We start from the raw sequence: 115,343 nt of genomic DNA, 5'->3' as shown, positions 1-115,343 counted from the left end.
GGGAATGTCGCCCGCATACGATTACCCGCAGGCTGTATACACCGCCCAACCCCGCCTGACGGAAGCCGACTTCAAGCTCCCGTCCACCGGCGCCTGGTGGTACGACGGTTCCGACCCGGCCGTCGACCGGATGCTGACCCTCGGCCGTCTCGTCACCAACGCGGGCTCCTCGGTGAAGGCGCTGATGGCGGAGACCGCTCAGGTCAACGGGAAGTTCCCGGCCAACCAGGCCGCCTTCAACACCTTCGCGAACTCCTACCTCGACCCCATCTGGGAATCCCTGCACGGCACCGAGGGCGGCGGCTACATGTACGGCGGCCTCAAACCCGGCTTCTGGAACGACGGCGCCCACGGCGTCACCACCATCAACCGTACGAACCCCGACCTCCAGTACATCCACGTCCTGACCCCGCCCACCACCAGCACCCTGCGCGTCCGCGACAACGGGTACCGCATCGCCTCCGTCACCAACCTCCGTACCGGGGCGCCGATTTCGTGGTCCCAGTCCGGCGGAGTGCTCACGCTCGGCGGGCTCGGCGGCTGGGACCCGTACGACACCGTCTTCAGGGTCACCACCGCCGGCCGCCAGGGCATCCTGTCCGGTGTCACCGTGAGCGCGAGCGCCTCGGCGAGCGGCCACGCGGGATCGGCCGCGGGGGACGGGAGTTACCTCACCTACTGGGACAACGGCAAGACGCTGCCCGTCAACCTCACCTTCGACCTGGGCAGTTCGAAGAAGGCGCAGTACATCGGGCTCAACCAGCGCGAGGACTCCGTGGCCTACGCCCGCTCCGACACCGAGCAGTCGGCGCGGATCAAGGCGTACAAGGTGTTCCTCAGCAACGACGGCACCACCTGGGGGAGCGCGGTCAAGACCGGCGAGCTGCCAAGTCGCCGCGGAATACAGGGCATTGACCTCACCGCGGCCAACGCCCGCTACGTCCGCCTCGAAGTCGACTCCACCTGGGCCGCGTCCACCGACACCACCCGCTACAAGCGGCTGCGGATCGACGAGGCGTGGATCGGCACGTCCTACGCGACCCCCGCGACCCTCACCCCCATGTCGGACAACGGCCAGTCCCTGCGCCCCGCCATGGGCTGGAGCAGCTGGAGCTACGTCCGCCGCACGCCCACCGAGGCGAAGATCAAGGCCCAGGCCGACGCCCTGGTGGCGAGCGGCCTCAACAACCACGGCTTCGTGTACGTCAACCTCGACGACTTCTGGCAGAAGTGCGACGCCAACGGCTTCACCGTCGACTCCTACGGCCGTTGGGCCGTCGACCCGGCCAAGTTCCCTTCCGGGATCAAGGCGTTGGCCGACTACATCCACTCCAAGGGACTCAAGTTCGGCTTCTACGTCACCCCGGGCATCGCCAAGAACGCGGTCACCGCGAACACCCCGATCGAGGGCACCTCGTACCACGCGAAGGACATCGCGGACACGACCAGGACCGAGAAGAACTACAACTGCAAGAACATGTACTACATCGACTACGGGAAGCCGGGCGCGCAGGAGTTCGTCAACTCGTGGGCCAAGCAGTTCGCTTCCTGGGGTGTCGACTACCTGAAGATCGACGGTGTGGGCAGCGCCGACATCCCGGACGTCCAGGCGTGGGACAAGGCGCTGCGGGCGAGCGGACGGCCCGTCAACTTCGCGCTCTCCAACAACCTTCCGATCGCGGACGCCGCCACCTGGCGCCAGTACGCGAACAGTTGGCGCACCCAGGGCGACGTCGAGTGCTACTGCGGACCGGGCGCCAACGGCAGCGGCTATCCGCTCACCGACTGGTCGCACGTCTCCGCCCGCTTCAACACGGCCGCGTCCTGGCAGCCGTACGCCGGGCCGGGCGGCTGGAACGACCTGGACTCCCTGGAGGTCGGCAACGGCGACCAGGTGGGACTGACGGCCGACCAGCGGCGCTCGCACTTCACCTTGTGGGCGATGGCCGGCTCGCCCCTGCTGCTCGGCACCGACCTCACCCACCTCGACACCGTCGACAAGGCAATGCTCACCAACGACCGTCTCATCGGCGTCGATCAGGACGGCGTCGCCGCGAAACGGGTGGTGAACAGCGGTGTGAAGCAGGTCTGGAGCAAACGCGAGAGCGACGGCGCCTACGTGGTCGCGCTGTTCAACACCGGTACGTCCGGCAGCGCGACGGTCTCCGTGAACTGGTCGCAGGTCGGCTTCACCGGCTCCGGTGACGTCACCGACCTCTGGTCCGGCTCCCACAAGGGCACGATCGCGGACTCGTACAGCGCGACGCTGCGGCCGGGCGAGACCCGCCTGATCCGGGTGAACCCGGTCGACGACGGACTGAGGGGACAGTCATGAAACGCGACAGAATCCTGGCGTGGGGCCTCTCCCTGGCCCTCGCCGTGCCGCTCGCCGGACTCACCGGCCCCACCGCGCAAGCCGCGAGCACCGACTACCAGGCCGAGGACGCCACCGTCGTCCAGGGCACCGTGGCCACCAACCACACCGGCTACACGGGCACCGGCTTCGTCGACTACACCAACGTCACCGGTTCCTATGTGGAGTTCACGGTGAGCGCCGCCGCCACCGGTACCGCCTCGGTCGCCCTGCGCTACGCCAACGGCACCGCCGTCGACCGCCCGTTGGACATCTCCGTCAACGGTACGGTCGTCGCGCCCGCCGTCTCCTTCCCGGCCACCGCCGACTGGAACACCTGGGCCACGAAGACCGCGAACGTCCCGCTGACGGCCGGTACCGACAAGATCAGGGCGACCGCGACCACCGCGAACGGCGGCCCCAACCTCGACCGCATCGGCGTCGGCACCGCGGCCGACGCACAGGCCCCGACCCGCCCCGGGCAGCCGAGTTGCTCGGACATCGGCGAGGACGGCCTCACGCTGAGCTGGGGCGCCTCGACCGACAACGTGGGCGTCACGACGTACGACCTCTACGAGCACGGCAACAAGATCGGTGAGGCGCCCGGGAGTTCGACGAGCAAGACCCTCACCGGGCTCGCCCCGAACACCACCTACGACCTCACCGTCATCGCCCGGGACGCGGCCGGGAACACCTCGCCCGCCAGCCCGGTCGTCGACTGCACGACGAAACCCAGCTCCGACACCACTCCACCCACCCGGCCCGGTACTTTGTCGACCGCCGACATCACATCGAATACCGTCGACCTCGCCTGGGGCGCCTCCACCGACGACCGTGCGGTCATCGCATACGACATACGCAGCGGGGACACCGTCTACAAGACGGTCACCGCCGGCACCTCGACCACCCTCACCGGCCTCGCCTGCGACAGCCCGTACACGCTGAACGTCGTAGCCCGGGACGCGGCCGGCAACCTCTCCGAACCGAGCAACACCGTCACCTTCACGACCAAGGCCTGCGCGGGCGACGGCGGTGTTCCCTCGTCCATCGCGACGCTCTCCACCGGCTGGACCATCCCGTGGGGCACGTACTGGATGCCCGACGGCCAGAGCGCCCTCGTCACCGAGCGGGACGACTTCCGGGTCTGGAAGACGACCAAGGACGGCACCCGGACCCAGGTCGGCACGGTGCCCAACGCGGTCACCACCAACGGCGAGGGCGGCCTCCTCGGCGTCGCCGTAGACCCGAAGTGGGCCACCAACCACTACGTGTACTTCATGCACACCGCCTCCGAGGGCAACCGCGTCGTCCGCATGACGTACGACGGCACCACCCTCACCGGCTACACCGTCCTCCTCCAGGGCATCAAGAAGAACCGCTACCACAACGGCGGCCGCCTCGCCTTCGGCCCCGACGGCTACCTCTACGTCTCCACCGGCGAGGCCCAGACCCCCGACCTCGCCCAGGACAAGACCTCCCTCAACGGCAAGATCCTGCGCATGACGACGGACGGGAAACCGGCGCCCGGCAACCCGTTCGGCAACTACGTCTACTCGTACGGCCATCGCAACCCGCAGGGCCTCGCCTTCGACCGCAACGGCCGCCTGTGGGAGGCGGAGTTCGGCAACAGCTCCAAGGACGAACTCAACCTCATCAAGCCGGGCGCGAACTACGGCTGGCCCACCTGCGAAGGGACGTGCAGCGTCGCCGGCATGACCAACCCGAAGGCCACCTGGAACGTCAACGAGGCCTCGCCCAGCGGCATCGCGATCGTCCGCAACGTCGTCTACATGGCGTCCCTGCGCGGCGAACGCCTGTGGCGCATCCCGATCAACGGCGACACCGAGAACGTCGGCACCCCGACCGCGTACTACGTCGGAACGTACGGACGTCTGCGCACCGTCACCAAGGTCCCCGGCGCCGACCAGCTGTGGCTGTCCACCACCAACTGCGACAACAACGGCAACCAGCCCGACGGCTCCGACAAGCTCTTCCGCGTCAATATCGGTTAGGACGGGGGGAGTTCAGGCCCGGTACAGCGCCTCGACCTCGTTGGCGTAGGCGTTCTCGATGGCCTTGCGCTTCAGCTTCAGGGACGGGGTCAGCAGGCCGTGTTCCTCGGTGAAGGGCTGGGCCAGGATACGGAAGGTGCGGATCGATTCGGCCTGCGAGACCAGGGTGTTGGCGGCGACCACCGCGCGCCGCACCTCGGTCTCCAGGTCGGCGTCCCGCACCAGTTCGGCCGGTGTCATCCGGGGTTTGCCGCGCATGGTGAGCCAGTGCTCGACGGCCTCGTGGTCGAGGGTGACGAGGGCGGCGATGTAGGGGCGGTCGTTGCCGACGACGATGCACTGCGAGACCAGCGGATGGTCCCGCACCCGCTCCTCCAGGAGACCGGGCGCGACACTCTTGCCGCCGGAGGTCACCAGGATCTCCTTCTTGCGCCCGGTGATGGTGAGATAGCCGTCCTCGTCGAGGGAACCGAGGTCGCCTGTGGCGAGCCAGCCGTCGTGCAGGGTCTCGTCGGTGGCCTTCTGGTTGTTGAGGTAGCCCTGGAAGACGTTGGGGCCGTTGAGCCAGATCTCGCCGTCGTCCGCGATGTGCACGGTCACACCCGGGACCGCCTGGCCGACGGTGCCGTAGCGGGTGCGTTCGGGCGGGTTGGCGGTCGCGGCGGCCGTCGACTCGGTGAGGCCGTAGCCCTCGTAGATCTGCACGCCCGCCCCGGCGAAGAACAGTCCGAGCCGCCGGTCCATGGCCGACCCGCCGGACATGGCGTTGCGGATCCGGCCGCCCATGGCGGCCCGCACCTTGGAGTAGACGAGTTTGTCGAAGAGCTGGTGCTGCATCCGCAGCCCGGCGGACGGGCCGGGGCCGATGCCCCAGGCCTTCTCCTCGACCGCGTCCGCGTACTTCACCGCGATCTCCACGGCCTTCTCGAACGGCCCCGACTTGCCGTCCTTCTCCGCCTTGCGGCGGGCCGCGTTGAAGACCTTCTCGAAGATGTACGGCACGGCCAGGATGAACGTCGGCCTGAACGCGACCAGGTCGGGCAGCAGGGCGGCGGCGTTGAGCTGCGGCTGGTGGCCGAAACGCACCCCGCCGCGGATCGCCGCGACCTGCACCATCCGCCCGAAGACGTGCGCCAGCGGCAGGAACAGCAAAGTCGCCGCCTCGTCGCCCTTCTTCGAGTGGAAGACGGACTCCCACCGGTCGATGACCGTGTCCGCCTCGTACATGAAGTTGCCGTGCGAGATGACACAGCCCTTGGGTCTGCCCGTGGTGCCCGAGGTGTAGATGATCGTCGCGGTCGAGTCCGGGGTGACGGCCTGGCGGTGCCGGTGCACCACCTCGTCCTCGATGTGCGCGCCGGCGTCGTACAGCTCCTGCACGGCGCCCGTGTCCAGCTGCCACAGCTGGTGCAGTGCGGGGAGGCGGTCGATGACGGTGGCGATGGTCATCGCGTGGTCCTCGTGCTCGACCATGGCCGCCGAGACCTGCGCGTCGTGCAGCATCCAGAAGCACTGCTCGGCCGACGACGTGGGGTAGACCGGCACGACCTGGGCACCGATCGTCCACAGCGCGAAGTCGAACAGCGTCCACTCGTAGCGGGTGCGGGACATGATCGCGACCCGGTCGCCGAAGCGGACGCCCCGGGCCAGCAGCCCCTTGGCGAGGGCGAGGACCTCGTCGCGGAACTCGGCGGCGGTCACGTCCCGCCACCGGTCCTGCTCGTCCTTGCGGCCGAGGGACACGTGGAGGGGGTCTTCCTGGGCACGCTCGAACACGACGTCGGCCAGACCGCCCACCGGCGGCGCCAACGCCAACGGAGGGTTGGTGAACTCGCGCAAACCCCGCTCCCCGCTCTCGTCGACGCTCCCCACAGCGCGGTGAAAGCTACCCCACCGGGCGGAAGGGCGGGAGGGGGGCGGAACCAGAGCAGTCCTCACGTCCGCACAGGTCAGCGCCGGAAAATGCCCTCACAAGGGGAAGGGTCGGACAGAAATCCTTACGGTTCCGTAGGTTTCGGCCCCGTAATCTCCACTGAATCTGTACGACCCGGTCACCCCCGCCGTCCCGCCCGCGCGACGTCACCCGGACGACGCCGTCTCCTCCTCGCTCAGCGCCCGCGGGCCCGATTCCGTCACTCCGCCCCGCTCCGCGCGACCGGCCCCGACCAGTACGAGGACCAGCGCGCCCGCCGCCGTACCGACGAACCCGGCCGTCACGAACGCCGAGTCGAGCCCCGACGCGAACGCGGCCCGCAGCGCGTGCTCGGAGAACGCCCCGCGCAGTGCGCCGGCCCCGCCGCCCGCGAGTGTGTGCGCCGCGTCGTGCGGGAGGGTGTCCCGCATCCGAGAGGTGAGGACGGTCCCGGACACGGCGACACCGAGCGCGTACCCCAGCTGCCGTACGGTGTTCATCGCGCCGCCCGCCATGCCCGCCCGCTCCGCCGGCACCGCGGCGAGCGCCGCCCCCGCGATCCCCGGCGCCACCAGCCCCGTACCGACACCCACCAGCACGAGCCCCGGCACCAGCGCCGTCCAGTCCGAACCGGCGCCCAGCACGGCCTGGCAGAAGCAGCCCGTGCCGATCAGCAGCAGCCCGCCGCCGACCGTCAGCCGGGACGGCACCCCGTGCAGCAGCTTCCCGGCGAGCACCGACACCACGACCGCCGCCCCCGTCAGCGGCAGCAGCGTCAGCCCGCCGCGCACCGGGCTCATCCCCAGCACCGTCTGCAGCCAGATCGACAGATACGGCATCCCGCCGAACGCCACCCCGTTGAAGGCCAGACCGCCCGCCATCACCCCCACGAACGCAGGCTTCCGCAGCAGCGCCAGATCCAGCAGCGGATGCGCCACCCGCCGCTCCACCAGCACGAAACAGACCAGCGCGAGCGCCGCCAGCGCGAAGGACGCCAGCGTCGGCGTCGCACCCCAGCCGTCCTCCCCGGCCCGCACCACCGCGTACGTCACCCCGCCCGCGAAGGCGGCGAACGCCACCGTTCCCGCCCAGTCGATGCGCATCCCGCGCGGCCCCCTCGACTCCGGCACCACCCGCAGCGTCAGCCACACCGCGGCCACGCTCACCGGCAGGTTCACGAAGAAGATCCACCGCCAGCCCGGCCCCTCCGTGAGCACCCCGCCCAGCACCGGCCCGACCGCCGCGGCCCCGCCGCTGACCGCGCCCCACACCCCGAGCGCCACCGACCGCCGCCGCCCCTGATACACCGAGCCCAGCAGCGGCAGCGTGGTCGCGAGCATCGCCGCCGCCCCCACCCCCTGCACGGCCCGGGCCGCCACCAGCGCGCCCGGCCCGCCCGCGAGCCCGCACAGCAGGGAGGCCACCGCGAACAGCACCAGACCCGCCACATGCACCCGCCGCCGCCCCAGAATGTCGGCGGCGGCCCCGAACCCCAGCAGCAGCGCGGCGAGCGCCAGCGCGTACCCGTCGACCACCCACTGCAGATCACTCAACGACGCGTGCAGCGACCGCGCCATGTCCGGCAGCGCCACCACCACGATCGTCACATCCAGCAACAACATGAACGTGCCCAGGCACACCGCCGTCAGCGGCCCCCATGTACGCATTCCCTCAACTCCCCTGTTCCGGATACGCAGTTCTCCGTACGATGAGCTCCTCCCGGACGATCACCGCCGAACCAGGCACATCATCGCCGGAATCCGACAGGAGCAGCCGTGCTGGAGATGGAATCCGACATCCTCGACTGGCTCGACATGCAGCTGCTCACCGCGCTGGAGATCAACGGCCGCGCCTCCTTCAGCCGCCTCGGCGCGGTCCTCGGCGTCTCCGACCAGACGATCGCCCGCCGCTACCGCCGACTCACCGCCGAGGCCGGCCTCCGCGTCGTCGCCATCCGCGACGCCGAACGCCTCGGCCAGGACCAGTGGATGCTGCGCCTGCGCTGCGCCCCCGACAACGCCCTCAACATCGCCGACGCCCTCGCAAAACGCCCCGACACCGCCTGGATCGGCCTCGCCTCCGGCGGCACCGAGATCGTCTGCCTCACCCGCCCGCGCACCCCCGGCGACTACGACGACCTCCTGCTCGGCAAACTCCCGCGCACCCCCAGCGTCCTGGACATCCGCGCCCACCAGATGCTGCACCGCTTCTACGGCGGCCCCACGGGCTGGCTCCGCCGCTTCAAAGTGCTGGCGGACGACCAGATCGCCGCCCTGCTCCCCGAACCGGCGCCGACACCGGGCCCCGCCCGCATCGAACCGGACGACGAGGCCCTGATCGCCGTACTCGAACGCGACGGACGCGCCACCTACCCCGAACTCCAGCGCGCCACCGGCCGCTCCGAGTCCGCCGTCAAACGCCGCCTCGCCGCACTGATCGGCTCCGGAGCGGTGTACATCGACATCGAGTACGACTCCGAGGTCTTCGGATACGAGCGTGCCGCCGTGCTGTGGATCACGGCGACCCCCGCGGCACTCCACTCGGTCGGCGAGGCACTGGCCACGCACGACCAGATCGCCTACGCGTCCGCCACGGCCGGCACGTCCAACATCGTCGTGACGGCCGTCGTGAAGGACACGGCCGGGCTCTACGACTACCTCAGCGGACCCCTCGGACAGCTCGACGGAGTGCGGCACGTGGAGGCGAGCCCGTTCCTGCGCCGGGTCAAACAACTGACGTACCGGACGCTTCCGCTCAACTCGCCCGCAACGCGCGCACCCTCAAAGTAAGTTCAAGATAAATCATGCTCAACACCAAGCACTCGGAGGCGTGAATCACAGTGTCCGGCGATCGAATGTGGCTCGTCCAAAGCGATGCCGCAGGGATTTCCGCAAAGATCTTTTCCGGTGCCGGAAAAAATCATCGGAAGTCCTCAGGGCGAGACCCCTGAAGGGAATATCGAATTGAAGACCAAAAACGCTCACCGCAGGTCCCTGGGACGCCACAGGAAGGTGGTGGGCGCCTTAGCGGCAGCGACGGCGCTCCTCGGCGGCGGGCTCTACGCCAACGCGAACGCCGCCTCCGTCCAGTCCGACCCGTCCAGCAGCGCCTCCGCCTCGGACCCCGGATCCCGGTCCCCGTCCCAGTCCACCCCCGGATCCGCCTCCCCGTCGACTCCCGGATCCGCCCGCCCGTCCTCGATCGTGCCCTCGAACTCCGCCGGGACCGGGACGTCCGTCTCCGACGTGGTCGACGCCGCCAACGCCTTCCTCGACACCCTCGACGACGACCAACAGGCCGCCGTACTCCTCGACTTCACCCAGGCCAACGCCGTCGCCTGGTCGAACCTCTCCTGCGGCGCGACCTGCCGGGTCGGCATCGAACTCAGCTCGCTCAGCGACACCCAACTCGCCGCGGCCAAGGCCGTGGTCGAGGCCGCCACGGGCACCGGCAGCGACACCGGCTACGACCAGATCTCCCAGATCCTCGCGGCCGACGACGTCCTCGGCGAGACCGACAGCAGCTACGGCAGCGGCAACTACTACCTCGCCTTCCTCGGCACCCCGAGCACCACCGGCACCTGGCAACTGCACTTCGGCGGCGACCAGTTGGCCGTCAACCTGACCTACAAGGACGGGGAAGTCGTCGGCACCACCCCGTACTTCGCCGGCGTCGAACCCGTCAGCTGGACCGACGACGACACCACCTACGCACCCCTGTCCGGGATGCACGACGGCCTGGTCTCGATGCTCGAAGGCCTGACCGACGACGAGCTGACCGAGGCGAAGCTCTCCGACACCACCACCGACGTCGTCCTCGGCCCGGACGACGACGGCGACTTCCCCACCACCAAGGAAGGCGTCGCGGGCAGCGAACTCACCGACGACCAGCAGCAGTTGATCCTCGACGCCATCACCCCATGGGTGGAGGCCGCCGACGACACGACCGCCGCGGCCACCCTGAGCACCTACAAGTCGGAGCTCGACGACACCTACATCTCCTACTCCGGCACCACCGACCTGGACACCGCCGGCGACTACGTACGCATCGACGGACCCGGCGTCTGGATCGAGTTCTCGGTCGAGGACGGCGTCGTCGACACCAGCCAACTCGGCTACAGCAGCGTCTACCGCGACCACGACACCGACTACGGAGGAGAGTTCTCGTTCTCCTGAACCGTATGACGGGCGGCGCTGCTCCTGACCGACAGCGCCGCCCGCCGTCGGTATTTCTTGTACGGCTTTCATTGCACGCCCTCGCGGAATTCAGCATCTGAATCGCCCGCAATGGAACGCTGATGCCGCCGGTATTACGGACCGCGTCGATGCAGCCGATCCCCACCCGCAAGAATCGCCGCCGCCAGCGCATCGGCCGCACCTTGTGCGGAAACTCTGCGCCGCCCGTGCACCAGCACGAAATCGACCTCGCCCAATTCCGGCAGCCCCACCCGCTCCGGCACCCGTACGAGTCCCGGCGGCACCAGCCCCTTCGAGTGCGCCATCACCCCGAGTCCCGCCCGGGCGGCGGCGATCAGCCCGTTCAGACTCCCGCTCGTACAGGCGATGCGCCAGGCCCGCCCCTGCCGCTCCAGCGCCTCCATGGCGAGCGCCCGGGTGATCCCCGGCGGCGGATAGACGATCAGCGGCACCGGACGGTCCGCGTCCAGGCGCAGCCGCTCCGCACCGATCCACACCAGCTTGTCGTGCCAGACCAGTTCAGCCCGGGGATCCTCGGCCCGCCGCTTCGCCAGCACCAGGTCCAGCTTCCCGGCCGCCAGTTGCTCGTGCAGCGTCCCGGACAGCTCCACCGTCAGCTCCAGGTCGACCTCGGGATGGTCGTACCGGAAGCCCTCCAGGATCTCCGGCAGCCGGGTGAGGACGAAGTCCTCGGACGCCCCGAAGCGCAGCCGGCCGCGCAGCCGGGTGCCGGTGAAGAACGCCGACGCCTGCTCCTGCACCTCCAGGATCCGGCGCGCGAAGCCGAGCATCGCCTCGCCGTCCTCCGTCAGCTCCACGGAGTGCGTGTCCCGGGTGAACAGCTGCCGTCCCGTCGCGTCCTCCAGCCGCCGCACATGCTGGCTCACCGTCGACTGGCGCAGCCCGAGCCGCCGCGCGGCCTGCGTGAAACTCAGCGTCTGGGACACCGCGAGGAAAGTCCGCAGGTGAGAGAGGTCGTACATGGCATACACCATGGCATACACGGTATCCGGTCATCGCGAAACGTGATGGCAGTCAGAGCGGTATGACGGATTCCCGATCAAGAGGCGGAGGAGGACGATGGGGAGGGCACCGGTCCGCGCCGGACGGGCGGACGTACAGCGAGACAGTGGAGCACAGTGAAACGCCTGCGACGGCCCAGTCGGATGCCGATCGACCCCTACATCCTGCTGCTCCTCGGGACGGTCGGCGTCGCCGCACTCCTCCCCGCCCGGGGCACCGGCGCCGATGTCGCCTCGGGCGCGTCTACGGCCGCCATCGCCTTCCTCTTCTTCCTCTACGGCGCCCGCCTCTCCACCCGCGAGGCACTGGACGGCCTCAAGCACTGGCGACTGCACACCACCGTCCTGGCCTGCACCTTCGTCGTCTTCCCGCTGCTCGGCCTGGCCGCCCGCGGCCTCGTCCCGGTGCTCCTGACCCACCCCCTCTACCAGGGGCTGCTCTTCCTCACCCTCGTCCCGTCGACCGTGCAGTCCTCGATCGCGTTCACGTCGATCGCGCGCGGCAACGTGCCCGCCGCGATCTGCGCCGGCTCCTTCTCCTCACTCGCCGGCATCGTCATCACCCCGCTGCTGGCCGCCGCCCTGCTCGGCGGCAACGCGGGTGGCTTCTCCGCCGACTCCGTCGTCAAGATCGTGCTGCAGCTCCTCGTGCCGTTCCTCGCCGGGCAGCTGCTGCGACGCTGGGTCGGCGGCTTCATCACCCGGCACAAGAAGGTCCTCGGCTACGTCGACCGCGCCTCGATCCTCCTCGTCGTCTACACCGCGTTCAGCGAGGGCATGGTCCAGGGCATCTGGCACCAGGTCAGCGCCCTGCGCCTCGCCGGACTGCTCGCCGTCGAGGCCGTCATCCTCGCCGTGATGCTGACCCTGACCTGGTACGGCGGCAGGGCGCTGCGCTTCGACCGGGAGGACCGGATCGCCATCCAGTTCGCCGGCTCGAAGAAGTCCCTCGCCTCCGGACTCCCCATGGCCAGCGTCCTGTTCGGCGCCCACGCCTCCCTCGCCGTACTGCCGCTGATGCTCTTCCACCAGATGCAGCTGATGGTGTGCGCGGTCATCGCCAAGCGCCGCGCCCGCGATCCGCAGCCCGAAGTCACCGGGGCGGCGGCCCCAACCGCAGGGTCACGAACCGCGGTCGGTACAGCGACACGTTCCGGCTGAGGTTCCAGGCCGCCGAAGTGGCCGTCGCGTCCAGCCAGTTGACGTCGTAACTGAGCACGATCCGCCCGTCGCCGCCGAGCGCCGGATGCGTCTGCGGGTTGTACGCGGCGACCTGCCCGGCCGGCAGCGGCGGACTGAATCCCCGGGCCGGTCCGTGCCACGGCCCGACGGGCGAACAGGCCCAGTACGAGGTGACGGTGGTCAGTCCCCGGCTGCCCGCCGCCATCGTGAACAGGACGTACGTCCCCCCGTCCCGCACCACCGAGAACGCGCTCCCCACCCCGGTGTGCCGGCCGTCCCCGAGCACCGGCCGCGGCCCGGCCCGGGCCGTCCACGCCGAACCGTCCCAGTACTCCCAGGCCCCCGGCTCCCCGAGCCGCCCCTCCGGCACCCGCGCCACATACGCCGAGGACGTCGGCCGGGCCGCCGCCTGCGCGTCGTTCCCGCCGAAGACATACGTCCACCCGCCCACCGCGACCAGCGTCGTCCCGAACTGCACCCGCCGGGACGGGTCTTGGACCAGCCGCTGGTCGAAGACCTTCACGATCGACTCCACCCGCAGGTCCGGCAGCGACAGCGTGGCCACCTCGGTCGCGGTCGGCACCCCGTAGATCCACGGGTACTGCCCGGCCGTCCGCGTCCACAGCAGCACCCGTACGACGGACTCGGCCGAGCCGGGGGAGCGGGGCTCGAGACGGGCCGCGACCGGCCAACGCCACTCGTTCGGGCCCGGATCGGGGAACAGCGGTGCGGGGAGCGTGAGTTGGGGGTGGCCGTCGCGCATCACGACCGCCGAGTTGCGCACCAGCGGCGCGGTGGTGTCCCGCCAGGCGTACGACTCGCCGACCGGATTGGGCGGGCCGTGCACCTGGCCGAGGTAGGTGTCGGAGAACAGCCACAGCACCCGCCCGTCCGGCAGCCGCACCGAGTGGGTGCCGTCGCCGCCGGTCCAGTCGTCGGTGCGGGTCGCGTCGTCGCCGTACGCGACAAAGGAGTTGGTGAGTTTTGTGTCGGCCGACCAGGAGCGCACCGTACGGGCCGGGCAGGCGCCGCCGCCCTCCCGGTCGTGGTCCTTCGGGAGGGCGGTGAGCAGCACGGCCGCGAGAGCCAGGGTCAGCAGCAGGCCGACCCCGGCTCCCCTCCGCTGTCGTGCTCGTCGGTCCTCGGGCACGCCCGGGACGTTAGTGGCTGCCGCTCACCTGGTCCATGGGCAGCCACAGCACGGTCCCGGCGGTCGGCGGCTTCTCCGCAGTCAGTTCGTCGTCCGTCAACAGCCGGTCCCAGACGTGGACTTCGTCGAGCGACCCGGTGAAGTACACCAGGCTGTCCACCCGTTGGCCGAGGTGCACGCCGAAGGGCGAGTTGCGGCTCACGGACCCCACGACGTCCGTCGTGCTCACCGTCGTTCCGTCCACGGAGAGCGTCAACTGACCGCCGCCGCGCCGTACCACGGCGTGATGCCACTGCCCGTCGTTGTAGGCGCCGGCGGTCACCACGGAGGTGGTGTGGACGGCCGTCGCACCGTCCCGGGTGGTGATCAGCGCCCGCACATGGTTGCCGGCGGGCTCACCGCGCAGCCACACCTGCGGCTGACTGGTACCGACCCCGCCCATCCACAGGAACGGCTGATCACCGGTCGTAGCGGTGTAGCGGAACCAGAGGGAGACCGTGAAGTCCTTTGTCCCCAGCGGCAGTCGGTCGCTGTAGGGCAGTCGTACGGCGTCGTCGACACCGTCGAAGGACAACGCGCCGCCCGAGACGCCGTCCGTCTCCTGGGCGCCGCCGAGCACCGCCGCGCGCTTCGCGTGCGGGGCGAGGTCGGCGGTCGTCGGGTCCGGGCCCCGACGCGGTTGCAGCCAGGCCTCGTTGAAGCGGGCGAAACGGATCTCGTCGGTCGCCGACACGGCGCCGCCCTCGTAGAGCAGGCCCACCGTGTCCCCGTCGATGCGCGCCATGTCGGAGTAGCCGGACCAGTCCTTCGTCACCACCGTGCCGCGGTCCACGCTGTCCCAGGTGCGCCCGCCGTCGTAGGAGGACCGGATCATCATCGTCCGGCGGCGGTCGGGGTCCGCGTCGCAGGACAGCAGGATGCGGGAGCCGAGACCGAGGGTGGCGCACTGGACCTGCGGGGCGTACAGGCCGGGCAGGTCGCGGAAGGGCGCGGTGAAGCTGTCGCCGCCGTCGCGGCTGACCGCCTGGGTGCGGTGGCCGAGGTCGGTGCCGTCCTGCTCACGGCCGCTCACCAGGATCGAACCGTCGGTGCGCTCGGTCATCGTCAGCTCGGACGGTTTCTGCCGCCAGGTCCCGTCGGCGGCGATCGGGTACGAGTCGGTGGCACCGATCCTCCAGTGGTCGCCGCCGTCGTCGCTCACGATCAGCGCCGCGTTGTTCGCGGTGACCCGAGTCCCGTCCCAGGTCTCGGTGTTGACGCCGAACACGAGCCGGCCCTTGTGCTTGCCGCGGGTGAGCTGGATGCCGTGCACGGGGCCGGTGGCGTACCAGGAGTTCCACTTCGGGGGCAGGATCTCGTCGCTCAGGTCACGCGGCTGCGACCAGGTGAGGCCGTCGTCGTCGCTGTACTGCAGATGCGGGGTGCGGTCGCAGGGGACCGAGCAACTGGCGCTGTCCGTACGGCCCGTGTTGTACGTCTCGGCGAGCAGGATCCGGCCCGTCCTCCGGTCCACGACGGGCGCCGGGTTGCCGTGCGTGTCGCCGCCGCCGCGGTTGACGACCTGGAGCGGGCTCCAGGTGGCGCCGTCGTCGGTGGAGCGCTTGACGACGATGTCTATGTCCGCGGCGTCACCGCAGTTGAGGACCCGGCCCTCGGCGAACGCGAGCAGCGTCCCGTCGTTCGTCTTCACGACGGCCGGGATCCGGAAGCAGGCGTAGCCCGGATCCTGGGACGCCTTGAAGAGGACCTGCTGGTCGAACTCGGGTGTGGGGGAGGTGGTTTGAGCGGCGGCGTGCGCGGGGCTGGGCAGCATGAGCAGCGCGGCCAGGGTGAGTGCGGCGGTGAGGGTGGATCTCAGACGTGCGCGAAGACTTGACGGCATGGTGGTGCGACCTGCCCTTCATTCGTCTTGACATCCGGACATCCCACGTCCAACGGGCGCGTCACAGACGTTAGTTGGGGCATCCGGAGCCTCACAAGAAGCGTGCAGCGGTCGGTGTCCAGGAAGTTGACGGGGTGACAGGGGCGGGCCGGGCGCCTCAGGGCCGCAGCACGACCTTGCCCAGGTTGCCCCGCGACTCGATCACCTCGTGCGCCTCAGCCGCCTCCGCCAGCCCGAACTCTCCGTGCACGCAAGGCCTCAGGGCACCCTCGGCGAACAACCGCCACAGCTCCCGCCGCCACCGCTCGTACCACTCCGGCCTCCCGCGCGCTATTCGCGCCATCTGGAACCCGATCACGGACTTCGCGCCCACGAGAAGGTCGTACGCCTGGATCGTCCCGCCGCCCGAGCTGTACGCCACGAGCCGCCCGCCCGGGACGAGCGCGGCGACCGCCGGGGTGAGCAACTCGCCGCCCACCGCGTCGAGTACGCAGTCGACGGGCTCGACCGAGTCCAACGCGTCGTAGCCGATCACCTCGTCGGCACCCAGGGCGCGCACGAAGCCGCCCTTCGCCGGATCGGAGACCGCGCCCACCACCCGCCCCGCACCCCGCGCCCTCGCCAACTGCACGGCGAGATGGCCGACTCCGCTCGCCGCGGCCGTGATCAGCACGGCCTCGCCGGGCTCGGGCCGGGCCGCGTCCAGCACGCCGAGGGCCACCAGGCCGCTGCGGACGAGCGCGACCGCGTCGACCGCGGAGGCGGTGCCGGGCACGGGGGAGGCCATGGCCTCACGGAGGACGGCGAAGTCGGCGTAACCGTGCCCGAAGCACAGTCCCGTCACCCGCTCGCCCACCTCGAAACGGGTCACGCCCTGTCCCACGGCGACCACCTCGCCCGCGATCTCACCGCCCAGCGGGATCGGCTCGGCCGCCTCGGAGACCTTGCGGACGACGGGCAGGGTGACCCCGACCGCCTCGGTACGCACGAGGAGCTCACCCGGGCCCGGCTCGGGGACGGGGGCCTCCTCCAGGAACAGCGGGCCGCCGGAGGACTCGTACCGGACGCGACGCATCGCACCTCCAGAAATCGTTGGGAGTCCCCATGGTATTCACGATTTCATTGGGAAGTCCAACGACTTTTCGCTAGGCTGCGCACATGGCCGAAGCACCCCTCCCCGCGATCCGCTCCCTCCCCAGCTGGCTCCTCGGCCGGGCCGCCGCCCGCGGCCGGGCCCTGGTCGCCGAGGCCCTGGCCGCCGAAGGCCTCAAGATGTGGCACCACGTGGTCCTCTCCGCCGTCCGCGATCTCGCCCCCGTCGCCCAGGCCGACCTCGGCCGCGGTGTCGGGCTCGACCCCAAGGACCTCGTCGGCGTCCTCAACGACCTCCAGGCCGCACACCTGGTCGTCCGCGAGCCGGACCCGAAGGACCGCCGCAAGAACGCGGTGTCGCTCACGGCGGAGGGCGCACGGCTGCTGAAGCGGTGCGAGAAGGCGGCCCGCGAGGCCAACGACCGGCTCCTCGCTCCACTGACGGTGGCCGAACGCGACCGGTTCATGGACCTGTTGATCCGGATCTCCGGTACGGAGGGCTGACGGGAGCTAACGTTCCGTCATGACCCCACCGCAGACTCCCGAACCCCGGCTCGCCCTCGACCCCGCGCGCACCGCCCTGGTCCTCGTCGACCTGATGGACCGCATCGTCGCGCTGCCGCTCGAACCGTACAAGGGCACCGAAGTCCTCTCCGTGGCCGAGGAGTTGGCCGCCGCCTTCCGCTCCGCCGGAGCGCTCGTCGTACTGATCCGGGTCGAACGCCCCGGCATCACCGAACAGCCCTCCGGCAGCGGACTCGCCGCCGGGCTGGCCGAGGACGGCGACCTGGAGATCGTGAAGCGGACCATCGGCGGCTTCCAGGGCACGGGACTTGACGAACGCCTGCGCCAACGGGGCGTCGACACCCTGGTGTTCGGCGGGATCGCCACCAACCTCGGCGTGGAATCCACCGCCCGCGCCGCCGGCGACCTCGGCTACGACCTCGTCTTCGTCGAGGACGCGATGAGCGCGTTCACCGCGGCCGAGCACCAGGCGTCGGTCAAGCTCGACTTCCCACGGCTGGGGTCGGTCGTGACGGCGGCGGAGATGCGGTTCACAGAGGGGAGTTGAGCGGGCGGGGCATCACACGAGGACCGTGCCACCGTCCACGACCACCGTCGACCCCGTGCTGTAGCCGCCACGCATCAGATACAGATACGCCTCGGCGACATCGGCCGGCTCGCCGATCCGGCCGACCGGGAGCGACCCGGCGACGGACTCGAACAGTCCGTCCCGGTCCTCCTCGCCCAACTCCCGCCACAACTCGGTACGGACCACACCCGGCGCCACCACATTGACCCGCACCGGCGCCAGCTCCAGGGCCAGCGCCCGGGTCAGCGACTCCATCGCCCCGCACAACGCGGCGGCGACGGACGTACCGGACATCGGCCTGCGCCCGGCGGTACCCGTGGTCAGCACCACCGAACCGCCCTCCCGGATCGACCCGGCACCGTACTTCACCGCCGTGTACGCACCCCACAACCGGGTGTCCAGGAACGCCCGGGACCGCCCGAGGTCGGACTCCGCCACGCTCTCCATCAGCAGCGCCTCACCCGCCGTGTACACCAGGTGGTCGTAGCCGCCGAGCTCCGCGAAGAAGCCCCGCACCGCGTTCTCGTCGCTCGCGTCGAGCACCCGGCCCTCCGCGTCCTCGGGGAGCCGCTTCAGCGCCGCGTCCACGCTCTCCTGCCGGCGCGAGGCGACCACCACTTGGGCGCCCTCCCGCCCGGCCGCCTCCGCGACCGCGAGCCCGATGCCCGCCGTACCGCCGATGACGACGATCCGCTGTCCTCGCACTCCCATGACCTGCCCCTTTCGTATTGCTGTGACGCCGTCCAGCCTGCGGTCGCCACCACCCCGCCGTCCAAGACCTCTTTCGGCGACGGCGATACCCTGAAGGCATCGCCGACGGCGACAGCAACGACAACGGCAGCGGCAGGGAGGCGGTGGGACCCATGGACCTCGACCTGCGGAAGGTCCGCTACTTCGTGGCGGTGGCCGAACTGCTCCACTTCGGACGCGCGGCCGAACAGCTGCACATCGCGCAGCCGGTGTTGAGCCGTCAGATCCGGGCCCTGGAAAAGGACTTGGACGCCACCCTCTTCGAACGCGACAGCCACGGCGTGACCTTGACCGCCGCCGGACGCCAACTCCTCGACGACGGACGGACCTTGCTCGCCTCCGCGAACGCCACCCGCCGCAGGGTGCAGCGCGCCGCACACGGGCCGCACCGCCTCGTCGTCGGCTTCCGCGCCGGTGTCGTGATCACCCCCACGCTGCGCGCCTTCGCCGCCGCCCACCCCGACGCCGAGGTCAAGGCCCGCCGCGTCGAATGGGACGACCAGGAACAACTCGTCCTCGACGGCACCGTCGACCTCGCCTATCTGCGCCGCCCCATCCGCGAACAGGGCCTCACCCTGCTCCCGCTGTTCACCGAGCCCCGGGTGGCCATGCTCCCCGCCGACCACCGGCTCGCCGGCAAACCGGACCTCGTCCTGGCCGACCTCGACGGCGAGACCTGGCTGCGCTACCTCAACCCGAACCCCGACCCCGACGACGTACCGATCCGCAGCATCGAGGAGAAGTTCGAGAACGTCGCCTCCGGAGCGGGCATCACCCTCGTCCCCGTCTCCGTCGCCGAGCAGTACTCCCGCCCCGACATCACCTACGTCCCCGTCACCGACGCCGCACCCGACGAGGTGATCCTCGTCTGGGAGACGACCCGCCGCTCACCCCTCGTCACGGCGTTCGTACGGGTCGCGCAGGGCATGGAGGGGCCGGGCTGAGGCGGGGCCCCTGCGGCGCAGGGGGCGCTCCCCGCCGGCCGGGGCCCCGCCGCCGTGCCGCGGGGCGAGGGCGTCAGCCCTGGGTGGCCGCGGCCGTCAGGGCGATGCGGTCCTCGCCCGCGTACACGTTCATGTTGCTGCCCCGCAGGAAGCCCACCAGGGTCAGGCCCGTCTCCGCCGCCAGGTCCACGGCCAGCGACGAGGGCGCCGACACCGCCGCCAGTACCGGGATCCCGGCCATCACGGCCTTCTGCGCCAGCTCGAACGAGGCCCGGCCGGAGACCAGCAGGATGACCCGGGACAGCGGCAGGTCGCCGTTCTGCAGGGCACGGCCGACCAGCTTGTCGACCGCGTTGTGCCGGCCCACGTCCTCCCGTACGTCCAGCAGCTCGCCCTCCTCGCTGAACAGGGCCGCCGCGTGCAGACCCCCGGTCCGGTCGAAGACCCGCTGGGCCGCGCGCAGCCGGTCGGGGAGGCTCGCGAGCAGCGCGGGTTCGACACGGACCGGGGGAGTGTCGGCGATCGGCCAGCGGGTCGTCGTCCGGACCGCGTCCAGGCTCGCCTTGCCGCACAGACCGCACGAGGACGTCGTATACACGTTCCGCTCGAGCGTGATGTCCGGGATCACCACGTCCGGGGCGGTGCGTACGTCGACGACGTTGTACGTGTTCGTGCCGTCGACCGTCGCCCCCGCGCAGTAGACGATGTTCCGCAGATCGTATGCATTCGCCAGTACGCCTTCGCTGACCAGGAACCCGGCCGCGAGCGCGAAGTCGTCGCCCGGTGTCCGCATGGTGATCGCGAGGGGTTTGCCGTTGAGCCGGATCTCCAGGGGTTCCTCGGCGACGAGCGTGTCCGGACGGCTGGAGACCGCGCCGTCGCGGATCCGGATCACCTTGCGTCGTTCCGTGACTCGTCCCATGTCCTGATCAGCCCCGGTTCTGTACGTGCTGGTGGCCGAAGCGGCCCTTGCTGCGAAAGTCGCCGTAGGTCACCCGGCTGTTGTGCGGTGGGTGACCCTCACGCTCTCATTGTCCTGCACGTGCCGGGTGGGCCGGCGGCCCACCCGCTCCTCCTCATGCGGCGCTCCTCAGCGCCAGCAGGTCCGAGATGGCGTGCACGGTGCGCAGGGTGGGCACCTCCACGCCGGTGATCTCCGCCAACTCGACGACGGCCGCGAGCAGTACGTCGAGTTCGAGCGGCTTGCCGCGCTCCAGGTCCTGGAGCGTCGAGGTGCGGTGGTCGCCGACGCGCTCCGCGCCCGCGAGCCGCCGCTCGATGGAGACGCCGACCTCGCAGCCCAGCGCCTCGGCGACGGACAGCGTCTCGGTCATCATGATCTCGATGACCCTGCGGGTGCCGCCGTGCAGACACATCTGCCGCATGGTGGCGCGGGCCAGCGCGCTGATCGGGTTGAAGGAGATGTTGCCGAGCAGCTTGAGCCAGATGTCGTTGCGCAGCTCCGGCTCGACCGGGCACTTCAACCCGCCCGCCTGCATGGCCTCGCTCAGCGCGAGACAGCGCCCCGAGACGCTCCGGTCGGGCTCCCCGATCGAGAACCGGGTGCCCTCGAGATGGCGCACAACTCCCGGTCCCGCGAGCTCCGTCGCCGCGTAGACGACACAGCCGACGGCCCGCTCGGGTGCGAGCACCGCGCTGACGGCGCCGCCCGGGTCCACACTCTCGACGCGCTGCCCGTCGTAGGGGCCGCCGTGCGCGTGGAAGTACCACCACGGGATGCCGTTCTGGGCCGCCACCACCGCCGTGGTGTCGTGCAGCAGGGGCTCGATGAGCGGCCCGCACGCCGCGTACGAGTTGGCCTTCAGACCGAGGAGGACGAAGTCGACCGGGCCGATCTCCGCCGGGTCGTCGGTGGCATGGGTGCGGACGGTGAAGTCGCCGCGGGGACTCAGGACTTGGACGCCGTGCTGCCTCATGGCCGCGAGATGCGGTCCACGGGCGACGAGATGCACATCGGCGCCCGCACGGTGGAGCGAGGCGCCGACATAGGCGCCGATCGCACCGGCGCCGAGGACTGCGACTTTCACTGGGACTCTCCGTTCGGTCGAGGGAGTACCGCGGAGGTGGCTGCCGTGCTGCCGTGGCTGCCGTCCGGTCGGTGCGGAAGGCAGCCGAACAGTGTCGACGAAATATTGTCTACAGTATGGAGTCGAGGGTCGGCAAGGGTTCGGACAGCGACCGTTGCGTCAACTACCGTTCCGGCGGCGACCGTTCGGCGCATTCTGCATACCGCTCATCGCACACGGTCGACGCGCCGCCTTCTCAACTCCCCTGTCACTCCCTACCGTCCGGGATCATGAGTCCCCCAGTAGCACCCCCGGCGTGGAGCCGCTGGCTGGTTCCCCCCGCCGCCCTCTCGGTGCACCTCTCCATCGGCCAGGCCTACGCCTGGAGCGTCTTCAAGCCGCCGCTCGAATCCTCACTGAACCTCAGCGGCACGCAGAGCGCGCTGCCCTTCCAGCTCGCCATCGTCATGCTCGGCCTCTCGGCCGCGTTCGGCGGCACCCTCGTCGAACGCAACGGACCGCGCTGGGCGATGACCGTCGCCCTGATCTGCTTCTCCTCCGGCTTCCTGATCTCCGCACTGGGCGCGGAGACCAAGCAGTTCTGGCTGATCGTCCTCGGCTACGGCTTCGTCGGCGGCATCGGCCTCGGCATCGGCTACATCTCACCGGTCTCGACCCTGATCAAGTGGTTCCCGGACCGGCCCGGCATGGCCACCGGCATCGCCATCATGGGCTTCGGCGGCGGCGCGCTCATCGCCTCCCCGTGGTCCGCTCAGATGCTGAAGTCGTTCGGCTCCGACAACACCGGCATCGCGCAGACCTTCCTCGTACTCGGTCTTTCGTATGCGGTCTTCATGACACTCGGCGTGCTGCTCGTACGGGTGCCGCGCGTCGAAGGCTCCCAGGACCCGGCGAACACGGCCGGCGCCCCCGCCCTCACCGGCGTACAGGTCTCCGCCAACAGCGCCGTGCGCACCCCGCAGTTCTGGTGCCTGTGGGTCGTCCTGTGCATGAACGTGACCGCGGGCATCGGCATCCTGGAGAAGGCCGCCCCGATGATCACGGACTTCTTCGCGGACACCTCCACACCGGTCTCGGTGTCGGCCGCCGCCGGCTTTGTCGCACTGCTCTCCGCCGCCAACATGGCGGGCCGCATCGGCTGGTCGTCGACCTCCGACCTGATCGGCCGCAAGAACATCTACCGCGTCTACCTGGGCGTCGGCGCCGTCATGTACGCGCTCATCGCCCTGTTCGGCGACTCCTCGAAGCCGCTGTTCATCCTGTGCGCGCTGGTGATCCTCTCCTTCTACGGCGGCGGCTTCGCGACCGTACCCGCGTACCTGAAGGACCTCTTCGGGACCTACCAGGTCGGCGCGATCCACGGCCGGCTGCTCACCGCCTGGTCCCTCGCCGGTGTCCTCGGACCGCTGATCGTGAACTGGATCGCCGACCACCAGAAGGACGCCGGCAAACACGGTGCCTCCCTCTACGACACCTCCTTCATCATCATGATCGGGCTGCTCGTCATCGGGTTCGTCGCCAACGAACTCGTCCGCCCCGTCGACGCCCGCCACCACATCCCCGCCCAGAGGGAGGCCGCCGATGTCGAACGACAGCAGTCAGAGCCCGCCTGACCGACGACCGCTGATCGCCTTCGCCTGGCTCTGGGTCGGCGCACCCCTCGTCTACGGCCTCTACGAACTGATCCTCAAGGCGAAGCAGCTGTTCACCGGCTGAATGTTCGGTGCATACCGTCGACCACAGGACGGATGACAGAAGCCGACAACCCGGACGGCAGTTTCCTGTGGCATCACCTGCCGTCGTACCCGCGAGTCACTGGCAAGACTGGTGGATCCCGCTACCCAAGGCAACGAGGGGGACCACCCAATGAACGGCACGCGGATCGCCGCCGTCGGCCACTACCAGCCCGCCAAGGTACTCACCAACGAGGACCTGGCGGGCATGGTCGACACCAGTGACGAGTGGATCACCTCCCGGGTCGGCATCAAGACCCGGCACATCGCCGGACCGGACGAGCCCGTCGACGAGCTGGCCGCGCACGCCGCCGCCAAGGCGCTGGCCGCCGCCGGTCTGACGCCCGGGGACATCGACCTCGTCCTGGTCGCCACCTCCACGGCCATCGACCGCTCCCCGAACATGGCCGCCCGCGTCGCCGCCCGCCTCGGCATCCCCTCGCCGGCCGCCATGGACGTCAACGTCGTGTGCGCCGGCTTCACCCACGCCCTCGCCACCGCCGACCACGCCGTCCGCGCGGGAGCGGCCGTACGGGCCCTGGTCATCGGCGCCGACAAGATGTCCGAGGTCACCGACTGGAGCGACCGTACGACCTGTGTCCTCGTCGGTGACGGAGCGGGCGCGGCCGTCGTGGAGGCCGCCGACGAACCAGGCATTGGACCGGTCCTGTGGGGATCCGTGCCCGAGATGGGCCACGCGGTACGGATCGAGGGCACGCCCCCGCGGTTCGCGCAGGAGGGCCAGAGCGTCTACCGCTGGGCCACCACCCAGCTCCCGTCCATCGCCCGCAAGGCCTGCGAGAAGGCCGGCCTCACCCCCGCCGACCTCGCCGGTGTGGTCCTCCACCAGGCGAACCTGCGTATCATCGAGCCCCTCGCCGAGAAGATCGGCGCCGTCAACGCGGTCGTCGCCCGCGATGTCATCCAATCGGGCAACACCTCCGCCGCCAGCATCCCCCTCGCGTTCTCGAAGCTCGTCGAACAAGGAGCCGTCCGCACCGGCGACCCCGTCCTGCTGTTCGGCTTCGGCGGGAATCTGTCGTACGCCGGTCAGGTCGTGCGGTGTCCGTGACCTGCGCGGACGCTCAGGTGTGACCCTGGATGTGACGAGGTCGACTCCCGCACCCTCTGGCTACTGTGCGCCGTAGACTGTAGACGATAGACAATCGATACTTGGTCGTACGGCCGTGTACGGCCATTGTCTGCTGGCTACTGTCTGCAAAATGCCGATGTTGCCCAGGAGGGGGACCGCGATGTTGTCGCAAGGACTGCCGCAGGGGGCGGTGCCCAAGCTGGAACGCCCGGGCCCGCTGCGCGACCGTGTCTACGAGGCGCTGCTCGAACTCATCACCACGCGCGCCCTGCAGCCCGGCCAGCACCTCGTCGAGAGCGAACTCGCCGGGCACCTCGGAGTGTCCCGGCAGCCCGTGCGGGAGGCGCTCCAGCGGCTCAACACCGAGGGCTGGGTCGATCTGCGGCCCGCCCAGGGCGCGTTCGTGCACGAGCCGACGGAGGAGGAGGCCGACCAACTCCTCACCGTACGCACCCTGTTGGAGGCCGAGGCCGCCCGCCTGGCCGCCGCCGACGCGGGCAGCGCCGGCATCGCCGTCCTCCGGGAACTCTGCGCGGAGGGTGAGCGGGCCGTCGACGCGGACGACGTGGACGCCGCCGTCGCCATGAACGCCCGCTTCCACGCCAAGGTCATGGAACTGGCCGGCAACGCGGTTCTCGCCGAACTCGCCGCACAGGTCGACCGCCGCGTCCGCTGGTACTACACGCCGGTGGCCCGGCAGCGCGGCCTGACGTCCTGGATCGAGCACCGTCACCTGATCGACGCGATCGAGGCCCGCGACGAACTGCGCGCGAGCCTCCTGATGCGCGAACACACCGAGCACACCCGGCGGTCGTACCACGAGCGCGAGAAGTCCTGAGCCCCACAAGGCTTCTGACGCACCGACAGGTTCCGAAGGCGGCGATGGCCCTCCCGTATTGAGGAGGGCCATCGGGTAGGACCGGACAGGTCTTTGGCCGTGCCGTGGGACGAACTGTCAGGTCGCGGGCTGCGGTTGGGGAACGGGCGCCGACTCCCGGTCCCCGCGCCCCGGTTGGCGCAGCAGCAGCGCGATCGCCGCCGCCACCATCGAGACGCCGCCGGCCAGTGCGTAGGCGCCGTTGTAGCCCCAGGCGGCCACCACCATCGAGCCGAGGCCGCCGCCGAACAGGCCGCTGATGAGCTTTCCGCTGTACACCAGGCCGTAGTTGGTGGCGTTGAAGTTCTCGCCGAAGTAGTCCGGGGTCAGTGCGGCGAACATCGGGTAGAAGGCGCCGCCGCCGAAACCGGAGAGGAACGCGAAGAACAGGAACAGCCACTCGCTGCGCAGATGGCCGGCCCAGATCACGCCGAACTGGGCGAGGCCCAGGACGACGATGACGAAGACCAGGGTGAGTTTGCGGCCCCACAGGTCGGACAGCCAGCCGACCACCGCGCGGCCGATGCCGTTGATGACGGCCATGACGCCCATCGACGAGGCCGCCACCAGCGGGCCGAAGCCCACGTCCTTCGCGAAGTCGACCTGGAAGGAGATCCCGAAGATCGACACCCCGGCGGTCAGCACGATCGACAGCCACATGAGCGGCAGCATGCCGGTGCGGATGGCCTCCTTGGGGGTGAACTGCCGTACCGCAGGGGGGTTCTTGGCGAGGCTCGTCGCGCTCTTGTCGTTGCCGCCGTAGGTCAGCGGATCGATGTCGGCGGGCCACCAGTTCTTCGGCGGGTCCTTGAAGAAGAACGCGCACCCGAACACCACGATCAGGATGTAACAGCCGATCAGATCCAGGACCCGGTGGTAATTCCCGGTGTCGAAGGCGTAGTTGAAGATGAAGATGAACGGCAGCGAGCCGTACGCGAAGCCGCCGTTGACGAACCCGGTGCGGGCGCCCCGCCGTTCGGGGAACCACTTGCCGACCATGTTGATGCACGTCGCGTAGACCAGTCCGGCGCCGATGCCGCCGATCACGCCGAAGCCGATGATCGCCAGCCACACGTTGTCCAGGTGGGACAGCGCGAGGAAACCGATCACGCACAGCACCGAGCCGGTGTACATCGCCTTGCGGGCCGTCAGGATGCCCTTCTCCCGCAGCCAGCCCGCCGGGAAGGCGATGCCGGCCTGGAAGAAGACCCACACACTCAGGATCCAGAAGGTGTTGCTCTGCGTCCAGCCGTGCGCGCTGGACAGGGTGTCCTCCGCCGAGCCGTACGCGTACTCGAAGACACTGATCGCCATCATGGCGATCCATGGCAGATAGATCATGATCTTGCGTGAGTGGCCGAGGATGTCGCGGTCGGTCTCGCCGACGCGGTATATGCGGCCGTTGGCGTCGGTCACTTCACGGTAGGGACGGTTCGCGGCGCCGGATTCGTTCGTGGTGATGGGATCTGCGGTCATGTCACGCCATCTCCTCGCCGAGCGGTTGCGGGTTGGGGGCGATACGCCGGGCGCTGGGCCTGCCCGGAGCCTTGAGGAAGAGCGCCAGCACCGCGGAGGCCAGACCCACGGAACCGGCCAGCACGAACGCGCCGTGGTAGTCCCACTCACCGACGACGACCGCGCCCAGACCGGAGCCGACGAGCCCCGAGATCAGCTTCGAGCTGTAGACCATCCCGTAGTTGCTGGCGTTGTTGTTCTCACCGAAGTAGTCCGCCGTCATGGCCGCGAACAGCGGGAAGATCGCCCCGCCGCCGAAACCCGAGACCATGGAGCAGAACAGGAAGAACGGCATGCTGCCCATCTGGCCCGAGACCAGCACACCGAACTGGGCGGTACCCAGCACAATGCATACGATGATCAGCGTGTGACGGCGGCCGAAACGGTCCGAGATCCAGCCGATGACTCCGCGCCCGGTGCCGTTCACGATCGCCTTCAGGGACATCGCCGTGGCCACGATCCCGCCCGCGAAGCCCATGTCCTTGCCGAACGGCACCTGGAAGGCGATGCCGAAGATGTTGATGCCGGCCGTGCACAGCAGACAGAACCACATCATCCAGAGCACGGGCGTACGGGCGGCCTCCCTCGGGGTGTACTGCTTGACCGCCGGCGGGTTCTTCTCCAACGCCCGCCGGATCCTGGGGTCCTGGGCCGCCTTCAGCGGATCGACGTGCGCGGGCCACCAGTTCTTCGGCGGATCACGGAAGAACCAGCCGGCCGACGCCACCACCAGACACAGCCCGACACCGACCAGGCTGAGCAGCACTTTGTAGTTGCCGAGATCCAGCACCGAGGTGAACAGGAACACGAACGGCACGGACCCGTAGGCGAATCCGCCGTTCACGAAGCCGGTCTTGCCGCCCTTGCGCTCCGGATACCACTTGCCGACCATGTTCACGCAGGTCGCATACACAAGACCGGCGCCGATGCCGCTGCACATACCGAATCCCAGGTACGCGACGAGCACGTTCGGCGCGAACGCCAGTGCCAGATAGCCCAGCAGCGTGCCGAGCGCGCCGATCAACATGGCCGTACGGGCCGGAAGCCGGCCGCTCTCCCGCAACTGCCCGGCGGGGAAGGCCATGGCCGCCTGGAAGAACACCCAGACGCCCATCAGCCAGAAGATGTGCCCACTGCTCCACAGATGCGCGTCGTGGAGCGTGTCCTCCGCCGACGTGAACGCGTACTCGGCGGAACTGATGCCCATCATCCCCACCCAGGGCAGGACGACCATCCACTTGCGGGTACGGCCCATGATGTCGACATCGGATTCGCCGATGCGGTACACGCGGCCGTGACGGTCCGTCACCTCCCTGAAAGGGACGGACGTCGAGTAGTCCGTTGTTGCCATCGCTCAGTGCCCCTTGCGTCGAAAGTTCTGGCCAGCGCCCCCTGTCCATCGCCTTTCGTGTGCGCACGGGTCCCCGGGGCCGGCCGACCGCACTGTCGACCGGCCCCGTGTCGGCTCACGTCATGAACCACCGCCCAACAGCCCCGCCGCACGCGCCCATTGGTACTTCGCGCCGAGCACGGCCACCGGCTTCTCCGTCGTGTACGGGTACGCCACCACCCCGCGCTCGTACAGGTACTGGCACGCCTCCTCGACCTCCACGTCACCCGCGAGCGACGCCACCACCGGCTTCTCGATGCCGCGTTCCCTGAACTCGGCGACCACGCGCGCGGTGAGCTCCGCGAAGACCATCGGGGGAGTGACGATGGTGTGCCAGTAGCCGAGAACCAGCGCGTGGATGCGCGGATCTTCCAGTCCCAGCCGGATCGTCGCCTCGTACGTCGACGGCGGCTCGCCCCCGGTGATGTCGACCGGGTTGCCCGCGGCCCCGAAGGGCGGGATGAACTCCCGGAAGGACGCGTCCAGATCGGGCGGAATCTCCATCAGGGAGAGGCCGTTGTCGGTCACCGCGTCGGAGAGCAGAACGCCACTGCCGCCGGCGCCCGTGATGATAACTACGTTGTCACCCTTGGGAGTTGGCAGCACCGGCAGTCCACGCGCGTACTCCAGCATGTCGTTGAGCCCGGGGGCACGGATGACCCCGGCCTGCTTGAGAATGTCCGTGTACACGGCGTCGTCGCCGGCCAGCGCGCCCGTGTGCGACCCGGCGGCCTTCGCACCCGCCGCCGTACGACCGGCCTTCAGGACCACAACAGGCTTACGGGGTACGGTTTTTCGGGCCGCCTCGACGAACGCGCGCCCGTCCTTGAGATCCTCCAGGTGCATCGCGATGCACTCCGTGTGCGGGTCCTCGCCGAACCAGGTCAGCAGGTCGTCCTCGTCCAGGTCCGACTTGTTGCCGAGCCCGACGATCGCCGACACACCCGTCTTCGTGGTCCGCGCGAACCCCAGGATGGCCATGCCGATGCCACCGGACTGCGAGGTCAGCGCCACCCCGCCCTTCACGTCGTACGGCGTGCAGAACGTGGCGCACAGGTCCTGCCAGGTCGAGTAGTAGCCGTAGATGTTCGGCCCGAGCAGCCGCACCCCGTATCGCTCGGCGATCTCGACGATCTCTTCCTGGAGTTGGACCTCACCGGTCTCGGCGAACCCGGAGGGGATGAGGACGGCGTTGGGGATGTTCTTGCGACCCACCTCCTCCAGCGCCGCTGCCACGAACTTGGCGGGAATGGCGAAGACGGCCACATCCACCTCACCGGGAACGTCCGTGACACTCTTGTACGCCTTGCGGCCGAGGATGTCATCGGCCCGGGGGTTCACCGGGTGGATCTCGCCGGCGAAACCACCGTCGACGAGATTGCGCATCACCGAATTGCCGATCTTGCCCTGCTCGTTGGAGGCACCGATCACGGCGACCGAGTTCGGCTCCATGAGGCGGCGCATGGTCGTCAGGATCTCGTCGCGTGTATACCGTCGACGGGCTACCGGCTGCGACTCGGCGAGGATCACCCGGATGTCCGCCGCGACCGCGCCCTCCGGAGTCGCGATCACCGGGTTGAGGTCCACCTCGGCGATCTCCGGGAAGTCCGCGACCAGTTGGGACACCCGGCGGATCTGCTCCGCGATCGCCCACCGGTCGACGGCCGGGGCGCCACGCACCCCGCGCAGGATCTCCGCCGCCCGGATCGAGTCCAGCATCGACAACGCCTCGTCCGCGCTCACGGGCGCGAGCCGGAACGTCACGTCCTTGAGCACCTCGACCAGTACCCCGCCGAGCCCGAACGCGACCACCTTCCCGAACGTCGGGTCGGTCACCGCGCCGACGATGATCTCCTGTCCCTGGGGCAGCAACTCCTGCACCTGCACGCCCTCGATGCGGGCCTGCGCGTCGTACGCCCGCGCGTTGTCGACGATCCTGTGGAACGCGGCCCGTACATCCGCCGCGCCCTCCACCCCGACGATCACGCCGCCGGCGTCGGTCTTGTGCAGGATGTCGGGCGAGACGATCTTCATCACGACGGGCCCGCCGAACCGCGCCGCGTACGCCACCGCCTCGTCGACGTCCGTCGCCAACTCCTCGCCCGGTACGGCGATCCCGTACGCATCGGCGATCACCTTGCCCTCCGGCGCGGTCAGCGCGAACCGCCCTTCGGCCCGCACGGAGTCGAGCAGGGCGCGCACCTTCAGCACCCGGTCCTCTGCCATCACGTCAGATCACCCCGTTCGACTTGAGGAGGCGCAACTCTTCGTCGCCGAGACCGAGTTCGCCGATGTAGACCTCTTCGTTGTGCTCGCCGAGCAGCGGTGAACTGGTCACGTCCACGGGGGAGTCGGAGAGTTTCAGCGGACTGCCGACGGTGACGAACTCGCCGCGCTCGGGGTGCGGCACCGTCACGACCATCTCGTTGGCGACCAGCGAGGCGTCCTCGATGATCTCCCTGGTCGACAGGATCGGCCCGCACGGGATGTTGTGGGCGTTGAGCTTCTCCAGCACCTCCCACTTGGGCAGGGTGGACGACCACTCCTCGATCAGCTGGAACATCTTGGCCAGCTGCGGCAACCGGGCCTCCGGCGTCGCCCACTCGGGATCCTCGGCCAGTTCGGGCCGGCCGATCAGCTCGGTGAGCGGCTTCCAGCCGACGGGCTGCACGATGACGTACACGTAGTCATTCGGGCCGCCCGGCGCGCACTTGACGGCCCAGCCGGGCTGGCCGCCGCCGGACGCGTTGCCGGAGCGGGGCACCTCGTCGCCGAAGTCCTCGTTCGGGTACTCGGCGAGCGGGCCGTGGGCGAGACGCTGCTGGTCGCGGAGCTTCACCCGGCACAGGTTCAGCACGGCGTGCTGCATGGCCACGTTGACGCGCTGACCCCGGCCGGTGCTCTCCCGCTGGAAGAGTGCCGCCAGTATCCCGGCTACTGTATGCACTCCTGTGCCGGAGTCACCGATCTGAGCGCCCGTGGCCAGGGGTGGCCCGTCCTCGAAGCCGGTGGTCGACATCGATCCGCCCATGGCCTGCGCGACGACCTCGTACGCCTTGAAGTTGGTGTACGGGCCGTCCCCGAAGCCCTTGATGGACGCATACACAATGCGGGGATTGATCTCCTGTATGCGGTCCCAGGTGAACCCCATACGGTCGACCGCGCCCGGCCCGAAGTTCTCGACCATCACGTCGGAGCGCCGGATCAGTTCGGTGAGGATCTCCTTGCCGCGCTCGGTCTTGGTGTTGAGGGTGATGCTCCGCTTGTTGCAGTTGAGCATCGTGAAGTAGAGGGAGTCGACGTCCGGGAGGTCGCGCAGCTGCTTGCGTGTGATGTCGCCGGTCGGTGCCTCCAGCTTGACGACGTCGGCGCCGAGCCAGGCGAGCAGCTGGGTGGCGGAGGGGCCGGACTGGACGTGCGTCATGTCGAGGACGCGGATGCCCTCAAGTGCCCTGGCGGTCATGGCCGTTCACCTCACTTGTACATCGTCTGGTTCATGGTTCCGGGGGCGTACGCGTCCGGGTCGACCCAGACATTGATCAGCGACGGCTTGCCCGACTCGCGGGCGCGCCGCAGCGCGGGTGCGATGTCGGCCGGGTCGCGGACCTCCTCGCCGTAACCGCCCAGCATCTGGGCGAACTTGTCGTAGTGGACGTCGCCGAGGGTGTTGCCGACCCGCTCGCGCTCCAGGCCGTACTTGGCGGCCTGGCCGTAACGGATCTGGTTCATCGAGGAGTTGTTGCCGACGATGCCGACGAACGGGAGGTCGTAGCGGACGAGGGTCTCGAAGTCCCAGCCGGTGAGGGAGAACGCGCCGTCGCCGAACAGCGCGACGACCTCCTTGTCCGGCCGTGCCTGCTTCGCCGCGAGGACGAAGGGGATGCCGACGCCGAGGGTGCCCAGCGGGCCCGGATCCATCCAGTGGCCGGGGGACTTGGGCTGGACGACCTGCCCGGAGAAGGTGACGATGTCGCCGCCGTCGCCGATGTAGATGGAGTCCTCGGTGAGGAAGTCGTTGATCTCGCTGACCAGACGGTACGGGTGGATCGGTGAGGCGTCCGACTTGAGGCTCGGCAACCGCTTCTCGATCGCGGCCTGTTCGACGGCGCGCAGTTCGTCGAGCCACTCCTTGCGCCTGGACGCACCGCCGTTGAGCCGTCCCGATGCGGCGTCCGTGACCGACTTCAGGACGAGCCCCGCGTCGCCGACGATCCCGAGGTCGATGTCGCGGTTCTTGCCGACGGTGCGGTAGTCGAGGTCGATCTGCACGACGGTCGCGTCGGGGGAGAGGCGCTTGCCGTAGCCCATGCGGAAGTCGAAGGGCGTGCCGACGATGACGATGACGTCGGCGTGGGAGAAGGCGTACCGGCGCGAGAGCTGGAAGTGGTGCGGGTCGCCGGGCGGGAGGGTGCCGCGGCCGGCGCCGTTCATGTAGGCGGGGATGTTGAGGGTGCGGACGAGGTCGATGGCCGCCTCGGTGCCGCGAGTCGTCCACACCTGGCTGCCCAACAGGATCGCCGGCTTCTCGGCGTGGACCAGCAGGTCGGCGAGTTTCTCGATCGACTCGGGGTCGCCGGCCGAGCGGGTCGAGGCGCGATAGGCACCGGGCTTCGGCACCCGCGCCCTGCTCAGCGGCACCTTGGCGTCGAGGACGTCGCGCGGGATCTCCAGGAAGGAGGGCCCGGGCGCGCCGTGGTAGCACTCGCGGAACGCCATCGACACCATGTCGGCGGCGCGTGCGGTGTCCGGCACGGTCGCCGCGAACTTGGTGATCGGCGTCATCATGTCGACGTGCGGCAGGTCCTGCAGAGACCCCATCTTGTGCTGGGTGAGGGCCCCTTGACCGCCGATCAGCAGCATCGGGGACTCCGCGCGGAACGCGTTGGCGACACCGGTCACGGCGTCGGTGGTACCGGGACCCGCGGTGACGACCGCGCACCCGGGCCTGCCGGTGATGCGTGCGTAGCCGTCCGCCGCGTGGGCTGCCACCTGCTCGTGGCGTACGTCGACGACTTCTATGCCCTCGTCGACACAGCCGTCGTAGATGTCGATGATGTGGCCGCCGCACAGGGTGTAGATGCGGTCGACCCCCTCGGCCTTCAGGGCTTTGGCGACGAGATGACCACCGGAAATCACGTCCTGGGTGTCGTCGGGCATGGCGAAGTCCTGTCCCTTCGTAGGGGGTTGGAAGGCTCTCGCGGTACATTGCATACAGTCGACGAATACTGTATGAAGCTTGTTATCCCGCATCCGGTGGGTGGTGTCCAGGGGGCGTGCGGCACTTTTAAGTGGGAGCCGAGAGGGAGCCGAGATGGACCTGTACGAGCACCAGGCAAGGGAACTCTTCGAGGAACACGGCATCTTGGTGCCCCGGGCCGAGGTCACCTCCTCGTCCAAGGAGGCATGCGGGATCGCCCGCCGACTGGGCGGCCGGGTGGTGGTGAAAGCCCAGGTGAAGACCGGTGGGAGAGGAAAGGCGGGCGGGGTGAAGTTCGCCGCCGACCCGGCTGCCGCAGAGCTGACCGCACGGCAGATCCTCGGCATGGACATCAAGGGGCACACGGTCGGCACGGTGATGCTGGCCCAACCCGTCGACATCGAGAGCGAGTTCTACGTCTCCTACGTCCTCGACCGCGCGGCCGGCCGTTTCCTCGCGATCGCGTCCGCGGAGGGCGGTATGGAGATCGAGGAGGTCGCCGCCCGTCGACCGGATGCGGTCGCCCGTATGCACATCGACCCGGTCGAGGGCGTCACCTCGGCGAAGGCGGCCGAGATCGCCGAGGCGGCCGGGCTGCCGCCGCAGACCGTCGACGTCCTCGTCCGGCTGTGGGAGGTGCTGGTCCGCGAGGACGCCGTCCTCGTCGAGGTGAACCCGCTCGTGCGCACCCGGCAGGGGCAGATCCTCGCCCTCGACGGCAAGGTCACCCTCGACGACAACGCCCGCTTCCGGCAGGCGCGTTGGGGTGCCGAGGGCGCGGTGCACGACGATCCGTTGGAAGCTGCGGCAGCCGCGAAGGGACTCAACTACGTCAAGCTCGACGGCGAGGTCGGCGTCATCGGCAACGGCGCGGGCCTGGTCATGTCGACGCTCGACGTGGTCGCCGGGTGTGGTGCCCGTCCAGCCAACTTCCTCGACATCGGGGGCGGGGCCTCGGCCCGGATCATGGCCGACGGGCTCTCCGTCATCCTCTCCGACCCGGCCGTGAAGTCGGTCTTCGTCAACGTCTTCGGAGGGATCACCGCATGCGACGCGGTGGCCGACGGGATCGTGCGGGCGCTGGACAGCATCCGGTTGACCAAGCCGCTGGTGGTCCGGCTCGACGGCAACAACGCGGCCCGCGGCCGGGCGATCCTCGACGGTCACGCCCATCCCCTCGTCCAGCAGGCCACCACCATGGACGGCGCCGCCCGCCGCGCCGCCGACCTCGCCAACGCGCGTTAAGGAGCCGGGACATGGCGATCTACCTCACCAAGGAGAGCAAGGTCCTCGTCCAGGGCATGACCGGCGGCGAGGGCATGAAGCACACCCGCCGGATGCTCGCCGCCGGCACGGACGTCGTCGGCGGCGTCAACCCGCGCAAGGCGGGCCGCACCGTCGACTTCGACGACCGGGCCGTCCCCGTCTTCGGATCGGTCGCCGACGGTATGCGGTCGACGGGAGCCGATGTCACCGTCGTGTTCGTACCGCCCGCCTTCGCCAAGGCAGCCGTGACCGAGGCCGCCGACGCGGGCATCGGCCTCGCCGTCGTCATCACCGAGGGCATCCCCGTCCACGACTCGGTCGCCTTCACGGCCCACGCCAGGTCCAAGGGCACCCGGATCATCGGCCCCAACTGCCCCGGCCTGATCACCCCCGGCCAGGCCAACGCCGGCATCATCCCCGCCGACATCACCAAGCCGGGCCGCATCGGCCTGGTCTCCAAGTCCGGCACGCTCACCTACCAACTCATGTACGAGCTCCGGGACATCGGCTTCTCGACCTGCGTCGGCATCGGCGGCGACCCCGTCGTCGGCACGAGCCACATCGACTGCCTCGCCGCGTTCCAGGACGACCCCGACACCGAACTCGTCGTGCTCATCGGGGAGATCGGCGGCGACGCGGAGGAGCGGGCGGCCGCCTACATCCGCGACCACGTCACCAAACCGGTCGTCGGCTACATCGCCGGCTTCACCGCGCCCGAGGGCAGGACGATGGGGCACGCCGGTGCCATCGTGTCCGGCTCCTCCGGTACGGCGGCGGCGAAGCAGGAGGCCCTGGAAGCCGCAGGAGTCGGGGTCGGGCGTACGCCGACGGAGACCGCCCGGCTGGTGCTGGACCGGCTGGAGCGCAACTAGCCCCATCTGTACGACCGTTCCTGCCTCACCCCGCCCCGACTGTGCACCGAGAGCGGAGCAGAAGCATGGCATCAACCCTCAAAACCGGTACGTCCTGGAATGACGCCTGGCGGCGTTGTCTCGCCGTCGCGCCCGAGGCGTTCCAGGACGACCGTGTCCTCAACCTCTGGAACGCGGCCTGGCAGCGGGACGGCCGGGTCCTGCCCGCCACCACCCCCGTCGACGGCAGCCCCATCGCCGGACCGCCCCGGCTGGACCGGTCCACCGCCCACCAGGCCGTTCGCGCCTCCCTCGACCAGCACCGGGCCTGGCGGCACGTCCCGCTCGACGAACGGCGGGCCCGCGTCGCCGCCACGCTCGACGCCCTCACCGAGCACCGAGAACTCCTCGCGCTGCTGCTGGTCTGGGAGATCGGCAAACCCTGGCGGCTCGCGCAGGCCGACGTGGACCGTTCCATCGACGGGGTGCGCTGGTACGTCGACGGCATCGAACCGATGCTCGCCGGCCGCACCCCGCTCGACGGACCGGTGTCGAACATCGCGAGCTGGAACTACCCGATGAGCGTGCTGGTCCACGCCATGCTGGTCCAGGCGCTGGCGGGCAACGCGGTCATCGCCAAGACCCCGACCGACGGCGGCGTCGCCTGCCTCACCCTGGCCTGCGCGCTCGCCGCACGCGAGGGCATCCCCGTCACCCTCGTCAGCGGCAGCGGCGGCGAACTGTCCGAGGCGCTGGTCCGGGCGCCCGAGATCGGCTGCGTCTCCTTCGTCGGCGGCCGCGACACCGGAGCCGCGGTCGCCACGGCCGTCGCGGACCTCGGCAAACGGCACGTACTGGAGCAGGAAGGACTCAACACCTGGGGCATCTGGAACCACACGGACTGGGACACCCTCACCGCCGTCGTCCCCAAGCTCTTCGACTACGGCAAGCAGCGCTGCACCGCGTATCCGCGCTTCGTCGTCCAGCGCGAGCTGTTCGACGAGTTCCTCGCCGCCTACCTCCCCGCGGTCCGGACTCTGCGCGTCGGCCACCCCCTTGCCGTCCGGCACGCCGAAGACCCCTGCCCCGAGCTGGACTTCGGCCCGGTGATCAACGCGGCCAAGGCCAAGGAACTCCACGACCAGGTGGCCGAGGCGATCGACCGCGGCGCCGTACCGCTGCACCGCGGCACGCTGTCCGAGGCGAACTTCCTTCCCGGGCAGGACACTTCGGCGTACGTCCGCCCCGTCACGCTCCTCAACCCGCCACCGTCGTCCCCGCTGCACCACGCGGAGCCGTTCGGACCGGTCGACACCATCGTCCTGGTCGACACGGAGGCGGAGCTGCTCGCCGCGATGAACGCGTCCAACGGCGCGCTGGTCGCCACCCTGTCCACCGACGACCGGGCGACCTACGACCGACTGGCCCCGCAGATAAGGGCGTTCAAGGTCGGGCACGGCACACCGCGTTCCCGTGGCGACCGCGACGAGTTGTTCGGCGGGTTCGGCGCCTCCTGGCGCGGCGCCTTCGTCGGCGGCGAACTCCTCGTCCGCGCGGTGACGCACGGGCCGGTGGGGGAGCGGCTGCCGGGCAACTTCCCTGAGTACCAGCTCATGCCGTGACCGGCCTCCGTCGGCTCACGCGGTGATCCCCGGCCGGGCGGCACTCGCGTCCGTCGAGTGCCGCCCGGCGATGATCTCGTCGGCCAGCCAGCGGGCCACGCCGCGCGGATACGGGCGCGGCAGGTTCAGCACGATGTGGTTCATCCCGGCGTCGACGAGCCGGGCGACCGTCTCGCGGGTCGTGGCCGGCTCGTCGTACGACACCAGGACCTGCACCGAACGCGTGATGCCGGCCGGGTCGCGGCCCAGCTCGGCGCAGTGCGCGTCGAGGACGCGGGCACGCTCGGCGATGTACTCGACCGTGTTGTGCGGCGGCCCTGGAACGTTCCACATGTCCGCGTGCTCGGCGACCAGCCGCAGCAGCCGCGTGCCCCAGCCGCCGATCAGCAGCGGGGGACCGGGCCGCTGCACGGGCTTGGGCTCGCAGCGCGTACCCCGGAGGCGGTAGTGGCGGCCCTCGAAGTCGAAGACGTCCCGGGTCCACATCCCCTTCAGGATCGCGACGGTCTCCGCGAGCCGCTCGATGCCCTCACCCGGCGGGACGAGCGAGAGGCCGTAGGCCGCGTACTCCGCGATCGCCGGATTGGCGCCCGGGATCCCCCCGGCGCCGGGCGGCTGAAGCGTTCCGCCGACGCCCAGCCCGAGCACGAGGCGCCCGCCCGAGATCACGTCCACGGTGGACGCCATCTTGCCGAGCAGGGCCGGTGGCCGGAGGCGGTTGCTGGTGACGAGGAGGCCGAGCCGCAGCCGCCGAGTCCGGGCGGCGAGCGCGCTGAGCAGCGTCCACCCTTCGTGTAGCTGTCCGTCCTGGGGCCCCGCGACCGGCAGCAGGTGGTCCCACAGCCAGGCGTCCGCGATCTCCGGAACGGCGTCAGCCTCCAGCCACACCCGCCGGATGTCCTCGTACGACACATGCATGGGAGTGGTCTTGATCCCGAAGCGCACAGTGGTCTCGTCCGTCATGGCCGTCAGCCTACTCAATCATCAGTAGTGCTGACGATCAGATGAGGGATTCATGTCGGGATACAGTCGCGGAATGTCCAACGATCAGTCGCCCAGCCCCCTGGAGTCCCGGCTCGGCTACCTCCTCAAGCACGCCCAGGCGAAGCTGGCCAGGGCGTCGGCCGAGGCGCTCGCCCCGCACGGCGTCGACGGTCACGAGCTGGCCGTACTGGTGGTGCTCGCCGCGGGGGAGCCGTTGTCGCAGGTCGAGGCCGCCGGGCGGCTCGGTGTCGACCGCACCACGATGGTGTCGCTGATCGACGGCCTGGAGGACCACGGCCTGGTCGCGCGGCGGCGCAGCCCGCAGGACCGCCGCAAGAACATCGTCGAACTGACGCCCGAGGGGCAGGACTGCCTGCGCCGGGCGGAGACGGCACGCCGAGCGGCGGAACGGCGATTTCTGGCACCGCTGGACGAGGCGGGGGCCGCCTCGCTCGTGCGTGCGCTGCAGACCCTGGTGCTCGACGGGCGGGAGCCGGAATCCGGCGCGCGTCCGTAGCGGTCCGTTCACCCGTGGTGGTGGAGTACCCGCAGGTGGCAGGCCTGGCACGGCTGGTTGCGCGGGGGCGGATATGCAGGTGAAAGGCACTCCGAAAGCTTGGTATTGTTGTCCATGTCGCCGCGGGGAACACCTTCGGCCAGGCGGCAGACACCTCGTCCGGGTGGCGGAATGGCAGACGCGCTAGCTTGAGGTGCTAGTGCCCTTTATCGGGCGTGGGGGTTCAAGTCCCCCCTCGGACACCAGCTGAGACCCCACTTCACGTGGGGTTTTCTGCTTGCCAGGGCCGTCGTGCGGTTGGCCCGCAGACGACATCTCACCTACCGGGCAGGCCCGGCGAGGTTTGCAGCGATGTCGACGTATCCTTCTTGAGGTCTACGGCGTCAAATAGTGGGCGCCGAAAATGGAGGCAACACCCCGTGCTCATTGCTCAGCGTCCGTCCCTGACCGAAGAGGTCGTCGACGAGTTCCGTTCCCGGTTCGTGATCGAGCCGCTGGAGCCGGGCTTCGGCTACACCCTCGGCAACTCCCTCCGCCGTACGCTCCTCTCCTCGATCCCGGGTGCGGCGGTCACGTCCATCCGCATCGACGGTGTCCTGCACGAGTTCACCACCGTGCCGGGCGTCAAGGAGGACGTCACCGACCTGATCCTCAACATCAAGCAGCTCGTCGTCAGCAGCGAGCAGGACGAGCCCGTGGTGATGTACCTGCGCAAGCAGGGTCCGGGTCTGGTCACCGCCGCCGACATCGCGCCCCCGGCCGGTGTCGAGGTGCACAACCCCGACCTCGTCCTCGCCACGCTGAACGGCAAGGGCAAGCTGGAGATGGAGCTGACCGTCGAGCGCGGTCGCGGCTACGTCTCCGCCGTGCAGAACAAGCAGGTCGGCCAGGAGATCGGCCGGATCCCGGTCGACTCCATCTACAGCCCCGTGCTGAAGGTCACGTACAAGGTCGAGGCGACGCGTGTCGAGCAGCGCACCGACTTCGACAAGCTGATCGTCGACGTCGAGACCAAGCAGGCGATGCGTCCCCGTGACGCCATGGCCTCCGCGGGCAAGACCCTGGTGGAGCTGTTCGGTCTCGCCCGCGAGCTGAACATCGACGCCGAGGGCATCGACATGGGCCCGTCCCCCACGGACGCCGCCCTGGCCGCCGACCTGGCGCTGCCGATCGAGGAGCTGGAGCTCACCGTCCGCTCCTACAACTGCCTCAAGCGCGAGGGCGTCCACTCCGTGGGCGAGCTGCTGGCTCGTTCCGAGGCCGACCTGATGGACATCCGCAACTTCGGCGCGAAGTCCATCGACGAGGTCAAGGCGAAGCTGGCCGGCCTGGGTCTGGGCCTGAAGGACAGCCCGCCCGGATTCGACCCGACCGCCGCGGTCGACACCTTCGCCACCAACGACGCGGACACGCGGTTCGTGGAGACCGAGCAGTACTAGGCAGTACTGGAACGGTGCAAGCGGTAAGTCCCGGCGCCCTGGTCGAGCAGCAGCCCGACCAGGGCGCCGTGCTGTGCCAAGCCTCAGGGTCTACATCCCGAGGCTGAGGGACCGGCCCGGAAATCCGCCAGGGGCGGGATGCCGCCCCGCCGTTCGCACAGCAGGGTGGCGGGCATGCGTGAAACCGGAGAACCGACGAAGCGTCACAGACGTTTGTTATCAGGCAGATCGGCGGTCCTCGGGGCCGTGCTCTGTCTCACCTCGGCCACCATGGCCCTGCTGCCCGCCCCCGCGTCCGCCGCCACGACGGTGGCCGACGGCGGACACACCGTACGGATCAGCCGGACCGAGTACGGCGTACCGCACATCCTGGCCCAGGACTTCGACGGACTCGGCTACGGCTACGGCTACGCGTTCGCACAGGACAACGTGTGCGAACTCGCCGACCAGGTAGTGACGTTGCGGGGCGAGCGGTCCCGGTTCTTCGGGCCCGACGGAGACTCCGGTACGGGCGCCAACCTCGCGAGCGACACCTACTACGGCGGACAGCTGCGCGCCGGGACCGTGCGCCAACTGCTCGACAAGAAGGCGCCGTTGGGGCCGACGACGGAACTGCGGCGGATGGTCGAGGGATACGCCGCCGGATACAACCGCTACCTCCGGGACACGGGAGTGGACCGGTTGCCGGACGCGCGCTGCAAGGGCAAGCCCTGGGTACGGCCGATCACCGCGCTCGACCTGTGGAACGTCGTCTACGACGTCAACAGGGTGACCGGGACAGTGCCGTTGGCCCCGGACATCGGCGACGCAAAGCCCCCGACCGACTCCGCCCCCTCGACGGTCACAACAACCCCCTCCCGCAACGGCCTCGTCGGTCTCGGCCTCGCCTCCTCCGACGTCGGCAGCAACGGCTGGGCGCTCGGCCGGGACGCCACCCGCACCGGCAACGCGATGGTGCTCGCCAACCCGCACCTGCCCTGGGCCGAGGGCAACTTCCGCTTCTACCAAGTGCAGTTGACGATCCCCGGCACCCTGGACGTGTCCGGCGCCGGCCTCTACGGCACCCCGCTGGTCGAGATCGGCCACAACCGCACCCTCGCCTGGACGCACACCGCGAGCGACGCCCAGCACGGCTCCTTCTACGCCCTCAAGCTGGTGCCCGGCGACCCGACCAGCTATCTGCTCGACGGCAAGGCCGTGCCGATGCAACGCCGTACGGTCCCGGTCACCGTACGCGGCGCGGACGGCGGCCTGTCGACCGTCGAACGGACCCTGTACACCTCGCGGTTCGGCCCCGTCCTGTCGTCCGGCTGGACCACGACCACCGCCTACGCGCTCCGCGACGCCAACGCCGACAACCTGCGCTCCATGAACACCTGGCTGGCCATGGGGAAGGCACGCACTCTCGGTCAACTCCGCGCCGCCCAGGACACGTTCCAGGGCGTCCCCTGGACCTACACCCTCGCGGCCGACACCAGCGGCGCCACGTACTTCACCGACTCCTCGGCCGTACCGCACCTCACCGACGGGCAGTTGAAGCGCTGCACCGTCACGGCCGAAGGCGCGCCCGACGCCCTGGACGGTTCCACGTCGGCCTGCGCCTGGGGCAGCGACCCCGACGCGCTCGTGCCCGGCCTCTACGGCCCCGCCCACCAGCCGAAGTTGGCACGTACCGACTATGTCGCCAACTCCAACAACGGCCCCCAGTACACCAATCCGGAGGCGCCGATCACCGACCTCCCGGGCGTGTACGACACCGATCCCCATCTCGACGGGCGGGCCCAATTGGGACTGAGCATGATCGCCCAACGCCGGGACGGAACGGACGGGTTGGGCGCTCCCGGCTTCACCGGGGCGACCCTGCGCGCCTCGATGCTCGGCAACCGTGTCCGGTCGGCCGAGACGGGCCGCGACGACATCGTCGCCATGTGCCGCGCCCACCCGAGCCTGACGGCCACGGACGGTACACAGGTCGACGTGACGCAGGCGTGCGCGACCCTCGCCCGCTGGGACACCCGCGCCGACACCACCAGCCGGGGCATCGCGCTCTGGAGCACGTTCTACAACCGCCTCCTCGACGGCGGCCCGCCCGACACCTGGCGCCGCGTTCCCTACGACCCCGCCCAACCCCTCACCACACCAAGGGGATTCAACGGCGACGACCCGCGCGTCCAACGCGCCCTGGCCGACGCCGTCCAGGAGTTCGCCGCCCGCGACCTCCCGGTCGACGTCGAACTCGGCGCCGTACAGAAGTGGGCCGGTATCCCGCTGCCCGGCTGTGACGCTGGCTGTTTCGACGTCGTGGAGGCGGGGCCCGACTCGGGCACCGGCACCCCGACCGGCGGCGCCTTCGGCAGCAGCTTCCTGATGACCGTCGAGCTGACCCCCGACGGGCCGCGCGCCCACACCCTCCTCACCTACGGGGAGTCCGCCAACCCGGCGTCGCCCCACTTCTCGGACCAGACCCGGCTGTTCTCGCGCAAGCAGTGGGTCACCGAACGCTTCACCGCGGCGGAGATCGCCGCCGCCCCGGGGCTGGAGGTGACGACTCTGCGCAGGTGAGGTGGGTCTGAGCTGCACGGGCCGGCCGCAACTCGACGGCCCCGATGCGGGGTTGACTGGTCTATACCCTTGACTGGTACATACCAATGCGGTTCAGTGAGTGGCGTCATCCCCCACCACGGCCGCCCCCCACGTCGTGACCGGTCCGACCGGCCCGTGCGCACAAAGGCTCCGCTTCGCCCTGCCCTTGGCGGGGTACGGCCGTGCTCCACAGAGGAGTTGAACCCTGTGTCGAGACGCCGCATCGCCGCAGTACTGACCGCACTCGTCCTCGGTAGCCTTACGCCCGTGGTCCTCCCCGCCGCCGGCGCGTCCGCCGCGTCCTGTTCCAGCTATCCCAACTGGGTGGCCGGCCAGTCGTACGTCACCGGCCAGATCGTCCGCTACACCGACGGCAAGGCGTACATCGCCGAACACGACAACCCGGGCTACGACCCGGTCATCAGCACCTGGTTCTGGGAGCCGTACGCCTGCGACGGCGGCTCGACCACGCCCGTCGGCACCTTCGTCGTCAGCGAGGCGCAGTTCAACCAGATGTTCCCGAGCCGGAACTCGTTCTACACGTACAGCGGTCTCACCGCCGCCCTCAGCGCCTACCCGGGCTTCGCCAACACCGGCAGCGACACCACGAAGAAGCAGGAGGCCGCCGCCTTCCTCGCCAACGTCAGCCACGAGACGGGCGGGTTGGTGTACATCGTCGAGCAGAACACCGCCAACTACCCGACGTACTGCAACTGGAACGAGCCCTACGGCTGCCCGGCCGGCCAGTCCGCCTACTACGGGCGCGGTCCACTGCAGCTCAGCTGGAACTTCAACTACAAGGCCGCCGGGGACGCGTTGGGCATCGACCTCCTCAACAACCCCTGGCTGGTGCAGAACGACTCGGCCGTCGCCTGGAAGACCGCGCTCTGGTACTGGAACACCCAGAGCGGCCCCGGCTCCATGACCCCGCACAACGCGATCGTCAACGGCGCCGGTTTCGGGCAGACCATCCGCTCCATCAACGGCTCGGTGGAGTGCGACGGCAAGAACCCCGCCCAGGTGCAGAGCCGCGTCGACGCCTACAACCGCTTCACCTCCATCCTCGGAGTCAGCCCCGGCAGCAACCTCTACTGCTGAGCGTGCGGCACGGGCACCGATCGGACCGTTCCAACGGCCGGTGCCCGTCCCGTCCTCGCGTTCCAGGAAGGGTGCGTTCCCGCAGGTCAAACCCTGCGCGAGCGTTCCAGCTTCCCGTTTCCCCCGACTGTCCTGGCGGCTGGGACGGATCGCCGCGCAAGCTGCGGTTGTTCGCAGCGAGACCCACCACGAACCGGGTGGCTCGCCTTCCAGCACCGCACTCAGGGGGAGCCCGATCATGTCCAACACCGTCTTCCGCCGCCGCACGGCACTCCTCACCGCCGGCTTCGCCGCGGCCGCCTCACTCGCACTGACCGCCTGCGGGACCGGCCAGGACGCGGGGGCCAAGAGCACCCCGACCGCCGTCGCCGACAGCTCCTCGACCACCATCGGGAGCACCGGGAGCACCAAGACCGACGCGGGCTCCGAAGCCGCGGCCTCCGGCACGGACTCGGCCGTGACGGTCTCGAAGTCGGGCCGCAGCAGCACGGCCGCCAAGGGATCCACCGGGTCCAAGGGCTCTTCGGGCACCGTCACCTGCACCGTCGCCAACACCAAGGTCACCGCGCAGACCGTGACGCGTCCGCTCAACCACCTGCTGCTGGCCGTCAAGAACACCGGCTCCAAGACCTGCTACCTGTACGGCTATCCGGCCCTGAACTTCCAGGACGCCCAGGCCGTGCCCCCGGTCGACGAGGACACGCAGCCGCAGGCGGTCACCACGCTCCGCCCGGGACAGTCGGGCTACGCGGGCGTCCTCCTCTCCGCCGCCGACGGCAGCGGCTCCGGCGGCTACACCGCGAAGACGCTCAAGGTGATCTTCCAGAACCGTGCGCTCGACTTCGTCGGCTCGGGCGTCAAGGTCGCGCTGCCCGCCAAGGGCGTCTGGATCGACAGCTCCCTGACCACCACCTACTGGCTGGCCGACCCCCAGGACGCCCTCAACTAGCCAGTCCTCGCAGCGAAGTTCCCTGCCGCACAGAAAGGACGAGGTGTGTCCAGTACAGCGAACGACGTGGCTCGGCGGCTCGATCCAAGGGCGCCCGCTCACGAGTACTTCGAGGTGGTGTGGTGCACCTCGTCCGACGGCGCGTTCAAGAGAGCGGGCCTGCTCGCCTGGGAGATCATCGGCATCGCGGTCGGCCTGCACTCCGCCGACGAGGTGCAGCCGATCGGCATCGACATCCGGGTGCACCAGGGCCCGCCGGTCGCGAGCTTCGCCTACGGCGAGGACCGCGAACTGGCGCGCCGGCACACCGCGTTGGTGGAACGCCGGCTCTGGGGCAGCACCGTGGGCGAGTTCCTGGCGTTCCTCCGGGAGACGGCTGCCGCTCCGGCCGCGTGAACCAGCGGCCATGCGTACCACCCGAACCATGTGCATCACCTGAACCACCCGAATCGGTCGAGGAGACATCCCCCCCCATGTTCGACAACTCCCTTTCCGGCAACCGGCGTCCGGTCCGCCGGGCCACGGCGCTCACCGCCGCCGGCGCGGCCCTCGCGCTCGCCGTGCCGGTCTCGGCCACGGCCGTGTCCGGTGCGGTTCGTGCCGCCGCACCCGACCCGGTGTCCTCCTTCGGGTTCACCGCCCAGGAACGCAAGGACGCCCTCGCCTACTGGACGCCGGCCCGGATCAAGGCCGTAGGAAAGTCCGTGGACCTCGGGCCGACCGGGCCGAAGACCAAGCTGTGGACCGGTCCACAGCTGAAGACCGTGGGGCGGCTGTTCATGGTCAACACCGGAGGGGCCGACACCTGGTGCACGGCCACCGCCGTGACGAGCGCCAACCGGTCCGTCGTGATGACCGCGGGGCACTGCGTCCGGCGCTCCGCCTCGCCCGACAACACCAACATGGCGATGGTGTTCGTCCCGGCCTACAGCAAGGGCAGACAGCCGTACGGCGCCTTCGCGGTCCGTACCGTCCTGACACCGCGGACCTTCGGCGAGGAGGGCACGAACGACGTGGCCGCGATGGTCGTCGACGCGGGCAAGGACGGTCGTAGGCTCACGGACGTCGTGGGCGGTACCCCTGTCGCCTTCAACCGCACGGTCGGCGGGAAGATCTCCTCCTTCGGCTACCCGGCCACCCGTCCGCAGCTCGGCGAGGAACTCCTGCGCTGCGTCGGTACGGAGAAGAAGGAGAACGGCCAGCAGGTGATCCCCTGCGACATGACCGGCGGCTCCAGCGGCGGCCCGTGGCTGGCCGGGTTCGACGAGGCCACCGGGAAGGGCACCCTCGTCTCGGTCAACAGCGCGCTGGACGGCTTCACACCGACCAAGATGTACGGCGAGATCCTGGGCGCCACCGCCAGGACGATGTACGAGCGGGCCGGGCGCGGCTGACCGGCGGTGTCCGAGGGCTGCCCCCGCCGACAGGGGCAGCCCCATGTGAGTACCGCCAGGGGAGGTGCGGTGGCGGGCGCCTTGCCATGACAGCCGTGGGGTTGACCAACACTGCCGGCGCCCGCGACGTTCCGTTCCCCTGGCGGTGCGACCAGCCTGCGGGCTCGGGCGGGTGCGGGGGGGTGCGAACCCCGGGAGATCGGTGCACCCAGTCGCGGGCAGGGGCTTCGCCGGGGATACCTAGGTATGCCAAGACCCCCGGAGGCGCCGGGATACCTACGCCGTCGAGGTGCCCTCCGCCTGTGCCGGGGCCAGGATCTCGGTACGGGAGGTGATCCCCAGCTTGGCGAGGATGTGCTCCACATGGGCGTCCACGGTGCGTTTGGAGATGACCAGGCGTTCGGCGATCTCCCGGTTGGACAGACCCCGGGTCACCAGCGCGGCGACCTCGCGTTCGCGGCGGGTGAGGGGATCGGCCGGGCGGCCGTCCGCGGTGCCGGGGCGGGCCGCGGGGACACCGGGGGGTTCGTCGGCGTCCGCCCTTACGGCGTCCAGGAGTTCGCGGCCCGACATGCGGGCACCTGCCTCGCGCCACCGCTCGTAGGGTTCGTCGCCCAGTGCCGCGCGCACCGCCCGCTGTTGTGCCTCCTGCTCCTCCAGGAGCCGGGGCAGCATGCCGACCGGGTCGCCGCCCAGCCGGCGCGCGTGCTCGGCGTAGCCCAGCAGCCAGCAGGCCCTGACGTACCGCTTCTGTCCGGCCGCGTGCCAGGCGAGCCCCAGGGACGAGAGCGCCGCGACGAGGACCTCGCCGATCTCGCTCGCCGCCTCCAGACCCCGGCGCAACGCCGCCGCGCTCTCCTCGGGCCGCCCGACGAGCCACAGGATGACGCCCTGGACGGTGAGCGTGGACCCGTACAACTGGCGTTCGCCCCGGCCCTCCAGATACGCCAGCCCCGCCTCGCACCACTCCAGGGCCCGGTCCGTGAAGCCCAACGCCCCGTACAGCAGGGCCCCTTCGTAGTGGACGACGCCGATGCCCAGTGCGTCGTCCACCGCGACCATCCGCGCGCGGACCGCGTCGAGCGCCGCGGTCCCCTCCTCCACCGCGCCGCCGAGCACGGTCATGGCGGCCAGGTAGCCCTCGCTGAACAGCTCCACCCGGCTCTCGCCGACCCGCCGCGCCATGGCGAGGGCCTGCGGGAACCGGTCCAACGCCGTCTCCAGATCCGCCGTCCACACCCCGAACACGCCGGTCATGAACAGCGCCCAGGCCCGCACGGGGGAGTCCTGCTGGACCGGTCCAAGCCCCTTGTCGATCCAGTACCGGCCCTCGGACAGCGTCCCCGCCGCCCGCCAGTACGCCCCGAGCCGGGTCGCCAGCCACAGCGCGTCCGCGGCCCGGCCCTCGGTGGCGCAGCCGTACTCCAGGGCCGCCCGCACATCGGCGATCTCCGCGCGCACCGCGTGGTGCAGCGCGACCTGCGCCGGGCCCACCAGGCCGTCCCAGAAACGGCCGACGAGTTCGTCGTAGTGGGCGAAGTGCCGCCGCCGTACGGCCTCCGCGTCCTCGGTCTCCGTGAGCCGCCCGGCGCCGTACTCGCGGATGGTGTCGAGGAGCCGGTAGCGGGCGCCGTCCTCGCCGAGGCGCTGGACGACCGACTTGTCGACCAGGCCGATCAGCGCCTCGACGACCTCCTCGCCGCCGAGGTCGCCCGCGCCGCCCGCGCACACCCGCTCGGCGGCGGTCAGTCCGAAGGAGCCGGCGAACACCGACAGCCGCGCCCAGAGCAGTTGCTCCTGGGGTGTGCACAGGTCGTAGGACCAGTCGATGGCCGCGCGCAGGGTCTGGTGCCGGGTCAGGGCGGTGCGCCGGCCGCCGGTCAGGACCTCGCAGTGGCGGTCCAGGCGGGCGACGAGTTCGGAGAGGGGTACGGCCCGCAGCCGTACGGCCGCGAGTTCGAGTGCGAGGGGGATGCCGTCGAGGCGGTCGACGAGCGCGAGGGCGTGCTTCCGGTCGGTGTCGTCGAGGGCGGGGCCGCCGGTCACCGCGGCGGCGCGCTGGGTGAACAGGTCGACGGCGTCGGCGCGGGCCAGCGGGGCGATCGGCAGACAGCGCTCGCCGGGCACGTCGAGCGGCTGCCTGCTGGTCGCGAGCACGCTCAGCCCGGGAGCCTCGCGCAGCAGGACGTCGCAGAGCATCGCGCACGCGTCGACCAGGTGCTCGCAGGTGTCGAGGACGATCAACATCCGTCGCCCGCGCAGGTGTTCCACGATCGCGTCCAAGGGCGTCATGCCGGACTGCTCGGGCAGTTCCAGTACGCCCGCGAGGGTCGGCGGCACCAACTCCGGGTCGTGCAGGGCGGAGAGCTCCACCAGCCGCACCCCGTCGGCGAACCGGTCCGTGGCCGCGCGGGCCGCCCGCAGCGCCGTACGGCTCTTGCCGACACCGCCCGGACCGACCAGCGTGACCAGCCGCGAACGCGCCAACTCGGCGTGCAGCGCGGCGAGTTCGCCGGTGCGTCCGACGAAGCTGGTCAACTCGACGGGGAGTTGACCGCCGCGCCGCTGTCCGAAGCCGTATCCCATGCCGCCCCCATACCCGTCCGCCAACCGGTCACCACAGCGTAGGCGAGTGACTCCCGAGCGTGAACGGTAGTCGAGTCCGGCGGGTGGACGCGAGATCGCGCTGGTGGCTCAGTGCGGGGGCGTGCGGGTCGGCCGGAGTGTGCGCCCCTCACGCCGGGCTCACCCAGGTGCCTCTGCCTATGCCGGGCTCGCCCAGCCGCCGCTCTCGACGGAGCGCACCATGGCGTCCAGCACCGCCGCGCTGTGTACGGCGTCCGGGAGCGTGGCGCCGTACGGCTTGCCCTCGGCGACGGAGCGCAGGAAGCGGTACGCCTCGATCACCTTGAGGTCGTCGTAGCCCATCGCGTTCGCCGCGCCGGGTTGGAACGCTCCAAACTCGCCGTCGCCCGGGCCGACGTACACCGTGGTGACGGGCTGGTCCTGGTACGTCGTGCCGCGGCTGACCGCCAGCTCGTTCATCCGGCGGAAGTCCCAGAACACCGCGCCCTTGGTGCCGTGCACCTCGAAGCCGTAGTTGTTCTGCTCGCCGACCGAGACCCGGCACGCCTCCAGGACGCCCCGGGCACCGGAGGCGAACCGCAGCAGGCAGTTGACGTAGTCCTCGTTCTCCACAGGGCCCAACTCGCCGCCCGTGGCCAGCGCGTGGCCCGCGGTCGCGCCGGTCGGGCGGGCCCGCTGCGGGAGGAAGATCGCGGTGTCGGCGGCGAGGGAGGTGATGTCGCCGAGGAGGTAACGGGCGAGGTCGGCGCCGTGCGAGGCCAGGTCGCCGAGGACTCCGTGGCCGCCGCGCTCCAGCTCGTAGCGCCAGGTCAGGGCGCCGTCCGGGTGGGCCGCGTAGTCGCTGAAGAGGCGGACGCGGATGTGGGTGACCGTGCCCAGCTCGCCGGAGGCGATCAGGTCGCGGGCGGCCTCCACGGCGGGCGCGTTGCGGTAGTTGAAGCCGACCGCGCCCTGCACGCCCGCCTTGGTGACGGCGTCGGACACGGCGGAGGCGTCCGCGGTCGACAGGCCCACCGGCTTCTCGATCCAGATGTGCTTGCCGGCCTCGGCCATCGCGACGCCGATCTCGCGGTGCAGGAAGTTCGGCGCGGTGATGCTCACCGCCTGCACGCGCGGGTCGGCGACCACCTCGCGCCAGTCGCGGGTGGTGGAGGCGAAGCCGAACTGCTCGGCGGCCTGCTCGGCCCGCCCGGGCACGTCCTCGGCGACCGACACGAGCTGCGGCCGCACGGTCAGCTGCGGAAAGTGGTGCGGGACACGGGCGTACGCCTGGGTGTGCACCCGCCCCATCCATCCGAAGCCGACGACGGCTACACCGAGCGAGGTCACCATGACTGCCCTTCTTTGGACCGGTCCATAAACTGTCTCCGCCACAGTGGAACCCGTTCGTCCTGATGTCAATACGTGGATGGCAACACCGAGTGTCCGCGCCTTTGACAGGGGGCGCGACCGCATGGAACGGTCCAGCCATGAGCGCTCCGACCATCCGTGATGTCGCCGAGCGGGCCGGTGTGTCGAAATCCCTGGTCTCCCTGGTGCTGCGCGGCTCCGAGCAGGTCCGACCGGAGAAACGGCAGGCCGTGCTGGCCGCCGTGGAGGAACTCGGCTACCGCCCGAACGCCGCCGCCCGCAGCCTCAGCGAGCGCCGTACCCGCTCGGTCGGCGTCCTGCTGAACGACCTGCGCAACCCGTGGTTCGTGGAACTCCTCGACGGTCTGGGCTCCCGCCTGCACGAGAACGGCCTGCACATGATGCTGGCCGACGGCCGCCTCAACCGCCATCTCGGCGAGGACCTCACCCGCATCTTCACGGAACTCCGCGTCGACGGCCTGGTCGCGGTGGGCACCCTCCCCGGCTCCGACGAACTCCTCGCCGCCGCGACCCACATCCCCACGGTGGTCGCGGGCGCCGTCGAACCGGTCCTGCCCCACGTCGACGTCGTGGCCGGCGACGACTCGTACGGCGCAGCCCTGGCCACCGAGCACCTCGTCGACCTGGGCCACCGCCGCATCGCCCACATCGCCGGTCAGGGCGTCGCCGGCGAACTCCGCCGCACCTCCTTCGAAAAGGTCATGCACGCCCACGGCCTGACCGACCTCGCGACGGTCGAACAGGGCGACCACACGGAGGAGGGCGGCTACCGCGCGATGGTCCGCCTGCTCACCGCCCCGCAACGCCCCACGGCCGTCTTCGCCTTCAACGACATCGCGGGTGTCGGCGCGCTCTCGGCGGCCGAGGAACTGGGCCTCCAGGTGCCTCGGGACCTGTCTCTCGTCGGTTACGACAACACGTACCTCGCGCGCCTACGCCACCTCTGGCTCACCACCGTCGACAACGGCAGCCATGACATCGGCCGCCGCGCCGCGCAGCTTCTCGTCCACCGGATGAAGGACCCGAGGCGGGCGGCGGAGACGGTGTTGTCGGAGCCGAGGCTCGAGGTGCGAGGGAGCACGGGGCCGCCGTCGACGGAGTAGCTCCGACGCGGGCATGATCCGTACGGTGTCGAACGAATCTGCGGAAGCGCCCCGCCCGCCCCTCCTCTGGGAACAGCACTGCTGCCTGCCGCTCGAACGGCACGCCGACGTCGGCGAGTTGGCCCGCTACCGCAGACCCGGCGGCAGCTTCGTCTCGGTGAACGTCGGCTACGCGCCGCACGGCGCCGACGACGTCACCGGTCTGGTGGCAAGTTGGCGGGAGCGGATCGCCGCGGACGACCGGCTGCGGCTGGTCGCGACCGTCGGCGACATCGACGACGCCGTGCGCGCGAGGCAGGTGGCGGTCGCCTTCGACCTGGAGGACTCCGGGCCGCTGGAAGGGGACTTGGACCGGGTCCGGCACTTCTACGACCTCGGTGTGCGCACCATGCTGCCGAGCTACAACACCCGCAACGCGGCCGGCGGCGGCTGCCTCGACGCGGTCGACGAGGGACTGACCGGCTACGGGCGGGCGCTGGTACGGGAGTTGAACGCCGTCGGCATGGTCGCGGACGGCTCGCACTGCGGTGCCCGTACCGGCCTCGACCTGTGCGAGGTGTCCCAACTCCCCGTCGTCTACAGCCACTCCGGCATGCGCGCGGTGTGGGACCACCCCCGCAACATCACCGACGAGCAGGCCAGGGAGTGCGCCGCCACCGGCGGGGTCGTCGGCATCACCGGCGTCGGTATCTTCCTCGGCCCCCACGACGCCTCCGTGGACGCCCTCGTACGGCACATCGACCACGCCGTCGACCTCGTCGGGCCGGACCACGTCGGGGTCTCCACCGACTACCCCTTCGACGAAGGGGACTTCAACGCGATGCTCGAACAGAGCCCGGAGCTGTACCCCGAGTGCTACACCCGCTGGGGCGCGATCGAGTTCATGCCGCCGGAAGGCCTGTTGACCGTCGAGGGGGCGCTGCGCGGCCGGGGATATCCCGAGGACGCCGTCGCCGCGATCCTGGGCGGCAACTTCCGGCGGGTGGCGGCGCGGGTGTGGGGGCAGGCGTAACCGGTCTGCGGGGCACGGCAGTTGGATGGCAGGATGGGCGGACGTGAGCGAGCGCAGCGCATTCATGACCATCGCCCGGGCCGCCGCACCGCTGTACGTGACCATGCTCGCCTCCTCGGCCGGCTCGCTCGTCGACACCGCGCTGCTGGGCCGGCACGCCACCGTGTCGCTGGCCGCGTTCGCCGTGACGATCGCGGTGTTCGGCCCGGCCACCGCCACCGTGGCGGGTGCGCTGCGCGGGGTGATGCCGTTCGTCGCGCCGCACCGGGACGACCCGGAGGGGCTGTTGCCGCTGGTGCGCGCCGGGATGTGGCTGGCGTTCGCCGTGGGCGGGGTCTGCGCGGCGGCGGTCGCGGCGGTGCCGCTGCTCGGCGGGGCATTCGGCGTCCCGGACGGCATCCTCGGTCAACTGGGCCTGTTTCCCTGGATGTTGGCGGGCAGCGTGCTGCTGATCGCCGTGAACTCCTCGGCCTCGTCCGTCCTGGTCGCGCTCGGCCGCTCGGCGCAGGTGATGCGGTCCGGGCTCGTGGGCACCGCAGTCTCCGTGACGCTGTCGGTGCTGCTGGTCGGGGGACCGGGACCGCTGCCCAGCCTCGGACTGACAGGGGCGGGGCTGGCCATGCTCGCGTCCAGTCTGGTCGCGGCCGGTCTCAACCAGTACGCGCTGCGCCGCCGTACGGTGCTCGCCGGCCGCCAGATCCGGCCCGGACGGCCCGATGCGCGCCAGGTGCTGCGACTGGCCGGGGTCGGGCTGCCGCTCGGCGCCACCGTGCTGGTGAAGTTCTCCGTGCTGGGCGTGCTGACCTTCGCCGCCGCCCGTATCGGCACCGACAGCGCCGCCGTGCACAGCGTCGCCGAGTCCCTGGTGAACGTCGTCTTCACCGCGGCGGTGGCGGTCGGCCAGGCCACGGTGCCGTTGATCGCCGGTTACGCCGAGGAACGCGACCTCGCCCGTATACGGCGCGCTGTGGATGCCGGGTTCGCGGTCGCCCTGAGCGCGGTCGTCGTCCTCGGCGCCGCCCTGGTCGTGCTGCGCGGACCGGTGATCGGCCGGTTCACCAGGAGCCCGGACCTCGCCGACCAGGTCGTACAGCTGCTGCCGCTGGTCCTGGCGGTGGTGGTCGGCGACGCGCTTCAGGCCGTGGCGGGCTTCGGGCTCGTCGGGCTGCGGCGCACCGTGCCGAGCCTGGTGTCCACGGCGGTGTGGTTCGGCGTGCTGGCGGCGCTGGCCGTCCCGATCGCCGACGCCACCGGTCTGCGCGGGCTTTGGACCGCTCTGGCCTGCGCGAACCTGCTCCAGGCCGGCACCAAGTTCGTCTCCTTCCGGCGGCACAGCGCCCGGATCGTGGCCGCGTCCGCACCGGCGCCCGACCGGAACCTGACCGAGGCCTGAACATGGACCGGTCCAAGCGGGCCACCCCGCGATGTGACGTCAGAAGGCGCGCCCATTACGTTCGTAGGGACGACGGGAACGCCGGAAGAGGAACAGCATGAGCAGCCGCAGCACGGGCGGGATCACGGGCGTCGAGGACGCGGCGCTCACCCTGGCCGCGCAGGCCGGTGACGTCGCCTCCCTCGGACTGCTGCTGGAACGGCACCGGGCCGGGATGCGGGCGGTCGCGGTGAGCGTGCTCGGGCCGGGACCCGACGTCGACGACGTGACACAGGAAGCGGCGCTGACCGCGCTGCGGAGAGTGGGCGACGTACGCGACCCGGAGGCAGTGGGACCGTGGCTGCGGATGATCGTGCGCAACACCGCCCGCTCACTGCTGCGCGGCACCCCCGACCACCGGCCGCTCGACGACCACCACGTGCCGGCCACCGAGTCCGGCCCGGAACGGTGGCTCGAGCACCACACGATGCGGGACTGGATCTGGGAGGCCGTCGAGCAGCTGTCGCCCGCGCTCCGACTGCCGCTGGTACTACGGCACTTCAGCGTCGGCGTCACCTCGTACGAGCGGATCGCCGAGGCCTGCGGGGTCCCCGTCGGCACCGTCCGCAGCCGGCTCAGCCAGGGCCGGGCCAGGCTCGCGCTGGCCCTCGCCGCCACGGCGGACGCCCCGCACGGCGACGCCGGCCGCCGCACTCGCGCCAGCCGCGTCGAAGCACGGGAGACCCTGGAGGCCGCCGAGCGCGGACACTTCGGCAAGCTGATCACCGAACGCTGGTCGCCCGAGGCCGCGTTGGTCCGCGGTGGTGAACCGGTGGGCGGCAGAAGCCTGTTGGTGCGCGGAATGGAGTGCGACCTGGAGGCCGGCGTACGGCAGCACCTCGCGCACGCCGTGGCCGGCCGCTCGCTGGTCCTCTGGGAGATGGACATCAGCAACCCCGACGACGACCCCGAGCACTGCCCGCCCGCCGTGGCCTGGCTGATGAACCTGGACGCCGCCGGGCGCGTACACCGGCTGCGTCTCGTCCACCCCCGGCCGGTGGCGATCCCGCACTCTCTGCTGGTGTGACGGGCATCACTCGATCCGTATCGAACTTCGCCGTTTCTCTCGCGTCCTGTCCGTGCCATCGCCACGTGCCGGACAAGGAGATCCCATGAGCACCACCCCTTCGACCGATCCGCTCGCCCCCGGAACGCACACCGTCGAGATCGACGGAGTCACACAGCGCTACCACGTCCACGGGACCGGTCCCGTGTGCGTCGCGCACTCCGGCGGACCCGGCATCTTCTGGGAGTACCTGCGCATGCCCGCGCTGGAGGAGTACCTCACGGTCGTCTACCCGGAGCCCGTCGGCACCGGCGCCTCGGGCCGGCTGCCCACCCATCCGCACGGCTACACCCGGGCCCGCTACAGCCGCTTCCTCACCGGACTGATCGACCACCTCGGCGTCCCCGAGGTGCACCTCCTGGGGCACTCGCACGGCGGTTTCGTCGCCCAGTACCACGCGCTGCACCGCCCCGACCGCCTCGCCGGGGTGATCCTCTACGAGAGCGCGCCGGTGACCGGTCCCGAGCACGGCGCCGAGGCCGTGCGGCTGGTGCAGGAGTTCGCCGCCCGGCACGCCGACAACCCCGGGCTCCCCGAGGTGGTTGAGGCGTTCCAAAGCATCCCCGCCATCTCCGACGACGCGCAGATGACCGCCGTCGCCCGCGGGATCTTCCCCGCGTACTTCGCCGAATTCTGGGGCCGGGAGGCGGAGTTCGGTCCCGCGCGGGCCGCGGTGACCGGCACCTACATCTCCGGCCTGGACGAGGACCTCACCCCGGACGCCGTGGACGACCGTGCCGCGCTCGGCTCGCTCACCGTGCCGACCCTCGTCCTGGTCGGCCGCCACGACGTCATCTGCGGGGTGCGCTGGGCCGAGGAACTCCACGAGCTGATCCCGGAATCGGAACTGGTGATCCTGGAGAACAGCGGGCACTTCGGGCACATGGAGGAACCGGAGGCCTTCGCGAAGGCGGTGACGGCGTTCGTCGAGGCCTCCGCCCGCAACTAGGTCATTTGGTCGAAGCCCCGAAGGACGGCCCGCTCTAGCGTGGAGCTGTCCGGAGGGTCACCCCGAGAAACAAGGAGCAACGGCATGAGCGCCGTCAAGAACATCGTTCTCGTCCACGGCGGATTCGTCGACGGTTCCGGATGGCAGTCCGTGCACCGCCTGCTCACCCAGGACGGATACCGCGTCACCGTCGTACAGAACCCGACCATCTCCCTCGAGGGCGACGTCGCCGTCACCCACCGCGCCCTCGACGCCCTGGACGGACCGGCGGTGCTCGTCGGCCACTCCTACGGCGGCGCCGTGATCACCGAGGCCGGCCGCCACGACAAGGTGGCCGCGCTCGCCTACATCGCGGCCTTCGCGCCGGACAAGGACGAGTCGGTCGGCACCCTGGTCGCCGACCCGGCGCCCGGCGCGCCCGTCCCGCCGATCCTGCCGCCCCAGGACGGCTTCCTGTTCCTGGACCGGGACAAGTTCGCCGCGTCCTTCGCCGCCGACCTGCCGGCAGAGGACGCCGCGTTCCTCGCCGACGCGCAGGTGCCGTGGGGCCTGGAGGCGCTGGGCGGCACGATCACCGAGCCCGCCTGGCGGTCCAAGCCCAGCTGGTACCTCGTGGCGACCGACGACCACATGATCCCGCCGCCGATCCAGCACCAGATGGCCGAGCGGGCCGGCGCCACCGTGACCGAGGCCGCCGGCAGCCACGCCATCTACGTCTCCAAGCCGGAGGCGGTCGCCGAACTGATCAAGCAGGCCGCGGCCGACCGGGGCTGACCGCGGCTCCCGTCCGGGTCGCCGGGGCCACGGCCGGGCACGGCATTCCCTCCGGCACCCGCTGACCACCTGAACCCACATGACTGCCCGAGTCACCTGACCACCTGTCAACTCCCCCCGACAGCCCGCCTGTTCCCCACAGGCGGGCTGCCCGCGTGCCCCTTCCGGGGGACCGTCCGAGAAAGAAGCAGCACCTTGACGACCGTCGTCCAGCCGTCCGTCGCCGAGCAGTCCGAGGCGGAAGCCCTCTACCGGTTCCAGACCGAGACCCCCGAACCCGTCCGCACCGCGCTCGGCATGAGCGCCACCCGGATCGGCGGCGGAGTGGTGCTGTCGATGCGCAACGACAGCACCCACTTCTGGAGCAAGGCCCTCGGCTTCGGGATCACCGCCCCCGTCACCGCCCAACTGGTCGCGGAGATCTGCGACTTCTACCGCGCCGAGCGCACCCCGCAGGCCGTCCTGCAGATCGCGCCCGCCTTCCTGCCCGAGGACTGGCCGGAGATCTGCGCGCGGGAGGGCATCGTCCGCGCCCCGTCCTGGGTCAAGCTCGTCTGCCCGACCGACGAGGCCGTCGCCCGCGCCGACGCACTGGACCGGTCCGACGGCATCCGGGTCACCCCGCTGGCCGCCGAAGAGGCCCTGGAATGGGGCACGGTGATGATGCGGGCCTTCGGCACACCGGTCGAGCACTACGCCGAGATGGCCGCCTCGACGGTTACCCGGCTGGGCTGGCATCCCTACGGGGCCTGGCTGGACGGGGAGTTGGTCGGCACCGGCACCCTGCTGGTCCGCGGCGAGACGGCGCAGATGTTCGCCGGCGCCGTACTGCCCCACGCTCGCGGCCGCGGCGGCCAGACCGCCCTGCTCGCCGCCCGGGCGCGCACGGCACGGAAGCTCGGCTGCCGGGTCCTCGTCGCCGAGACGGGCGCCGAACAGCCCGGCACCCACAACAGCTCCCTGCACAACATGCTCCGCCTCGGCTTCGAGGTCGCCTACGAACGCCCCAACTGGCGCTGGCACTTGACCCCCGAGGGCACCGATGACGCGGACACCGCCGGGCACTGAGCCGACGACGTCACGGAACCGGGCCGGTCAGCGCGTCGCGCAGGCCGCCCCGGGAGGTGACGTTCAACTTCCTGAAGACGCTGCGGAGATGGGCGGCCACGGTGCGCGGGGACAGGAAGAGCTGCGCGGCGATCTGCTTGTTCGTCAGTCCCGTGGCGGCCAGCCGGGCCGTACGGCGCTCCTGCGGGGTCAGCAGCGCGTGCGGGTCCCGGCCGTCGGACACGACCGGACCGACCGGAATCCCGCTCGCCCGCAGCTCGTTGGCGGCGCGCGCACTCCACGGAACCGCCCCCAGCCGGTCGAACGTGGAGAGCGCGGCCTCCAGATGCGTCCGGGCCGCGGCGCCCGCCTTGGCGCGGCGCAGCCGCTCGCCGTAGGCCAGACAGATCCTGGCCCAGTCGAACGGCCAGCGCTCGGCACCGGGCGCGGCGATCGCCGCCTCGAACAGGTCGTGGTCGACGAATTCCGCGACGGCCATCGCCTCGGCGGCGTCCGTCAGCATGGCCAGCCGGGGCGAGATCGACGGGATGTCCGTCTTGCGGACGGCCGCGACGTGCGCCGCCGCCTCCTTGTACCGGTCGGTGCGGACCGCGGCCTCCGTGAAGTCCGCCAGCAGCCACAGGGCGTGCGGCATGAACCGCGGTACCTCACCCGGCGTGCCGAGCGCTCGCAGCAGCCGGTGGGCGGTGTCGAAGTCCGCGTCGCCGAGCGCCGACAGGGCGCGGATGTGCGAGGCGTAGACGCGCAGCGCGCCGAGCCCCCGGGGATTGCCCCAGGACACCAGCCGGTCCGCGATCCCGCGCGCGGTGTCGCCTTCGCCGCGCGCGGCGGCCACAACTCCCTGGAGGAAGTGGCCCGTTGAAGCGGTCAGGCGGTAGTCGTACGTCTCGCACCAGCGCAGGCCCTCCGCGGTGACCGTCAGGAGGTCGTCCCACTGGCCGCCGGTCCAGGCGTCGTTGGCCAGCAGGAACTGTGCCTGGATGGCCAGTGCCACCGCCCCGCCGTCCCGGCCGTCGTCGATCATCCGGCGCAGCGAGCCCCGGCAGCCCGGCAGCCGGTCGACGTAGGAGGAGGCGAGCGCGATCCCGAAGACCCGTACGGGGTCGGTCTGTTGGTGCAGTCCGGCGACGAGGTCGTCGAGGCGGTCGAGGACGGCCGGCGCGCCGTGGGCCGGATCGCCGAAGGTGCGCAGGATGACCGGCAGCAGACGGCCCGAGGTGGGCGGGTGGCGGCGGGCCACGACGGTGTCGAAAGAGCTCCACAGTTCGGGCCTGCCGCCGTAGAAGCACACCATCAGAAGGGTGTTGAGGGCTTCGCGGAGGATGTCCTCGTCCGTGTCCCCGGGGCGGACATGGGTGTCGATGGCGCCGACGAGCAGCCGGTGGGCGGTGTCCACGTCGCCCTCGCCGTTGAGGAGTTGACTGGCCGCGGCGGTGGCGGCGGCCAGCGAGTCGGTGCCGGACGGGTCGGCGTGGTCGGCGTTGTCCAGCAGCGCGCGCACATTGCGGAGGTCACCGGTGATGTTGGCGCCCAGGCAGGCCGCCTCCGCCAGCCGACGTGCCTTCGCCGTGCCGTCGGCGCTTAACTCCGAGGCGCGCAGCAGGGTGTTGATCGCGCCGACGGCGTCACCGCGCCGCAGCGTGCCGTAGGCCACGTCGTGCAGCAGGGCGGCGACCCGGTCGTCGGGGCCGATCGCCGCGTCGGCGAGATGCCGGGCCCGCTGCTCGGATCCTTCGGGGAGTTCGGCGGCGAGCGCCCGGTGCGCCCACCGGCGTTCCTCGCTGGTGGACAGGTCCAGGACCGCGGAGCGGGTGAGCGGGTGCCGGAACCCCAGCAGGCCCGTGTCCGCGTCGACCTGGACGAGTCCGGCGCGCTCGGCGGGGGACAACTCGGCCAGCGGGTCCGGGCCGCCCAGGGCCCGTTGCAGGACGTGCAGGTCGCCCGAGCCGTCGAGCACGGCGAGCAGCAGCAGTTTCCGGGTGGGGGCCGGGAGCGCGGCGACCCGGGTGGAGAAGATGCCCTTGAGGCGTTCGGTCAGCGGCAGTACGGCCGGCAGGGTGGAACGTGCCGTGTGCTGCAGGGAGTTGAGGGGGACCGGCAGTTCCAGCAGGGCCAGGGGGTTGCCGCGGGCCTCCGCGATCAGCCGGCGGCGGACCCGGGACGCCATGGCGGGGAACCGCTCGGCGACGAGCTCGTCCGCCGAGGCGTCGTCGAGCGGCCGGACCTCGTGCTCGGGTATCCCGATGGTGTTGAGGAAGGACGCGTCCCCGGTCCGGGAGGCGCCGAGCACGGCGAGGTGCCCGGTGCGCGGGGAGTGGGCGAGGGTGCCCAGGACGGTGGCGCTGGACCGGTCCACCCAGGCCGCGTCGTCGACGATCAGCGCGAGCGGAGCGGCCTCGGTGGCGACGTGTGCCACGAGGGCGTGCACGGCGTTCGCGATGGCGAGGAGTTCGGTGGGCTGTTCCTCGGACAGTCCGCGGACCGCCCGGAGGGTCTCGGCCTGCCGGGCGGGCAGCGTGGGAATCGCGTCCGCGAGGGGTTGCAGCAGTTGGTTCAGGGCCGAGAAGCCGACCCCCTGCTGGAACGGGCAGCCGGCCACCCGCAGCACCCGGAATCCGGCGTCGGCCGCGCGGGGCGCCGCGGCGTCCAGCAGCGCGCTCTTGCCCACTCCGGCCTCCCCGGTCAGCATCAGCGCGGCACCGCCCGCCCCGGCGGAGTCGAAGTGTCGGTCGATCAGAGCCAGTTCGGCCGATCGTCCGACGAGGACCACAGGTGCGGGGAATGCCGATGCCATGACGCCTCCCGTAGAGGTAGGGCGGAAACAGGAACACGGGGCGTGACACGGACAAGATGGGGGACCGGTCCAAAAGTTCGATCCAAAAGGGGTGAACTGGATCACAAAGGTGGGAGCTCGGTGCGCTTCTCCGTCACGGGCATCGTCATTTTTTGGCCGGATAGGACTGGATAGGATGAGGTGTGTCTTCCTGGAGCCAAGCTCTGACCGTCTCCTCCGCGAGCGCCTGGGACGAGGTCTTCACCGGTCTGCACGGCGCGAGCCGCATCCGAGTGCCGGACCGCCGCGCCCCGTGGACCGGGCACCTGGAGTGGCAGCGGTCGAAGACCTACAGTCTCGCCCTGTGCTCCGGCGGGGAGGAAGTGGTGGACCGGGACAACCGGCACATCCGCACCGACCCCCGCGGCACCCACGAACTCCTCGTCCCGCTCGCCGGATCGGCCTGGCTGGAGCAGGGCGCCGCGTCCGGTGAGATCGGGCCCGGTGCCATGGCGCTGTGCGACATCGACCGGCCGCTGACGTTCGCACACGACGCGGGCCTGCGCAGCATCTCCCTGATCGTGTCCGGCCGGCACCTCTCCGCCCGCAGCGCGGTCGCGGCCGGAGGACCCCATCTGCTCGACGGTGCCCGCGGACTCGGCCGGATCGTCCGGGAGTTGACCACCACCCTGCACGAGGAGCGCGAGCACCTCTCCGAGACGAGTTTCGACCTCGCCTGCGACCGGCTCCTCGACCTGGTGTGCCTGGCCGCCGAGGGCGGCACCGACTCGGCGCCCACCGGACAGCGGGCGAGCGTCGAGGCCGCGATCCGGCGCCATGTCCGCGAGCACGCCTGCGACCGCGACCTGGACGTCGCCGCAATCGCGCGGGCGCTCGGCTGGTCGGCGCGCTACGTCCAGCAGGTGCTGCAGGCCGCGGGCACGACCGCGCGCGACCTGATCCGCCGCGAACGGCTGAACGTCGCCCGCGGCCGCCTGGCGAGCGGGAGTTGGAGCACGTACTCGATCGCCGAGATCGCCCACGCCAGCGGCTTCGGCAGCCACGCGTCCTTCGCCACCGCGTTCCGCGCCGAGTTCGGCACCACCCCGCGCGAAGTCAGGCGCGGCGCCCAGGAGTTGACCGCCCAAGACGCGGGCGCAGGCCACCCCTAGGCGTCGGCCGGAGTGAAGTACCGGCGCGGGTTGTCGACCAGCATGGTGGTGAGCTGGGCCTCGGTGACGCCGGCGGCGCGCAGGGCGGGAAGCACCTGGTCGTGGAGATGGGTGTGGTGCCAGTTCGGCGCGATCTGCTCCCGTACGCCCGGCGGGAACCAGTCGACGTGGCAGGACGCGTCGTGCGACAGCACCATCCGCTCGGCCAGGCCCTCCCGCGCGAGCGCCGCTACGGTCGTCACCCGCTCGTCCTCGGGCAGCAGGATGTCCAGGCCGAACCGGTCCAGCCCCAGGTACGAGCCGTTGTCCACGAGTTCGCGCAGATAGTCCAGGTCGGCGGTGTCGCCGCTGTGCCCGATGACGACCGCGCCGAGATCCACGCCCTCCTCGCGCAACACCCGCTGCGCGTCAAGTCCCGTACGGGCGACGGCACTTGTGTGCACCGTGATCGGAGCTCCGGTCCGCAGATGGGCCTGTGCCACCGCGCGCATGACCCGTTCCACGCCCGGCGTGAGCTCGTTCTCGACGGCGCACTTGAGGAACGCGGCCCTGATGCCGGTGTCCGCGATGCCCTCGGTGAGTTCCCGGACGAACAGCTCGGTCATGCCCTCGGGGCCGCCGAGCACCGTGCCCGGGCCGTGGTAGCGGAAGAAGTCGGGGATGTCGGCCAGCGTGTAGATGCCGGTCGCCGCAACGATGTTGAGGTCGACCTGCTCGTTCACCCGGGCCACGCGCGCCACATCGCGGCCGAGTCCGATCACCGTGCAGTCGACGAGCGTGGAGACGCCGGCCGCGGCGAGGGCCTTCAGCCGGGCCACCGCGTCGTCGACGCGCTCCTGCTCGTCCCAGGTCTCCGGGAGGCTCTGCCGGAGCTCCTCACTGACGACGAAGACGTGCTCGTGCATCAGGACGGTGCCGAGGTCGCCCACCGCCACGGGGCCGCGGACGGTCTGCACCTGGGGGTTCGAGGTCATGCTCATCCTTTGTCGCCGGTCCGGACACCGGTGCCGGTGACCGCTCGCCACCACGTTCCGCACCGGTTCCGCATGCTTGGACCCGACTCTGCCAAGCACCCGCCGACATGGTCTTTCGCCCCGGCGCGCAGTCCTTTCGCGTGGGCGTGAAGTCGCGTTGTACCGGTCCACTCCGGGGGCGCGCCGGTCATGTCGTGAATAGCGTGCTACGTCGTCTTCTGCCCCGCGCTGGTACGTTGCTCGGGCGTCGGAGCGATCCGCCGCCCACGCACCCGGGAAGAAGGAGAGGCGTCCAGTGGCCCCGCACGGGACGCGCCGCAGCCTGCCGGCCCTGTTCACCGCCGCCCTCGCACTCGTCCTGCTGGCCGGACCGGCCTGCGTACCCGGCGGCGAGCCCCCGCCCCGGCCCGCACGATCGGCCCCCGCACAGGCGTCCGGCCCGCCGACGGCCTACGGCGCCTACGTCGGCTACGGCCCCGAAGCCGTCCGCCGGGTCGCGGAGTTCGGCGCCTGGCTCGGCCGGCCCGAACCCCGGGTCGGCCACGCGTATCTGCCCGGCGACACCTGGACCGGCATCGAGGGCGCCACCGGAGACCTGGACCAGTGGGCCCAGTGGCGCCGCGCCCGCCAGGACCGTCTGCTGGTCCTCAACGTCCCGATGCTGGACCGCAACGAGGACCACCTGCCCGACGACGTGGTCCGCACCGAACTGGGGGAGGGGGCAAGCGGCCGCTACGACGACCACTTCCACGCGCTCGCCGACCGTCTGGTCCAACTCGGCGCCCCCGACACCGAGATCGTCCTCGGCTGGGAGATGAACGGCACCACCTACACCCACCGCTGCGCGCCCGACCCCACGTCCTGGAAGCGGTACTGGACCCGCATCGTCACCGCGATGCGCTCCGTCCCCGGCCAGCGCTTCCGCTTCGACTTCACCCCGAACCGCGGCCACGACGCGATCCCCTGGACCGACTGCTACCCCGGCGACGCCTACGTCGACGTCATCGGCATGGACGCCTACGACGCCCCCCGGGGCCTGTCCTTCACCGGCCAACTGACGGAGCCGTACGGCCTGTTGACGCAGGCCGACTTCGCCCGCGCCCACCACAAGCCCGTCGCCTACCCGGAGTGGGGTCTGTTCGACAACGGCGACAACCCCGCCTACGTGCGCGGCATGCTCACCTGGATGGCGGGACAGCACCCGCTCTATCAGACCATCAGCGACTACTGCCCGCACGGAGTGTGGCGCTGCCGCGCCAACCCCAAGTCGGCGGCCGTATACCGTGCGCTGACGGATCATCAGCCCTGAACGCCGTGAACGGCACCGCCCCGTACAAGGAGGCGGTGCCGTTCGGGGACCGTTGAACTACCTTGCTAGGGCGTCCACTTCACGTTCGGATTCACTTGCCCGGTCCAGTTGAAGATCGCCATGTTGTCCCAACCGTCCCCGCTGGTGGCGATGTTGGCCGGGTCCCAGCCGTTGCCCGTGACCGCGTACCAGGTCGGCTCCCAGTAGAAGACACCGATCGCGCCCGCGCTGCGCGCCGTGTTCTGCACGGCGGTGAACTCCGCGCCCTGCCCCGCCCAGGTGAGCGGATAGCCCAAGCAGCCCGAGGTGACCGAGTTCGCCGTACTGTCCGCGTCGGACGTGGTGAACGGATAGGCCGTCTCCGCGATGATGACGTCCTTGCCGTAGCGGGACTTCATGTCGGAGACGACGCTGCCCATGTTGGCCAGCGTGCCGTGCCACATGCAGTAGTAACTCAGCCCGGTGATGTCCCAGTTGACGCCCTGCGCCTTGATGCCGTCGTAGAACCAGCGGGCGTTGGAGTCGCTGTCCGCGTCGGCGGTGTGGATGATCACCTGGGTGGAGCTGTTGCACGCCTTGGTCGCGTTGTAGCCCGACTTCAGCAGCAGACCGAGGTTGGTGAAGCTGTTGTTGACGACCTTGCCGTCGTCCCACAGCATGCCGACGTTGATCTCGTTGCCGATCTGCACGCTGTCCGGGGTGGTGCCCTGGGACTTGAGGCTGTTGCAGACGTCGTAGGTGTAGTTGTAGACGTCGGTCTGGAGCGCACTGATGCCGTGACTCGACCAGGCCGCGGGCTTGTACTGCTTGCCGGGGTCGGCCCAGGTGTCGGAGTAGTGGAAGTCGATCAGCAGCTTGAGGCCCTTGGCCTTGACCTGCTTCGCGTAGGCCAGCACCTTCGCCTTGTTGTTGTAGCCGCTGGCGGGGTTGTTCCAGATCCGCAGGCGGACGTAGTTGACGCCGGCGCCCTTGAGGATGTCGAGGGGGTCCTTGGCGGTCCCGCTGGAGTCGTAGTACTTGGCGCCGAGGTCGATCGCACGCTGTGCGGACGAGACGTCGGCGCCGAGCATCGTGAGCGAGTTCGCGGCGGCGGCGTCGGTGGGGGTGAGCATCGCCGCCGGCAGGGCGACTGCGGCCAGCAGCAAGGCGGCCTTCACTATGCGGCCCGGGATTTTCACGGGGTACCCGACCTCCTTGGGTCGACTGACATGCGCATGCGGGTTGGGTTCTGAGAACGTTCACAGTAAGAGAGGTAACAGGCACTGTAAATATGTGTGACGACTGTATTTCCCGCAGTTGGTGGACGTGTAGCCCGCCCAAAGAGAATGGGAACGTACACAACACGCCGCACACAGTCGTACCGCGGTACTACGCCCGCCTCCGCAACGGCCCCTCGGTACGACGGGTTTCGGGCCCCCGCTCTCCTAGCGTTGCCGGTGTCCAGTCGGGGCAGTGGCACGTGAGCGTGAGGGATGGCGATGATCGAGGCGCAACAGCTGACGAAGCGGTACGGGGAGAAGACGGCGGTGGACCGGCTCGACTTCGTCGTCAAGCCGGGCACGGTCACCGGCTTCCTGGGCCCGAACGGTGCCGGGAAGTCCACCACGATGCGCATGATCGTCGGCCTGGACGCGCCCACCAGCGGCACCGTCACGGTCAACGGCAGGCCCTACGCCGAGCACGTTGCACCGCTCCAAGAGGTCGGCGCGCTCCTTGAGGCCAAGTCGATCCACCCCGGCCGCTCCGCGTTCGACCACCTGATGGCGCAGGCCTACACGCACGGCATCCCGCGCCGCCGCGTCGACGAGGTCATCGAACTGACCGGGCTCCAGTCGGTGGCGAAGAAGCGGGCCGGGGCCTTCTCCCTCGGCATGGGGCAGCGCCTCGGCATCGCCGCCGCGTTGCTCGGCGACCCGGCGACCGTGATGCTCGACGAACCGGTCAACGGCCTTGATCCAGAAGGCGTGTTGTGGATCCGCAACCTGCTGACCGGACTCGCCGCGGACGGCCGTACCGTCTTCGTCTCCTCGCACCTGATGAGCGAGATGGCGCTGGTCGCCGACCACCTGATCATCGTCGGACGGGGCCGGCTGCTGGCCGACACCACCGTGCGCGACCTGGTCCGTACGGCCGGCGGCGACACCGTCACCGTGGCCTCCGAACAGCCCGCCCGGCTGCGCGAGGTCCTCGCCGGTCCCGGCGTGGAGATCACCGGCGAGGTCGGTTCCGAGGAACTGCACGTCACTGGGCTGACCGCGCGCGCCATCGGCATCAGGGCCGCCGAGCACGGCATCCCGCTGTTCGAACTCAGCGCGCGGACCGTCTCCCTGGAGCAGGCGTTCATGGACCTGACCCGGGACGCCGTCGAGTACCACGGCACCACCACCGTCGAGACCCCCGGGAGGGCCGCGTGAGCACCGTCACCGAGATCGACAGCGCCGCACCCGCAGCCGTACGGCCGGCCCGTCCGCCGTACAAGGTCACCGGGCGCCGGGTGCTGCGCTCCGAGTGGGCCAAGCTGTGGTCCCTGCGCTCCACCTGGATCACCCTGGGCCTGGGCCTGCTGTTCCTGATCGCGTTCGGCCTGATCGCCGCCGCGCACTACAAGTCCTCCTACGACGGCGGGCACTTGAGGCCCGACGACGCCAACTCCACCGCGCTCGACATCTCCCTCTTCGGCACGAACTTCGCGCAGCTCGCGCTCGGCGTGCTGGGCGTGCTGGTCACCGCCGGCGAGTACTCGACCGGCATGATCCGCTCCACGCTGGCCGCCGTACCGCGCCGCCTGCCGGTGCTGTGGTCCAAGGCCGCCGTGTTCGGCGTGGTCGCGCTCGGTGTCTCCCTCGTCGGGGTGTTCGTCGCGTTCCCGATCGTCAGCGGCATCGTCTCCGGCACCCCCGCGGCCCTCTCGTTCTCGCACGCCGGAGTCGCCCGCAGCCTGCTCGGCGCCGGTCTCTACCTCGGCCTGGTCGGCGTGATCGGCACCGCGCTGGGCGCGTGGCTCCGCTCGGTGGCCGGCGGTATCTCGGTGCTGGTCGCCTCGCTGATGCTGGTGCCCGGGCTGATCGAGCTGCTGCCCAGCTCCTGGCAGGACAACATCAGCCCGTATCTGCCGAGCAACGCGGGCCAGGCGATGTTCGCGCTGACCCACGACTCGACGACCCTCTCGCCCGGCGCAGGACTCCTCGTCTTCCTCGCCTGGACGGCGCTCGCGCTGGGCGGGGCCGCCTACCGGCTGGTGAAGACCGACGCCTGAGCCCGCGACGCGGCATCCGGCCTGCTCAATGGTCGGATGCCGCATCGGCGTGCGGCCCCACAATGGACAGGTGACCCCCATGAACGCGGACCAGTGACACCGATGAGCCCCGACGACCCCGCCCACGTGCTGTTCGCGGAGACGGACCTCCCGTGGAGCCACCCCGTGGCCGGCGGGCTGTCCCGGTTCGGCCGCCGGATCAAGCAGGGCGACCGGCGGCACCCCTGGGTGCTGGACACGGCTCTGATCGTCCTGGTCGTGCTGATGTTCTGCCTGCCGGACATGCTGGACGGCGACGACGGCCGACGGCGCGGCTTCGACAACAGCTTCATCCACCTGCCCTGGCCGGCGACCATCGCCCTCCAGCTCGGCCTGGTGCTGCCGCTGCTGTGGCGCCGCCGCCGGCCGACCCTGGCCTTCGCGCTGATCGCCGCCGTGTTCTTCGTCCAGGCCGGGCTGGGGGTCTGGCTGCGCGCGGACGTCGCCCTGCTGATCTCCCTCTACAGCCTGGTCCTGCACGGGCAGTTGCGGCGGCTGCCCGCCGCCTGCGCGGTCACTCTCGCCGCCCTGGGACTGTTCGCGCTGCGGCTGCCGTCCGAAGTCCCGGTCCTGGACGCCCTGTTCGTGCTGTTCAGCACGATCACCGCGGCCGTCGCGCTCGGCTTCGTGGTCCGCATCCGGCGCGCCCAGCTCGCCGTGCTGCGCGACCGCGCCGCCCGCCTGGAGGTGGAGCGCGACCAGCGCTCCAAGCTCGCCGCCGCCGCCGAACGCACCCGCGTGGCTCGGGAGATGCACGACATCATCGGCCACAACCTCTCCGTCATCATCACCCTCGCCGACGGCGGCGCCTACGCCACCGACCTCGCGCCCGAACGCGGAAAGCAGGCGCTGCTCCTCATCGGCGACACCGGCCGCCAGGCGCTCGGTGAACTCCGGCGCATGCTGGGCGTGTTGCGCGTGCAGAGCCCCACCCCGGACGGCCCCGAACTCAGCCCGCAGCCGGGCGTCGCCGACCTCGACGCGCTGTGCGCCCGGATCCGCGCGGCCGGCCCGCAGGTCGTGTACCGCACCGGCGGCGACCCGGCCGCCCTGGACCGGGGGGTTCAACTCACCGTGTACCGCATCGTGCAGGAGGCCCTCACCAACGCCCTCAAGCACGCCGGCCACGACACCCGCGTCGAGCTGACGGTGAACGTCGAGGACACCCGCGTGCACATCGAGTGCCACGACACCGGCCCCAGCACGGCCGGCACCGGACCCGCACCGAGCCACGACGAAGGACACGGACTCGCCGGCATGAGAGAACGCGCCGCCCTCTACCACGGCACCGTCACCGCCGGCCCCGCGCCCGGCGGCGGCTGGACGGTACGGGCCGCCCTCGACCTCACCCCGCTCGACGCGATCGGGGGAGCGGCATGACGACCGTGCTCATCGTGGACGACCAGCCCCTCCAACGCCTGGGATTCCGCATGCTGTTGGAGGCCAACCCCGACACCGAGGTGGTCGGCGAGGCCGGGCACGGCGGCGAGGCGGTGCGGATGGCCGCCGAACTGCGCCCCGACGTCATCCTGATGGACGTACGGATGCCCGGCATGGACGGCATCGAGGCCACCCGCCGGGTCGTCGCGGCCGGCGACCGTTCCCGCGTCCTGATTCTCACCACCTTCGACCTCGACGAGTACGCCCACGAGGCGCTGCGCGCGGGAGCCAGCGGCTTCCTCCTCAAGGACGCCCACCCCGAGGAACTCCTCGCCGGAATCCGCGCGGTGGCCTCCGGCGACGCCGTCATCGCCCCCGCCCTCACCCGCCGCCTGCTCGACGCCTACGCCCAGCACCTGCCGAAACACTCACCCGAAGGTCCTACGGCGGGTCCGGCGACGGACGACCCCCGCATCCGCTCCCTCACCGAACGCGAGCGCGAGATCCTGCTCGCCATCGGCCAGGGCTGGACCAACGGCGAGATCGCCGAGCGCCTCTTCGTCTCCGAGTCCACGGTGAAGACGCATGTCGGCCGTGTCCTGGCGAAGGTCGGCGCCCGCGACCGCATCCAGGCCGTGATCCTGGCCTACGACCTCGGCCTCGCCCGCCCCAACGCCCCCGACCAGTAGGCGAGTTGAGCGTGCGGGTCGCGAAAGCTCAGCTTGCGCGGCCCGCACGCACAGCTTCGTACGCGCTGTGGACGCTGCCGGGCATCGCGACAACTGTTGCTTCCCATGGTCGAGATCAAAGGGGCTGTGTCCCGCAGAACGTTATTGGGCGCCATGACGGCGACGGCGACCGCGGCGACCCTGCCGCTGACCGCCGGAGCACCGAGCGCCGAAGCCACAACACAGGCGAGACCCGACCTGCTGTACGTCGGCAGCTGGAACGGCGGCCAGGTCCACGGGGTCGTGTTCGACCCCGTCCAAGGAGTCCTGACGTCCAACGGGCCTGTGGCGCAGGTCAGTTCGGGCTGGGTGACGGCCCATCCGGACCGCCCGCTGCTCTACGTCGGCAGCCAGCTGAACGGCGGAATCGTCACCGCCCTCGCCGTCGACCGCACGACCGGCGCGCTGACCCAGCTCGGCCAGGTGAGCACGGACGGCGGGACCACGGCAGGAGGCGGCCTGTCCTACCTCCGCGTGGACCGGTCCTCGGAGACCCTCCTCGTCGCCAACTTCGAGGCGGGCCTGGCCACTTCACTCCCGATCCAACGGGACGGCACACTCGGCGCACCCGTGTCGGTCGTCGTGGACATCGGATCGGGGCCCAGCCCGCGCCAGCTGGGCCCGCACCCGCACCAGGTCGTCGTCGCACCCGGCCGCCGCCACGCCCTGGTCCCCGACTTCGGCGCGGACCGCGTCTTCGTCTACGGCTTCGACGGTACGACGGGTGCGCTGTCCGCGGCCGGGACCGGTCCCGGCGCCTACGCCACCGACGCCGGAGCGGGTCCCAGACGGCTCGTCTTCCATCCCGACGGGCGCAAGGCGTACCTGCTGACCGAACTCACCGCCGAACTCCAACTCCTCGACTGGGACGGCAGATCCGGCGAGCTGACGCACCGTCGGAGCCGCGCGGTCGACTCGCCCGACTTCACCGGCACCAAGAGCGGCGCCGAACTCGCCATCAGCCGCGACGGCCGTTTCGTCTACGTCTCGAGTCGCGGCGAGAACACCCTCGTCGTGTACGGGATCGAGCGGCACACCGGACTGCTCTCCCTCCTCCAGCGCATCCCCGGCGGGGGACTGAAGCCCTGGAGTTTCACCGTGCACCCGAGCGGGCGCTGGCTGCTGGTCGCCAACGAAGCGAGCAGCACCCTCGACGTCTTCGCCGTCGACCCCCGCTCAGGGCTGCTGACCGGCACCGGGAACTCCCTGCCCCTGCCCAACCCCGACTCCATCGCCGTCCTGGCCTGACCGCCCGCCCCCGATAAATCCCGTGCCCCACCACCCCGGGCTTCCCTACACTCGCCACAACCGTTGACGAGTGAGGGGAGCCCGCCGTGTGTGACCGCACCGCCGTTCTGCTCCTGTCCTCGTCCCTCCGGTACCCGCCGCGCGGCCGGTACCGGACACCCGTGACGAGCAGCTGAGTATCCGACTCCACGTCAACTCCCTCTTCTCGTACGGGAATCGCGCCGCCCTGCACGGAAACACTCTCGAAAGGCCACGGGCCGTGCGCACCGAACGCCCTGTCACCAACCCGCTCACCGCCGTCCGCAACCTGGGCATCCTCGCCCACGTCGACGCCGGCAAGACCACTGTCACCGAGCGGTTCCTCTACCTCACCGGCTCCACGCACAAGCGCGGTGAGGTCCACGACGGCACCACCGTCACCGACTTCGACCCCCAGGAACGCGACCGCGGCATCACCATCTTCGCCGCGGCCGTCAGCTGCGCCTGGGACGGGCACCGCGTCAACCTCATCGACACGCCGGGGCACGTCGACTTCGCCGACGAGGTGGAGCGCTCGCTGCGTGTCCTCGACGGCGCGATCGCCGTGTTCGACGCCGTCGCGGGCGTGGAGCCGCAGAGCGAGTCGGTGTGGCGCCAGGCCGACCGGTACGGCGTGCCGCGCATCGCCTTCGTCAACAAGCTGGACCGCGCGGGCGCCGACCTCGACACGGCCGTCGCGTCCATCCGGGAACGGCTCCATCCGGCGCCGCTGGTGGTGCAGTTGCCGATCGGCGCGGAGGACGGCTTCACCGGAGTCGTCGACCTGCTGCGCCTACGGGCGCTGGTGTGGCCGGACACGGACGGCCCGGTGGCCGAAGTCCCGGTGCCGGAGGGCCTGTTGGAGGAGGCGCGAAGGCGTCGGCGGCTGCTGGAGGAGGCGGTGGCGGAACTGCATCCGGGCGCGCTGGAGGAGTTCTGCGCCGAATCCACCCTGTCCGCAGGGACGTTGGGCGCGGCACTGCGCGACCTGACCCGCACCGGCGACGGTGTGGTCGTGCTGTGCGGCTCGGCCTACCGCAACCGGGGCATCGAACCGCTGCTGGACGCGGTGGTGGCGTATCTGCCCTCGCCGTCGGACGTGCCCCCGGTACGGGGAACGTACGACGGCGGCGAACAGGAGCGGGCGGCCGATCCCCAAGTGCCGTTGTCCGCGCTGGCGTTCAAGGTGAGTGCGGCGGGAACCGGACGGCTGACGTACCTGCGGATCTATTCGGGCGCGATCGAGAGAGGAGACACCGTGTGGGACCCGGGCGCGCGGCGCACCGAGCGGATCGGGCGCATCCTGCGGGTGCAGGCCGACCGGCACGAACGCCTGGAGCGGGCGGTCGCCGGGGACATCGTCGCCGTGGCCGGACTCAAGTCCGTCCGCGCCGGCTCGACCCTGTGCGCACCCGACGCCCCGCTCGTCCTCGAACCGCCCGCGGTCGCCGACCCGGTGGTCTCGGTGGCGGTCGAGGCACGCCGCAGCACCGACACCGACCGGCTGACGTCGGCCCTCGCCCGGCTCGCCGAGGAGGACCCCTCGCTGGTCGTGCGCACCGACGCCGAGACCGGCCAGACGGTCCTGTCCGGCATGGGCGAACTGCACCTGGAGGTCGCGGTGGAGAAGATCCGCCTGGCCACCGGGGTCGAGGTCGACGTCGGCCGCCCGAGGGTGGCCTACCGGGAGACGGTGGTGCGCGGGGTGTCCGGGTTCGTGTTCCGGCATGTCAAACAGGACGGCGGCGCGGGCCAGTTCGCGCACGTGGTGCTGGACGTCGAGCCGTTCCAAGGGTGCGATTTCGCGTTCCGCTCGGCGGTCGTCGGTGGGCGGGTGCCGCAGGAGTACGTCCGCTCGGTCGAGGCCGGCTGCCGCGACGCCCTCACCGACGGGCCGGTCGGCGGGTTCCCGGTGACCGGGCTGCGCGTCACGCTGACCGACGGGGTGACCCATGTGAAGGACTCCTCGGAACAGGCGTTCCGCACGGCCGGCCGCCTCGGCCTGCGTGAAGCCCTGCGCGCCTGCGAGACGGTCCTCCTCGAACCGGTCGCCGAGGTCACGGTCACCGTGCCCGAGGACGCGGTTGGAACGGTCCTCGGCGACCTGTCCGCCCGCCGCGGCCGGATCACCGCCTCGACGACCCGCTCGGGCTCCGCACTCGTCACGGCGACCGTGCCCCTGGCCGAACTCTTCGGCTACGCGACGAGGTTGCGCAGCCGAACCCAGGGCCGCGGCACGTTCACGGCCCGTCCGACGGGGTACGCCCCGGCGCCGGGCGGGGTGGCGGTGGCCCGGTAGCGACGAATGGGCGGGAGGCGTCTCCACGCGGGGACGTCTTCCGCCGCCGGTCTCGGGGACCGTTCCCCGCGCGGGTGACGGAGTGCGTGCCGGCGCGGTGCAGGGCAATGGCCCGATAGCGGTGCTCGGGCGGGAGGTGTCTCGGTCCGGGGCGCCTCCCGCTTCCCGTTCCCAGGTCCCGGAAAGGCGGGCCTGGGGTGAACTTGCTGCCCACGCAGAGCGGTTGGGCGTTCCGTTGTGGGTCGGGTGTGTCCGGGTGGGGGAGCGGTGTGTCGTCGGTCCGGGGAAGGCGGGCCTGGGGTGAACTCGCCGCCCCCACAGGGCGGTTGTGCGTTCGGCTGTGGGTCGGCCACGCCCCGACGCGGGAAGCGGTGCGTCGCAGGTCTCGGGGATGTGGGCTCGGACGACACCTGTCCGCAGGTCGAACTCGCAGCCCCCGCACGGCGGTTGCGCGGCAGCGGCAGCTGCCTGAGACGGGCCGGGGCCCGAGGGACGTTCCTCGGACCCCGGCCCGACAGGGTGTGCGCCGGCGCCGGGTGCGGTGGTGAACCGCCCGGTGCCCGCCCCCGTAGGGGAGGTGTCCACGGTGGGGCACCTCCCGCCACCGGCCCGTGGGAGGCACGCTCGGGTCGGTACGGTTCCGCGTGCCGGCCCGACAACCCAGGAGTACCGCATGATCTTCATCGCCGTACGGTTCCCCGTCCGTCCCGAGTACCGGGACGAATGGCTGGACCGGGTCGCCGAGTTCACCGCCGCGACCCGGGCCGAGCCCGGCAACCTGTTCTTCGAGTGGTCGGTCGACGCGGTCGATCCGAACCGCTTCGTGCTGCTGGAGGCGTTCGCCTCCCCGGAGGCCGGCGCCGCCCACGTCGGCTCCGAGCACTTCGAGGCCGCCATCGCGTGGATGCCGGACGTCGTCGCCGCGACGCCCGACATCATCAACGTAGAGGTGGAGGGCGGCGGTTGGTCACCGATGGCGGAGATCACGCCACGGCGGTGACGGTGACGGTGGCGGGTGCGGGCCGGAAGGGGGAGCTTCGGCCCGCACCCGCCACGACCTCAGGGGTACGACACCACCGTGGACGGGATCGTCGACGTGCCCGAAGTCGCCGCCCCCGTCTCGTTGATGACGTGTTCGTACTGGCCCTGCCCGCCGAGCGAGACGACCAGCAGGTCGTGGAACTTCACGCCCGAACGGTTGGGGGCCGCGAAGCCGTTGTGCTGCACGATCGTCGGGTCGACGTTGTAGTAGCAGTAACTGCCCAGGCCCCAGCCCTCGTGCACGGTCACGTTGTCACCGACCTTGTAGGCCGCGTAGCCCTTGATCGAGCCGTTCTGGATGGCCGCCTGGTTCGGGGCGTCGTACGCCTTCTCGTTCTGGAAGAAGATCGTGCGGCCCCGCTCGCCGTTCCACTGGACGTCGTACTTGTTGAAGTGCTCCACGAACAGACCGGTGGTCAGCACGTCGGCGCCGTTGACGACGAGGCCGTAGTCGGCCCGGTTGACGTCCCAGCCGATGCCCGTGCCGTGGTCGGCCCGCCAGAGCCAGGTGTGGTCGACGATGGTGTGCCGGTTGTTGATCACCACGCTGGTGGTGGCCTTGCCCGCGCCCGCGCCGCCGATGCGGACGAACACGTCCTGCACGGTGGTCGGGTTGGCGGAGTGGTCCGTCGTCGTGCCCGCAGGCCCGACTTCCAGCAGCGTCGACGAGTTGACCGTACCCGCGTCGATCAGGAACCCGGCCAGCCGTACGCCGTCGACGTCGGCGGTCTTGAGGGCCGTAACTCCGTTGTCGGGGACCAGAGTTGCGTAACCCAGGCCCAGCACAACGGTGTTGGCGCGGTTCACCTGGATCGGCTGGTCCAGGTGGTAGATCCCGGGGGTCAGCAGGAGGTGGAGTCCCTGCGTGAGCGCCTGGTTGAGGGTCGCCGCCGTGACGCCCGGCTTCGCGACGTAGAACTGCGACAGCGACAGCGAGGTGCCGCGCGGGGTGCCGTTGCCCCAGGTCACACCGCTGGCGTTGGTGCGCTTCTCGGGGAGGAAGACGCGGTACTCGGTGCCGTTGAGGTAGAGGAAGGGCTTCTCGCGGGAGACCGGGGTCGTGGCGAGCGTGGTGTACACCGGGTTCGGGAAGCCCTGTGCCGGTGCGCCCTGGACGCCCGAGAAGACCATGTTCCAGACGCCGTTGAGCCAGCTGCCGATCACGCTGTCGCGGGTGTACCACTGCTGCTGCGAATACGGCTGGACCTGGCCGTCGATCCGGCTGTCGGCGATGTAGCCGCCGCTGGCCCAACCGTAGCCGTTCGGGGCGAGGTTGAGGCTGCCGCGCACATGCATACGGCGGAAGGGGGCCGCCTGAGCCACGGCCCACCTGTTGGTTCCGCTGACGGGCACGAGCGCGAGGTTCTCCGCCGACCGCCAGAAGTTCTGGGTGGCGTTGCCGTTGAACCAGCCCGCGTCGACGGTGACGTCACCGTTGATGGTGGTGTCGTCGGGGGAGAGGCCGAGGCCCGCGATCGAGGTGTAGAAGCCGAGCTGGGCGTTGAGCCCGGAGTAGGTGCCGGGCTTGAAGAAGAAGGCGTAGCGGCCGGTGCCGAACTGGGCGGTCTCCTGCTGGGCGAAGACCTGGTCCAGCTTGGCCTGGATGCCGGCGGTCGACGGGTCGAAGACGATCACGTTGGGGCCGAGATCGCCGCCACCCGGAAGAGCAAGTGGCTTGTTCGCGGAGGGAGTTGCGGGGGCGGCGGAGGCGGTTGCGGGCAGCCCGGCCAGGGCGGACACGGCGGCGGCCGCACCGAGGACGGTTCTGCGGGGCACTGAGGACATGTCGCGGCTCTCCTTGTTCATGAAATGAACGCCGGTGGGGTTGGGAGCGCTCTCTCGCGGGGGAATGCTTCAGGTCCGTGAACGCGGTCGTCAAGAGGTACGACCGAGTTCGACGAGTGGCGTCCAAACTCTTGACGCCTCTGGCTTCCGAGGTTTAACTCACGTCCTAAATTAAGTCGTGAGTGCATTCCCTGAAGGGACACCCGGAGTATGCGCAGCATCCGAGCCGCGGCCGTAGGCGCCGTCACCATGTCACTCGCCCTTGCGGCCACGGCCTGCGGAGGCGGTTCGTCCACGGGTGGGGGATCCAACGACTCGCCCAAGACGCTCACCTACTGGGCCTCCAACCAGGGCGCCAGCATCGCGATCGACAAGAAGGTCCTGCAGCCCGAGCTCGACAAGTTCAAGAAGCAGACCGGCATCACGGTGAAGCTGGAGGTCGTGCCCTGGTCCGACCTGCTCAACCGCATCCTGACCGCGACGACTTCCGGCCAGGGCCCCGACGTCCTGAACATCGGCAACACCTGGAGCGCCTCCCTCCAGGCCACCGGCGCCTTCCTGCCGTGGAACGCGGCCAACTTCGCGAAGATCGGCGGCAAGGACCGCTTCGTCGACTCCGCGCTCGGCTCGACCGGCGCCGTGGGCAAGGACCCGGCCGCCGTCCCGCTGTACTCGATGGCGTACGCGCTCTACTACAACAAGCAGATCTTCGCCGACGCGGGCATCGCCCAACCCCCCGCCACCTGGGCCGAGTTGGTCGCCGACGGCAAGAAGATCGAGGCGAAGGGCAAGCAGGTCCTCGGCGCCGAGGGCGCCAACGTCTCCGAGAACATCCACCACACCTTCGTCTTCGCCAAGCAGCACGGCGCCGACTTCTTCACCGCCGACGGCAAGGCCGACTTCACCAACGACGGCGTCGTGGCCGCCGTCAAGCAGTACGTGGACCTGATGGCCAAGGACAAGGTCATCCCGGTCGGCAACGCCGAGTACGCGCAGAACCAGTCCGTCAGCGACTTCGCCAAGGGCAAGACGGCGATGCTGATGTGGCAGTCCGCGTCCGCCAACCTCAAGTCGCAGGGCATGAGCGACAGCGCGTACGGCATCGCCCCGATACCCGTGCAGTCCGGCACCCCCGGCACCGGCACCCAGGTCAACTCGATGGTGGCCGGCATCAACCTGGCCGTCTTCAAGAACACGGACAACTTGGACGGTTCCACCAAGTTCGTGAAGTTCATGACGAGCGACGCCGAGCAGAAGATCCTCAACACCGCCTACAGCTCCATCCCGCCGGTGAAGGCCGCGCAGGAGGACACCGCGTTCAACACCCCGGCGAACTCGGTCCTGAAGAACACCCTCGCCACCAGCGCCGCCGCGCTGCCGCAGGTCGCCGACGAGTCGCAGTTCGAGACGGCGGTCGGTACGGCCGTCAAGAACCTGTTCGCCGACGCCGCCGCCGGACGCGCGGTCACCACCGCCTCCGTGAAGGCGGAGCTCGAAAAGGCCCAGCAGCAGATGCCGGCGAAGTGAGTGCGACTGTGACGAGCACTGTCACCCCGGAGGCCGCCGTGCGGAAGAACCCTTCCGACCCGGCGGCCCCCGGCCCGCGCCGGCGGCGCGGCGAACGGATCCGCCGTATCGGACTGCCCTACCTGCTGCTCCTGCCCGCCCTGGTCCTCGAACTCCTGGTCCACCTGGTGCCGATGGTCATCGGCATCGTCATGAGCTTCAAGGAACTCACCCAGTTCTACATCCGCGACTGGGGCACCGCGCCCTGGTCCGGCTTCGACAACTACAAGGTGTCGGTCGACTTCGACGCCCCTGTGGGCAAGGCGCTCCTCCACTCCTTCTTCGTCACCGTCGGCTTCACCCTGCTCTCGGTCGGCTTCTGCTGGCTGATCGGCACGGTCGCCGCGATCTACATGCAGGACACCTTCCGCGGCCGTGGCTTTCTGAGAGCGCTCTTTCTCATCCCGTACGCGCTGCCGGTCTACGCGGCCGTCATCACCTGGGTGTTCATGTTCCAGCACGACAACGGCCTGGTGAACCACGTCCTGCACGACCAGCTGCACCTCACCGACAAGCCGTCGTTCTGGCTGATCGGCGACAACAGCTTCTACGCGCTGCTGATCGTGTCGGTCTGGAAGGGCTGGCCGTTCGCCTTCCTCATCGTGATGGCTGGCCTGCAGAACATCCCCAAGGAACTGTACGAGGCCGCCTCCATCGACGGCGCGGGACGCCTGCAGCAGATCCGCCGCATCACCCTGCCGTCGCTGCGCCCGGTCAACCAGGTGCTGGTCCTGGTGCTGTTCCTGTGGACGTTCAACGACTTCAACACGCCGTACGTCCTGTTCGGCAGGTCGGCCCCCGAGGCCGCGGACCTCATCTCGGTGCACATCTACCAGGCGTCGTTCGTCACCTGGAACTTCGGCACCGGCTCGGCGATGTCGGTCCTGCTGCTCCTCTTCCTGCTCGTCGTCACCGGCGTGTATCTCGTGTTCACCTCACGCGGACGGAAAACCGCCGATGTCTAGCCCCACCTCGCCCATGGCGCCGCCCCGCTCCTTCATCTGGTCGCGGCGGATCTTCCTCACCCTGCTCACCGGCTTCGTCCTGGTGCCGGTGTACGTCATGCTCTCCAGCTCCCTGAAACCGCTCTCGGACGTCACGGGCAAGTTCCGCTGGCTGCCGAGCGGGCTCACGATCCGCCCGTACATCGACATCTGGTCGACGGTCCCGCTCGCGAAGTACTTCATGAACTCGCTGATCGTGTCCGTCGCCGCGACGGTCTGCTCGGTGGTCATCGCGGTCTTCGCCGCATACGCGGTGAGCCGCTACGAGTTCCGCGGCAAACGCGTCTTCACGGTCACCGTCCTGTCGACCCAGATGTTCCCGGGCATCCTCTTCCTCCTCCCGCTGTTCCTCCTCTACGTCAACATCGGCAACGCCACGGGCATCGCCCTGTTCGGCTCGCGCGGCGGCCTGATCCTGACGTATCTGACCTTCTCCCTGCCCTTCTCCATCTGGATGCTGATCGGCTACTTCGACTCCGTCCCGAAGGACCTCGACGAGGCGGCGCTGGTGGACGGCTGCGGTCCGCTGGGCGCGCTGCTGCGGGTCGTCGTACCGGCCGCGATCCCCGGCATCGTCGCGGTCGCCGTCTACGCCTTCATGACCGCGTGGGGGGAAGTGCTCTTCGCCTCCGTCATGACCAACGACTCCACCCGCACGCTCGCCGTCGGACTCCAGGGCTACTCCACGCTCAACGACGTGTACTGGAACCAGATCATGGCCGCCTCGCTGGTCGTCAGCGTGCCCGTGGTCGCCGGCTTCCTGCTGCTGCAGCGCTATCTCGTCGCCGGGCTGACGGCGGGCGCCGTCAAGTGACCGACCCGACCAACTCCGCTGACCGTAAAGGGACTTCAGTGACCATCGACTTCGCCGCACTCCCGCACGACTTCCTGTGGGGCACGGCCACCGCGGCGTACCAGATCGAGGGAGCCGTCGCCGAGGACGGGCGTTCGCCGTCGATCTGGGACACCTTCTCGCACACCCCCGGCAAGATCGACAACGACGACAACGGCGACGTCGCCTGCGACCACTACCACCGCTGGCGCGAGGACATCGGCCTGATGCGCCAACTCGGCGCCAACGCCTACCGGTTGTCGATCGCCTGGCCCCGGGTGCTCCCGGGTGGCGACGGCCCGGTCAACCCCAAGGGCCTCGCGTTCTACGACGAGTTGGTGGACGGACTCCTGGAAGCGGGCATCACGCCCTCCGCCACCCTCTACCACTGGGACCTGCCCCAGGCGCTCCAGGACCGTGGCGGCTGGCCCGAGCGCGCCACCGCCGAGCACTTCGCGGCGTACGCCTCGGTCGTCGCCGAACGCCTCGGTGACCGCGTCACCCACTGGACCACCCTCAACGAGCCCTCCTGCTCGGCCTGGATCGGCCACCTCGAAGGCAAGATGGCCCCGGGTTGGACCGATCTAACGGCGGCCGTCCGCGCTTCCTATCACCTGCTCCTCGGCCACGGCCTCGCCGTCCAGGCGATCCGCGCCGCCGCCCCGAACGCCCAGGTCGGCATCGTCAACAACCTCTCCACGGTGTACCCCGCCAGCGACCGCGACGAGGACGTCCAGGCCGCGCGCCGGCAGGACGGCCACGTCAACCGCTGGTGGCTCGACCCGGTCCACGGCCGCGGCTTCCCCGCCGACATGGTCGAGACCTACGGCGTCGAACTCCCGGAACAACCGGGCGACTTGGCGACCATCGCCGCCCCGCTGGACTGGCTCGGCCTGAACTACTACTTCCCGGCGACCGTCGCCGACGACCCCACCGGCCCCGCCCCCTACACCCGTGCCGTCCGCCGCCTCGGCGTCCCGCGCACCGGCATGGACTGGGAGATCGACGCCTCCGGCATCGAGACCCTGCTGCTGCGCCTCACCGAGGAGTACGACCCGCGCCGGATCTACGTCACCGAGAACGGCTCCGCGTTCCCCGACGTCGTACGCCCCGACGGCACCGTCGACGACCCGGAACGCCAGGACTACCTGGTCCAGCACCTCGCCGCCTGTGCCTCGGCGGCCCGCAAGGGCGCCCCGCTGGCCGGCTACTTCGCCTGGTCGCTGCTCGACAACTTCGAGTGGGCGTACGGCTACGAGAAGCGCTTCGGACTGGTCCACGTCGACTACGACACCCAGGTCCGCACGATCAAGGGCACCGGCCACCGGTACGCGGAGATCATCCGCGACCACCGCAGCCGGGCCCGGCGCGCGGCCTGACCGAGACCGCCCCGGTGGGTGCGGGCGGGGGAGCCCGCGCCCACCGGGGCACCAACAGCCCCATGAGTCTCATCAGCCCCATGAGTCTTATCAGCACCGTCAATCCCGTGTATGTCATGCGCACGTCAGCACGAGCACCCCCAGAAGGAGATCCGCCCCTCAAGGAGACCCGCATGCGAACCCGCACCCTGCTCACGGCGCTCACCGCACTGACCCTGCTCGTCGCCACCCCGGCCCTCGCCGCCCCCGCCCCGCAGGCCGCCGCGGCGACCTGGGACACCGACCGAGCGGCGGCCGCCTACGCCGCGAACCCGGCCGCCGTCACCGCCTCCGGCAGCGAGAACGCCGGCACCACCCCCGGCCTCGCCTTCGACGGCGACGGCGCCACCCGCTGGTCCAGCAACTTCGCCGACGACGCCTGGATCCGCCTCGACCTCGGCACCACCCTCCGCGTCGACCGCGTCACCCTCGACTGGGAGGCCGCCTACGGCAAGAGATACGTCCTGGAGATCTCGAAGAACGGCACCGACTGGACGCCCTTCTACACGGAGACGGCCGGCACCGGCGGCTCGGTCACCACGAGCACGTACCCCCAGGAGGTGACGGGCCGCTACATCCGCCTGCGCGGCCTGGAACGGTCCACGCCCTACGGCTACTCGCTCTACTCCTTCAAGGTCTACGGCGGCGAGGCGGCCCCCGCGTCCACGACCCGCACCAACCTCGCCCTGAACCACCCCGCGTACTCCAACTACTACCAGCACAACGGCAATTCACCGGCGTACGTCACCGACGGCGGCTGGCCCGCCAACTTCAAGGACGACGCGACCCGTTGGTCCAGCGACTGGAACGCCGACCGCTGGGTCTCGGTGGACCTCGGCGCCAGCTCGACGATCGACACGGTCGACTTCTACTGGGAATCCGCCTACGCCGTCGACTACTTGCTCCAGGTCTCCGACGACAACACGACCTGGCGCACGGTGTACGAACCCTCCGCCGCGGACATCGCGGCCCGCCGCGCGAACATCCAGGCCCCCGCCGACGCGACCGGCCGCCACGACACGGTGACCCTGCCCCAACCCGTGACCGGCCGCTACGTCCGTATGCTCGGCAAGGAACGCCGTTCCTTCTACAACCCGGCGCCCTACACGGCCCAATTCGGCTACTCGCTCTACGAGTTCCAGGTCTGGGGCACCGGCGGCAACGCGGCGGCGGCCTACCCCGCCCTGCCCGGCGACCAGTCGGGCACGTACCAGACGACGTTCTTCGACGACTTCACCTCCGCCGCCCTGGACCGCTCCAAGTGGCGGGTCGTGCGGACCGGCACGGAGATGGGCCCGGTCAACGGCGAGTCCCAGGCCTACGTCGACTCGACGGACAACGTCCGCACGCAGAACGGTGAGTTGGTCCTCGCGGCGAAGTACTGCAAGGGCTGCACCCAGGCGGGCGGCGGCACCTACGACTTCACATCGGGCCGCATCGACACCAGCACCCACTTCGACTTCACGTACGGCAAGGTCAGTGCCCGCATGAAGCTCCCGGTCGGCGACGGATTCTGGCCCGCCTTCTGGCTGCTCGGCAGCAACGTCGACAACCCGTCGGTCTCCTGGCCCGCCTCCGGCGAGACGGACATCATGGAGAACATCGGTTACGCGAACTGGACGAGCACATCCCTCCACGGCCCCGGCTACTCCGCCGACGGCAACATCGGCGCCCGCCAGACCTACCCGAACGGCGGCACCGCCGACCAGTGGCACACGTACGCCGTCGAATGGACGCCGACCGCGATGCGCTTCTACGTCGACGACAACCTCGTCCAGGAGACCACCCGCAACAAACTCGAATCGACCCGCGGCCAGTGGGTCTTCGACCACAACCAGTACGTCATCCTCAACCTCGCCCTGGGCGGCGCGTATCCGGCCGGCTGGAACCAGGTGACCACGCCGTACTGGGGCCTGCCGCAGTCGAGCGTCGACAAGGTCGCGGCCGGGGGAGTGCAGGCGGAGGTGGACTGGGTGCGGGTCGAACAGAAGAAGTGAGAGCTGGGCCGGTCCGGAGCGCGGAACCGGACCGGCCCGTTCGCCGCGCGGCGTTCCGATATCCCGTATGCAGCGCGCCTCGCGATCCGGTATGCCGTATGCACCGTGCCCGGCGATCCTGTATCCCGTATGCGCCGTGCGCCGCGATCCTGTATCCCCTATGCGCCGCGCCCGGATTCCGGTGGCCGCTCGCTCCGCGCCCGGGATTCCGGTGGCTGCTCGCTCCGCGCCCGGGAATCGGGTTGCTGTTCGCTCTGCGCCCCGGAATCAAGTTGCCGCACCTCCCGCCCCCTGACACGCTCACGCCCATGCCGACCTTCACCGCACCCGACGGAACCCGCCTCGCCGCACACGTCTCCGGCGACGGCCCGCCCCTGGTCTGCCTGCCGGGTGGACCGATGCGGGACTCGGCCTACCTCGGCACCCTGGGCGGTCTGACCGCCCATCGGCGGCTGATCCGGCTGGACCTGCGGGGCACGGGTGCGTCGGCGGTGCCCGAGGACCCCGCGTCGTACCGCTGCGACCGGCTCGTGGACGACGTCGAGGCGCTGCGTGAACACCTCGGCCTGGAGCGGATCGATCTGCTCGCGCACTCGGCCGGCGCGAATCTGGCCGCGCTGTACACGGCCCGCCACCCGGACCGGGTGGCCCGGCTGACGCTGGTCGCCCCCAGCGTCTACGCGGTCGGTATCCAGATCTCGGCCGAGGACCGGCTGGCGGTCGCGCGGCTGCGCGGGTCCGAACCGTGGTTCGGACCCGCGTTCGCCGCCCTGGAGGAGATCACCGCCGGGCGGGCCACGCCCGACTCCTGGGAGGCCATCTCGCCCTTCGCCCACGCCCGTTGGGACGAGACGGCGCGGGCCTTCGAGGAGGCCGACGCGAAGGAGAAGAACGCGGAGGCCGCGGCCGTCTACGCCGCCGAAGGCGCCTTCGGTCCGGCCGACACCCGCGCGGCGCTGGCCAGTTTCACCTCCCCGGTGCGTGTCCTCGCCGGGGAGTTCGACATCTCCGCCCCGCCGCAGGTGCTGGCCCGGTACGCGGAACTGTTCCCGAACGCCGAGTTCGTGATCCAGCCCGGCGCCGGACACATGCCGTGGCTGGACGACGCCGAGCGGTTCGTCGCGCTGGTGCTGCCGGTCAGCAGTCCCTGAACTCCGGTGACTGGTTCAGTACTTGGGACCGCAGTGAAGTGAACTTGGCATACGTCTCGCCGTCCCGCGCGGTCGGCCGGAACGCTGCCACCCGGTGGCAGTTCTGGAAGGCCAGGGCCACCCCGAAGTGGCGCTCCAGGCTGCCCCGGATCGCGTCGCTGGCCAGCGCCCGCAGGAGTTGGCCGCGTTCCTTCTCGGACGGCGGCGGGGTCTGGTTGTCGGTGAACTCCGCCGTGCCGTCGTGGAGTTCGGCGGCGAGGCCGGCGACGAGGTCGTAGGCGTACGGCAGGGACGTGCGGACCGTGTCCACGAAGTCCGCCTCGCGGATGTCACCGTGTTCGGCTTCGGCGAGGAGCTTCGGGGAGACGTCGAGAGACATGAAAAGGGGTGTCCTGTCGGGTAGTTGGGAGTGGTGGGGGGTGGGGTGGGGTGGTCGTCAGGTCAGTGCCGGTGGGCCCGGAACGTAGCCCGGGTCCACCTGGGCGGCCAGGTCGAGGCCCGTCGCCCGGTCCGCCCAGGCCCGCGCGTTGCGCAGATGGAACTCGACGGCGTGGCGGTGCAGGGTCGGCCAGTCCCGGGGGCAGGAGTCCACGGCCTCGCGCAGCAGACGCAGGGCGTGCGCGTTGTGCGGCTCCAACTCGCCCTCCGACCGGCCCTGTTCGGCGGCGCGGACGGCGGGGGAGTGGACCAGGTGGGTCAACAGGTCGTCGCCCACCTCTTGTTTGAGGAAGAGCAGGTCGTCCTCGCCGGTCACCTTGTTGCCGATCACGGCGAGCCGGATCCCGAACTCCCGTGCGTGGTCCCGGTACTGGCGGTAGACGGAGACGCCCTTGCGGGTGGGTTCGGCCACCAGGAAGGTGAGGTCGAAGCGGGTGAACAGGCCGGAGGCGAAGGCGTCGGCGCCCGCCGTCATGTCGACCACCACGTACTCGCCGGGGGTGTCGACGAGGTGGTTCAAGTACAGCTCCACCGCGCCGAGTTTGGAGTGGTAGCAGGCCACCCCGAGGTCGCTCTCCGCGAACTCGCCCGTCGCCATCAGCGGTACGTCACCCGCCCGGACCACGTGCCGGGCGTGCACCTCGTCGTCGCCGAGCAGCCGCAGCAGGCGTGAGCCGCGCCCCGGCGGGGTGGTCTTGATCATGGCCTCGGGGGAGGCGACGCGCGGGTTGGTGCCGCGCAGGAAGTCCTTGAGTTCGGTCAGGTGCTCGGCCAGGGGTGGGGCGGTGACCGGTTCGGTGCCGGGGGCCAGGGCCTCGGCCAGGTGCTGGTTGATGTCGCCGTCGATGGCGAGCACGGGGGCGCCGGAGCGTTCCAAGTGGCGGGCGAAGAGGGCCGACAGCGTGGTCTTTCCGCTGCCGCCCTTGCCGACGAACGCGACGCGCACTACCGGTCCGCCGCTTTCGCGGTTTTGAAAATGAATGTCATGTGGCTAGGTTTTAGGGGTCGGCCGCCGGGCTGTCAAATCGAGAGCGATCACGAGAGTGATCAAGGACGGGAGTCTTAATGCATAAGATGTGCAAGTGCTTGGATACTGCATCAGGGCGGCAGGCCCGGACGACCTCGACGGTGCGCGTGCCGTGATGCTCGACACCGTCTACCGCGACTTCGCCACCGGCTATGTGCCCCGCTGGCACGCCGACATCATCGACCCGGCCGCCGCCTACCTCGCCCCGGCCCGCCACACCCTCCTCGTGGCGCTCGACCCAGCCGAGGGCACGGTCGTCGCCACCGCCGCGCTCGACTCCCGTGGACCGGTCCATCCGCCGAACCCGCGCGAGCTCGCCGAGCGCTACCCCTCCGGCGAGACCGCGCAACTGCGCCGCGTCTACGTCCGCCCCGCGCACCGCCGCCGCGGCCTCGCCCGGCACCTCGTCGCCGAACTCCTCGCGTTCGCCGCGGCCGACGGCGGCTACCGCGCCGCCTATCTGCACACCGACCCCGCCGTGCCCGGCGCCGAGGCCTTCTGGCGGTCGCTCGGCAAGGTCGTGCACGACGAGCGCGACGACCCGGCCGGCGGGCAGGGAATCGTGCACTTCGAACTGGCGATGGAGCGATGACCGCGATGCGATTCCGACGAACCCGCCCTGCCCGACTGCTCCTTGGGCTCGCCCTCGCCCCGCTGCTCACCGGCTGTTTCGCCTCCGCCGGGGAGGAGAGCGGGGAGACGGCCGGGAAGTCCGGTTCGCGGCTGCGCGTCGCTCTCGCGTTCCCGCCCGCCGAGAACCTCTCCCCGTACGGCGCCGACGCCACCATCCTCAGCCGGCTCGGTGTGACCGAGGGCCTGACCTCCCTGGACGCCAACGGCTCCGCCACCCCCGCGCTGGCCCGGTCCTGGCAGCGGGAGAGCGACCGCAGCTGGCTGTTCACCCTGCGCGAGGCCACCTTCCAGGACGGCACCGACGTGACCCCGGCCCGCGTGGCCACCGCGCTCACCCACGCCACCGAGGCGAAGCCCGCCCCCGCGGCCCTCTCCGGCGTCACCCTCACCGCCGAGCCCGCGGGCGGCGCGCGGGTGCGCGTCACCACCAACTCACCTGATCCGGTACTGCCGTTGAGGCTGGCCGGTCCCGCCCTCGCCGTCCTCTCCCCGAAGGCCTACGAGAACGCGAAGGGCCGCGTCGACCCGGTCGGCACCGCCACCGGTCCCTTCGAACTGACGAAGGTCACCGGGTCCACGGCCGCCACCCTCGACCGCTTCGACGACTACTGGGGCGGCCTCGCCCACGCCTCCGGCATCGACGCGCGGTTCATCGCCGACGGCACCGCCCGCACCAACGCGCTGCGCACCGGGCAGGTCGACATGGCCGAGGCGATACCCGTCGCCCAGGCCGCGACCCTCAAGACGGCCACGCGCCGGGAGACCGCGACCACCCGCACGACGAGCCTCCAACTCAACACCAGGACAGGCCCGTTCAAGGATCCGAAGCTCCGGGCCGCCGTGCGCGAGGCCGTCGACACCGGCGCGCTGGCCAAGGGCGTCTACGAAGGTCACGCCGACGCGGGCACGGGCATCTACGGCCCCGCCGTCACCTGGGCCGCCGGCCAGCGCCAACAGCCGGTCGGGCGGGCGAAGGCGGCGGTGCCCGACGGGACGTCGATCACCCTCGCCACGTACGACAACCGGCCCGAACTGCCCGAAGCGGCCCAGGTGTTGAAGCAGCAGCTGGAAAGGGCCGGATTCCGGGTCGAGTTGGAGGTGCGCGAGTACTCGCGGATCGAGAGCGACGCGCTGGCCGGGAAGTTCGACGCGTTCGTCGCGGCCCGCAACACCCTGGTGGACACCGGGGATCCGGTCGCCGTGCTCGCCAGCGACTACACCTGCGACGGCGGCTACAACCTGGCCCTGCTGTGCGACAAGGCTGTCGACCGGGCCGTGGCGAAGGCCGAGGCCGCCGCCGACACCTCCGCGCGGCAGAGTGCCGCGATGGCGGCCGAGGCCGAGATCCTCGGCACCGACGCGGTCGTGCCGCTGGTCCATCAGCGGGTCGTCACCGGCGTCGGCGGATCCGTCGAGGGCGTCCTCCTCGACCCGTACGAGCGCACCCTCGTCGGCACCGGAACCCGGCGCTGAACCATGCCGCACCGCACGACCGCGCTGCTGTGGCGCGCCCTTCTCGCGGCCGGACTCGTCTGCGCCGTGGGCCTGTTGCCCTGGCTCTCGCACACCGACCCGGCGCTCACCGTACTCAAGGCCCGCTCGGCGGAACGTGACCCCGACCCCGAGGTCCTCACCGCCATCCGCACCCAACTCGGCCTGGACGACGGCCCGTTGCGCCTGCTCGCCCAGTGGCTCGGCGGCCTCCCCCGCGGCGACGCCGGCCGCTCGTGGATCTCCGGCGCGGAGGTCATGCCCGCAGTACTCCAAGCCCTGGGCGCGTCCCTGCTGTTGATGGGTGCGGCGCTCGTGGTGGCCGTGGTGACCGCCGGGGCGGTGTGCGCGGGCACGCTGCGGCGCGGCGGGCGTGCGGTGGGGCGGTCCGGTGGCAGCAGCGGTTGTGCGGGTCGCGCTGTGCTTCCGGGGTTTCTCGGACGGCGGTCCGGCGGCGACGATGCGGCGCCACGCGCTGCCCAGCTGGGGTTTCTCGGGCGGGGACGCGCTGATCGTCGCGCGGAGCGGCCCGGCGGGGGCGGTGGCGTGGTGCGCGCTGCGCTGCCCGAGGGGCTCGCGGAAGGGCGCGTCGGCTGGCCCGTTGGACGTTCCGGCGATGGTGATGTCGGTGGCGCGGCTGGTGCCGTGCTCCCCGGGGTTCTCGCGGAGCGGCAGAGCGGCCGGTCCGCTGGGCGTTCCGATGACGGCGGCGGTGGCGTGGTGCGCGCCGGGCTGTCCCGGGGTCTCGCGCGGAGGCGCAACGGCGGCCGGTTCGCCGGGCGTTCCGGCGATGGTGATGTCGGTGGCGCGGCTGGTGCCGTGCTCCCCGGGGTTCTCGCGGAGCGGCAGAGCGGCCGGTCCGCTGGGCGTTCCGATGACGGCGGCGGTGGTGTGGTGCGCGCCGGGCTGTCCGGGGGTCTCGCGCGGAGGCGCAACGGTCGGTCCGCCGGGCGTTCCGGCGATGGTGAAGTCGGTGGCGTGGTTCGCGCCGTGCTGCCCGGGGTTCTCGCGGAGCAGCGCAGCGGCCGGCCCGCAGGGCGCTCCGACGAAGGCGGCCGCCATGGTGGCGGCGGTGGCGCGGTTCTCGGCGCTCCGCCGGGGCGTCTCGCGCGCCGGCGCGCCGATGGTCCCGCAAGTCACCCCGGCGGCACCGCCTCCGCCGCCCTCGCCGCCCTCCCCGAGTTCCTCACCGCGTCCGTGCTCGCCACCGTCGTTGGGGTGCAGCTCGGGTGGCTTCCCGCGCTCGGGTGGTTCGGGCCGCGCTGGACCGTGTTGCCCGCGCTCGCCCTCGGGCTGCCCGCCGGGGCCGTGCTGGGGCGGCTGCTCGACGATCTGCTGCCCGGTGCCTTCGCCGAGCCGTGGGCGCGGGCCGCTGCGGCGCGCGGACTGCCCGGGCGGCGCATTGCCCGCCACGCCGTACGCCGCTGTCTGCCCGGACTGCTGCCGAACCTGGGGCTGTTCGTCGTCGGGCTGACCGGTGGGGCCGTCGCCGTCGAGCAGGTCTTCGACATCCCCGGCCTCGGCCGCACGACCCTCCAGGCCGCGCTGGCCCAGGACCTCCCCGTCCTCCAGGCCGGCGCCCTTGCCCTCCTCCTGCTCGCCGCCGTCGCCGCCGGACTCTGTCAACTCGCCACTCGCCTCCTCGCCGGATCGGCACTGCGAGCCGGGGCGCTGCCCTCGCTCCACGGATCTGCCCCAACACCCCGGCGGATCCCGCCACTTGTGTACGGCACCCTCCTCCTCGGTGTCCTCGCGCTCGGCCTGCCCCGCGACCCCCTCGCCCTGAACACCCGCCTGCGCCTCCAACACCCCACCTGGGCCCACCCGTTCGGCACCGACGCGCTCGGCCGTGATCTCCTCGCGCGGATCGCCCACGGAGCCGTCGACACCCTGCTGCTCGCCCTGACGATCAGCATCGCCGCGCTCGTGACCGGCGTTCTGCTCGGACTGCTGCCCCGGCTGTCCGGACCCCTCGTCGATACGGTGAACGCCGTACCGCCCGTCCTCGCCGCCCTGTTGGTCACCGCCGTGGCCGGCAGCGGGAGCGGTACGCCCGCCCTCGCCGTCGCCCTCCTGGCCTGGACTCCCCTCGCAGCGCACACCTCCGCACTGCTGCGCCAGGAGCGCGCGACTCTGCACGTGACCGCCACCAGGGGCCTGGGCGCGGGCCGTTGGCACGTCCTGCGCCGTTCGCTGCTGCCCGCCGTCCTGCCGCCCGTCACCCGGCACGCGCTCCTCCGCCTGCCCGGTGTCGCCCTCGCTCTCGCGTCGCTCGGCTTCCTCGGACTCGGCGCCCAACCGCCCTCCCCGGAATGGGGCTTGCTCCTCGCCGAGAACCAGCCCTACGCCGAACGCGCCCCCTGGGCGGTCCTCGCCCCCGCCGCCGTACTCGCCCTCCTCGGCGCCCTCGCGGTGACGGCGGCGGGCAGCCTACGAGCCGTAGGACAAGGGAAGTTGGCGGCCCGGTGAGCACGGCGACCGTCGTACGGACTCCGCTCCCGCCGCTGCTCCGGCTGCTGATCCTCACTCAACTCGCCTTCAACCTCGGCTTCTTCGCCGTGCTGCCGTTTCTCGCCGAGCATCTGGCGGACGTGATCGGCATGGCGGGCTGGCTCGTCGGGCTGGTGCTGGGGCTGCGGACCTTCAGTCAGCAGGGGCTGTTCGTGGTGGGCGGGGCGCTGGCCGACCGGTACGGGGTGCGGCCCGTGGTGCTCGCGGGGTGCGTGCTGCGGATCGCCGGGTTCGGCTGGCTCGGGTACGCCGAACGGACGTTGGCGGTCGTCGGGGCCGTCCTGCTCATCGGGTTCGCCGCCGCACTGTTCTCGCCTGCCGTCGAGTCGGAGGTCGCACGCCAAGCCGTCGAGTGGGAGGCAACAGGCGGAGGCCAACGGGCGCGCGTGCTCGCGCTGTTCACCGTCGCGGGTCAAGTGGGGGCGTTCGTCGGGCCGTTGCTCGGTGCGTTGCTGCTCTCGGTGGACTTCCGGGTCACCTGTCTCGCCGGGGCCGGGATCTTCGTGCTCGTACTCGCGGGGCACGCCCGGCTGCTGCCGCAGCACATCCCGGGGCGGACGCGGGTCACGGAGAAGGGCGGTACGGGGGCTCTCGTACGCAACCGGCCCTTCCTGGCGCTGTGTTGTGCCTACGGCGCCTATCTCCTCGCCTACAACCAGCTCTATCTGGCCCTCCCCGAGGAGGTCGAGCGCGCGGCGGGCTCGCAGGCGCCGCTGGCCTGGCTGTTCGCGCTGTCCTCGCTGCTCGTGGTGACCGCGCAGCTGCCGGTCACGCGGTGGGCGGGGGAGCGGCTCGATCCACGGCGGTCCATGGCGGCCGGGCTGCTGCTGATCGCCGTAGGATTCGCGGCCGTCGCGGTGGCCCGGCCCGCCCAACTCACCGGCACGACAGGGCTGTTGCCCGCCACCGTCCTCGTCGTGCTGCTCACCCTCGGCCAGATGCTCATCGCGCCCGTCGCCCGCGCCTGGGTCCCGGATCTCGCCGAACCCGGCCGCCTCGGTCTCTACACCGGGGCCCTTTCCTCCGTCTCCGGGCTGATCGTCCTCCTCGGCAGTGCGGCCACCGGCACGCTCCTCGACACGGGACTGCCCGCGGCCGTTCCGTGGCTGGTGCTGGCCGCCGTACCGGTCGCGGCGGTCACGCTGCTGCCCCGCGCGGGTGCCCCGGCCGCCGTATCCCGGTAAATCGACGAATCCGCGCACGAGTCGGCCCACCCGCGCTGAACGCCCCACGTGTCACCGCCGTACCAAGCCATGAACCAGATATGAGCTGCCCCCTAAACAGCCATCGACGGCAACGGCGGCAGCGGCCCGTGGGAGGATCCGTCACCATGAGCGCATCCCCGGCGGTACGGAGCCTGCGCGCCGCGGTGTTCGCCGCGGTGTGTGTGCTGCTGGCTGCCGCCGGGCACGGGCTCGCCACCGGCGCGACGCCCCCGCCGTGGGCGGACGGCGCCGGGTTCCTCGCCGTGTTCGGCATGGGGTTCCTGCTCGGCGGTCGGGAACGGTCCCTGCCCGGCATCGGTGCCGCCATGCTCGCCACCCAGGCGGCGCTGCACCTCGGCTTCGACCTCGCGCGGCCCCGGGCCGGGATGGCGATGGCCGGGATGGCGCACATGTCGGGGGGCGCCATGGCCCCGATGCGGCAGACGCAGGCGATGACCCCGCACGCCGTGGCCGCGCATGTCGTCGCCGCCCTCGTCGCGGCCTGGTGGCTGCGGCGCGGTGAGGCCGCCCTGTGGTCGTTGCTGCGCTGGGCCGTCGCCTTCGTACCCGGGCTGGTGGCCTGGTGGCGGGACGCCCCCGCACCCCTGTCCGCGCGCACGGTGGGTCCGGGACGCACCGGCGCCGACGCGGCCCCCTTCCGCCAGCTCCTCCTGCGGCACGCGGTCAGCCGCAGAGGTCCACCGGTCCCGATCCCGTACCCGGTCTGACCTGCCAACTTCCTTTTCCCGTACGGAGATCACCTCACCATGTCCGCATACCGCACCACCCTGCGCCGCGCAGGCACCGTCGCCGCGTTCGCCACCGCCGGAGTCCTGGCCGCCGCGGGCGTCGCCTCCGCGCATGTCACCGTCCACCCCGAGAGCTACGCCAAGGGAGCCACGGACGGAGTGCTGACCTTCCGGGTCCCCAACGAGGAGGACAAGTCCAGCACCACCAAGGTCCAGGTCTTTCTGCCCACCGACCACCCCGTCCTCGGCGTGCTGGTCACCCCGCAGAACGGCTGGACCGCGAAGGTCACCACCAGCAAGCTCAAGACGCCGGTCAAGACCGACGACGGCACCATCACCGACGCCGTCTCCGAGATCACCTGGACCGGCGGGAAGATCGGCGCCGGACAGTTCGAGGACTTCAACGTCGCCTTCGGCCAACTGCCCGATGACACCGACCAGTTGACGTTCAAGACGCTCCAGACCTACGCGGACGGCGATGTAGTGCGCTGGATCGAGGAGGCCGCGGCGGGCGAGGACGAGCCGGAGAACCCGGCGCCCGTCCTCAAGCTCACCGCCAAGGAGAGCGAGGACGGCGACGGCACCCCGGCCGCCTCGGCCTCCACGGCGGCCACCGCCACGAAGACGACGTCCGCCTCCTCGTCGAGCGGTTCGAGCAGCGACTCGACCGCCCGCGGGCTCGGCGTCGCCGGGCTGATCGTGGGCGTCCTCGGCCTCGCGGCCGGCGCCTTCGCGGTCGTCCGCAGCCGCTCGCCGCGGTCGTAGCCGCCGTAGCGCTCGAGTCGTACGGGTAGTACGGCAAGCCGAAGGGCCCGGATCCACCACCAGGTGGTCCGGGCCCTTTCGGTACGACCGGTGCTACTGCGAGACCAGTTCGAGGACTTTCTCCTCGGCCGGGGCCTCCTCGACGAGGGCGGTGCGGGAGGTGCGCCACAGCCACAGGATGTCGCGGCCGAACGACCACACCAGCGTGCCCAGCGCGAGCGCCACCACGGCGAGGTTGGCCGTGTGCGGCAGCAGGTCCGAGCCGGCCAGCAGCAGGAGGATGCCCTGGGTGGCGGCGACCGTCTTGCGGGCGGTGCTCGGCGGCAGCGGGGCGTTCAGCCACAGCCAGACGCGGGCGGCGGCCACGAACCCGTAGCGCATGGCGCCGATCAGCAGGACCCACGGGCCGAGCTGCGTCGAGACGTACACGCTGAGGACGAGGATCAGGAACGCGTCGACCTCCATGTCGAAGCGCGCGCCCAGCGCGGTGGAAGTCCCCGTGCGCCGGGCGACCTTGCCGTCGACGCCGTCCAGGATCAGGGCCACCGCCGTCAGCCCGACCAGCAGCGTGACCGGGGGCGAGCTCTCGAAGGAGTCCGCGACCAGCGCGGTCACCCCGCCGACCAGGATGGCGCGGCCGAGCGTGACCCGGTTGGCCGGGCCGAAGTTGCGCGTCCGGGACTTGTGCAGGGCCTGGGAGAGCACCGCCCAGGTGGCGATCGCGAACGCAAGTCCGGTCAGCCAGCCCGCCGGGCCCATCCCGATCGCCGTACCGAGCAACGCCAGCAACAGGATCTGAACGCCCGCTCCCACAGCGGTCTCCTGCTGGACCAGCCTTGCTTCGTATGTGTTGTTCAGGGCCACCGCACACCCTCCGGCCATATGACAGAGTCGATCAACGCCGCGTACTGTGCGCGGCCTGTGGTTACCCGTACGTGAACAGCTTCCCGATCGTTCAGGAGGATTCCGATGAAACGCACCGCCAGGGCGTTTTGGATCGGTGCACCGGGTCACGGCGAGATACGCGACGTCGTTCTGCCGGACCCCGCCGAGGACGAGGTGGTGGTCCGTTCCCTGTGGTCGGGCGTGAGCCGCGGCACCGAGACCCTGGTCTTCCGCGGGGGCGTCCCCGAGAACCAGTACGCGACCATGCGAGGACCGTTCCAAGAGGGCGACTTCCCGGGCCCGGTGAAGTACGGCTACCTCAACGTCGGTGTCGTGGAGGAGGGCCCGGCCGCGCTGCTCGGCCGTACCGTCTTCTGCCTCTACCCGCACCAGACGCGCTACGTCGTCCCCGCGAGCGCCGTGACACCGGTGCCGGACTCGGTGCCGGCCGGGCGGGCCGTCCTCGCCGGGACCGTGGAGACCGCCGTCAACGCCCTGTGGGACGCGAGGCCGCTGATCGGCGACCGGATCGCGGTGGTCGGCGGCGGGATGGTCGGGTGTTCGGTGGCCGCGCTGCTGGCCCGCTTCCCGGGCGTACGCGTGCAGTTGGTGGACGCCGACCCGACGCGTGCCAAGACCGCCGAGGCCCTCGGCGTCGGCTTCGCGCTCCCGGCGGACGCGCTCGGCGACTGCGACCTGGTCGTGCACGCCAGCGCCACCGAACAGGGCCTCGCCCGCGCCCTGGAACTCCTCACTCCCGAGGGCACGGTCCTCGAACTGAGCTGGTACGGCGACCGGAAGGTCAGCCTCCCGCTCGGCGAGGCCTTCCACTCCCGCCGCCTGGTCATCCGCAGCAGCCAGGTCGGCACCGTCTCCCCGAACCGCGCCGACCGCAGCTACGCCGACCGCCTCGCCCTCGCCCTCGAACTCCTCGCCGACCCCGCGCTCGACGCGTTGGTCACGGGGGAGAGCGACTTCGAGGAGCTGCCGGACCTGCTGCCGAGGCTCGCCTCCGGAGAGATTCCGGCACTGTGTCACCGGGTCCGATACACCGACATCGGTTGAGAATCGTTCAATCCGCTACGACAAGCGCGTCTGACCTGAGAAAAGAGTGAGAGAGGGCTGAACAGGGGGAGGCGTGCAGCCGTACTACACGGCATCCCCCGGCAGGGATCAGCCGGGGGACCAGACGCGCCGCACCTGGAGGGTCGTCCGTTGTTCAGCATCACCGTCCGCGATCACATCATGATCGCCCACAGCTTCCACGGCGAAGTGTTCGGCCCCGCGCAGCGTTTGCACGGAGCCACGTTCCTGGTGGACGCCACCTTCCGGCGCGCAGAGCTGGACGACGACAACATCGTTGTCGACATCGGACTGGCCACCCAGGAACTGGGCGCCGTCGTCAGCGAGTTGAACTACAGAAACCTCGACAACGAGCCCGACTTCGCGGGCGTCAACACCTCCACCGAGTTCCTGGCGAAGGTCATCGCCGACCGGCTCGCCGAGCGGATCGAGAAGGGCGCGCTGGGCGAGGGCGCCCGCGGTCTGGCCGCACTCCAGGTCACCCTGCACGAGTCGCACGTCGCCTGGGCGAGTTACGAGCGTGCCCTGTGAGCGACGTGACCATCGACCGCGCCCCCTCGCTGGGATTCCTGCCCGCACAGCGCGCGGCCTCCCGGAATGCCGAGATCATCCCCATGTCCCTGCGCACCGTGCACTTCGTGATGCCGGGCGGCGTCGACGACCCGGCCGCGCCGAGCGGCGGCAACGCCTACGACCGGCGGGTCAGCCTGGACCTCCCCGGCTTCGGCTGGCAGGTCCACAAGCACGCCGTCGACGGCGAATGGCCCCGGCCCGGTGCCGCCGCCCGCGCGGAACTCGCCCGGGTGCTGCGCGAGTTGCCGGACGGCGCCGCCGTACTCCTCGACGGGCTCGTGGCCTGCGGAGTCCCCGAGATCGTCGTCCCCGAGGCGGACCGGCTCGGCCTGGCCGTCCTCGTCCACCTCCCGCTCGGCGACGAGACCGGCCTCGAAGCCGCCGTCGCCGCGGAGCTGGACGCCAAGGAGCGCACGGTCCTGCGGGCGGTGTCGGCGGTCATCGGCACCAGCGACTGGGCGGTCCGCCGCCTCGTCTCCCACCACGGCCTGGCCCCCGAGCGGGTCCATGTCGCCACCCCCGGCGCCGACATCGCCCCCCTCGCCTCCGGCACCGACGGCGTCTCCCGCCTCCTGTGCGTCGCCGCCGTCACCCCGCGCAAGGGCCAGCACCGGCTGATCGAGGCGCTGGCCGCCGCGGCCGACCTGCCGTGGACCTGCACCTGCGTCGGCGGCCTCGGCACCGACCCCGAGTACGTCGACCACCTGCGCGGCCTCATCAGGCAGTACGGCCTCCAGGACCGGCTGCACCTCGCGGGCCCGCAGGCCGGCGCCCAGCTCGACGCCAGCTACGCCTCCGCCGACCTCATGGTCCTCATGTCGTACGCCGAGACCTACGGCATGGCCGTCACCGAGGCCCTGGCACGGGGTATCCCCGTGCTGGCCACGGACGTCGGCGGGCTGCCCGAGGCGGTCGGCCGCGCCCCCGACGGCGGGGTGCCCGGCATCCTCGTCCCGCCGGAGGACCCCGCCGCCCTCGCCGCCGAACTGCGCGGCTGGTTCGGCGAAGCCGATGTGCGCCGCCGGCTCAAGGCGGCGGCGCGCGGCCGGCGCGCGGCCCTGGACGGATGGGCCACCACGGCCCGCAGCCTCGCCGGTGTACTCACCCGGCTCCCCAGCGAATCCCGGAGGGCGGCATGAGGAAGACGGCGACCACCCCGCCGGCCACCGGACAGCGCATCCCCGCGCAGCCGGGCCCCCGGGGCGTACCGCTGGGGATGCTCGTGCCCCCGGCACAGACCGCAGTGGAGGACGTGATGGCGGGAACCGTTTCGGCGGACACCGGCGAGCAGGCCGGGCACGGTGCCGTGATCCCCGGCGCCGGACCCGCGACCCGCCCCGGCGAGCGGGCCACCGTACGGCTGCGCGACGTCGGCCCCGACGACCCGCCGCGCTACGCGCCCGAGTGGCTGGAGCTGCGCGAGGGCGCCGACGCCGTCGCGCGGGCACCCGAACTCCTCGACCCGCTGCGCATCCGGCTCGCCAACCTGCCCGGAAAGTCCGGGGTCGTCATCCACGACCTGGGCTGCGGCACCGGCTCGATGGGACGCTGGCTCGCCCCGCGCCTGGACGGTGCCCAGCACTGGATCCTGCACGACCGCGACCCCTACCTCCTGCACTTCGCCGCCGTCGCCTCCCCGCGTGCCGCCGCCGACGGCAGCCGCGTCACGGTGGAGACCCGGCGCGGCGACGTGGCCCGGCTGACCCCGGACGCGCTGGTCGGCGCCTCCCTGGTGACGGCCTCCGCGCTCCTGGACGTCCTCACCCGCGAGGAGGTCGACGCGCTCGTCACCGCCTGCGTCGGCGCCGGCTGCCCCGCGCTGCTCACCCTCTCCGTCGCCGGACGGGTCGAACTCACCCCGGCCCACCCGATGGACGCCGAGATCGCCGACGCGTTCAACGCCCACCAGCGGCGCGACGGACTCCTCGGCCCGGACGCCGTCACCGTCACCTGCGAGGCCTTCGCCGCGCACGGCGCCACGGTCCGCGTCCACCCGAGCGCCTGGCGCCTGGGCCCCGACGACCTCGCGCTGACCGCCGAGTGGTTGCGCGGCTGGGTCGGCGCCGCCGTCGAGGAACGCCCGGAACTGAAGGAACGCGCCGACCGCTATCTGCGGGACCGCCTCGCGGCCTGCGCGGCGGGGGAGTTGACCGTGCTGGTCCACCACAGCGACCTGCTGGCGCTGGCCCGGCCCACAGGGGGAGCGTCATGAGCGTCGAGACGATGAGGACGGTCGCACCGCGACCGGGCACCACCAGGCGCCGGGTGCGCGTCGAACGGCCCGCGCCGGTCGCACTCGAACTGCGCGCCCCGGCCACCGTCGAGGAGGTGCACAGGCGGCCCGCGCACACCCCGCCGCTGCACAGCGCGGCCGTCTCCGGCGACCGTATCGGAGTGATCGTCGCCGCACCGCGACCCGGCACCGACCGCGCCTGGGGCGCCCGCCGCGTCCTGCGCGCGATCCTGACCCGGGTGAACTCCCGCGCGGTACGCACCCACTTCGGCTCGGTCGCCGGCATCGCCATCCTCGGCGTCCTCCTGTGGCGCCTGGGCACCGGCGTCTTCCTGGACGGCCTGCGCCGCATCGACGCACCGACGCTGCTCATCGGCCTCGCGATCGGGGTCGTCACCACGGTGTTCAGCGCCTGGCGCTGGGCGCTGGTGGCGCGCGGACTGCGCATCAAACTGCCGCTCGGCCCGGCCGTCGCCGACTACTACCGCGCCCTGTTCCTCAACGCGGCCCTGCCCGGCGGCATCCTCGGCGACGTGCACCGCGCGGTACGCCACGGACAGAGCGCCGGCGACATGGGCCGCGCCGTCCGCGCCGTCGTCCTCGAACGTGTCGCCGGCCAGATCGCGCTGGCCGTCGTCGGGGTGGGGGTCCTGCTGGGCCTGGACTCCCCGGTGATGGCCGACGCCCGCAGCATCGCCCCGCTCGTCCTGCTCGGCGCCGTCGGAGCCCTCGCCGTCGTGGCCGCTGTACGGATGAACCGCCCGCCCACCGCCACCCGCCGGGGCCGCGCCCTGCGCACCACCCTCGACGAGCTGCGCGCCGGACTCTTCTCCCGCGCCAACTGGCCCGGCGTCGCCCTCTCCTCGCTGGTCGTCCTCGCCGGCCACCTCGCGATGTTCGTGGTCGCCGCGCACGCCGCCGGATCGTCCGCCACCGTCGGCCAGCTGCTCCCCATCGCGGTCCTCGCGCTGGTCGCCATGGGCCTGCCGCTGAACGTCGGCGGCTGGGGCCCCCGCGAGGGCGTCACCGCCTGGGCGTTCGGCGCCGCGGGCCTCGGCGCCAGCAGCGGCCTGTCCGTCGCCGTCATCTACGGCGTGCTCAGCTTCGCCGCCGCCGTGCCCGGCCTGTTCGTGCTGGTCGCCCGCTGGTACACCGGCCTGCGCACCGCCGGGCCCGGCACCGCCGTACCGGACCCGGCGCCCGCTCAGGAGTCCGCGGTCAGCACCGAGAAATACGCGCCGAAGGAATCGGCGAGGCTCGCCAGCAAGGCCTTCCCCTTTTCCGCCGAGCCGAGCGACGGGCGCCCGATGACGCCCGACTCGGTATAGCCGGCCATACCGAGCGTCAGAAGATGGCGACGGTCGTCGGCGACGAAATCGGAGGTCTCATAACCGGGACGGATCAATTCGGGATGAGCGTGCAGAAGAATGGAGGTCTCGATTTCCCCCGCGTGCATATCGGTGAGCAGCGAGGTCAGCACCCCGGCCCGCTCCCGCGCCGCCTCCCAGTCCTCGGCGGCCGGGAACAGCGCCATCCGCTCACCGCGCGCGGAGGACTCCTGAACGACGTTGCCCAGTACGTAGTTTCCGCCGTGCCCGTTGACCACCACCAGGGCCTTCACCCCCGAGCGGCGGAGCGAGTCCGCGATGTCCCGCACCACCGCATGAAGGGTCACGGAAGAGATGCTGACGGTCCCCGGCCAGGCCGCGTGCTCCTGCGAGCAGGCGATCGTCACCGGCGGCAGCAGGTGCACCGGGTACGCCGCGGCGATCTCCCGGGCCACGGCACAGGCGACGAGGGTGTCGGTCGCCAGGGGAAGATACGGGCCGTGCTGCTCGAAACTGCCGACCGGAAGGACCGCGACCTGTGCCGAGACACCTGCCCCCCTAGCCCGTACGTCCTCCGTGGTGTCCGCCGGCACCAGTCCGTATGCCGCCGTCCGTGAGCCCGAACCATTCATTGTTTCACGGCCTTTCGTCTCTGCTTAGGAACCAGATCATGACAGAAAACATTGGCGTACTCGGCAAGCAGAAGTCCGCGCAGCCCAGGGGCGCGGAACGCGTCGTGAATGCTCCCTTGCCCACCGTGTACGGCAAATTCCAGGCGATCGGTTACCTGGACCACGACCGCGGTGACGAGCAAGTGGCCCTGGTCTACGGCGACATCGGCACGGACGACGTACTCACCCGGCTGCACTCGGAGTGCCTGACGGGCGACGCCTTCGGCTCGCAGCACTGCGAGTGCGGCGACCAGCTGGACGCCGCGATGCGGGCCGTGGTCGCCGAAGGCCGGGGCATAGTCGTCTACTTGAGGGGCCACGAGGGCCGCGGCATAGGCCTGCTCGCCAAGCTGCGCGCGATGGCGCTGCAGGCGGAGGGCCTCGACACCGTCGAGGCGAACCTCGCCCTCGGCCTGCCCGTCGACGCCCGCGACTACGGCGTCGCCGCCGAGATCCTGCACGACCTCGGGGTGGCGAGCGTCCGTCTGCTCTCCAACAACCCGCGCAAACGCGAGTCGTTGCTGGAACACGGCATCAAAGTCACCGAAGAAGTGCCGCTGTTGATCGAGCCCTGCGAGAACAACATCACCTACCTGCGCACCAAGCGGGAGCGCCTGGACCACCGCCTGCCCCATCTGGACGCGGTGGCGCACTGGTCCTGATTCCGGTGAGCGGATTCCGGACAGGAAGAGGGAATGACCGAAGACGTCCTCTTCCTCTCCGGCGACCGGGTCGCTGAACCGCACGTCCCCCACACCAGCGCCGGACCCGGCATCCAGGACCCTGCCGCGGCCCGGGCCGTCACCGGCGCGCCACAGAAGGAGCGCCCGTGAAGCGTCAGGCCGAGGTCGTCGTCATCGGCGGCGGGGTCGTCGGGACCAGCATCGCCTACCACCTGGCCCGGGCCGGCGTCAGAGACGTGGTCCTGGTCGAACGGGACGAACTCGCCGCCGGGTCCACCTCCAAGGCGGCCGGCGGGGTACGGGCGCAGTTCTCCGACGGGCTCAACGTGCAGCTCGGCGCCCGCAGCCTGGAGGCCTTCGACCGCTTCGAGGAGGACACCGGCCACGACATCGGGTTACATCGCGTCGGCTACCTGTTCCTCCTGTCGAGGCCCGAGGACGTCGCCTCCTTCGAGGCGGGGGTCCGGCTGCAGAACTCCCTCGGCGTGCCCAGCCGTCTGATCGACCCGGCCGAGGCCCGCCGCCTCTCCCCGCTGATCGACACCGAGGGCCTCATCGCGGCCGCCTACTCGCCCGACGACGGCCACTGCACCCCCGAGGCCGTCGTCCACGGCTACGCCTCCGCCGCCCGCGTGCACGGCGCGACGATCCTGCGCCACACCGACGTCACCGGCATCGAGACCTACGGCGACCAGGTCACCGCCGTGCTCACGACTCTCGGCCGCATCGACACGAACACGGTGATCTGCGCGGCCGGCGCCTGGTCGAAGGCCGTCGGCGCGATGCTGGGCGTGGACCTCCCGGTGCAGCCGCTGCGCCGCCAGATCGCCGTCACGGAACCCGTCCCCGGGCTGCCGACCACGCTCCCCATGACGATCGACTTCACGACGAGCCTCTACTTCCACACCGAGGGCCCCGGCCTCCTCGTCGGCATGTCCGACCCGGACGAGCGTCCCGGCTTCGCCACCGACACCCACGACCGCTGGATCCCGCGCCTCGCCGAGGCCATGCGGCGGCGCGCCCCTGGCCTCCTCGACCTGCGCCGCACCGGCGGCTGGGCGGGCCTGTACGAGAACACGCCGGACCACAACGCCCTGATCGGCGAGGCGACTTCGGTCTCCCGCTTCCTGTACGCGACGGGTTTCTCCGGCCACGGTTTCCTCCAGGCGCCGGCGGTCGGCGAGGTGATCCGCGACCTGTACCTCGGCCGCGTACCCTTCGTGGACGTCAGCCCCCTGAGCGCCGGCCGGTTCGCGGCCGACGCCCCGCGCCCGGAGGACAACCTGGTATGACCGAGCTGCATCTGTGGCTGCGCCACGAGACCCGCACGACCGAACGCCGCACCCCGGTCGTCCCCGCCGACGCCCGCCGGCTCGTCGACAGCGGCGCGACCCTCACTGTCGAGGAGTCCCCGCAGCGGATCTTCCCGGTAGGGGAGTACGAGGCGGTCGGCGCGAAGACGGCACCCGCGGGCTCCTGGGTGTCGGCGCCGAAGGACACGGTGATCCTCGGCCTGAAGGAACTCCCGGACGAGCCAGCCGAGTTGACGCACCGTCACATCTTCTTCGGTCACGCCTACAAGGGCCAGCCGGGCGCGACGGATCTGCTGCGCCGTTTCGGCACCGGCGGCGGCGCGCTCCTCGACCTCGAATACCTGGTGGACGACACCGGGCGCCGCCTCGCCGCGTTCGGCTTCTGGGCCGGCTACCTGGGCGCGGCCCTCGCCGTCCTCCAGCACCGGAACCGACTGGTCGCACCCCTCGCGCCCACCTCGAAGGAGGAGCTGGACGGCACACTCCGACCCGCCGCCGGGGACACCGAGTTCACCGCGCTGGTGATCGGCGCGCTGGGCCGCAGCGGCCGGGGAGCGCGGGCCGCGTTCGGCACGGCCGGGATCGGGCCGACGAGTTGGGACCTGGCGGAGACCCGGAACCTGGACCGCCCGGCCCTGTTGGCCCACGACGTCCTGGTCAACTGCGTCCTGGCGACCACCCCCGTCCCGCCCTTCCTCCGCGAGCCGGACCTCGACGATCCGAGCCGCCGCCTCCGTACGGTCTCCGACGTCACCTGCGACGTCGGCTCGCCCCTCAACGTCCTGCCGGTCTACGACCGCACGACCGAATGGGACGCCCCGGTAAGGCAGTTGCACGCACGGCCCCCGCTCGACCTCATCGCCATCGACAACCTGCCGTCCCTCCTGCCCAAGGAGTCCAGCACCGACTTCTCGGCCGCCCTGCTGCCCCAGCTCCTGGACTTCGGGACCGGCGGGGCGTGGGGGCGCTGCCTCGACCTGTTCCGCGCGAAGGCCCGGGAACTCGGAATCGCCGTGGCGGAAGGGGAGTTGGGCCATGTCTGACGTGGTGCGCGCGAGCGGTGCCGTGCACTGGATCGGCGCCGGGCTGTCCACGGGCAGCGGGCTGGCCCTGCTCTGCGACACCGCCGACCGGGTGAGGCTGTGGCACCGCACCGAGGACCGCGCGGCCCAGGCCCTCGACCACCTGGGGCTGACGGGACGCGCGGAACCGCGCGCGTTCGATCTCGCCGCGCTCACCGCCGAGTTGGTCCCCGGAGACGTCGTCGTCTCCATGCTGCCCGCGCCCGAACACGCGGCCCTGCTCGCCGCCTGTGTCGGCCGGCGGGCCCACTTCGCCTGCTCCAGCTATGTGTCGGACGCCGTCCTCGAACAGGTACCGGCGGCCGAGAAGGCGGGCGTCGTCGTCCTCACCGAGGCCGGACTCGACCCCGGTATCGACCACCTCTTCGCGCACAGCCTCGTCGCCCGTGCGCGGGAGGCGATCGGTGCGGACAGGGCGGCCTCCTACAGCCTCACCTCGTACTGCGGCGGAGTCCCCGCGGTGCCCAACGACTTCCGGTACCGCTTCAGTTGGGCGCCCGCCGGAGTCCTGGGCGCGCTGCGGTCACCGGCGCGCTATCTGGAGGACGGGACGGAGACCGTCGCCGAGCGCCCCTGGGAGGTGACCCGGCCGCACGTCGTCGACGGCGAGACCTTCGAGGTGTATCCCAACCGGGACAGCGTGCCCTTCATCGAGCAGTACGGGCTGCCCGCGGCCTGGCGGCCGAGCACCTTCGTGCGGGGCACGCTGCGCCTGGAGGGCTGGCTGCGGGCCTGGGAGCCGGTGTTCGAGGAGCTGAAGGCGGGCGACGACACCCGGATCGCCGCGCTGGCAAGGGAGTTGGCGGCCACCTACCCCACCACGGAGGCCGACCACGACCGGGTCGTCCTCGCCGTATCGCTGGATGTCCGCGGCGACACGGGCCGTACCTGGTCCGGGAGTTACCTCCTCGACCTCGTGGGCGACGAGGAGGAGAGCGCGATGGCCCGCTGTGTCTCGCGCCCCCTGTCCCTCGCCGTCCGGCACATCCTCGGCGACGACCTGCCGTCCGGCCTGAACCGGGCGGCCGAGACGGCGGACCGGTCACGGGAGTGGCTGAGCGAACTGGCGGGGGAGGGGCTGGAGTTCACCCTGCGGGTGGATCAGTGAGCGGGCGGTCGCGGATCAGTCCGTGACCGCCTCGTGCAGCAGCTGCTTCAGCTCGGGCATGATCTTCAGCGAGGACTTCGGCCGCAGCTGGGTCATGAACTGCACGGTCAGATCCCGGCTCGGGTCCACCCAGAACGTCGTCGTCGCGACCCCGCTCCACCCGAACGTGCCCAGCCCCGCCGGGGCCTGGGTGCGCTCGGGGTCGACGACCACGGAGACACTGAGGCCGAAACCGATGCCGTCGTTGCCCGGCTCCTGGTGGGCGGGGCTGCCGAAGGCACGCATGTCGGCGCCGCCCGGAAGGTGATTGCTGGCCATCAGGTCCACGGTCTCGGGGGCCAGCAGCCGGACGCCGTCGAGTTCGCCCCGGCGCCGCAGGAACTCCGCGAACCGGTGCACGTCGTACGGGCTCGCCGCCATCCCGCCGCTGCCCGACAGGAACCGTGGCCGGCCGCCCCGCAGCGGCAGCCCGAGGATCGGCTCGATCCCGCCGCCCTCGGCGTCGCCGTACAACTCGGCCAGTCGGCCCGCCTTCTCGTCCGGGACCTGGAAGCCGGCGTCCGGCATGCCGAGCGGGCGGAAGATCCGCTCGGCGAAGAACTCGTCGAGCCGCTGCCCGGACACCACTTCCACGATCCGGCCCAGCACGTTCGAGGAGACGGAGTAGTTCCACTGCGTGCCCGGCTCGAACTGGAGCGGCAGGCTCGCGTACACGTCGATCGTCTCGGCCAGGTTGGCGCCGGCCGGCACGGACGACTCCAGGCCCGCCTCCCGGTAGAGGGCGTCGACGGGGTGCGAGTGGTAGAAGGCGAAGGTCAGACCCGAGGTGTGGGTCATCAGGTGCCGGACCAGCATCGGCTGCTCCACCGGCCGGGTCTTCAGGCCGGCGCCGGAACCGCTGTCGTAGACCCGCATGTCCGCGAAGGCGGGGAGGTGGTCGGCGACCGGGTCGTCCAGGGAGAGCTTGCCCTCTTCCATCAGAAGCAGTGCGGCGACCGCGGTGACCGGCTTGGTCATGGAGTAGATCCGGTACAACGTGTCCGGCGTCACGGGCAGCCCGGCCGCCACGTCGCGGTGCCCGTGGGCGGTGAGGTGGGCGACACGGCCGTGACGGGCCACGGACACCAGGAAGCCCGGCAGGCGCTCCACGTCGACGTAGTGGGCGAAGTGCTGGTCCAGGCGGTCCAGCGCCTTGTGATCCAGTCCGACCTCGTCCGGGTCGACCTCTTGTCGCAGCTGTGCCATGGCTCTCCTCCGAATTGCGTTCACGAGGTGGGGTCCCGCATACCCGGCCCCGGACACCTCGGAACTCATCGTCGCGCAGGAACACCTGCGCGGTCTCCTGTAACGCCGTGATGTGTGAGCGACGCGACTGTCCGGCCGGGCAGTACGAGACTCGCGAGAGCACCGGTCAGGGCCACTCCGGCGAGGACGGAGAGGGCCGCCGTGGACCCGCTCGCGGCCATCAGCGCGCTTCCGGCGGCGACGCCCAGCGTCGGACCCACGTTCCCCGCGGTCTGCTTGAGCCCGCCCGCCACCCCGGCCGACTCCACGGTCGCTTCCCGTACGACGACTTGGGTCGCGGCCACCATGACCGTCCCGAACCCGGCCCCGAGCAGGGCGAAACCCGCGCATACCGCGACCGTGCCCGTGGACCGGGACAACACGAGAACAGCCAGGGCTACGACCGCCATCGCCACGCCGGCCGTACGACGTGCCCCGGCCCGGCGCAGCACCACGGCGGTCGCGGGTGCCGCGAGCACCATCGCGGCGGCCAACGGCAGCCCTCGGAGGGCGCTTTGGAACGGGCCAAGTCCCATCGTGTCCTGAAGGAAATAGGTGACGACGAACAGCGTCCCGGAGAACGCGGCCGACGCGGCGAGCAGCATCCCGAGAGCCCCGCGGATCGCCGCCGAGCCGACGACGTCCGACGGGAGGAGCGGATGCGCCGTACGACGCTCATGCCGTACGAAGGCAAGGGCCGCGAGCACGGACACCGCGAGGCCGGCGGCCGAACCGGGGAGATCCACCAGGGCCTGGATGAGCGAGGCGAGGCAGAGTGCGAGCAGCAGGGCGCCGGGCAGATCGAACCGGACACCGTTCGGTTGTCGTTGCCGCGGTCCTGGAACGGTGAGGGCGAGCACGCCGAACACGAGCGAGGGCACGACGTTGAGGAAGAACACGGCCCGCCAGCCCGCCGCGCCCACCAGCGCCCCGCCCACCAACGGCCCGGCGGCCGCCGCGATTCCGATCACACTCGTCCGTACGGCGATGGGCATGCCGAGCCGGTCGGGCGGGAACGCGGCGCGCAGCATGCCGAGCGTGGCCGGCTGCAACAGCGCCCCGAACACCCCCTGGACGACCCGGAGTCCGATCACCCAGCCGACGCCGGTCGCCAGTCCGATCCCGGCCGAGGCGAGTCCGAAGCCGAGCATGCCGAGTCCGAACACCCGCTGATGCCCGTACCGGTCGCCGATCCGCCCGGCCGACACCAACAGGCTTGCCACGGCGACCAGATACGCGGTGCTCGTCCACTGGACCTGTGCCAGCGACGCCCCCAACTCCCTTTGCAGCGTGGGCTGTACGACGGTGAGCACGGTCCCGTCGAGCGCGACGATCGCTGCCCCCGCCGCACTGCTGGCCAGTACGAGCCTTCGGTGCACCGTCATCGGGTGCCGTCCTGACCCAGGTGCGCGTCGAGGGCCGACCGCAGCAGGGGGGCGAAGTCGTCGGCGCCGGTGGCCAGTTGAAGGCTGCCCCAGTGCCAGAGCTGGGCTATGCCGTGCAGGTTCGCCCACAACGCGCCCGCGACCAGACGGGCGTCCACGTCGGGACGCGCCCGGCCGACCAGGTCCACCAGTACACCGAACAGCGGCAGGCTGGTGTCGCGCAGCCCCAAGTGCCCGCTCTCCAGCAGATCGTGACGGAACATCAACTCGTACATGCCGGGGTTGTCGAGCGCGAACCCCAGATAGGTGCGGCTCAGCGCCGTCACCTGCGCGCGGGGGCTCGCGGTACCGTCTCCGATCACCGCGGCCGCCCGCTCGCCCAGCGCGGCGAAACCGCGCCGCGCGATGGCGGACAGCAGCTCCAGATGGGTGGGGAAGTAGCGGCGCGGCGCCCCGTGCGAGACACCGGCCCGTCGCGCGATCTCCCGCAGGGTGAGCGCCTGCGCCCCCTCGCTCGCCAGCAGGTCCACGCCGACGTCGACGAGCCGGTCCCGCAGCCCCGCTGCTTCCGCATCACTCATAGACACTGTCTACCAGCCGGTCGTAGACAGTGTCTACTGGGGAATGGTGGACGCGCGGTACTCGTTGTTGCCGATATGACACAGGACGACGCGCCACTCCTTCAGCTGCTGTCCGACGGCCACGGCGGGGTGCTGGTCACCCTCAAGGGCGACGGCCGGCCCCAGCTCTCGAACGTCAGCCACGCCTACTACCCCGACGAGCGCACCATCCGCGTCTCGATCACCGACGACCGCGCCAAGACCCGCAACCTGCGCCGTGACCCCCGCGCCTCGTACCACGTGACCAGCGCCGACCGGTGGGCGTACACGGTCGCCGAGGGCACGGCCGACCTCACACCGGTGGCGGCGGACCCGCACGACGAGACCGTCGAGGAGCTGATCCGGCTCTACCGTGACGTCCTCGGCGAGCATCCCGACTGGGACGAGTACCGGGCGGCCATGGTCCGGGACCGGCGGCTGGTGCTGCGGCTGCGGGTGGAGCGGGTGTACGGCATCCCGAAGGGTGCCGACCTGGGGTGACCGATCGTCACCTCCGGTCCCCGACGCTAGAGTTGATCCGCAACACGGTGGCATGCGGACGACGGGGGAGTGCACGAGGTGATCGATCCGGTGTCCATGAGCGCCATCGCCGCGGTGTTCGGGGCCGTCGGCTCCGGAATGGCGAGCGAGGCCGGCAAGCTGGCCTGGGAATCGGCCGGCGGACTGGTCCGCCGCCTGGCCGGCCGGGAGGTGCCCGCACCGGCCACCCCCGACGAACTCGACGCCGTCGCCCGCATGATCCACGACCGCGTCCACGAGGACCCCGAACTCGCCCTGATCTGGACCCGGTTCGCGCGCGGCGTGCGCACCCCGGGCCGGATCACGGGCCCGGGACGGCACTGCCTCCCACCGGCGCCCCGTTCCTTCACGGACCGTCAGGAGGCCCTGAAACTCCTGGACAAGGAGGCCACGCGCCCCTTCGGCGGGCGCCCACGGCTGGCACTCCTGCACGGACCCGAGGGCATCGGCACCAGCACCCTCGCCCACCACTGGGGCGCACGGCAGACGGCGCGCTTCCCCGACGGGCAGCTCTATGCCGACCTGCGCACCCTCGGCCCCGAACCGGTCCTGACCACACTGCTGCGCCAACTCGGCCTGCCCGACGAGGAGATCCCGCCCTCGGCCGCCGACCGGGCGACCCTGTTCCGCGCCTCCCTGGCCGACCGCCGAGCCCTCGTGGTCCTCGACCACGCCCAATCCGGCGCCCAGGTACAGCCGTTGCTCGCCTCGGCCGCCGACGTCGTCACCCTCGTCGTCGCGAGCAATCCCCTCGTCGGCCTCGACGCGTTACGCATCCCGGTCGGCCCGCTGACCCGCCGGGACGCGAGACGACTCCTCACCGAACTCGTCGGCAGGACCACGGTCACCGCCGCCCGCGCCACACTGCCCGCCGTGCTGGACCGCTGCGCCGGCTCCCCCTACGCCCTGCGCGCCGCCGCACCCCGGCTGACCGCACCGACGCAGCCACCCGCCGGGCCGGACACCGACCCGGTGACGTCCGCCATCGAGGACTCGTACCGCCTCCTGTCCCCCGACGCGGCCCGCCTCTACCGCCTGACCGGCCTCTACGACTGGCCCGCCCTCGACGTCGCCGCGGCGGCGCGCGCGGCCGACACCGACGAGCCCGAGGCCGCCCGGCTTCTCGGTGAGCTGGCCGACGCCCTGCTCGTCGAGCGCACCGACGACGGCCGTTACCGCTACCGGCCCGCCGTCCGCGCCCACGCCGAACGGACCGCCGCCGCCACGGACGGGATCGCCGCGTCCTCCGCCGCCGTGTCCCGCACCGTCCAGCACTATGTGCACCTCGGCCTCGCCGCCGCGCAGGCGGCACTGCCCGAGAGCTGGCGCGTCCCGTCCGCGCCCACCCCGCTGTCGTACGCGGACCGGGGAGCAGGCGTCGCCGCACTCGCCGCCGAAGCCCCCAACCTGGTCCAAGCGGTGCGTGCCGCAGAGGAGTTCGGGGACTGGGACACAGTCGTCCTGCTGGGCCAGACCCTGTGGCCGCTCCAGCTCAAGGCCGGCCACCACGACGTCCTGCTGCCCGCGCTGCGTACCGGGGCACGTACGGCGGACGCCCACTTCCCCGGCACCCGTGGCGCGGCCTCTCTCCATGTCCAACTCGCCCACAGCCTGATGGAGTTGAGGCGCTGGGACGAGGTTGAGCCCGAGGCGCTCGCCGCCGCGCGGGACGAGCGGGCGGCCGGGCATGTGCGCGGCCATGCCTCCGCCGTCGAGTTCCTCGGTCTGCTCCGGCTGCGTCAATGGCGGTACGACGAGGCGTACGCGGCCTTCGACGAGGCCTACGGCATCCTCGACGGCATCGGTCCCGGCGACGAGGGTGCCGCCGATCTGCCGCGCGCCCGCGCCCTGTTGGAACGGCACAGAGGCCGGGCGCTGCGCGGGATGGGCCGCCCGGCCGAGGCCGTCGCCCGCCTGGAACGCGCGCTGGCCTTCTTCCGCGCGAGCGGCGAGGCCTACAACACTGCGCGCACCCTCACCGACCTGGCCGAAACCCGCCTGACCCAGGGCGAGTTCACGGCCGCCCGCGCCCTGATCGACGAGGCGGCCGACGCCCTGCGCGACGAGAAGGCGGAACAGCACCTGTCGTATCTGCGTGTCCTGCGGGAGCGCTGCGAGGGTTAGCCGAGGGCGACCCGCACCCGGTGTACGGCCCCGCCCGTGTGCACGGTCAGCCCCTGCGCCATCGCCTCGTGCAATGACTTGCCGGAGGCCAGCCAGGCGTGCAGGGCCGAGGCGCAGGCGACCGGGTCGGCGTCGGCGGGCGGTTCGGTGCGCAGGAGCAGCAGGGTGCCGTCCGCGGTGCGGGCCGTGCACGCGCCGGGGCCGGTGACGTAGACGGCGAGGGCGCAGCGCGGGTGCCGGGCCAGGACCTCCGTGGTCCAGAGCGCGGGGGACCCGAAGCGCGGGTCGTCCGCCGCGCCGTGCCGGAACACCACGTCGGCCAGGGAGAGTTGGTCCTGCTCGCGGGTGTCCTCGTGCACCGCTGTGTGGGACTCGGCCGCGGTGTCGGGCGCCGGGTGCGGGCCCGCGAACCGGACGACGGAGACCTCGGCACTGCCCAGCAGCCGGGTGAGCACCCGCAACGGGACTGTGTGCGCGGCGGGTTCGAACGGCGGGAGCGGGAGCGGTTCGAGCAGCGCGGGCGCGTCCGGTTCGGGGATGCCGATGATGTCGTAGAAGAGGCGCCGGAGGCGGGTGGCTGATTCGCCGGGGACGGAGCTGGTGAAGGCGGCCGGGGTGGGCAACGGGCGGTGGGTGTCGATGAGTCGGGTGAGTTGGGGGCGCAGCGGGAGGGCGGGGTCCAGGCGGGGTGCCGTACGGACGAAGGCGTGCACGGGGGCGTCGGGGGCGAGGCCCGCGAGGGGTGCGGCGCCGAGGAGGACGGGGGTGCCGAGCGCGGCGGCGTAGTAGGTCACCGAGCCGTGGTCGCCGATGACCGCGTCGGCGGCGAGCAATGCCTGGCGCCAGCCGTGCAGCGGGTCGACGAGGGTGAGTCCGGCGCGGCGGGACCGGTCCAACCAGGCGCGGAGCTGGCCCGGGCCGTGGCCGTACCAGATGTTGGGGTGCAGGACGGCGGCGAGACGGTACTCGTCGACGGGGAGTTCGGAGGTCAGCCGGGGGAGCAGGGACGGGAGTACGTCGTCGCCGGAGGCCGGGCCGTCGCCGAACAGGGACTCCGGGTTCCAGGTGGAGTTGAGGACCACCAGCCGCTGCGACCGGCCGACGCCGAGCGCCCGCCGGTAGCGCTCCCGGTACGGGCGCGCCGCGAGCATGCGGTCCCAGCAGGGATCACCGGCCAGTACGGCCGTGGGCGCGGCCTCGGGACAGACGGCACGCAGCCGCTCCAGCTGCTCCGGGTGGGACAGCACCAGCGCGTCGGCGACGGGCCGGCCGGTTTCGTCGAGCAACCACTCGGGCGACAACCCGAACACCGGAACCTCGACCTCCGCCACCTTGCTGCCGGGTGTTGGGTGTTGGGTGTTGGGTGTTGGGTGTCCCCAGCCTCTTAGTGTATCCGACACCGTGGGACATCACAGCCAATACGCCTGAAAATGCCCGGAGTTGACCGCCGAAGCTCGCGGAGACGGCCAAGTCGACCGGTGTTGCCGTCGCCTGTTCCCAGGGCACCACCGGCACCCCCGTTTCCGCGAGCAACTCGGCCACACCGGCCGCGAATGCCGACGATCCCGTGCAGGTGACCAGCAGCTGCACACGGAAGTCGTCGTGGAAGAGCGGCAGTACGTCGAGGAGCCGGGTCGCGGAGGTCACGTTGTGCACGACGAACAGCACCTTGCGGCTGTGCCCCCGGGTGGCCCATCGCCCGGCGTCGTCGCCGACCGGCACCCGTATCCACTCGGCCCCCGCCACGCCCCTCGACCACCTTTCGCGCATGTGATCGGGCAACGATAGTCAGCCCCGGGCCCGCGTGCACCGGCCGCCCCTGAAATCGGCCGGTACACGCGGAGACCCTCCGGGCGGCGCGGGGCCGCGATGCCTTGTCGGCGCCCCGCGCGCGCAGGTTCACGAAGGCCGGTCGCCGGCCTCCTCACCGTCCTACCCCGGTTGGGGTCGAGCCACGTGTCCGGCGGGGGAGCAATGGCATGGCCGCGCGGGCGGCACTGTTCTTTTCTGCTCGTTCTGGCCGATGTTCTTGCGTGAAACGTCAGCTGTCAACGTGAGCTGTCAACGGCGGCGGTCAGGCCCTCACCGTCTCCGGCCGGGAGGTCTCCCGGGGTGAGCGCGCGCCGAGCAGTTCCGTCGGGACCTTGTGGGTCTCGCGGGCGGACAGCGCGGCGACGGCCGGCGGGACGCACAGAGCCGCGGTGAACAGGGCCACCGAGGACCAGTCCGTGCCGTCCGGACCCGCGATCTGCGCGGCGAACGTGACCGCGAACCCGGCCACGGCGAAGCCGATCTGGGTGCCGACGGCCATGCCGGACAGCCGGACCCGCGTCGCGAACATCTCGCCGTAGAAGGAGGGCCATACGCCGTTCGCGGCGCTGTAGACGACGCCGAAGGCGACGATGCCGAGGATCAGGGTGAGGGCGTAGGAGCCGGTCGAGATCGCCCAGAGGTAGAGGAACATGGTGACCGCGCTGCCGATCGCGCCGATCAGGTACACCGGGCGGCGGCCGATGCGGTCGGACAGGGTGGCCCACAGGGGGATCGCGCCGAGGGCGACGAGGTTGGCGAGCGCGCCCACCCACAGCATCGACGTACGGGACATGCCGACCGAGTCGCTGGTCGCGTACGCCAGCGCCCACACCGTGAAGATCGTCGAGACGGAGGCGATGAGGGCACCCGCGATCACCCGCAGGACGTCCGCCCAGTGCTCGCGCAGCAGCACCACGAGCGGGAGTTTCACGACACCCTCGGTCGCCGCCTGCTCGGCGAAGGCCGGGGTCTCCTGGAGCCTGCGGCGGATGAACCAGCCGGCCACCGCGACCAGCACACTCGCCCAGAACGGAACTCGCCAGCCCCAGGACAGCAGCTGCTTGTCGGGGAGTTGGGCGACGGCGAGGAACACGAGGGTGGCGACGAGCTGGCCGCCCTGCGTACCGCTGAGGGTGAAGCTGGTGAAGAAGCCGCGCCGGTCCGGCGGCGCGTGTTCCAGCGTCATGGAGCTGGCGCTGGCCTGCTCGCCCGCCGCGGAGATCCCCTGGAGGACCCGGCACAGCACGAGCAGGACCGGGGCGAGGGAGCCGACCTGGGCGCGGGTGGGCAGACAGCCGATGAGGAACGTCGACAGGCCCATCAACAGCAGCGTGAAGATCATGACCTGCTTGCGGCCCACCCGGTCGCCGAAGTGCCCGAGGAACAGCGCGCCGACCGGGCGGGCCGCGTAGGCGACACCGAAGGTGGCGAGGGAGAGCAGGGTCGCGGTCGCCGGGTCCGAGTCGTCGAAGAAGACCTTGGGGAAGATCAGCGCGGCGGCGCTGCCGTAGATGAAGAAGTCGTAGTACTCCAGGGCGCTGCCGATCCAGGCGGCGGCTGCCGCCTTCTTCGGCTGCCCGACGGCTTTGGCGGGGACGGACACGGCTTGCTCCTTCGCGGAGACTCCGCCGGGGGCGGAGTGAGCGGAGACGGGGAGATGTGGGGGAGAGACGGGAGCGGGGTGGTGGCGCCGGGTCGCGGCTAATTAACCCACTGGGTAGTTAGTCTCGGTGGGTAGGGATGTTGCGCCCACGTTTCCCGGGTGTCAAGGGGTGCCGTCGGACCGTCTCAGTCCGTCGCGCGCTCCGCCGTCAGATAGGCGATCACCATGTCGCCCAGCATGGTCCGGTAGTGCTCGCGCCGGTCCGGGGCGGTCAGGTCGCGGCCGAACAGGGCGCCGAAGGTGTGCCGGTTGGCGACCCGGAAGAAGCAGAAGGAACTGATCATCGCGTGCAGGTCGACGGCGTCCACGTCGGCCGTGAACAGGCCTGATTCCTGCCCCGACGCCAGGATGCGGCGGATCACGTCGACGGCGGGCGAGCCGATCTTGCCGAGCTTCTCGGAGGCGGCGATGTGCTCGGCCTCGTGGATGTTCTCGATGCTCACCAGGCGGATGAAGTCCGGGTGCTGCTCGTGGTGGTCCAGGGTCAGCTCCGCGAGCCGCCGGATGGCCGCGACCGGGTCCAGGTGCTCGACGTCCAGGCCCTGCTCGGCCTCGCGGATCACGCCGTAGGACCGTTCCAGGACGGCCATGAAGAGCTGCTCCTTGCCGCCGAAGTAGTAGTAGATCATCCGCTTGGTGGTGCGGGTGCGGGCGGCGATCTCGTCGACGCGGGCGCCGTCGTAGCCGGCCCGCGCGAACTCCTGGGTCGCCACGTCGAGGATCTCGGCCCTGGTGCGGACGGCGTCACGGATCCGTCCGTTGGGTCGTGCCGGTTCTTCGACGCTGGTCATCGGGTTCCTTCGGGCGAGGGGCCAGTGCCGGTGATTGTAGAAGCCGGGCCCGGGCGGCGGGGCGCCGAGTTCCCGTCCGGGGCTTCCCGGGGGCTCGCGATGCTGGTATAGCTAACGTACTAGTTCGTACATTAGTGATTCGGATTCGCTCGGGAGGGCCACCGTGGCCGATGTCGTCAAGGAGTCGTATCTCATCGGGCTGATCGGTGCCGGTATCGGTCCCTCCCTCAGCCCGGCCCTGCACGAACGCGAGGCCGACCGGCAGGGGCTGCGCTGTCTGTACCGGCTCATCGACATCGACGTGCTCGGCGTCGGCCCGGAGGCGGTGGGCGATCTGCTGCGCGCCGCCCGCGACCTGGGCTTCGACGGGCTCAACATCACCCACCCGTGCAAGCAGCTCGTCATCGGGCACCTCGACGGGCTCGCCCCGCAGGCCGAGGCACTGGGTGCGGTCAACACCGTGGTCTTCGGTGCGGACGGCCGTGCGATCGGCCACAACACGGACGTCACCGGCTTCGCGGCCTCCTTCGCGCGCGGACTGCCCGACGCGCCCATGGAACGCGTCGTCCAGCTCGGCGCGGGCGGCGCGGGCGCGGCCGTCGCGCACGCCACGCTCACGCTGGGCGCCGAGCGGGTCACCGTCGTCGACGCGCTGCCCGCGAGGGCGGTGGCCCTCGCCGACTCCCTGAACCGCCACTTCGGCGCCGGCCGCGCGGTGGGCGCCGCCCCCGACCTGCTGCCCGGACTCCTCGCGGACGCCGACGGCATCGTCCACGCGACCCCCACCGGGATGGCAGCCCACCCCGGACTGCCCTTCCCCGCAGGCCTGTTGCACCCCGGTCTGTGGGTCGCCGAGGTTGTCTACCGCCCCCTGGAGACCCAACTCCTGCGCACCGCCCGCGCGTTGGGCTGCGCCACCCTCGACGGCGGCGGCATGGCGGTCTTCCAGGCGGCCGACGCGTTCCGTCTGTTCACGGGGCGAGAGCCCGACAGCGCGCGGATGCTGGCCGACATCGGGGAACTGGCCGGTGCGGTGGCTGCGCCCAAGTAGGTGGGGGCGCGCCGGAGTGGAGGCGGTTGTGCCGAGGTGGTCGTGCTTGCACCGTGAGAGATGGGTCTGCTGCGTCGAGGTGGTTGTGCCTGCACTGGGAGAGGCGGGTCTGTGTCGAGGTGGTTGTGCCCGCACCGCGAGGGACGGGCCTGCGTCGAGGCGGTCGCGCCTCCGCCGCGAGAGGCGGGCCCGTGCCCAGACTGTTGTGTCTCCGCTGCGAGAGGCGGGCCTGCGCCGAGGTGGTCGCGCCCGCGCCGCGAGAGGCGGGCCTGCGTCGAGGTGGTCGTGCCTGCACTGTGAGCGACTGGTCTGCTTCGAGGCGGTTGTGCCTGCACTGCGAGAGGCGGGCTTGTGCCCAGACTGTTGTGTCTGCACCGCGAGGGACGGGCCTGCGTCGAGGTGGCCGCGCCCGCGCCGCGAGAGGCGGGCTTGTGCCCAGACGGTCGTGCCCGCACCGCGAGGAACGCGTCTGCGCCGAGGCAGTCGCGCCCGCATCGCGAAAGACAGGCCGGCCTCCAGTTGGTCGTACCCGCACTGCAAGAGATGGGTCCGCGCCGAACCGGTCGTGCCCGCACTGAAACAGCCGTCCCTGTCCGAAACGCCCGTGCCGAGCCGCCCGTTCCCGCGTCGATCGGGCCGTGCCCGTGCCGAGCCGCCCGTGCCCGCGTCGACCGGACCGTGCCCCCGTCGAACCTGCCCGTGCCCGCGTCGACCCGGTGCCACGCCCGCCCCGAAACGCCCGCGCCCGAAGCGATTGTGCCCGCCCCGAACCCCCGTGCCCGCCCCGAACCCCCCGTGCCCACAGCGGAATTGAGAGGTAC

93 protein-coding genes, 1 tRNA gene and 2 pseudogenes (1 of these 96 running past the window's edge) are annotated in these 115,343 nt (G+C 71.0%); 64 read left to right on the top strand and 32 right to left on the bottom strand.

Annotation, left to right across the window (positions count from 1 at the left end):
- On the top strand, positions 1-2,335 hold the 3' portion of the coding sequence (locus tag SSP08S_RS61300) for a glycosyl hydrolase family 28 protein (protein WP_245608042.1). It extends 2,270 nt beyond the left edge of the window; only the last 2,335 of its 4,605 coding nucleotides appear in the window; its start codon lies off the left edge, out of view; it ends in the stop codon at positions 2,333-2,335.
- Entirely contained in the window at positions 2,332-4,365 is a 2,034-nt protein-coding gene (locus SSP08S_RS39060) for a PQQ-dependent sugar dehydrogenase (RefSeq protein WP_019073092.1), read from the top strand. Before SSP08S_RS61300 ends, SSP08S_RS39060 begins: the two co-directional genes overlap by 4 nt.
- A gap of 12 nt (positions 4,366-4,377) precedes the next feature.
- Here SSP08S_RS39060 and SSP08S_RS39055 read toward each other — a convergent pair whose 3' ends face one another.
- Together SSP08S_RS39055 and SSP08S_RS39050 are read right to left on the bottom strand one after the other, a co-directional pair.
- Entirely contained in the window at positions 4,378-6,204 is a 1,827-nt protein-coding gene (locus SSP08S_RS39055) for an AMP-dependent synthetase/ligase (RefSeq protein WP_019073091.1), read from the bottom strand.
- 240 nt (positions 6,205-6,444) lie between these two features.
- Entirely contained in the window at positions 6,445-7,944 is a 1,500-nt protein-coding gene (locus tag SSP08S_RS39050) for an MFS transporter (protein WP_026179221.1), read from the bottom strand.
- A gap of 117 nt (positions 7,945-8,061) precedes the next feature.
- On the opposite strand from SSP08S_RS39050, the gene SSP08S_RS39045 reads away from it, so the two are divergent.
- Positions 8,062-9,066, top strand: coding sequence for an Lrp/AsnC family transcriptional regulator (locus SSP08S_RS39045; RefSeq protein ID WP_174479436.1), 1,005 nt, complete (start codon positions 8,062-8,064; stop codon positions 9,064-9,066).
- A gap of 225 nt (positions 9,067-9,291) precedes the next feature.
- The gene (locus SSP08S_RS39035) at positions 9,292-10,452 is read left to right on the top strand and encodes a DUF3500 domain-containing protein (protein ID WP_245608041.1); all 1,161 of its coding nucleotides are present in this window, start codon (positions 9,292-9,294) and stop codon (positions 10,450-10,452) included.
- 134 nt (positions 10,453-10,586) lie between these two features.
- Here the strand turns inward: SSP08S_RS39035 and SSP08S_RS39030 are convergent, their stop codons facing one another.
- Complete coding sequence (locus SSP08S_RS39030; protein WP_026179218.1) at positions 10,587-11,456, bottom strand: LysR substrate-binding domain-containing protein; 870 nt, start codon at positions 11,454-11,456, stop codon at positions 10,587-10,589.
- Positions 11,457-11,639: 183 nt separating this feature from the next.
- Between SSP08S_RS39030 and SSP08S_RS39025 the strand changes: the two genes are divergently transcribed.
- Entirely contained in the window at positions 11,640-12,656 is a 1,017-nt protein-coding gene (locus SSP08S_RS39025; RefSeq protein WP_019073085.1) for a bile acid:sodium symporter family protein, read from the top strand.
- Here the strand turns inward: SSP08S_RS39025 and SSP08S_RS39020 are convergent.
- The 3 genes from SSP08S_RS39020 to SSP08S_RS39010 form a co-directional block, all read right to left on the bottom strand.
- Positions 12,589-13,827, bottom strand: a complete 1,239-nt coding sequence (locus SSP08S_RS39020) for a DUF5005 domain-containing protein (protein ID WP_019073084.1) — start codon at positions 13,825-13,827, stop codon at positions 12,589-12,591. The genes SSP08S_RS39025 and SSP08S_RS39020 overlap by 68 nt on opposite strands.
- Before the next feature lie 10 nt (positions 13,828-13,837).
- Positions 13,838-15,709 (bottom strand): sialidase family protein, encoded by a 1,872-nt coding sequence (locus SSP08S_RS39015; protein WP_019073083.1) that lies wholly within the window; start codon positions 15,707-15,709, stop codon positions 13,838-13,840.
- 157 nt (positions 15,710-15,866) lie between these two features.
- A complete protein-coding gene (locus SSP08S_RS39010) occupies positions 15,867-16,784 on the bottom strand; it encodes a quinone oxidoreductase family protein (protein WP_019073082.1) in 918 nt (305 codons plus the stop codon).
- 83 nt (positions 16,785-16,867) lie between these two features.
- Between SSP08S_RS39010 and SSP08S_RS39005 the strand changes: the two genes are divergently transcribed.
- Together SSP08S_RS39005 and SSP08S_RS39000 are read left to right on the top strand one after the other, a co-directional pair.
- Entirely contained in the window at positions 16,868-17,305 is a 438-nt protein-coding gene (locus SSP08S_RS39005) for a MarR family winged helix-turn-helix transcriptional regulator (RefSeq protein ID WP_019073081.1), read from the top strand.
- 19 nt (positions 17,306-17,324) lie between these two features.
- Positions 17,325-17,873: an isochorismatase family protein gene (locus SSP08S_RS39000; protein WP_019073080.1), complete on the top strand. Its 549-nt coding sequence runs from the start codon at positions 17,325-17,327 to the stop codon at positions 17,871-17,873.
- Positions 17,874-17,885: 12 nt separating this feature from the next.
- On the opposite strand, the gene SSP08S_RS38995 is transcribed toward SSP08S_RS39000, so the two are convergent.
- Complete coding sequence (locus SSP08S_RS38995; RefSeq protein WP_019073079.1) at positions 17,886-18,605, bottom strand: SDR family oxidoreductase; 720 nt, start codon at positions 18,603-18,605, stop codon at positions 17,886-17,888.
- 152 nt (positions 18,606-18,757) lie between these two features.
- On the opposite strand from SSP08S_RS38995, the gene SSP08S_RS38990 reads away from it, so the two are divergent.
- On the top strand, positions 18,758-19,588 hold the full coding sequence (locus SSP08S_RS38990) for a LysR family transcriptional regulator (protein WP_019073078.1): 831 nt from the start codon (positions 18,758-18,760) through the stop codon (positions 19,586-19,588).
- A gap of 73 nt (positions 19,589-19,661) precedes the next feature.
- Here the strand turns inward: SSP08S_RS38990 and fdhD are convergent, their stop codons facing one another.
- From fdhD to SSP08S_RS38980, 3 genes and pseudogenes are all read right to left on the bottom strand, one after another.
- Complete coding sequence (gene fdhD, locus SSP08S_RS38985; protein WP_019073077.1) at positions 19,662-20,510, bottom strand: formate dehydrogenase accessory sulfurtransferase FdhD; 849 nt, start codon at positions 20,508-20,510, stop codon at positions 19,662-19,664.
- A 7-nt stretch (positions 20,511-20,517) separates the two neighbouring features.
- Positions 20,518-20,654: pseudogene (locus SSP08S_RS63810) on the bottom strand (2Fe-2S iron-sulfur cluster-binding protein); the annotation flags it as partial.
- Positions 20,655-20,664: 10 nt separating this feature from the next.
- On the bottom strand, positions 20,665-21,636 hold the full coding sequence (locus SSP08S_RS38980; RefSeq protein ID WP_019073076.1) for a 2-dehydropantoate 2-reductase: 972 nt from the start codon (positions 21,634-21,636) through the stop codon (positions 20,665-20,667).
- A 269-nt stretch (positions 21,637-21,905) separates the two neighbouring features.
- Between SSP08S_RS38980 and SSP08S_RS38975 the strand changes: the two genes are divergently transcribed.
- From SSP08S_RS38975 to SSP08S_RS38960, 4 genes are all read left to right on the top strand, one after another.
- Positions 21,906-23,249 carry an OFA family MFS transporter gene (locus SSP08S_RS38975; protein ID WP_026179216.1) on the top strand — a complete coding sequence of 448 codons (1,344 nt, stop codon included), beginning with the start codon at positions 21,906-21,908 and terminating at the stop codon, positions 23,247-23,249.
- Entirely contained in the window at positions 23,218-23,352 is a 135-nt protein-coding gene (locus SSP08S_RS64315) for an MFS transporter small subunit (protein WP_019073074.1), read from the top strand. Before SSP08S_RS38975 ends, SSP08S_RS64315 begins: the two co-directional genes overlap by 32 nt.
- A 150-nt stretch (positions 23,353-23,502) precedes the next feature.
- A complete protein-coding gene (locus SSP08S_RS38965; protein WP_019073073.1) occupies positions 23,503-24,441 on the top strand; it encodes a beta-ketoacyl-ACP synthase III in 939 nt (312 codons plus the stop codon).
- A 181-nt stretch (positions 24,442-24,622) separates the two neighbouring features.
- Entirely contained in the window at positions 24,623-25,300 is a 678-nt protein-coding gene (locus tag SSP08S_RS38960) for a GntR family transcriptional regulator (RefSeq protein WP_019073072.1), read from the top strand.
- Between the two features lie 117 nt (positions 25,301-25,417).
- On the opposite strand, the gene SSP08S_RS38955 is transcribed toward SSP08S_RS38960, so the two are convergent.
- From SSP08S_RS38955 to SSP08S_RS38935, 5 genes are all read right to left on the bottom strand, one after another.
- Entirely contained in the window at positions 25,418-26,815 is a 1,398-nt protein-coding gene (locus SSP08S_RS38955; protein ID WP_019073071.1) for an OFA family MFS transporter, read from the bottom strand.
- A 1-nt stretch (position 26,816) separates the two neighbouring features.
- On the bottom strand, positions 26,817-28,205 hold the full coding sequence (locus SSP08S_RS38950) for an OFA family MFS transporter (RefSeq protein WP_026179215.1): 1,389 nt from the start codon (positions 28,203-28,205) through the stop codon (positions 26,817-26,819).
- 120 nt (positions 28,206-28,325) lie between these two features.
- Complete coding sequence (locus SSP08S_RS38945) at positions 28,326-30,470, bottom strand: acetate--CoA ligase family protein (RefSeq protein WP_019073069.1); 2,145 nt, start codon at positions 30,468-30,470, stop codon at positions 28,326-28,328.
- A gap of 4 nt (positions 30,471-30,474) precedes the next feature.
- Positions 30,475-31,707: a formyl-CoA transferase gene (gene frc / locus SSP08S_RS38940; protein WP_019073068.1), complete on the bottom strand. Its 1,233-nt coding sequence runs from the start codon at positions 31,705-31,707 to the stop codon at positions 30,475-30,477.
- An 11-nt stretch (positions 31,708-31,718) separates the two neighbouring features.
- Positions 31,719-33,401: a thiamine pyrophosphate-binding protein gene (locus tag SSP08S_RS38935; RefSeq protein WP_019073067.1), complete on the bottom strand. Its 1,683-nt coding sequence runs from the start codon at positions 33,399-33,401 to the stop codon at positions 31,719-31,721.
- A gap of 154 nt (positions 33,402-33,555) precedes the next feature.
- On the opposite strand from SSP08S_RS38935, the gene sucC reads away from it, so the two are divergent.
- From sucC to SSP08S_RS38920, 3 genes are all read left to right on the top strand, one after another.
- Entirely contained in the window at positions 33,556-34,686 is a 1,131-nt protein-coding gene (gene sucC, locus SSP08S_RS38930; RefSeq protein WP_019073066.1) for an ADP-forming succinate--CoA ligase subunit beta, read from the top strand.
- An 11-nt stretch (positions 34,687-34,697) separates the two neighbouring features.
- Positions 34,698-35,579 carry a succinate--CoA ligase subunit alpha gene (sucD, locus tag SSP08S_RS38925; protein ID WP_019073065.1) on the top strand — a complete coding sequence of 294 codons (882 nt, stop codon included), beginning with the start codon at positions 34,698-34,700 and terminating at the stop codon, positions 35,577-35,579.
- A 65-nt stretch (positions 35,580-35,644) separates the two neighbouring features.
- Positions 35,645-37,180, top strand: a complete 1,536-nt coding sequence (locus tag SSP08S_RS38920) for an aldehyde dehydrogenase family protein (RefSeq protein ID WP_019073064.1) — start codon at positions 35,645-35,647, stop codon at positions 37,178-37,180.
- Positions 37,181-37,195: 15 nt separating this feature from the next.
- Here SSP08S_RS38920 and SSP08S_RS56725 read toward each other — a convergent pair whose 3' ends face one another.
- Complete coding sequence (locus SSP08S_RS56725) at positions 37,196-38,143, bottom strand: LLM class flavin-dependent oxidoreductase (RefSeq protein ID WP_019073063.1); 948 nt, start codon at positions 38,141-38,143, stop codon at positions 37,196-37,198.
- A gap of 73 nt (positions 38,144-38,216) precedes the next feature.
- Here SSP08S_RS56725 and SSP08S_RS38910 point away from each other — a divergent pair, with 73 nt between their 5' ends.
- The 8 genes from SSP08S_RS38910 to SSP08S_RS38875 all read left to right on the top strand — a co-directional run bounded on the left by SSP08S_RS38910 (position 38,217) and on the right by SSP08S_RS38875 (position 46,144).
- Positions 38,217-38,681 carry a MarR family winged helix-turn-helix transcriptional regulator gene (locus SSP08S_RS38910; RefSeq protein ID WP_019073062.1) on the top strand — a complete coding sequence of 155 codons (465 nt, stop codon included), beginning with the start codon at positions 38,217-38,219 and terminating at the stop codon, positions 38,679-38,681.
- Between the two features lie 157 nt (positions 38,682-38,838).
- Positions 38,839-38,926: transfer RNA gene (locus SSP08S_RS38905), tRNA-Leu, on the top strand.
- Between the two features lie 174 nt (positions 38,927-39,100).
- Positions 39,101-40,120, top strand: a complete 1,020-nt coding sequence (locus SSP08S_RS38900) for a DNA-directed RNA polymerase subunit alpha (protein WP_019073061.1) — start codon at positions 39,101-39,103, stop codon at positions 40,118-40,120.
- A 246-nt stretch (positions 40,121-40,366) separates the two neighbouring features.
- The gene (locus SSP08S_RS38895) at positions 40,367-42,682 is read left to right on the top strand and encodes a penicillin acylase family protein (RefSeq protein ID WP_019073060.1); all 2,316 of its coding nucleotides are present in this window, start codon (positions 40,367-40,369) and stop codon (positions 42,680-42,682) included.
- A gap of 228 nt (positions 42,683-42,910) precedes the next feature.
- The gene (locus tag SSP08S_RS38890; protein ID WP_019073059.1) at positions 42,911-43,801 is read left to right on the top strand and encodes a glycoside hydrolase family 19 protein; all 891 of its coding nucleotides are present in this window, start codon (positions 42,911-42,913) and stop codon (positions 43,799-43,801) included.
- Between the two features lie 238 nt (positions 43,802-44,039).
- On the top strand, positions 44,040-44,750 hold the full coding sequence (locus SSP08S_RS38885; RefSeq protein WP_019073058.1) for a DUF4232 domain-containing protein: 711 nt from the start codon (positions 44,040-44,042) through the stop codon (positions 44,748-44,750).
- A 45-nt stretch (positions 44,751-44,795) separates the two neighbouring features.
- Complete coding sequence (locus tag SSP08S_RS38880; protein WP_174479434.1) at positions 44,796-45,146, top strand: hypothetical protein; 351 nt, start codon at positions 44,796-44,798, stop codon at positions 45,144-45,146.
- A gap of 77 nt (positions 45,147-45,223) precedes the next feature.
- Positions 45,224-46,144 carry a trypsin-like serine peptidase gene (locus SSP08S_RS38875; protein ID WP_019073056.1) on the top strand — a complete coding sequence of 307 codons (921 nt, stop codon included), beginning with the start codon at positions 45,224-45,226 and terminating at the stop codon, positions 46,142-46,144.
- 276 nt (positions 46,145-46,420) lie between these two features.
- Here SSP08S_RS38875 and SSP08S_RS38870 read toward each other — a convergent pair whose 3' ends face one another.
- The gene (locus SSP08S_RS38870) at positions 46,421-48,730 is read right to left on the bottom strand and encodes a LuxR C-terminal-related transcriptional regulator (RefSeq protein WP_019073055.1); all 2,310 of its coding nucleotides are present in this window, start codon (positions 48,728-48,730) and stop codon (positions 46,421-46,423) included.
- A 177-nt stretch (positions 48,731-48,907) separates the two neighbouring features.
- Positions 48,908-50,062 (bottom strand): Gfo/Idh/MocA family protein, encoded by a 1,155-nt coding sequence (locus SSP08S_RS38865; RefSeq protein WP_019073054.1) that lies wholly within the window; start codon positions 50,060-50,062, stop codon positions 48,908-48,910.
- Positions 50,063-50,199: 137 nt separating this feature from the next.
- Between SSP08S_RS38865 and SSP08S_RS38860 the strand changes: the two genes are divergently transcribed.
- The 7 genes from SSP08S_RS38860 to SSP08S_RS38830 all read left to right on the top strand — a co-directional run bounded on the left by SSP08S_RS38860 (position 50,200) and on the right by SSP08S_RS38830 (position 57,505).
- The gene (locus SSP08S_RS38860; protein ID WP_019073053.1) at positions 50,200-51,204 is read left to right on the top strand and encodes a LacI family DNA-binding transcriptional regulator; all 1,005 of its coding nucleotides are present in this window, start codon (positions 50,200-50,202) and stop codon (positions 51,202-51,204) included.
- A gap of 25 nt (positions 51,205-51,229) precedes the next feature.
- Entirely contained in the window at positions 51,230-52,216 is a 987-nt protein-coding gene (locus SSP08S_RS38855) for a dipeptidase (RefSeq protein WP_245608040.1), read from the top strand.
- Positions 52,217-52,259: 43 nt separating this feature from the next.
- Positions 52,260-53,609 (top strand): MATE family efflux transporter, encoded by a 1,350-nt coding sequence (locus SSP08S_RS38850; RefSeq protein WP_245608039.1) that lies wholly within the window; start codon positions 52,260-52,262, stop codon positions 53,607-53,609.
- Between the two features lie 97 nt (positions 53,610-53,706).
- Positions 53,707-54,675 carry an RNA polymerase sigma factor gene (locus SSP08S_RS38845; RefSeq protein WP_019073050.1) on the top strand — a complete coding sequence of 323 codons (969 nt, stop codon included), beginning with the start codon at positions 53,707-53,709 and terminating at the stop codon, positions 54,673-54,675.
- 85 nt (positions 54,676-54,760) lie between these two features.
- Positions 54,761-55,663 carry an alpha/beta fold hydrolase gene (locus SSP08S_RS38840; protein WP_019073049.1) on the top strand — a complete coding sequence of 301 codons (903 nt, stop codon included), beginning with the start codon at positions 54,761-54,763 and terminating at the stop codon, positions 55,661-55,663.
- Between the two features lie 84 nt (positions 55,664-55,747).
- Positions 55,748-56,437: an alpha/beta fold hydrolase gene (locus tag SSP08S_RS38835; protein ID WP_019073048.1), complete on the top strand. Its 690-nt coding sequence runs from the start codon at positions 55,748-55,750 to the stop codon at positions 56,435-56,437.
- 195 nt (positions 56,438-56,632) lie between these two features.
- Positions 56,633-57,505 carry a GNAT family N-acetyltransferase gene (locus SSP08S_RS38830; RefSeq protein ID WP_019073047.1) on the top strand — a complete coding sequence of 291 codons (873 nt, stop codon included), beginning with the start codon at positions 56,633-56,635 and terminating at the stop codon, positions 57,503-57,505.
- A 10-nt stretch (positions 57,506-57,515) separates the two neighbouring features.
- On the opposite strand, the gene SSP08S_RS38825 is transcribed toward SSP08S_RS38830, so the two are convergent.
- Positions 57,516-60,299 carry an AAA family ATPase gene (locus SSP08S_RS38825; RefSeq protein ID WP_026179212.1) on the bottom strand — a complete coding sequence of 928 codons (2,784 nt, stop codon included), beginning with the start codon at positions 60,297-60,299 and terminating at the stop codon, positions 57,516-57,518.
- 182 nt (positions 60,300-60,481) lie between these two features.
- On the opposite strand from SSP08S_RS38825, the gene SSP08S_RS38820 reads away from it, so the two are divergent.
- Positions 60,482-61,450 (top strand): AraC family transcriptional regulator, encoded by a 969-nt coding sequence (locus tag SSP08S_RS38820; protein ID WP_019073045.1) that lies wholly within the window; start codon positions 60,482-60,484, stop codon positions 61,448-61,450.
- Here the strand turns inward: SSP08S_RS38820 and SSP08S_RS38815 are convergent.
- Positions 61,447-62,424 (bottom strand): phosphotriesterase family protein, encoded by a 978-nt coding sequence (locus SSP08S_RS38815; RefSeq protein WP_019073044.1) that lies wholly within the window; start codon positions 62,422-62,424, stop codon positions 61,447-61,449. The two genes, SSP08S_RS38820 and SSP08S_RS38815, sit on opposite strands and share 4 nt — an antisense overlap.
- Positions 62,425-62,719: 295 nt before the next feature.
- Here SSP08S_RS38815 and SSP08S_RS38810 point away from each other — a divergent pair, with 295 nt between their 5' ends.
- Positions 62,720-63,733, top strand: a complete 1,014-nt coding sequence (locus tag SSP08S_RS38810; protein ID WP_019073043.1) for a glycoside hydrolase family 26 protein — start codon at positions 62,720-62,722, stop codon at positions 63,731-63,733.
- A gap of 65 nt (positions 63,734-63,798) precedes the next feature.
- On the opposite strand, the gene SSP08S_RS38805 is transcribed toward SSP08S_RS38810, so the two are convergent.
- Positions 63,799-64,911 (bottom strand): glycoside hydrolase family 53 protein, encoded by a 1,113-nt coding sequence (locus tag SSP08S_RS38805; RefSeq protein ID WP_245608038.1) that lies wholly within the window; start codon positions 64,909-64,911, stop codon positions 63,799-63,801.
- A gap of 300 nt (positions 64,912-65,211) precedes the next feature.
- Here SSP08S_RS38805 and SSP08S_RS38800 point away from each other — a divergent pair, with 300 nt between their 5' ends.
- The 7 genes from SSP08S_RS38800 (at position 65,212) to SSP08S_RS38770 (ending at position 73,701) form a co-directional block, all read left to right on the top strand.
- Complete coding sequence (locus SSP08S_RS38800) at positions 65,212-66,147, top strand: ABC transporter ATP-binding protein (RefSeq protein ID WP_026179211.1); 936 nt, start codon at positions 65,212-65,214, stop codon at positions 66,145-66,147.
- Positions 66,144-66,989, top strand: a complete 846-nt coding sequence (locus tag SSP08S_RS38795) for an ABC transporter permease (RefSeq protein ID WP_019073040.1) — start codon at positions 66,144-66,146, stop codon at positions 66,987-66,989. Before SSP08S_RS38800 ends, SSP08S_RS38795 begins: the two co-directional genes overlap by 4 nt.
- Positions 66,990-67,091: 102 nt before the next feature.
- A complete protein-coding gene (locus SSP08S_RS38790; protein WP_019073039.1) occupies positions 67,092-68,408 on the top strand; it encodes a sensor histidine kinase in 1,317 nt (438 codons plus the stop codon).
- Positions 68,405-69,097: a response regulator gene (locus tag SSP08S_RS38785; protein ID WP_019073038.1), complete on the top strand. Its 693-nt coding sequence runs from the start codon at positions 68,405-68,407 to the stop codon at positions 69,095-69,097. The genes SSP08S_RS38790 and SSP08S_RS38785 overlap by 4 nt, the downstream gene beginning before the upstream one ends.
- Positions 69,098-69,250: 153 nt before the next feature.
- Positions 69,251-70,384 carry a lactonase family protein gene (locus SSP08S_RS38780; RefSeq protein WP_019073037.1) on the top strand — a complete coding sequence of 378 codons (1,134 nt, stop codon included), beginning with the start codon at positions 69,251-69,253 and terminating at the stop codon, positions 70,382-70,384.
- Between the two features lie 259 nt (positions 70,385-70,643).
- On the top strand, positions 70,644-72,701 hold the full coding sequence (fusA, locus tag SSP08S_RS38775; RefSeq protein ID WP_019073036.1) for an elongation factor G: 2,058 nt from the start codon (positions 70,644-70,646) through the stop codon (positions 72,699-72,701).
- A gap of 673 nt (positions 72,702-73,374) precedes the next feature.
- Positions 73,375-73,701, top strand: coding sequence for a putative quinol monooxygenase (locus SSP08S_RS38770; RefSeq protein ID WP_019073035.1), 327 nt, complete (start codon positions 73,375-73,377; stop codon positions 73,699-73,701).
- Positions 73,702-73,760: 59 nt separating this feature from the next.
- Here SSP08S_RS38770 and SSP08S_RS38765 read toward each other — a convergent pair whose 3' ends face one another.
- The gene (locus SSP08S_RS38765) at positions 73,761-75,527 is read right to left on the bottom strand and encodes a pectate lyase-like domain-containing protein (protein ID WP_019073034.1); all 1,767 of its coding nucleotides are present in this window, start codon (positions 75,525-75,527) and stop codon (positions 73,761-73,763) included.
- Between the two features lie 210 nt (positions 75,528-75,737).
- Between SSP08S_RS38765 and SSP08S_RS38760 the strand changes: the two genes are divergently transcribed.
- The 6 genes from SSP08S_RS38760 to SSP08S_RS38735 all read left to right on the top strand — a co-directional run bounded on the left by SSP08S_RS38760 (position 75,738) and on the right by SSP08S_RS38735 (position 83,495).
- Positions 75,738-77,054 carry an ABC transporter substrate-binding protein gene (locus SSP08S_RS38760; RefSeq protein ID WP_019073033.1) on the top strand — a complete coding sequence of 439 codons (1,317 nt, stop codon included), beginning with the start codon at positions 75,738-75,740 and terminating at the stop codon, positions 77,052-77,054.
- A gap of 8 nt (positions 77,055-77,062) precedes the next feature.
- Positions 77,063-78,058, top strand: coding sequence for a carbohydrate ABC transporter permease (locus tag SSP08S_RS38755; RefSeq protein WP_019073032.1), 996 nt, complete (start codon positions 77,063-77,065; stop codon positions 78,056-78,058).
- On the top strand, positions 78,051-78,911 hold the full coding sequence (locus tag SSP08S_RS38750; protein WP_078532652.1) for a carbohydrate ABC transporter permease: 861 nt from the start codon (positions 78,051-78,053) through the stop codon (positions 78,909-78,911). Before SSP08S_RS38755 ends, SSP08S_RS38750 begins: the two co-directional genes overlap by 8 nt.
- Positions 78,912-78,949: 38 nt before the next feature.
- Positions 78,950-80,308, top strand: coding sequence for a GH1 family beta-glucosidase (locus tag SSP08S_RS38745; protein ID WP_019073030.1), 1,359 nt, complete (start codon positions 78,950-78,952; stop codon positions 80,306-80,308).
- 173 nt (positions 80,309-80,481) lie between these two features.
- Complete coding sequence (locus SSP08S_RS38740; RefSeq protein WP_019073029.1) at positions 80,482-82,344, top strand: discoidin domain-containing protein; 1,863 nt, start codon at positions 80,482-80,484, stop codon at positions 82,342-82,344.
- Positions 82,345-82,652: 308 nt separating this feature from the next.
- Complete coding sequence (locus SSP08S_RS38735; protein WP_043260041.1) at positions 82,653-83,495, top strand: alpha/beta fold hydrolase; 843 nt, start codon at positions 82,653-82,655, stop codon at positions 83,493-83,495.
- Here SSP08S_RS38735 and SSP08S_RS38730 read toward each other — a convergent pair.
- Together SSP08S_RS38730 and SSP08S_RS38725 are read right to left on the bottom strand one after the other, a co-directional pair.
- Entirely contained in the window at positions 83,482-83,874 is a 393-nt protein-coding gene (locus SSP08S_RS38730) for an SCO5389 family protein (RefSeq protein ID WP_019073027.1), read from the bottom strand. The two genes, SSP08S_RS38735 and SSP08S_RS38730, sit on opposite strands and share 14 nt — an antisense overlap.
- Before the next feature lie 57 nt (positions 83,875-83,931).
- Positions 83,932-84,879, bottom strand: a complete 948-nt coding sequence (locus tag SSP08S_RS38725) for an ATP-binding protein (protein ID WP_019073026.1) — start codon at positions 84,877-84,879, stop codon at positions 83,932-83,934.
- Between the two features lie 136 nt (positions 84,880-85,015).
- Here SSP08S_RS38725 and SSP08S_RS38720 point away from each other — a divergent pair, with 136 nt between their 5' ends.
- The 6 genes from SSP08S_RS38720 (at position 85,016) to SSP08S_RS38695 (ending at position 92,314) form a co-directional block, all read left to right on the top strand.
- The gene (locus SSP08S_RS38720) at positions 85,016-85,552 is read left to right on the top strand and encodes a GNAT family N-acetyltransferase (RefSeq protein ID WP_019073025.1); all 537 of its coding nucleotides are present in this window, start codon (positions 85,016-85,018) and stop codon (positions 85,550-85,552) included.
- On the top strand, positions 85,549-87,066 hold the full coding sequence (locus tag SSP08S_RS38715) for an ABC transporter substrate-binding protein (protein WP_019073024.1): 1,518 nt from the start codon (positions 85,549-85,551) through the stop codon (positions 87,064-87,066). The genes SSP08S_RS38720 and SSP08S_RS38715 overlap by 4 nt, the downstream gene beginning before the upstream one ends.
- Positions 87,067-87,069: 3 nt before the next feature.
- Positions 87,070-89,553: an ABC transporter permease subunit gene (locus tag SSP08S_RS61295; RefSeq protein ID WP_019073023.1), complete on the top strand. Its 2,484-nt coding sequence runs from the start codon at positions 87,070-87,072 to the stop codon at positions 89,551-89,553.
- Complete coding sequence (locus tag SSP08S_RS38705) at positions 89,550-90,779, top strand: MDR family MFS transporter (RefSeq protein ID WP_019073022.1); 1,230 nt, start codon at positions 89,550-89,552, stop codon at positions 90,777-90,779. Before SSP08S_RS61295 ends, SSP08S_RS38705 begins: the two co-directional genes overlap by 4 nt.
- 146 nt (positions 90,780-90,925) lie before the next feature.
- On the top strand, positions 90,926-91,528 hold the full coding sequence (locus SSP08S_RS38700) for a hypothetical protein (RefSeq protein ID WP_019073021.1): 603 nt from the start codon (positions 90,926-90,928) through the stop codon (positions 91,526-91,528).
- A 39-nt stretch (positions 91,529-91,567) separates the two neighbouring features.
- Positions 91,568-92,314 carry a YcnI family copper-binding membrane protein gene (locus SSP08S_RS38695; RefSeq protein WP_019073020.1) on the top strand — a complete coding sequence of 249 codons (747 nt, stop codon included), beginning with the start codon at positions 91,568-91,570 and terminating at the stop codon, positions 92,312-92,314.
- 93 nt (positions 92,315-92,407) lie between these two features.
- Here SSP08S_RS38695 and SSP08S_RS38690 read toward each other — a convergent pair whose 3' ends face one another.
- On the bottom strand, positions 92,408-93,178 hold the full coding sequence (locus SSP08S_RS38690) for a CDP-alcohol phosphatidyltransferase family protein (protein WP_019073019.1): 771 nt from the start codon (positions 93,176-93,178) through the stop codon (positions 92,408-92,410).
- A gap of 105 nt (positions 93,179-93,283) precedes the next feature.
- Between SSP08S_RS38690 and SSP08S_RS38685 the strand changes: the two genes are divergently transcribed.
- From SSP08S_RS38685 to SSP08S_RS63805, 5 genes and pseudogenes are all read left to right on the top strand, one after another.
- The gene (locus SSP08S_RS38685; RefSeq protein ID WP_019073018.1) at positions 93,284-94,264 is read left to right on the top strand and encodes a zinc-dependent alcohol dehydrogenase; all 981 of its coding nucleotides are present in this window, start codon (positions 93,284-93,286) and stop codon (positions 94,262-94,264) included.
- A gap of 150 nt (positions 94,265-94,414) precedes the next feature.
- A complete protein-coding gene (locus tag SSP08S_RS38680) occupies positions 94,415-94,813 on the top strand; it encodes a 6-pyruvoyl trahydropterin synthase family protein (RefSeq protein ID WP_019073017.1) in 399 nt (132 codons plus the stop codon).
- On the top strand, positions 94,810-95,994 hold the full coding sequence (locus SSP08S_RS38675) for a glycosyltransferase family 4 protein (RefSeq protein ID WP_019073016.1): 1,185 nt from the start codon (positions 94,810-94,812) through the stop codon (positions 95,992-95,994). Before SSP08S_RS38680 ends, SSP08S_RS38675 begins: the two co-directional genes overlap by 4 nt.
- Complete coding sequence (locus tag SSP08S_RS38670) at positions 95,991-97,067, top strand: hypothetical protein (protein WP_019073015.1); 1,077 nt, start codon at positions 95,991-95,993, stop codon at positions 97,065-97,067. Before SSP08S_RS38675 ends, SSP08S_RS38670 begins: the two co-directional genes overlap by 4 nt.
- Positions 97,064-98,188: pseudogene (locus tag SSP08S_RS63805) on the top strand (lysylphosphatidylglycerol synthase transmembrane domain-containing protein); the annotation flags it as partial. The gene SSP08S_RS38670 and the pseudogene SSP08S_RS63805, both read left to right, overlap by 4 nt.
- 104 nt (positions 98,189-98,292) lie before the next feature.
- On the opposite strand, the gene SSP08S_RS38660 reads toward SSP08S_RS63805, so the two are convergent.
- The gene (locus tag SSP08S_RS38660) at positions 98,293-99,048 is read right to left on the bottom strand and encodes a creatininase family protein (protein ID WP_026179207.1); all 756 of its coding nucleotides are present in this window, start codon (positions 99,046-99,048) and stop codon (positions 98,293-98,295) included.
- A 38-nt stretch (positions 99,049-99,086) separates the two neighbouring features.
- Here SSP08S_RS38660 and ribA point away from each other — a divergent pair, with 38 nt between their 5' ends.
- Genes ribA through SSP08S_RS38635 form a run of 5 tightly spaced genes read left to right on the top strand, consistent with a single transcriptional unit; the run spans position 99,087 to position 103,273 of the window.
- Positions 99,087-99,749, top strand: coding sequence for a GTP cyclohydrolase II (ribA, locus tag SSP08S_RS38655; protein ID WP_019073012.1), 663 nt, complete (start codon positions 99,087-99,089; stop codon positions 99,747-99,749).
- A gap of 33 nt (positions 99,750-99,782) precedes the next feature.
- Positions 99,783-99,920 carry a hypothetical protein gene (locus SSP08S_RS62055; RefSeq protein ID WP_019073011.1) on the top strand — a complete coding sequence of 46 codons (138 nt, stop codon included), beginning with the start codon at positions 99,783-99,785 and terminating at the stop codon, positions 99,918-99,920.
- A complete protein-coding gene (locus SSP08S_RS38645) occupies positions 99,917-101,062 on the top strand; it encodes an NAD(P)/FAD-dependent oxidoreductase (protein WP_019073010.1) in 1,146 nt (381 codons plus the stop codon). Before SSP08S_RS62055 ends, SSP08S_RS38645 begins: the two co-directional genes overlap by 4 nt.
- The gene (locus SSP08S_RS38640; protein WP_019073009.1) at positions 101,059-102,126 is read left to right on the top strand and encodes a saccharopine dehydrogenase; all 1,068 of its coding nucleotides are present in this window, start codon (positions 101,059-101,061) and stop codon (positions 102,124-102,126) included. The genes SSP08S_RS38645 and SSP08S_RS38640 overlap by 4 nt, the downstream gene beginning before the upstream one ends.
- Entirely contained in the window at positions 102,119-103,273 is a 1,155-nt protein-coding gene (locus tag SSP08S_RS38635) for a saccharopine dehydrogenase family protein (RefSeq protein ID WP_019073008.1), read from the top strand. The genes SSP08S_RS38640 and SSP08S_RS38635 overlap by 8 nt, the downstream gene beginning before the upstream one ends.
- A gap of 15 nt (positions 103,274-103,288) precedes the next feature.
- Here SSP08S_RS38635 and SSP08S_RS38630 read toward each other — a convergent pair whose 3' ends face one another.
- The 3 genes from SSP08S_RS38630 to SSP08S_RS38620 form a co-directional block, all read right to left on the bottom strand.
- Positions 103,289-104,518, bottom strand: a complete 1,230-nt coding sequence (locus SSP08S_RS38630) for a serine hydrolase domain-containing protein (RefSeq protein ID WP_019073007.1) — start codon at positions 104,516-104,518, stop codon at positions 103,289-103,291.
- Between the two features lie 65 nt (positions 104,519-104,583).
- The gene (locus SSP08S_RS38625; RefSeq protein WP_019073006.1) at positions 104,584-105,942 is read right to left on the bottom strand and encodes an MFS transporter; all 1,359 of its coding nucleotides are present in this window, start codon (positions 105,940-105,942) and stop codon (positions 104,584-104,586) included.
- Complete coding sequence (locus tag SSP08S_RS38620) at positions 105,939-106,523, bottom strand: TetR/AcrR family transcriptional regulator (protein ID WP_019073005.1); 585 nt, start codon at positions 106,521-106,523, stop codon at positions 105,939-105,941. The genes SSP08S_RS38625 and SSP08S_RS38620 overlap by 4 nt, the downstream gene beginning before the upstream one ends.
- Before the next feature lie 75 nt (positions 106,524-106,598).
- Here SSP08S_RS38620 and SSP08S_RS38615 point away from each other — a divergent pair, with 75 nt between their 5' ends.
- Positions 106,599-107,042 carry a PPOX class F420-dependent oxidoreductase gene (locus SSP08S_RS38615; protein WP_019073004.1) on the top strand — a complete coding sequence of 148 codons (444 nt, stop codon included), beginning with the start codon at positions 106,599-106,601 and terminating at the stop codon, positions 107,040-107,042.
- A 96-nt stretch (positions 107,043-107,138) separates the two neighbouring features.
- Entirely contained in the window at positions 107,139-109,205 is a 2,067-nt protein-coding gene (locus SSP08S_RS38610) for a tetratricopeptide repeat protein (protein ID WP_078532656.1), read from the top strand.
- Here the strand turns inward: SSP08S_RS38610 and SSP08S_RS38605 are convergent.
- The 3 genes from SSP08S_RS38605 to SSP08S_RS38595 all read right to left on the bottom strand — a co-directional run bounded on the left by SSP08S_RS38605 (position 109,202) and on the right by SSP08S_RS38595 (position 113,471).
- A complete protein-coding gene (locus SSP08S_RS38605) occupies positions 109,202-110,536 on the bottom strand; it encodes a hypothetical protein (RefSeq protein WP_245608037.1) in 1,335 nt (444 codons plus the stop codon). The genes SSP08S_RS38610 and SSP08S_RS38605 overlap by 4 nt on opposite strands.
- Positions 110,537-111,279: 743 nt before the next feature.
- The gene (locus SSP08S_RS38600) at positions 111,280-112,620 is read right to left on the bottom strand and encodes an MFS transporter (RefSeq protein WP_019073001.1); all 1,341 of its coding nucleotides are present in this window, start codon (positions 112,618-112,620) and stop codon (positions 111,280-111,282) included.
- Between the two features lie 185 nt (positions 112,621-112,805).
- Positions 112,806-113,471, bottom strand: a complete 666-nt coding sequence (locus SSP08S_RS38595) for a TetR/AcrR family transcriptional regulator (RefSeq protein WP_019073000.1) — start codon at positions 113,469-113,471, stop codon at positions 112,806-112,808.
- Between the two features lie 163 nt (positions 113,472-113,634).
- On the opposite strand from SSP08S_RS38595, the gene SSP08S_RS38590 reads away from it, so the two are divergent.
- Positions 113,635-114,522, top strand: a complete 888-nt coding sequence (locus tag SSP08S_RS38590) for a shikimate dehydrogenase (protein WP_019072999.1) — start codon at positions 113,635-113,637, stop codon at positions 114,520-114,522.
- The last annotated feature ends 821 nt before the right edge of the window (positions 114,523-115,343 follow it).

The organism is Streptomyces hokutonensis, from assembly GCF_000376565.1.
Lineage (GTDB): Bacteria > Actinomycetota > Actinomycetes > Streptomycetales > Streptomycetaceae > Streptomyces > Streptomyces hokutonensis.
Note: the sequence above shows the minus strand (reverse complement) of the source record. Positions and strands in the feature narration are given on the sequence as shown.

Bases quoted from the DNA above. Each gene is read 5' to 3' on its own strand.
- SSP08S_RS38975 (WP_026179216.1), top strand. From the start codon at position 21,906: ATGAGTCCCCCAGTAGCACCCCCGGCGTGGAGCCGCTGGCTGGTTCCC.
- SSP08S_RS38800 (WP_026179211.1), top strand. From the start codon at position 65,212: ATGATCGAGGCGCAACAGCTGACGAAGCGGTACGGGGAGAAGACGGCG.
- SSP08S_RS38610 (WP_078532656.1), top strand. From the start codon at position 107,139: ATGAGCGCCATCGCCGCGGTGTTCGGGGCCGTCGGCTCCGGAATGGCG.
- SSP08S_RS38700 (WP_019073021.1), top strand. From the start codon at position 90,926: ATGAGCGCATCCCCGGCGGTACGGAGCCTGCGCGCCGCGGTGTTCGCC.
- SSP08S_RS38625 (WP_019073006.1), bottom strand. From the start codon at position 105,942: ATGACGGTGCACCGAAGGCTCGTACTGGCCAGCAGTGCGGCGGGGGCA.
- SSP08S_RS38875 (WP_019073056.1), top strand. From the start codon at position 45,224: ATGTTCGACAACTCCCTTTCCGGCAACCGGCGTCCGGTCCGCCGGGCC.
- SSP08S_RS39050 (WP_026179221.1), bottom strand. From the start codon at position 7,944: ATGCGTACATGGGGGCCGCTGACGGCGGTGTGCCTGGGCACGTTCATG.
- ribA (WP_019073012.1), top strand. From the start codon at position 99,087: ATGACAGAAAACATTGGCGTACTCGGCAAGCAGAAGTCCGCGCAGCCC.
- SSP08S_RS38950 (WP_026179215.1), bottom strand. From the start codon at position 28,205: ATGGCAACAACGGACTACTCGACGTCCGTCCCTTTCAGGGAGGTGACG.
- SSP08S_RS39025 (WP_019073085.1), top strand. From the start codon at position 11,640: ATGCCGATCGACCCCTACATCCTGCTGCTCCTCGGGACGGTCGGCGTC.
- SSP08S_RS38835 (WP_019073048.1), top strand. From the start codon at position 55,748: ATGAGCGCCGTCAAGAACATCGTTCTCGTCCACGGCGGATTCGTCGAC.
- SSP08S_RS38750 (WP_078532652.1), top strand. From the start codon at position 78,051: ATGTCTAGCCCCACCTCGCCCATGGCGCCGCCCCGCTCCTTCATCTGG.
- SSP08S_RS38630 (WP_019073007.1), bottom strand. From the start codon at position 104,518: ATGGCACAGCTGCGACAAGAGGTCGACCCGGACGAGGTCGGACTGGAT.
- SSP08S_RS38670 (WP_019073015.1), top strand. From the start codon at position 95,991: ATGAGGAAGACGGCGACCACCCCGCCGGCCACCGGACAGCGCATCCCC.
- SSP08S_RS38845 (WP_019073050.1), top strand. From the start codon at position 53,707: ATGAGCAGCCGCAGCACGGGCGGGATCACGGGCGTCGAGGACGCGGCG.
- SSP08S_RS38870 (WP_019073055.1), bottom strand. From the start codon at position 48,730: ATGGGATACGGCTTCGGACAGCGGCGCGGCGGTCAACTCCCCGTCGAG.
- fdhD (WP_019073077.1), bottom strand. From the start codon at position 20,510: ATGGGACGAGTCACGGAACGACGCAAGGTGATCCGGATCCGCGACGGC.
- frc (WP_019073068.1), bottom strand. From the start codon at position 31,707: ATGACCGCCAGGGCACTTGAGGGCATCCGCGTCCTCGACATGACGCAC.
- SSP08S_RS56725 (WP_019073063.1), bottom strand. From the start codon at position 38,143: ATGACGGACGAGACCACTGTGCGCTTCGGGATCAAGACCACTCCCATG.
- SSP08S_RS38730 (WP_019073027.1), bottom strand. From the start codon at position 83,874: ATGTCTCTCGACGTCTCCCCGAAGCTCCTCGCCGAAGCCGAACACGGT.
- SSP08S_RS39005 (WP_019073081.1), top strand. From the start codon at position 16,868: ATGGCCGAAGCACCCCTCCCCGCGATCCGCTCCCTCCCCAGCTGGCTC.
- SSP08S_RS38965 (WP_019073073.1), top strand. From the start codon at position 23,503: ATGAACGGCACGCGGATCGCCGCCGTCGGCCACTACCAGCCCGCCAAG.
- SSP08S_RS38860 (WP_019073053.1), top strand. From the start codon at position 50,200: ATGAGCGCTCCGACCATCCGTGATGTCGCCGAGCGGGCCGGTGTGTCG.
- SSP08S_RS38695 (WP_019073020.1), top strand. From the start codon at position 91,568: ATGTCCGCATACCGCACCACCCTGCGCCGCGCAGGCACCGTCGCCGCG.
- SSP08S_RS38760 (WP_019073033.1), top strand. From the start codon at position 75,738: ATGCGCAGCATCCGAGCCGCGGCCGTAGGCGCCGTCACCATGTCACTC.
- SSP08S_RS38885 (WP_019073058.1), top strand. From the start codon at position 44,040: ATGTCCAACACCGTCTTCCGCCGCCGCACGGCACTCCTCACCGCCGGC.
- SSP08S_RS38910 (WP_019073062.1), top strand. From the start codon at position 38,217: ATGTCCAACGATCAGTCGCCCAGCCCCCTGGAGTCCCGGCTCGGCTAC.
- SSP08S_RS38945 (WP_019073069.1), bottom strand. From the start codon at position 30,470: ATGGCAGAGGACCGGGTGCTGAAGGTGCGCGCCCTGCTCGACTCCGTG.
- SSP08S_RS38765 (WP_019073034.1), bottom strand. From the start codon at position 75,527: ATGTCCTCAGTGCCCCGCAGAACCGTCCTCGGTGCGGCCGCCGCCGTG.
- SSP08S_RS38920 (WP_019073064.1), top strand. From the start codon at position 35,645: ATGGCATCAACCCTCAAAACCGGTACGTCCTGGAATGACGCCTGGCGG.
- SSP08S_RS38595 (WP_019073000.1), bottom strand. From the start codon at position 113,471: ATGACCAGCGTCGAAGAACCGGCACGACCCAACGGACGGATCCGTGAC.
- SSP08S_RS38640 (WP_019073009.1), top strand. From the start codon at position 101,059: ATGACCGAGCTGCATCTGTGGCTGCGCCACGAGACCCGCACGACCGAA.
- SSP08S_RS38955 (WP_019073071.1), bottom strand. From the start codon at position 26,815: ATGACCGCAGATCCCATCACCACGAACGAATCCGGCGCCGCGAACCGT.
- SSP08S_RS38780 (WP_019073037.1), top strand. From the start codon at position 69,251: ATGACGGCGACGGCGACCGCGGCGACCCTGCCGCTGACCGCCGGAGCA.
- SSP08S_RS62055 (WP_019073011.1), top strand. From the start codon at position 99,783: ATGACCGAAGACGTCCTCTTCCTCTCCGGCGACCGGGTCGCTGAACCG.
- SSP08S_RS38815 (WP_019073044.1), bottom strand. From the start codon at position 62,424: ATGACCTCGAACCCCCAGGTGCAGACCGTCCGCGGCCCCGTGGCGGTG.
- SSP08S_RS38840 (WP_019073049.1), top strand. From the start codon at position 54,761: ATGAGCACCACCCCTTCGACCGATCCGCTCGCCCCCGGAACGCACACC.
- SSP08S_RS39030 (WP_026179218.1), bottom strand. From the start codon at position 11,456: ATGTACGACCTCTCTCACCTGCGGACTTTCCTCGCGGTGTCCCAGACG.
- SSP08S_RS61295 (WP_019073023.1), top strand. From the start codon at position 87,070: ATGCCGCACCGCACGACCGCGCTGCTGTGGCGCGCCCTTCTCGCGGCC.
- SSP08S_RS38935 (WP_019073067.1), bottom strand. From the start codon at position 33,401: ATGCCCGACGACACCCAGGACGTGATTTCCGGTGGTCATCTCGTCGCC.
- SSP08S_RS38715 (WP_019073024.1), top strand. From the start codon at position 85,549: ATGACCGCGATGCGATTCCGACGAACCCGCCCTGCCCGACTGCTCCTT.
- SSP08S_RS38990 (WP_019073078.1), top strand. From the start codon at position 18,758: ATGGACCTCGACCTGCGGAAGGTCCGCTACTTCGTGGCGGTGGCCGAA.
- SSP08S_RS39015 (WP_019073083.1), bottom strand. From the start codon at position 15,709: ATGCCGTCAAGTCTTCGCGCACGTCTGAGATCCACCCTCACCGCCGCA.
- SSP08S_RS38960 (WP_019073072.1), top strand. From the start codon at position 24,623: ATGTTGTCGCAAGGACTGCCGCAGGGGGCGGTGCCCAAGCTGGAACGC.
- SSP08S_RS38615 (WP_019073004.1), top strand. From the start codon at position 106,599: ATGACACAGGACGACGCGCCACTCCTTCAGCTGCTGTCCGACGGCCAC.
- SSP08S_RS39010 (WP_019073082.1), bottom strand. From the start codon at position 16,784: ATGCGTCGCGTCCGGTACGAGTCCTCCGGCGGCCCGCTGTTCCTGGAG.
- SSP08S_RS38770 (WP_019073035.1), top strand. From the start codon at position 73,375: ATGATCTTCATCGCCGTACGGTTCCCCGTCCGTCCCGAGTACCGGGAC.
- SSP08S_RS38740 (WP_019073029.1), top strand. From the start codon at position 80,482: ATGCGAACCCGCACCCTGCTCACGGCGCTCACCGCACTGACCCTGCTC.
- SSP08S_RS64315 (WP_019073074.1), top strand. From the start codon at position 23,218: ATGTCGAACGACAGCAGTCAGAGCCCGCCTGACCGACGACCGCTGATC.
- SSP08S_RS38735 (WP_043260041.1), top strand. From the start codon at position 82,653: ATGCCGACCTTCACCGCACCCGACGGAACCCGCCTCGCCGCACACGTC.
- SSP08S_RS38685 (WP_019073018.1), top strand. From the start codon at position 93,284: ATGAAACGCACCGCCAGGGCGTTTTGGATCGGTGCACCGGGTCACGGC.
- SSP08S_RS38995 (WP_019073079.1), bottom strand. From the start codon at position 18,605: ATGGGAGTGCGAGGACAGCGGATCGTCGTCATCGGCGGTACGGCGGGC.
- sucC (WP_019073066.1), top strand. From the start codon at position 33,556: ATGGACCTGTACGAGCACCAGGCAAGGGAACTCTTCGAGGAACACGGC.
- SSP08S_RS38825 (WP_026179212.1), bottom strand. From the start codon at position 60,299: ATGGCATCGGCATTCCCCGCACCTGTGGTCCTCGTCGGACGATCGGCC.
- SSP08S_RS39000 (WP_019073080.1), top strand. From the start codon at position 17,325: ATGACCCCACCGCAGACTCCCGAACCCCGGCTCGCCCTCGACCCCGCG.
- SSP08S_RS38785 (WP_019073038.1), top strand. From the start codon at position 68,405: ATGACGACCGTGCTCATCGTGGACGACCAGCCCCTCCAACGCCTGGGA.
- SSP08S_RS39060 (WP_019073092.1), top strand. From the start codon at position 2,332: ATGAAACGCGACAGAATCCTGGCGTGGGGCCTCTCCCTGGCCCTCGCC.
- SSP08S_RS38620 (WP_019073005.1), bottom strand. From the start codon at position 106,523: ATGAGTGATGCGGAAGCAGCGGGGCTGCGGGACCGGCTCGTCGACGTC.
- SSP08S_RS38635 (WP_019073008.1), top strand. From the start codon at position 102,119: ATGTCTGACGTGGTGCGCGCGAGCGGTGCCGTGCACTGGATCGGCGCC.
- SSP08S_RS38865 (WP_019073054.1), bottom strand. From the start codon at position 50,062: ATGGTGACCTCGCTCGGTGTAGCCGTCGTCGGCTTCGGATGGATGGGG.
- SSP08S_RS38660 (WP_026179207.1), bottom strand. From the start codon at position 99,048: ATGAATGGTTCGGGCTCACGGACGGCGGCATACGGACTGGTGCCGGCG.
- SSP08S_RS39045 (WP_174479436.1), top strand. From the start codon at position 8,062: ATGGAATCCGACATCCTCGACTGGCTCGACATGCAGCTGCTCACCGCG.
- SSP08S_RS38790 (WP_019073039.1), top strand. From the start codon at position 67,092: ATGAGCCCCGACGACCCCGCCCACGTGCTGTTCGCGGAGACGGACCTC.
- sucD (WP_019073065.1), top strand. From the start codon at position 34,698: ATGGCGATCTACCTCACCAAGGAGAGCAAGGTCCTCGTCCAGGGCATG.